The 112961-nt window shown below is 60.3% G+C and carries 105 protein-coding genes and 9 pseudogenes (2 of these 114 running past the window's edge); 66 read left to right on the top strand and 48 right to left on the bottom strand.

The genetic code is table 11. From position 1 onward, the window contains the following. From tnpB (GCU53_RS24205) to GCU53_RS24265, 13 genes are all read right to left on the bottom strand, one after another. Positions 1-180, bottom strand: partial view of an IS66 family insertion sequence element accessory protein TnpB gene (tnpB, locus tag GCU53_RS24205; RefSeq protein WP_244307281.1) — the 5' portion only. It extends 102 nt beyond the left edge of the window; only the first 180 of its 282 coding nucleotides appear in the window; it begins with the start codon at positions 178-180; the stop codon falls past the left edge of the window. A 33-nt stretch (positions 181-213) separates the two neighbouring features. Continuing rightward, positions 214-1482: a group II intron reverse transcriptase/maturase gene (gene ltrA / locus GCU53_RS24210; protein WP_208845546.1), complete on the bottom strand. Its 1269-nt coding sequence runs from the start codon at positions 1480-1482 to the stop codon at positions 214-216. 511 nt (positions 1483-1993) lie between these two features. Then, entirely contained in the window at positions 1994-2128 is a 135-nt protein-coding gene (tnpB, locus tag GCU53_RS26345) for an IS66 family insertion sequence element accessory protein TnpB (RefSeq protein ID WP_341873608.1), read from the bottom strand. Positions 2129-2463: 335 nt separating this feature from the next. Then, a complete protein-coding gene (locus GCU53_RS26705) occupies positions 2464-2907 on the bottom strand; it encodes an HIT domain-containing protein (RefSeq protein ID WP_152390126.1) in 444 nt (147 codons plus the stop codon). Positions 2908-2909: 2 nt separating this feature from the next. After that, positions 2910-3704 (bottom strand): SDR family NAD(P)-dependent oxidoreductase, encoded by a 795-nt coding sequence (locus GCU53_RS24225; protein WP_152390127.1) that lies wholly within the window; start codon positions 3702-3704, stop codon positions 2910-2912. A 3-nt stretch (positions 3705-3707) separates the two neighbouring features. Continuing rightward, complete coding sequence (locus GCU53_RS24230) at positions 3708-4529, bottom strand: sugar phosphate isomerase/epimerase family protein (protein ID WP_152390128.1); 822 nt, start codon at positions 4527-4529, stop codon at positions 3708-3710. A gap of 3 nt (positions 4530-4532) precedes the next feature. After that, positions 4533-5462 (bottom strand): transketolase family protein, encoded by a 930-nt coding sequence (locus GCU53_RS24235; RefSeq protein ID WP_152390129.1) that lies wholly within the window; start codon positions 5460-5462, stop codon positions 4533-4535. A 21-nt stretch (positions 5463-5483) separates the two neighbouring features. Next, complete coding sequence (locus GCU53_RS24240) at positions 5484-6269, bottom strand: 1-deoxy-D-xylulose-5-phosphate synthase N-terminal domain-containing protein (RefSeq protein WP_152390130.1); 786 nt, start codon at positions 6267-6269, stop codon at positions 5484-5486. A 21-nt stretch (positions 6270-6290) separates the two neighbouring features. Continuing rightward, the gene (locus GCU53_RS24245; RefSeq protein ID WP_152390131.1) at positions 6291-7301 is read right to left on the bottom strand and encodes a zinc-dependent alcohol dehydrogenase; all 1011 of its coding nucleotides are present in this window, start codon (positions 7299-7301) and stop codon (positions 6291-6293) included. Further along, entirely contained in the window at positions 7282-8325 is a 1044-nt protein-coding gene (locus GCU53_RS24250; RefSeq protein WP_152390132.1) for a Gfo/Idh/MocA family protein, read from the bottom strand. The genes GCU53_RS24245 and GCU53_RS24250 overlap by 20 nt, the downstream gene beginning before the upstream one ends. Positions 8326-8348: 23 nt before the next feature. Next, positions 8349-9062, bottom strand: coding sequence for an SDR family NAD(P)-dependent oxidoreductase (locus GCU53_RS24255; RefSeq protein WP_152390133.1), 714 nt, complete (start codon positions 9060-9062; stop codon positions 8349-8351). A 28-nt stretch (positions 9063-9090) separates the two neighbouring features. Next, positions 9091-9819: an SDR family NAD(P)-dependent oxidoreductase gene (locus tag GCU53_RS24260; protein ID WP_152390134.1), complete on the bottom strand. Its 729-nt coding sequence runs from the start codon at positions 9817-9819 to the stop codon at positions 9091-9093. Positions 9820-10045: 226 nt separating this feature from the next. Beyond that, positions 10046-10141, bottom strand: a complete 96-nt coding sequence (locus GCU53_RS24265; protein ID WP_167520126.1) for a transposase domain-containing protein — start codon at positions 10139-10141, stop codon at positions 10046-10048. Between the two features lie 177 nt (positions 10142-10318). Between GCU53_RS24265 and GCU53_RS24270 the strand changes: the two genes are divergently transcribed. After that, positions 10319-11335 carry an IS110 family RNA-guided transposase gene (locus GCU53_RS24270; RefSeq protein WP_152390283.1) on the top strand — a complete coding sequence of 339 codons (1017 nt, stop codon included), beginning with the start codon at positions 10319-10321 and terminating at the stop codon, positions 11333-11335. A gap of 170 nt (positions 11336-11505) precedes the next feature. Here the strand turns inward: GCU53_RS24270 and GCU53_RS24275 are convergent. Next, positions 11506-11835, bottom strand: a pseudogene (locus GCU53_RS24275) (transposase); the annotation flags it as partial. A gap of 222 nt (positions 11836-12057) precedes the next feature. Further along, positions 12058-12911 (bottom strand): IS5 family transposase gene (locus GCU53_RS26350; RefSeq protein ID WP_152386036.1). Its coding sequence is split into 2 segments (ribosomal slippage): positions 12058-12557 and positions 12557-12911, totalling 855 coding nucleotides; the frame shifts between segments, so codons are not numbered across the junction. Between the two features lie 270 nt (positions 12912-13181). Here GCU53_RS26350 and GCU53_RS24285 point away from each other — a divergent pair. Next, positions 13182-14219 (top strand): IS630 family transposase, encoded by a 1038-nt coding sequence (locus tag GCU53_RS24285; protein ID WP_152386602.1) that lies wholly within the window; start codon positions 13182-13184, stop codon positions 14217-14219. On the opposite strand, the gene GCU53_RS24290 is transcribed toward GCU53_RS24285, so the two are convergent. From GCU53_RS24290 to GCU53_RS24300, 3 genes are all read right to left on the bottom strand, one after another. Then, a complete protein-coding gene (locus tag GCU53_RS24290; RefSeq protein WP_152390136.1) occupies positions 14216-14767 on the bottom strand; it encodes a hypothetical protein in 552 nt (183 codons plus the stop codon). The two genes, GCU53_RS24285 and GCU53_RS24290, sit on opposite strands and share 4 nt — an antisense overlap. Positions 14768-14905: 138 nt before the next feature. Continuing rightward, positions 14906-15766 carry a DsbA family protein gene (locus tag GCU53_RS24295; protein ID WP_152390137.1) on the bottom strand — a complete coding sequence of 287 codons (861 nt, stop codon included), beginning with the start codon at positions 15764-15766 and terminating at the stop codon, positions 14906-14908. After that, positions 15760-16449: a hypothetical protein gene (locus GCU53_RS24300; protein ID WP_208845547.1), complete on the bottom strand. Its 690-nt coding sequence runs from the start codon at positions 16447-16449 to the stop codon at positions 15760-15762. Before GCU53_RS24300 ends, GCU53_RS24295 begins: the two co-directional genes overlap by 7 nt. A 451-nt stretch (positions 16450-16900) precedes the next feature. Here GCU53_RS24300 and ssb point away from each other — a divergent pair, with 451 nt between their 5' ends. From ssb to traV, 18 genes are all read left to right on the top strand, one after another. Next, positions 16901-17377: a single-stranded DNA-binding protein gene (gene ssb, locus GCU53_RS24305; RefSeq protein ID WP_152390138.1), complete on the top strand. Its 477-nt coding sequence runs from the start codon at positions 16901-16903 to the stop codon at positions 17375-17377. Positions 17378-17528: 151 nt separating this feature from the next. After that, the gene (locus GCU53_RS24310; RefSeq protein ID WP_152390139.1) at positions 17529-18680 is read left to right on the top strand and encodes a RecT family recombinase; all 1152 of its coding nucleotides are present in this window, start codon (positions 17529-17531) and stop codon (positions 18678-18680) included. A gap of 151 nt (positions 18681-18831) precedes the next feature. Continuing rightward, positions 18832-18996, top strand: coding sequence for a hypothetical protein (locus tag GCU53_RS24315; RefSeq protein WP_244307282.1), 165 nt, complete (start codon positions 18832-18834; stop codon positions 18994-18996). A 208-nt stretch (positions 18997-19204) separates the two neighbouring features. Continuing rightward, positions 19205-19678: a hypothetical protein gene (locus GCU53_RS24320; RefSeq protein ID WP_152390140.1), complete on the top strand. Its 474-nt coding sequence runs from the start codon at positions 19205-19207 to the stop codon at positions 19676-19678. Beyond that, entirely contained in the window at positions 19665-20705 is a 1041-nt protein-coding gene (locus GCU53_RS24325) for a lambda-exonuclease family protein (protein WP_152390141.1), read from the top strand. Before GCU53_RS24320 ends, GCU53_RS24325 begins: the two co-directional genes overlap by 14 nt. 103 nt (positions 20706-20808) lie before the next feature. Further along, complete coding sequence (locus GCU53_RS24330) at positions 20809-21069, top strand: type II toxin-antitoxin system Phd/YefM family antitoxin (RefSeq protein WP_040107296.1); 261 nt, start codon at positions 20809-20811, stop codon at positions 21067-21069. Then, complete coding sequence (locus GCU53_RS24335; RefSeq protein ID WP_157731523.1) at positions 21066-21407, top strand: type II toxin-antitoxin system RelE/ParE family toxin; 342 nt, start codon at positions 21066-21068, stop codon at positions 21405-21407. The genes GCU53_RS24330 and GCU53_RS24335 overlap by 4 nt, the downstream gene beginning before the upstream one ends. A 162-nt stretch (positions 21408-21569) precedes the next feature. After that, on the top strand, positions 21570-21869 hold the full coding sequence (locus tag GCU53_RS24340) for a hypothetical protein (RefSeq protein WP_152390143.1): 300 nt from the start codon (positions 21570-21572) through the stop codon (positions 21867-21869). Between the two features lie 236 nt (positions 21870-22105). After that, positions 22106-24709, top strand: coding sequence for a MobH family relaxase (gene mobH / locus GCU53_RS24345; protein WP_152390144.1), 2604 nt, complete (start codon positions 22106-22108; stop codon positions 24707-24709). Next, positions 24702-26540, top strand: coding sequence for a conjugative transfer system coupling protein TraD (gene traD / locus GCU53_RS24350; RefSeq protein ID WP_152390145.1), 1839 nt, complete (start codon positions 24702-24704; stop codon positions 26538-26540). Before mobH ends, traD begins: the two co-directional genes overlap by 8 nt. Positions 26541-26554: 14 nt before the next feature. Further along, entirely contained in the window at positions 26555-26845 is a 291-nt protein-coding gene (locus GCU53_RS24355; RefSeq protein WP_152390146.1) for a hypothetical protein, read from the top strand. A gap of 78 nt (positions 26846-26923) precedes the next feature. Continuing rightward, the gene (locus GCU53_RS24360; RefSeq protein ID WP_090733048.1) at positions 26924-27574 is read left to right on the top strand and encodes an IncC plasmid conjugative DNA transfer DtrJ family protein; all 651 of its coding nucleotides are present in this window, start codon (positions 26924-26926) and stop codon (positions 27572-27574) included. Between the two features lie 97 nt (positions 27575-27671). Further along, positions 27672-28463: a DsbA family protein gene (locus GCU53_RS24365; RefSeq protein WP_152390147.1), complete on the top strand. Its 792-nt coding sequence runs from the start codon at positions 27672-27674 to the stop codon at positions 28461-28463. Next, entirely contained in the window at positions 28456-28746 is a 291-nt protein-coding gene (gene traL, locus GCU53_RS24370) for a type IV conjugative transfer system protein TraL (protein WP_090733043.1), read from the top strand. Before GCU53_RS24365 ends, traL begins: the two co-directional genes overlap by 8 nt. Continuing rightward, a complete protein-coding gene (locus GCU53_RS24375) occupies positions 28746-29378 on the top strand; it encodes a TraE/TraK family type IV conjugative transfer system protein (protein ID WP_152390148.1) in 633 nt (210 codons plus the stop codon). The genes traL and GCU53_RS24375 overlap by 1 nt, the downstream gene beginning before the upstream one ends. Before the next feature lie 168 nt (positions 29379-29546). Beyond that, positions 29547-30569: a TraK domain-containing protein gene (locus GCU53_RS24380; RefSeq protein WP_152390149.1), complete on the top strand. Its 1023-nt coding sequence runs from the start codon at positions 29547-29549 to the stop codon at positions 30567-30569. Between the two features lie 9 nt (positions 30570-30578). After that, positions 30579-31910 (top strand): TraB/TrbI/VirB10 family type IV secretion system protein, encoded by a 1332-nt coding sequence (locus tag GCU53_RS24385; protein WP_152390150.1) that lies wholly within the window; start codon positions 30579-30581, stop codon positions 31908-31910. A gap of 11 nt (positions 31911-31921) precedes the next feature. Then, a complete protein-coding gene (gene traV / locus GCU53_RS24390) occupies positions 31922-32413 on the top strand; it encodes a type IV conjugative transfer system lipoprotein TraV (protein ID WP_152390151.1) in 492 nt (163 codons plus the stop codon). Positions 32414-32923: 510 nt separating this feature from the next. Here traV and brxL read toward each other — a convergent pair. The 12 genes from brxL to parS form a co-directional block, all read right to left on the bottom strand. After that, entirely contained in the window at positions 32924-34963 is a 2040-nt protein-coding gene (gene brxL / locus GCU53_RS24395; protein WP_152390152.1) for a protease Lon-related BREX system protein BrxL, read from the bottom strand. Between the two features lie 14 nt (positions 34964-34977). After that, positions 34978-37605, bottom strand: a complete 2628-nt coding sequence (gene pglZ / locus GCU53_RS24400; RefSeq protein WP_152390153.1) for a BREX-1 system phosphatase PglZ type A — start codon at positions 37603-37605, stop codon at positions 34978-34980. A 64-nt stretch (positions 37606-37669) separates the two neighbouring features. Then, positions 37670-38404: a hypothetical protein gene (locus tag GCU53_RS24405; RefSeq protein WP_152390154.1), complete on the bottom strand. Its 735-nt coding sequence runs from the start codon at positions 38402-38404 to the stop codon at positions 37670-37672. After that, a complete protein-coding gene (locus GCU53_RS24410; protein WP_152390155.1) occupies positions 38401-39570 on the bottom strand; it encodes an AAA family ATPase in 1170 nt (389 codons plus the stop codon). The genes GCU53_RS24405 and GCU53_RS24410 overlap by 4 nt, the downstream gene beginning before the upstream one ends. Further along, the gene (pglX, locus tag GCU53_RS24415; RefSeq protein WP_152390156.1) at positions 39563-43240 is read right to left on the bottom strand and encodes a BREX-1 system adenine-specific DNA-methyltransferase PglX; all 3678 of its coding nucleotides are present in this window, start codon (positions 43238-43240) and stop codon (positions 39563-39565) included. Before pglX ends, GCU53_RS24410 begins: the two co-directional genes overlap by 8 nt. Beyond that, entirely contained in the window at positions 43237-44700 is a 1464-nt protein-coding gene (locus GCU53_RS24420; RefSeq protein ID WP_152390157.1) for an AlbA family DNA-binding domain-containing protein, read from the bottom strand. Before GCU53_RS24420 ends, pglX begins: the two co-directional genes overlap by 4 nt. An 11-nt stretch (positions 44701-44711) precedes the next feature. Beyond that, complete coding sequence (gene brxC, locus GCU53_RS24425) at positions 44712-48386, bottom strand: BREX system P-loop protein BrxC (protein WP_152390158.1); 3675 nt, start codon at positions 48384-48386, stop codon at positions 44712-44714. 18 nt (positions 48387-48404) lie between these two features. Beyond that, the gene (locus tag GCU53_RS24430; protein WP_152390159.1) at positions 48405-48980 is read right to left on the bottom strand and encodes a DUF1788 domain-containing protein; all 576 of its coding nucleotides are present in this window, start codon (positions 48978-48980) and stop codon (positions 48405-48407) included. 22 nt (positions 48981-49002) lie between these two features. Next, complete coding sequence (locus GCU53_RS24435) at positions 49003-49620, bottom strand: DUF1819 family protein (RefSeq protein WP_152390160.1); 618 nt, start codon at positions 49618-49620, stop codon at positions 49003-49005. Beyond that, positions 49617-50486 carry a helix-turn-helix transcriptional regulator gene (locus GCU53_RS24440; RefSeq protein ID WP_152390161.1) on the bottom strand — a complete coding sequence of 290 codons (870 nt, stop codon included), beginning with the start codon at positions 50484-50486 and terminating at the stop codon, positions 49617-49619. The genes GCU53_RS24435 and GCU53_RS24440 overlap by 4 nt, the downstream gene beginning before the upstream one ends. A gap of 323 nt (positions 50487-50809) precedes the next feature. Continuing rightward, positions 50810-51307 carry an RES family NAD+ phosphorylase gene (locus GCU53_RS24445; protein ID WP_152390162.1) on the bottom strand — a complete coding sequence of 166 codons (498 nt, stop codon included), beginning with the start codon at positions 51305-51307 and terminating at the stop codon, positions 50810-50812. Next, on the bottom strand, positions 51307-51777 hold the full coding sequence (parS, locus tag GCU53_RS24450) for a type II RES/Xre toxin-antitoxin system antitoxin (protein ID WP_040107397.1): 471 nt from the start codon (positions 51775-51777) through the stop codon (positions 51307-51309). Before parS ends, GCU53_RS24445 begins: the two co-directional genes overlap by 1 nt. Positions 51778-52020: 243 nt before the next feature. On the opposite strand from parS, the gene traA reads away from it, so the two are divergent. The 7 genes from traA (at position 52021) to GCU53_RS24485 (ending at position 59243) form a co-directional block, all read left to right on the top strand. Continuing rightward, entirely contained in the window at positions 52021-52368 is a 348-nt protein-coding gene (traA, locus tag GCU53_RS24455) for a TraA family conjugative transfer protein (protein ID WP_152390163.1), read from the top strand. 109 nt (positions 52369-52477) lie between these two features. Continuing rightward, complete coding sequence (locus GCU53_RS24460; protein ID WP_152390164.1) at positions 52478-53197, top strand: DsbC family protein; 720 nt, start codon at positions 52478-52480, stop codon at positions 53195-53197. A 12-nt stretch (positions 53198-53209) separates the two neighbouring features. After that, on the top strand, positions 53210-55675 hold the full coding sequence (traC, locus tag GCU53_RS24465) for a type IV secretion system protein TraC (RefSeq protein ID WP_152390165.1): 2466 nt from the start codon (positions 53210-53212) through the stop codon (positions 55673-55675). Beyond that, positions 55675-56253 (top strand): S26 family signal peptidase, encoded by a 579-nt coding sequence (locus GCU53_RS24470; protein ID WP_152390166.1) that lies wholly within the window; start codon positions 55675-55677, stop codon positions 56251-56253. The genes traC and GCU53_RS24470 overlap by 1 nt, the downstream gene beginning before the upstream one ends. A gap of 11 nt (positions 56254-56264) precedes the next feature. Next, entirely contained in the window at positions 56265-57539 is a 1275-nt protein-coding gene (locus tag GCU53_RS24475) for a TrbC family F-type conjugative pilus assembly protein (RefSeq protein ID WP_167520128.1), read from the top strand. Next, a complete protein-coding gene (locus GCU53_RS24480; RefSeq protein ID WP_152390168.1) occupies positions 57520-58563 on the top strand; it encodes a TraU family protein in 1044 nt (347 codons plus the stop codon). Before GCU53_RS24475 ends, GCU53_RS24480 begins: the two co-directional genes overlap by 20 nt. 14 nt (positions 58564-58577) lie before the next feature. Continuing rightward, a complete protein-coding gene (locus GCU53_RS24485) occupies positions 58578-59243 on the top strand; it encodes a nuclease-related domain-containing protein (protein WP_152390169.1) in 666 nt (221 codons plus the stop codon). Positions 59244-59309: 66 nt separating this feature from the next. On the opposite strand, the gene GCU53_RS24490 is transcribed toward GCU53_RS24485, so the two are convergent. Continuing rightward, positions 59310-60002, bottom strand: a complete 693-nt coding sequence (locus GCU53_RS24490) for a DUF1845 domain-containing protein (RefSeq protein WP_152390170.1) — start codon at positions 60000-60002, stop codon at positions 59310-59312. 401 nt (positions 60003-60403) lie between these two features. On the opposite strand from GCU53_RS24490, the gene GCU53_RS24495 reads away from it, so the two are divergent. The 5 genes from GCU53_RS24495 (at position 60404) to GCU53_RS24515 (ending at position 67824) form a co-directional block, all read left to right on the top strand. Next, a complete protein-coding gene (locus GCU53_RS24495; protein WP_152390171.1) occupies positions 60404-61165 on the top strand; it encodes a hypothetical protein in 762 nt (253 codons plus the stop codon). Between the two features lie 49 nt (positions 61166-61214). Further along, positions 61215-62330, top strand: coding sequence for a DUF7146 domain-containing protein (locus GCU53_RS24500; RefSeq protein WP_152390172.1), 1116 nt, complete (start codon positions 61215-61217; stop codon positions 62328-62330). A 119-nt stretch (positions 62331-62449) separates the two neighbouring features. Then, positions 62450-63496: a conjugal transfer protein TraF gene (gene traF, locus GCU53_RS24505; protein ID WP_208845539.1), complete on the top strand. Its 1047-nt coding sequence runs from the start codon at positions 62450-62452 to the stop codon at positions 63494-63496. Then, the gene (locus GCU53_RS24510) at positions 63493-64905 is read left to right on the top strand and encodes a conjugal transfer protein TraH (RefSeq protein ID WP_208845540.1); all 1413 of its coding nucleotides are present in this window, start codon (positions 63493-63495) and stop codon (positions 64903-64905) included. The genes traF and GCU53_RS24510 overlap by 4 nt, the downstream gene beginning before the upstream one ends. Before the next feature lie 15 nt (positions 64906-64920). Continuing rightward, positions 64921-67824: a conjugal transfer protein TraG N-terminal domain-containing protein gene (locus GCU53_RS24515; protein ID WP_152390173.1), complete on the top strand. Its 2904-nt coding sequence runs from the start codon at positions 64921-64923 to the stop codon at positions 67822-67824. Between the two features lie 257 nt (positions 67825-68081). Here GCU53_RS24515 and GCU53_RS24520 read toward each other — a convergent pair whose 3' ends face one another. From GCU53_RS24520 to GCU53_RS24550, 7 genes are all read right to left on the bottom strand, one after another. Next, a complete protein-coding gene (locus GCU53_RS24520) occupies positions 68082-69062 on the bottom strand; it encodes an IS5 family transposase (RefSeq protein WP_152385832.1) in 981 nt (326 codons plus the stop codon). Positions 69063-69372: 310 nt separating this feature from the next. After that, complete coding sequence (locus tag GCU53_RS24525) at positions 69373-70353, bottom strand: IS5 family transposase (RefSeq protein WP_152385958.1); 981 nt, start codon at positions 70351-70353, stop codon at positions 69373-69375. A gap of 31 nt (positions 70354-70384) precedes the next feature. Then, positions 70385-70660 carry a hypothetical protein gene (locus tag GCU53_RS24530; RefSeq protein ID WP_152390174.1) on the bottom strand — a complete coding sequence of 92 codons (276 nt, stop codon included), beginning with the start codon at positions 70658-70660 and terminating at the stop codon, positions 70385-70387. 167 nt (positions 70661-70827) lie between these two features. Continuing rightward, complete coding sequence (locus tag GCU53_RS24535) at positions 70828-71862, bottom strand: hypothetical protein (RefSeq protein WP_152390175.1); 1035 nt, start codon at positions 71860-71862, stop codon at positions 70828-70830. A gap of 2 nt (positions 71863-71864) precedes the next feature. Next, positions 71865-72437, bottom strand: coding sequence for a lysozyme family protein (locus tag GCU53_RS24540; protein WP_152390176.1), 573 nt, complete (start codon positions 72435-72437; stop codon positions 71865-71867). Further along, positions 72424-72714 carry a hypothetical protein gene (locus GCU53_RS24545; protein ID WP_152390177.1) on the bottom strand — a complete coding sequence of 97 codons (291 nt, stop codon included), beginning with the start codon at positions 72712-72714 and terminating at the stop codon, positions 72424-72426. The genes GCU53_RS24540 and GCU53_RS24545 overlap by 14 nt, the downstream gene beginning before the upstream one ends. A gap of 26 nt (positions 72715-72740) precedes the next feature. Beyond that, positions 72741-73718 carry a ParM/StbA family protein gene (locus GCU53_RS24550; RefSeq protein WP_152390178.1) on the bottom strand — a complete coding sequence of 326 codons (978 nt, stop codon included), beginning with the start codon at positions 73716-73718 and terminating at the stop codon, positions 72741-72743. A gap of 522 nt (positions 73719-74240) precedes the next feature. Here GCU53_RS24550 and mobI point away from each other — a divergent pair. The 7 genes and pseudogenes from mobI to tnpC all read left to right on the top strand — a co-directional run. Beyond that, entirely contained in the window at positions 74241-74711 is a 471-nt protein-coding gene (gene mobI, locus GCU53_RS26365) for a conjugative transfer protein MobI(A/C) (RefSeq protein ID WP_244307253.1), read from the top strand. Positions 74712-75789: 1078 nt separating this feature from the next. Further along, positions 75790-76167: a hypothetical protein gene (locus tag GCU53_RS24565; RefSeq protein WP_152390181.1), complete on the top strand. Its 378-nt coding sequence runs from the start codon at positions 75790-75792 to the stop codon at positions 76165-76167. A 150-nt stretch (positions 76168-76317) separates the two neighbouring features. After that, a complete protein-coding gene (locus GCU53_RS24570; protein ID WP_152390182.1) occupies positions 76318-76767 on the top strand; it encodes a GNAT family N-acetyltransferase in 450 nt (149 codons plus the stop codon). A gap of 53 nt (positions 76768-76820) precedes the next feature. Further along, positions 76821-77384, top strand: a complete 564-nt coding sequence (locus tag GCU53_RS24575; protein WP_152390183.1) for a GNAT family N-acetyltransferase — start codon at positions 76821-76823, stop codon at positions 77382-77384. Positions 77385-77797: 413 nt separating this feature from the next. Further along, positions 77798-78757 (top strand): 2-hydroxyacid dehydrogenase, encoded by a 960-nt coding sequence (locus GCU53_RS24580; protein WP_152390184.1) that lies wholly within the window; start codon positions 77798-77800, stop codon positions 78755-78757. A gap of 230 nt (positions 78758-78987) precedes the next feature. Then, positions 78988-79347: an IS66 family insertion sequence element accessory protein TnpB gene (gene tnpB / locus GCU53_RS24585; RefSeq protein WP_040107091.1), complete on the top strand. Its 360-nt coding sequence runs from the start codon at positions 78988-78990 to the stop codon at positions 79345-79347. 19 nt (positions 79348-79366) lie between these two features. Continuing rightward, positions 79367-80677 (top strand): annotated as a pseudogene (gene tnpC, locus GCU53_RS24590) (IS66 family transposase); the annotation flags it as partial. 161 nt (positions 80678-80838) lie between these two features. Here tnpC and ltrA (GCU53_RS24595) read toward each other — a convergent pair. Next, positions 80839-82125 carry a group II intron reverse transcriptase/maturase gene (gene ltrA / locus GCU53_RS24595; protein ID WP_244307254.1) on the bottom strand — a complete coding sequence of 429 codons (1287 nt, stop codon included), beginning with the start codon at positions 82123-82125 and terminating at the stop codon, positions 80839-80841. Positions 82126-82622: 497 nt separating this feature from the next. On the opposite strand from ltrA (GCU53_RS24595), the pseudogene GCU53_RS26830 reads away from it, so the two are divergent. The 7 genes and pseudogenes from GCU53_RS26830 to GCU53_RS24635 form a co-directional block, all read left to right on the top strand. Next, positions 82623-82784: pseudogene (locus tag GCU53_RS26830) on the top strand (IS66 family transposase); the annotation flags it as partial. Between the two features lie 462 nt (positions 82785-83246). Beyond that, positions 83247-84476 (top strand): group II intron reverse transcriptase/maturase, encoded by a 1230-nt coding sequence (gene ltrA / locus GCU53_RS24610; RefSeq protein WP_244307257.1) that lies wholly within the window; start codon positions 83247-83249, stop codon positions 84474-84476. Between the two features lie 82 nt (positions 84477-84558). Continuing rightward, a pseudogene (locus tag GCU53_RS24615) lies at positions 84559-84744 on the top strand (transposase domain-containing protein); the annotation flags it as partial. Between the two features lie 111 nt (positions 84745-84855). Beyond that, positions 84856-85305 carry a hypothetical protein gene (locus GCU53_RS24620; protein ID WP_152390186.1) on the top strand — a complete coding sequence of 150 codons (450 nt, stop codon included), beginning with the start codon at positions 84856-84858 and terminating at the stop codon, positions 85303-85305. Positions 85306-85415: 110 nt separating this feature from the next. Continuing rightward, positions 85416-86390, top strand: a complete 975-nt coding sequence (locus GCU53_RS24625) for an endonuclease (protein WP_341873604.1) — start codon at positions 85416-85418, stop codon at positions 86388-86390. Positions 86391-86718: 328 nt separating this feature from the next. After that, entirely contained in the window at positions 86719-87009 is a 291-nt protein-coding gene (locus GCU53_RS24630) for a nucleotidyltransferase family protein (protein ID WP_040107461.1), read from the top strand. Continuing rightward, complete coding sequence (locus tag GCU53_RS24635; RefSeq protein WP_040107460.1) at positions 87006-87374, top strand: HepT-like ribonuclease domain-containing protein; 369 nt, start codon at positions 87006-87008, stop codon at positions 87372-87374. Before GCU53_RS24630 ends, GCU53_RS24635 begins: the two co-directional genes overlap by 4 nt. 6 nt (positions 87375-87380) lie before the next feature. Here GCU53_RS24635 and GCU53_RS24640 read toward each other — a convergent pair whose 3' ends face one another. Both GCU53_RS24640 and GCU53_RS24645 read right to left on the bottom strand, forming a co-directional pair. After that, positions 87381-88880 carry a UvrD-helicase domain-containing protein gene (locus GCU53_RS24640; RefSeq protein WP_152390187.1) on the bottom strand — a complete coding sequence of 500 codons (1500 nt, stop codon included), beginning with the start codon at positions 88878-88880 and terminating at the stop codon, positions 87381-87383. A gap of 112 nt (positions 88881-88992) precedes the next feature. Continuing rightward, positions 88993-90084 (bottom strand): MBL fold metallo-hydrolase, encoded by a 1092-nt coding sequence (locus GCU53_RS24645; protein WP_152390188.1) that lies wholly within the window; start codon positions 90082-90084, stop codon positions 88993-88995. Between the two features lie 251 nt (positions 90085-90335). Here GCU53_RS24645 and ltrA (GCU53_RS24650) point away from each other — a divergent pair, with 251 nt between their 5' ends. The 10 genes and pseudogenes from ltrA (GCU53_RS24650) (at position 90336) to GCU53_RS24695 (ending at position 100094) form a co-directional block, all read left to right on the top strand. Further along, positions 90336-91604, top strand: coding sequence for a group II intron reverse transcriptase/maturase (gene ltrA / locus GCU53_RS24650; RefSeq protein WP_152390189.1), 1269 nt, complete (start codon positions 90336-90338; stop codon positions 91602-91604). Positions 91605-91663: 59 nt separating this feature from the next. Then, positions 91664-91886, top strand: a pseudogene (locus tag GCU53_RS24655) (transposase); the annotation flags it as partial. A 363-nt stretch (positions 91887-92249) separates the two neighbouring features. Then, positions 92250-93866 carry a tryptophan halogenase family protein gene (locus GCU53_RS24660; RefSeq protein WP_152390190.1) on the top strand — a complete coding sequence of 539 codons (1617 nt, stop codon included), beginning with the start codon at positions 92250-92252 and terminating at the stop codon, positions 93864-93866. Further along, positions 93866-94951, top strand: a complete 1086-nt coding sequence (locus GCU53_RS24665; RefSeq protein ID WP_152390191.1) for a monodechloroaminopyrrolnitrin synthase PrnB family protein — start codon at positions 93866-93868, stop codon at positions 94949-94951. The genes GCU53_RS24660 and GCU53_RS24665 overlap by 1 nt, the downstream gene beginning before the upstream one ends. A 41-nt stretch (positions 94952-94992) precedes the next feature. Further along, positions 94993-96696, top strand: a complete 1704-nt coding sequence (locus GCU53_RS24670; RefSeq protein WP_152390192.1) for an NAD(P)/FAD-dependent oxidoreductase — start codon at positions 94993-94995, stop codon at positions 96694-96696. Positions 96697-96720: 24 nt separating this feature from the next. Continuing rightward, on the top strand, positions 96721-97812 hold the full coding sequence (locus GCU53_RS24675) for a Rieske 2Fe-2S domain-containing protein (protein ID WP_152390193.1): 1092 nt from the start codon (positions 96721-96723) through the stop codon (positions 97810-97812). Further along, positions 97812-97970 (top strand): flavin reductase family protein, encoded by a 159-nt coding sequence (locus GCU53_RS24680; protein WP_152390194.1) that lies wholly within the window; start codon positions 97812-97814, stop codon positions 97968-97970. The genes GCU53_RS24675 and GCU53_RS24680 overlap by 1 nt, the downstream gene beginning before the upstream one ends. Beyond that, complete coding sequence (locus GCU53_RS24685) at positions 97967-99211, top strand: cation:proton antiporter (protein WP_152390195.1); 1245 nt, start codon at positions 97967-97969, stop codon at positions 99209-99211. The genes GCU53_RS24680 and GCU53_RS24685 overlap by 4 nt, the downstream gene beginning before the upstream one ends. Before the next feature lie 34 nt (positions 99212-99245). After that, positions 99246-99530: pseudogene (locus tag GCU53_RS24690) on the top strand (styrene monooxygenase/indole monooxygenase family protein); the annotation flags it as partial. 24 nt (positions 99531-99554) lie between these two features. Then, on the top strand, positions 99555-100094 hold the full coding sequence (locus tag GCU53_RS24695; protein ID WP_152390196.1) for a flavin reductase family protein: 540 nt from the start codon (positions 99555-99557) through the stop codon (positions 100092-100094). A gap of 116 nt (positions 100095-100210) precedes the next feature. Here the strand turns inward: GCU53_RS24695 and GCU53_RS24700 are convergent, their stop codons facing one another. Further along, entirely contained in the window at positions 100211-100969 is a 759-nt protein-coding gene (locus tag GCU53_RS24700; RefSeq protein WP_152390056.1) for an IS5 family transposase, read from the bottom strand. 21 nt (positions 100970-100990) lie between these two features. Here GCU53_RS24700 and GCU53_RS26370 point away from each other — a divergent pair. Continuing rightward, positions 100991-101092: pseudogene (locus GCU53_RS26370) on the top strand (hypothetical protein); the annotation flags it as partial. Positions 101093-101097: 5 nt separating this feature from the next. On the opposite strand, the gene GCU53_RS24710 reads toward GCU53_RS26370, so the two are convergent. The 3 genes and pseudogenes from GCU53_RS24710 to GCU53_RS24720 form a co-directional block, all read right to left on the bottom strand. After that, entirely contained in the window at positions 101098-101340 is a 243-nt protein-coding gene (locus GCU53_RS24710) for a hypothetical protein (RefSeq protein ID WP_040107386.1), read from the bottom strand. Between the two features lie 128 nt (positions 101341-101468). Next, a protein-coding gene (locus GCU53_RS24715) for an IS630 family transposase (RefSeq protein ID WP_425278150.1) occupies positions 101469-102415 on the bottom strand; the annotation gives its coding sequence in 2 pieces (ribosomal slippage) (positions 101469-102070 and positions 102070-102415; 948 coding nt in all). A 91-nt stretch (positions 102416-102506) separates the two neighbouring features. Next, positions 102507-103502: pseudogene (locus tag GCU53_RS24720) on the bottom strand (IS4 family transposase); the annotation flags it as partial. A gap of 212 nt (positions 103503-103714) precedes the next feature. Between GCU53_RS24720 and GCU53_RS24725 the strand changes: the two are divergent. The 4 genes from GCU53_RS24725 (at position 103715) to GCU53_RS25620 (ending at position 105265) form a co-directional block, all read left to right on the top strand. Beyond that, complete coding sequence (locus tag GCU53_RS24725; RefSeq protein ID WP_152390198.1) at positions 103715-104155, top strand: hypothetical protein; 441 nt, start codon at positions 103715-103717, stop codon at positions 104153-104155. Between the two features lie 141 nt (positions 104156-104296). Beyond that, positions 104297-104548 (top strand): type II toxin-antitoxin system Phd/YefM family antitoxin, encoded by a 252-nt coding sequence (locus GCU53_RS24730; RefSeq protein ID WP_152390199.1) that lies wholly within the window; start codon positions 104297-104299, stop codon positions 104546-104548. Further along, on the top strand, positions 104548-104970 hold the full coding sequence (locus tag GCU53_RS24735) for a type II toxin-antitoxin system VapC family toxin (RefSeq protein WP_152390200.1): 423 nt from the start codon (positions 104548-104550) through the stop codon (positions 104968-104970). Before GCU53_RS24730 ends, GCU53_RS24735 begins: the two co-directional genes overlap by 1 nt. Before the next feature lie 82 nt (positions 104971-105052). Next, a complete protein-coding gene (locus GCU53_RS25620; protein ID WP_167520119.1) occupies positions 105053-105265 on the top strand; it encodes a hypothetical protein in 213 nt (70 codons plus the stop codon). On the opposite strand, the pseudogene GCU53_RS24740 reads toward GCU53_RS25620, so the two are convergent. After that, positions 105246-105356, bottom strand: a pseudogene (locus GCU53_RS24740) (transposase); the annotation flags it as partial. The gene GCU53_RS25620 and the pseudogene GCU53_RS24740 overlap by 20 nt on opposite strands. A 125-nt stretch (positions 105357-105481) precedes the next feature. Further along, positions 105482-106492 (bottom strand): AraC family transcriptional regulator, encoded by a 1011-nt coding sequence (locus GCU53_RS24745; protein ID WP_152390201.1) that lies wholly within the window; start codon positions 106490-106492, stop codon positions 105482-105484. A 215-nt stretch (positions 106493-106707) separates the two neighbouring features. Here GCU53_RS24745 and GCU53_RS24750 point away from each other — a divergent pair. From GCU53_RS24750 to GCU53_RS24760, 3 genes are all read left to right on the top strand, one after another. Next, positions 106708-107411, top strand: a protein-coding gene (locus tag GCU53_RS24750) for an IS6 family transposase (protein WP_244307261.1) whose coding sequence is annotated in 2 segments (ribosomal slippage) — positions 106708-106746 and positions 106749-107411 — 702 coding nt in all. Because the reading frame shifts where the segments join, the coding sequence is not laid out codon by codon here. A gap of 1154 nt (positions 107412-108565) precedes the next feature. Further along, positions 108566-110275, top strand: a complete 1710-nt coding sequence (locus GCU53_RS24755) for an MAC/perforin domain-containing protein (RefSeq protein WP_152390203.1) — start codon at positions 108566-108568, stop codon at positions 110273-110275. A 385-nt stretch (positions 110276-110660) separates the two neighbouring features. After that, positions 110661-111524 carry a glycosyltransferase family protein gene (locus GCU53_RS24760; RefSeq protein WP_152390204.1) on the top strand — a complete coding sequence of 288 codons (864 nt, stop codon included), beginning with the start codon at positions 110661-110663 and terminating at the stop codon, positions 111522-111524. A gap of 161 nt (positions 111525-111685) precedes the next feature. Here the strand turns inward: GCU53_RS24760 and GCU53_RS24765 are convergent, their stop codons facing one another. Beyond that, positions 111686-112081 (bottom strand): hypothetical protein, encoded by a 396-nt coding sequence (locus GCU53_RS24765; protein ID WP_152390205.1) that lies wholly within the window; start codon positions 112079-112081, stop codon positions 111686-111688. A gap of 206 nt (positions 112082-112287) precedes the next feature. Between GCU53_RS24765 and GCU53_RS24770 the strand changes: the two genes are divergently transcribed. Both GCU53_RS24770 and GCU53_RS24775 read left to right on the top strand, forming a co-directional pair. Then, positions 112288-112755, top strand: coding sequence for a hypothetical protein (locus tag GCU53_RS24770; protein ID WP_152390206.1), 468 nt, complete (start codon positions 112288-112290; stop codon positions 112753-112755). Between the two features lie 127 nt (positions 112756-112882). Further along, a protein-coding gene (locus tag GCU53_RS24775) for an HU family DNA-binding protein (protein WP_152390207.1) crosses the window boundary here: on the top strand, positions 112883-112961 show its start. 194 nt of this gene lie beyond the right edge of the window; 79 of the gene's 273 nt are visible here — the first part of the coding sequence; the start codon lies at positions 112883-112885; its stop codon lies off the right edge, out of view.

Below are 112961 nucleotides of genomic sequence, written 5' to 3' on the forward strand. Positions count from 1 at the left end.
CACCCGGTGCGGACGGTTGCGCCAGCGGTCGAAGCCATCCAGCAGCCAGTTCAACTCCTCGGCGCTCAATACGATGGCCTCGTCGCCGGGCTCCGGCGGCGCCTTGAAGCGCTCGGCCTCCAGGCGCTTTAGCCATAGACAGAAGCCGTTGCGCTGGTAAGTAGGCCGTAGGGGTTTCACCTTCAGCCTCTCGCAGAACCGTACGTGAGCCTCTCAGCTCATACGGCTCCCGTTACCCAGTCGAGTCTCATTTCCAAAGACATGCCAGTGCACGAACAGCGATGGGCACGCTTTCTTCATCCGGTTGAGCCAATCAGCACTGCGGCGCTTATGTCCTGCCAGTGGTTTGTACTTCTGACGGGCCCAGCGTTGCAGCTTCAAGTCAAAATGATTGAAAACCTTGCGCATGACCGTTTTGTAGAAAGTCCCATAGTAGTTCCACCACCCACGCAGGGTAGCGTTGTACTGTTGTGATAATTCAAGAAGGCTGGCCGGTGTTTGCCGCTGGATATTCCAGCTGCGAGTTCGTTGACGCATTCGTTTCAGAGCCTCGTTGCTAGCACCGGGCAGGAAGCTGGTAAACCGGCGTCCATTATTGCCCCATGCCTCTCGTGGCCGGAAGGTGAATCCCAGAAACGTGAACTGCGTCATTGGGTACACCGCTTTACGGTTGCTGTCCTTGCAATAGACGATCTTCGACTTCTCCGGGTGCATAGTCAGCAGGCACTCTTCCAAGCGTGCCTTGATGGCCGACATGACCTCGCACGCCTGCTTTTCGCTACGGCAATGAACCACCGCATCGTCGGCGTAGCGTGCGAATGGACAACCTGGAAAAGTCCGCTGCATCCAGGCATCGAACGTATAATGCATGAACAGGTTCATCAATAACGGGCTGATCACCCCTCCTTGAGGTGTACCACTTTCACGCGGTACCTGAACCCCATTTGCAGTCTCAAACGGCGCTTTAAGCCACCGCTCGATATACAACAGAATCCATTCATCCTTTATGTGATGCCTGACCGCTTTGAGCAGCAGCTCATGATCAATGTGATCAAAGGCTCCCTTGATATCGAACTCCACCACCCAATTAATATTCCAGCAGCGCCTGCGAGTGATCTCCACCGCCTGTTTGGCTGACTTTCCCGGCCGGTATCCATAGGAATCCGGATGGAACAGACAGTCCAGACTCGGCTCTATAAGCAGCTTGACGGCGGTCTGGGCCACCCGATCGGCTACTGTTGGAATACCCAGCTTGCGTTTGCCTCCTGATTGCTTCGGAATTTCCACCTGCTTAACCGGCGGCGGGAAATAGGAACCCGACGACATGCGGTTCCAAACCTTGTAAAGGTTCCGTTGCAGCTTCTGCTCGAACTGGGCAATAGATTGTTCATCTATCCCAGCGGCTCCTCGATTGGCTTTCACACGCTGGTAGGCCTCCCAAACTGTCAGTTTGGAAATGCTGTACGACTTTGCTGTGCTCATGACACTCCTCCCCACCGAAGCAGGTTGATGACATAAGCCAGCCGGGCAACGCCACCCCTTCGCTCCATTCTCATTACAAGAACTTCGTCACTACTACGAATGGCTCCGCCCCTCGACCTTTGCATCGGTATTCTTCCTCGCGGTGGTAGCCGCTTGTCATTTCCCTTGGCATCAAAGGCGAGGTTCTCACGTTCCATATCAAAGCCTGTATTGAGCTCATGCCGCCTATACACCGGCTGCCATCTGGACAGTAGACAGGTATCTTCCAGACTGATCCCGAGGCTATTGGGCGACCTCGGTTTTGGCAGCGTTTGAATCCTTAACGATGCGTCTTCGGACGGTTTGCTTTCGCTCATCTTCTCAATACGTACCTGACGCCGTTATCGGCGCCTTTTCCAACGGTCGCTCACCACCACGCCTTTTGAACGCAGCAGCACCGGGCGGTTTGAAGCCAGCTCCTGCAAGCAGACTCCGGGAGGCCTACTCCCATCTTTGATACAGCATCGCTGGCTTACGCCAGCGTTCGTGACACACCCCAGTACAGGATTTTCACCCGGTTGCGCGCCCGGTTGAGAAAAACGAACAGCACCGGATCGAACACCGCCAGCCGGATATCGAGTTCGACCAGGGCGGTGAGGCCATCGATGGATTTCCGGAAGTCGACGGGTTTGGGGTAGAGATAGACCTTTTCGACTTTGACATCGGGTCACATCATGTGGCTGGCTCCAGAAAAGAATCGGGAGCACAGCATTGGCGGGCCTTTACCTCTGTTGAAGATGAGGTTCATGGAGCGCTTTCTATGAAAACGCCGGCCGAGGCCTATGCTTTAGCCGCGTAACCTGTGCAGGTTTCGCTGGGACATTACACCGCTGCTGAAGTAGTGTCTGTCACTCAAGCGGACTCTAGGGCGCAGTCTACGCCCTAATCGTCTCAACATATTTCCCAGCCTATGGCGATCTACACAACTACGACGCTTCGTGTTTATAGAGGCTGCGAAAAATAGGCCCTGAGGGTTTCCTTGAGTACTGATTGAGCGTCCAATACCTCTTGGGTCGGCTCTGACTGTGAGCTACCGAACCTTTTCCGCGCCCAGCTGAAAAAAAAAGGACCATCAATAATACGTTCATTGTGTTCCGCCAAATATAATTTGGTCACAGAAGCATACCTGGGGAAAACATGAAAATGCAGTTCAGGATTGAGCTCAGAAATACGCATTATGTATATTTTTTCAGGAGAAAATAGAGTGTTTAAGGCTCGTTCCGCAAAAGCTAAGCCATTCATCAGTTCAGCACTTTCCGCCGAACTGAGTTCCGCGAGCTTAGATACGAGCCGCTGAAACGAAATGATCATGTAGCCAGGAACTTCACAGTCCCGGCAGTGAGAGATTACGATGTGTTTTCCCGAATAAATTATCCGCGCTGACATGACTAGCCTCCCATGAACCAACCATGATTAACGTGTATGGTCTGCCCGGTTAAGCTCATGCCGGAGGTCAGTAGAAAAGTGAGCGTGTTCACAATTTCTTCAGGAGTGCCTAACTGATGACTGGGTATTTGTTCTTTCAGGTTTTTGATGAAGCTCTCATCGAATTTACCCATCCCGCCGGAAACCGCACCGGGAGCAATAGCGTAGACCGGGATATTGAATTCGCTGAATTCGCGTGCCAAGGACTTTGTGAGGTTGATCACGCCAGCTTTTGATGCGCTGTAATGAGCTGCAGAGACACTATAGGGAAATATCTGGTGAGTGCCAACTCCAGAGCCGGTGGCGCCCATCATGGATGCAATATTGATAATTTTTCCTTCCTTGGCTTTCAGAACACCAAAAAAATACTTACACATCAAAAAAACGCTTTTTAAATTAGTTTGCATTACAAGGTCCCACTCCTGATCATCGATATCCAAGGCCGGTATTCTCTTGCCATTGGATAACTTTGGAGAGATGCCTGCGTTATTGATCAGTATGTCGATGCCGTTGAATCTATCCTGGACCACCTGTGCCGCCTGTATCACTTCTTGGGATGAAGAAATATTAACTTCTAGCGCAAGTACTTGAGTTTCAGGGTGTTCGGTGTGAATTTTCGATTGAAGAGCGCCCAGATTGATTTTGTGAGTATCAATAACTACCAAGTTGTAGCCCATACTTGCCAGGCGCGAGGATAGACATGTGCCGATTGTGCCACCTGCGCCTGTCACTACGGCGGTCAATTGTCCTGAAGCCATGGTTTATGCTCCTATTTGCTGCAATGTTGAAGTATAGGCGTTGAGCACAGAGTCAATGTGGCGCTGTGATGCTGAGTCCTTGTTCAGTACCTCCAAACTGACCGGTGCCTTGACACCCATTTTCCGAAGGGTTTTAAAAAACGGGATAAGAGGAAAGTTACCCAGTCCGGGTGCTACCCGGTAGCCGCGGGTTATTTCGATCAGTGACAGCTTCGAAAAAAGGTCGGGGTTATTAATCAAGTCATTGATATGGATGAGAAAGATCTTTTCCGATGGAATCTTCTCCAACGCGTTCAGATCCGGGTCACCCATAAAGAAATGATAGGTATCTAACAGAATGCCCACGTTGTCTCGGTCGACAGCGGCGAGCAGTTCGTGTAACCCTGTGATTGAAGGGATCTCTGTCCAGGGAAGGAACTCGATCGCTAGGGAAAGATCCTCCTGCTCCAGCTTTTCTGAGAGCTTTCTGATGTTCTCTCTGTATAGAGATGGTTGAAGGTTTTCTCCAAATGTCGCCGCAGTGAGAAAGGGCGCACCGAACAGCTTTGCATAATAAATTCCTTGCGAAATTTCATGCTGTAGTTCTGGGCTTTCATACTCATGAGTGAAAAGAAATTTTAAGAAATTAATCTCAATTACGTCGACTTTTTTTGTCTGCAATGCAGATTTTATGTCCTGCACATCGGTATTCTCCTGATCAAGCCAAAGATCAAGCTTCTCGAACCATAATCCAATACCAGAAAATTGCGAGTTGGAGATCAGGTTTATCTTTTCCAATGGTGACATAGCAAATCCGAAACTACCCTCATTGATATAAATCTTCATCGATCAACCCTCCAATATACTCAGACATTTATTGATAATTCCAGGGATGTTAAGGGTGTGAAATTCTAAAGCTCGGTCATAGGTTTGGTTGCGAACGACTAGGTCACCCACCCCCAGGCAATGTATCCTGCTACCGGCCTGCTTCAAGGACGACGAAAACCCTATGGAGGCTCCGGTTCCGCAGAACGCCAAGTGTTCTTCTACGATCAGCAGGTTTTGGTAATTGTCCACGTATTCTTGGGTACGTGACTGCAAGCGCTTAACGTCTAAGTCGCACAATGGATGCACGGGGATGTCAAGTTTTAAACTTGACTTTATGTGTTCCGAGGCAAGTAAGCTTCGTTTTACCGACTGGCCTGTCGCAAGTATTGCTAACGCATTTGAATCCTTGAACGTGGACGGATTCGAGGCCACATGGGCATCGAGGTAATCACTCCCGGGAAGCGGATTCTCGATTCTAAAGTATGACGGTCCCTGGTGCTCAAGCGCATCGTCAAGGCAGTACTTAGTGCTGAGAATACTGTAAGGCGAGTATATGTTGAGGTTCGGTAGCGACCGAGTAACATTGATATCATCTATTTGTAAATGCGTATACCCCTGGTCGGAGTAATAGAGGCCGCACCAAAGACCGACAAATATAACCTTGAGCTTGTTCTCACAAATTATTGAACGTAGTTGTTCGTACCCTCGGTATAGCAGAAAGGTCGATATTCCAAACACGAACACCGTCGCCCCTTCTCGGGCAAGTCCAGCAGCGACGTCAAAGGCGTTTTGTTCGGCCACTCCCACATCGATAAAGCGATGACCCAGTCGATTCTTGAAAACGTGCAGGTTTGAAGAGATAGCCGAGTCGACAGCCAGGACGTAAATGTCCGCACTTTCGGCGTATAAAATAATGTGATTATTAATGATGTCCCTTAAATCTTTCTTCATCTGCGCGGCTCCTAGCGTGGTTCAGTGAACATCCAATTCGCTTTTTACAAAATCCAACTCCAATGCAGTAGGGACTCGATAGTGCCAACTGAGATCTTTAGCACAAAAGCTGATGCCATGCCCTTTTATGGTATGGGCGATCAGTACAGAAGGACCTTCGGTTTTATTTTGCTTGATGGTGCTAATGGCATCGATAATTTCTTCAGTATTATGTCCATTCACACTGAGTACGTTGCAGCCAAAGGAAGTTAGCTTGTCGACCAAGGGTTCGATATTCATCACCATCGCGGTAGTGCCATCAATTTGAACTTTATTGTAATTAATAATGATGATGAGATTATTGATCGAGAAGTGAGCGGCTGCCATGATCCCTTCCCAGTTACTACCTTCATCAAGTTCACCATCACCGACGACCACATACAAGGTTCCCTCTACGGCAGTGTTAAACTTTTTATGCAGGCCCATTCCAACAGCCATGGAGATTCCATGGCCGAGAGAACCAGAGGTCATGTCTGAAAACGGTAGGTCGTCATTAGGGAACATGGTTAAATCTGATCCCTCTTTTAAAAACTCAGAAAGTTTGAATTCTTGATTTTTTAGTGCATGTTGCACGCAATATAGGGCTAGTGCACCTTGGCAGGAACTCAGCAAAAACCTATCGTGCGGTGGTTTGTAGTGAGTGGAAAAAACAGACCATAAAATTTCGACCATCGACAGCGAAGAGGCAATATGTCCGCCCCCCGAGTCATGGCACAGTTTGAAGATCTGATAACGGATATTTTTTTCAATACGATCATAGCTAAGCATGTGAAGTCCGCCGCCTTTTTCTCAGTTGAAGTTAAAGGCTGATTTGATTCCTTCCTTGTTCCTAGCGAAATTGAACGCCTGTTGATATTCATTCGGGTTAAAGAAGTGAGTCGTCAGTCCGGTGAGCTTATGGCGACTGGTTTCTATGTAGTTACAGGCCGTCACCATATGGCTGTGGTGTATGCCTTTGCTCGTCGATATACGGCACCCGCTTTTGACGATATCGGAGGAGCTGATGCCTTTTTCTGTTGAGAGGTTCAGGACTCTGAGATGTCCGCCGGGTTTACACCGATTCAGTGCGAACGCTGCACCGGAACTGGTGTTGCTCGAGTCAATGACGAGGTCGTACTGCTGCAGTGTTGCTGGGGCGACATCAGTCTTGAAGGCATTTTTTGCGCCGAGGCTGAGTGCTTTCTCAAGGCGTTGATCGTCGCTGCTCAGGCCAAACACATCGACCGAGTGATCGCTTTCCGCCAATAGGAGTGTATGCAGAAGACCCAGTATCCCTGGTCCGACGACTGCGACCGTCAATGCCTTATTTCGACGTTCCTCAAAAATACTGGCAATGGAGTTCAGGGCAATGGAAAGCGGCTCTGCGAGCACGCTGATTTGGGGAGGGACGTCTTTCGATATTTTGTGAACCATCGACTCGTCAATGGTCAAGTACTCAGAAAACGTACCGTTGGTATTAATACCGATATGCAGCCAGTTGCTGCAGTAATTAGTCAGGCCTTGTACACATGTGTCACATCTCTGGCAGGGGAAAACGGTCTCAAACACCACATGGTCTCCCCTCTTGAAGGGACTACCAGGAGCGCTTTGGGCAACGTGACCACACCCTTCATGACCGAGTATTCCGTTGGGCTTTAACAACGCTTTGTTGTAGTACTTGCCGTCGACGATTTTCAGATCAGTCGAACAAATGCCTGCCAGCTGGATCTTGATCTTTATGGGGCGAGGATAAAATTCAGCATCGTGGTGGTCAATGTCTTGATAAATGACGCGTTCTCCATCATAGATTAACGCTTTCATTTTTAATCTCCTGTTTTATTTTATCTACAACGACCATGTTACTCAGAGCATCGTCTATGTTGACCAAGGGCATGTCTTTACCTTCGATAACTCTAATAAAATGGTCCATTTCCAGCTTAAGCGGATCCTCGCACACCACTTTAGAGTCAATAGAACTCGCTGAAAACATGGAGAACCAATCTCCAGAGCCTTCATATGGGTATAAAGTTAAACTTGGAAAGGTGATGGCGCCTTTGTCGCCGAAGACTTTTAGGAAATCCACATTGCTTGTCGGAAATGAATGGTTTTCATTCATCGTTTTTTCATAGTTGAATGGTGACGGGATGTTATCTCCTATCAGCAAAGTGCCGATAATCCCGTTTTCCAGTTTGAAAATGGCAGTGATATTTTCTTCGATGGCCAAGCGTCTGTTGCTTTTACCTAAGATAGCCTTAGTTAGACCGATCTCACCAAAAAGGAACCTGACAGTGTCTATTTCATGAACTCCATTGATTGCTAAAGGACCTCCCCCTTTGGCCGCGTGAATTCTCCAGTTAGCTTCATCATTGTTGAAATACTCATCGTTTTTTTTGATGCACCACACCGAATCAAAAGATATGACGTTTCCTATAGCTCCTGAAGCAATTATTCTTTTGAGCTCCTGTACCTTTGGTGAGAATCTTCGGTGATGCCCTATCAATGCCGTGCAATTATGCTCTTGAAGTATTTTTTTTATTTTTATGATTTCTGCCGAGTTGTGAGCCACCGGTTTTTCAATCAAGAAAAATTTAATTTTATCCGCGCTAAATTCGATTATTTCCCGGGTTAGATTGTGTGGACCGGCCAAGACCAATGCGTCTAAATTTGCCTCATTAATCATTTTTTTATAGCTATTGTACATCTGAATTTCACTTTCAAGACCAGAAGCTTTGGAAGGGTCTTTGTAAGTAAGGCCTTTGACCAAGGCTTTATTGGAATGATAGCGCTGTATGTTTTTCAGGTGTTTCATTCCGTGATTGCGACCAACGATACCGATGTTCAACATGAGTCGATCCTCTTTAGCTATTTTTATCGCCCACCGGCGACTCTGAATAGCTCACCTGTGATGTAGTTAGCGTCGGGACTGGATAGAAAGAACTCAACGCCGGCAACATCCTCAGGCAGCGCAATTCTTCCTAAAGGGACCAGGTTTACAAGTCGCTCTAAGGTTTCGGTAGGCAGCCCCAGTGCGGCATCTGTCATGGTCAGGCTGGGCATGATCGCGTTAACCCGGATGTTGTACGTCGCCAGCTCCTTCGCCAGGGATTTCGTCAGACCGATCAGCGCGCTCTTGGAGGTTGCATAAGCGCAGGCCATCGGGTATCCATCGGTGGCGGCCACCGACGCCATATTCACGATTACGCCTTCACGCCTTCTTTTCATGCCAGGTATCACTGCTTTGCATAAATGGAAAACGCCATCGAGATTGGTGGCGAGGACGTTTCGCCAATCGTCATAATCGATGTGTTCTAAACCGTCAGACGGTGGTTGCTGGATGCCGGCACAATTAACGAGGGCATCAATCTTTCCCACCTCTAAAAGTATCTGATCTATACAGTCGTTAACTGCTTTGAAATCACGAACATCACATTTTATTACATGAATATTCGCGTGCGTCTTGCTGATTTTTTCAGGGTTTAAGCATAGTGAAAACACCGTGTCGCCGGCTATTGCGTGTCTCTCTGAGATGGCCAAGCCAATTCCCCTCGTGCCGCCGCTTACGACAATGACTCTGCTGGACATAGATGTTCTCCCTAGAGGATCAGTAAAATTAAGTTATGACCCAGCCTCCATTACAATCAAGTGTGGCTCCATGCACGTAGTCAGCGTGTTTGGAGATTAAAAACAAAATGATCCCTGCAATATCTTCCCCCTTGCCGAGTCTGCCAAGGGGAACATGGTTTTTAGCCCAGTCGGCGCTTAGGTTGGCGTCGGAGATCATATCTGTGTCTATTCGGCCGGGCGCTACAGTATTAACTGTAATGCCACAATCCCTTAACTCGTAGGCGAGTCCTTTAGTTAACCCAATAAGCCCCGCTTTTGACGAAATGTAGTCAACGGATGCGAGTATTCCCCCAAATCTGGCTGAGGCTGAAGATATATTTATGATGCGGCCATAGTGGTTCCTTTTCATATGAGGAATCACTTGTTTGCAGGTGTAAAAGGCGCCGGATAAGTTGGTGTTGATTACTTTGTGCCAAGTTTCATCTTGGATGTCCTCAATCAGGAATCGCCCATCAGGTTTGACGTGAGAGATGCCGGCATTGTTGACGAGTATGTCGATCTTGGAATGCGCGTCAATAACCTGCTTAATCATTGCGGTGACGGAATTTAAGCTGGAGATGTCGCACTGAATGTATTCAACACCCGCGGGAAGTTTAACTTTAGAGTGAGGCTTGGTGCCGCACGTGATGACCCTTAAGTCTTCTTCCAGTGCGAGTAGCTTGACGATGGAGAAACCAATACCTCTCGTTCCACCCGTGACAAGGGCAACTTTCATAAGTGTACTTCCCTGTAGTGAATAGAATAACAATATAGATAGTTTACTATCTATATTGTCATTAATTTCCTGTGTTCTTGTATTTTTAAAGGCGAAAGCCTGGAATGTCAACGTGTAAGGCGGTTTCAATTATTGGTTGATTTAATTGGTTTTTTATAGTTTTTAGAATTTGGGATAATAAAGCTTCTGTATTTATTCTTATGTGTTCTTAGAACACCTAGCTCTACTATTGCACAATCAGCCAGATGGGCTCGTTCTTGAACAGGGCCATCCCGATGACCGGCCAGACAATGCGCTCGGTCGGCAGGCACCGATGGCACAAAGAAAAAGAAATCGTGCCGGTCAGTGTCAGCGCATCTTCGATCTAGGCAAGGTCGATCAACAGGGCGAACCGCTCGAACGAGACAGCTAGAGCAATGAAATGGACTCCCCCTCCTTACGGCGTCAGAGCGCCAGACTGAAGTTGCTGAAAACAGCAGCCACCGGAGGAGGAGTCACCATGAAACTCAAGCGGATAGGCGTCGGCTTGGCAAAGCAGGTGTTCCAGCTTCATGGTGTCGACAGCCACGAGCAGGCAGTCTGCCGCAAACAGCTCAAGCGTTCGCAAGCGCTGGGCTTCTTCCGTCGACTCGGACCCTGCGCGGTGGCGATGGAGGCGTGTGGCAGTGCCCATTACTGGGCCCGCGAGCTGAGCGCCTTGGGACATGAGGTGCGATTGATCGCGCCGCAGTTCGTCAAGCCCTACGTCAAGAGCGGCAAGAACGACGCCAACGATGCCGAAGCAATCTGCGAGGCCGCCAGCCGGCCGACGATGCGCCATGTCGAGGTGAAAAGCGCCGAGCAGCAGGCCAGCCAGGCCCTGCACCGAATCAGAAGTCGGTTGATCAGGGCACGGACGGCGCTGGTCAACAAAATCCGCGGCCTGTTGGGCGAGTTTGGCCTGGTCGAGATACGACACGGCGTCGCGGCTACACGTCGACTGGCGCAGACGGCCCTGGAGGATGCCGGGAACGGCCTGCCGGGCCCGATGCTTGAACTGCTGGCGGAGTTGCGCGGCGAGTTGGACGAGCATGAAGCACACCTGTGCCGTCTCGACGAGATGATCCAGTGCCAGGCTCGCGAGGACGAGCGGGTGAAGCGACTGATGCAGGTCGAGGGTATCGGTCCGGTCTCGGCCACCGCCCTGGTGGAGGCCGTAGGCAATGCCCGGCAGTTCCGCAGTGCTCGGCAGTTTGCCGCCTGGCTGGGGTTGGTTCCTCGCCAGCACTCCAGCGGCGGCAAGGAGCGCTTGGGAGCGATCACCAAGCGAGGCGATATCTATTTGCGCACCCTGCTGATCCATGGTGCTCGAGCGGTGCTCCAGCACTGCCGGGACAAGGCGGATAGGCGCAGTCAGTGGCTTCGACAACTCATCTGTCGACGCAACAGGAATATCGCCGCAGTCGCCCTGGCGAACAAGAATGCCCGAGTTGTCTGGGCCATCCTCAGCCGAGAGGAGTGTTATCAACTAGGATGATCGGCAGGCCAGGAAGCCTGGATGATGTTGAGCGGTAGATCCACCACGATTGCACAGTGACAGATAGTGAGGACGAACCGGTCGAACCGGCATGTGTGAAGCCTGCAAAAAATGCAGGCCCTCTGCAAGCAAGGCCGCTAGAGCCTGTTATTAACCTGTTCGTTTTTTGATCAGTCTGGTGCTGCCAAAGCCTTGATAGCCGTCGGCAGCATCAGACAGACAAAGGCTATGAAGTGAAAGCCCGCCAGCGTCGAAGCCAGGCGCTCATAGTCCCGGCTCAGCCTTCGAAAGCGGGCCATCCAACCGAAGCTGCGCTCGACCACCCAACGCCGCGGTAGCAGGATGAAGTCCTTCTTCGCTTCCGTGTGCTTGATCACTTCCAGCTGTATTCCATGCTCTTGTGCCTGCTCGGCGGCCGACTCGCCGCTGCAGGCCTGATCGACGAAGGCAATCGCCACCGCTTCACCGGTCACTTTCTGTTCCTGCTCGGCAAGCGTGGCCGACTCTGGGCACGCTTTTGCCCGCTGTTCGGCAGCGACGCAGGCTGGAAACGCGGTGAACGGGGACCAGCAAAGAGGCCTCGCAAATTTGCGTGCACACGTAGGCTTGCAGGCCCCTGTCCGATTGGGCATCCTTGAGCGACCGATAGGTGCGTTGGCTGTATGCTCTACAGCCTAAGAATCCTCGAACAACGCCCAGGCGTTGTTTCCAAATAACGCTCATTAGGGTTTGTCTGAAAAGTCGGCACGTAAGCATTTTTCGATGCAGGCCAGCGTGACCATGGCCTTGAAACTGCTGGCCAGCTTGTCATAACGGGTGCAAAGACGGCGCTTTTCCTTGAGCCAACTGAACAGTCGTTCAATGGCGTTGCGCTTTTGGTACTGCGGTCTGTCAAATAGGCGAGGCAAGCCCGGTCGAGGCTTACGGTGCATCTTGCGTAAGGGAATGATGGGCTTCATGCCATACCGGTCGCAGTATTGGCGCAGGCTTTCGCTGTCGTAGCCTTTGTCAGCCAGTACATACCGGCAGCGCTTGCGCGGACGACCCTGGCTGCCAGGCAGGCTGATCTGCTCAAGCAAGGGCATGAAATAGCGCGAGTCGGCGTCCTGCCCGGGTGAAAGCATCACTGCCAGCGGATACCCGTTGCTGTCACAGGCCAGATGAAGCTTGGTGGTCAGCCCACCACGGCTTCGGCCGAGACATTGGTGCTGCGGCTCTTGCAGGCCCCTTTTTTTCTCGCACCGCTGGCGGCTCTGGTGGCCCGAATCGACGTTGAGTCGACCATCCAGGTATCCAGGTCGATAAAGCCGTCCTCACGCAGACGCAGATGCAGATGCCGCAGCACCTGCTCGAAGGTGCCGTTGTCACGCCACAGCCTGAAGCGCTGATATACCGTCTTCCAGGGGCCATAACGCTCGGGAAGATCGCGCCACTTGGCCCCTGAGCACAGAATCCAGAAGATGCCGTTGAGCATCTGGCGGTCATCTCGCCGGGGGCGGCCCATGCGTTGAGGGGGAGAAACGATGGCTTCGATCATCGCCCAGCGCTGGGCAGAAATCTCGTAACGGCCTGACATGGCTGCGCTCGGAACAACGGAGGCGGCATTTTAGCCAAATCGACTTTTCAGACAAACCCTAATCAACTTCACAGCTTTATCGCGCTCAATATCGCTCCCAGACACATCCACTGTTAGTTGCCTATGAAAGCCGCTCAGGAAAATTGGGCCGTAATATTTCCCTTTGGGAGCGAAACTGGGGCCATCCACAGGTCCGCCAGAAGGAGGCGTGGGACGTTTTAGAAACGCTTCCTTATTAACGCGGCAATCAAATTCACGATATAAAGAGGCATGAAAAAGATCGATGCCCGAAAGCTCTCTCGAGAAACTCAGGACCAGATGCGGCGCCTGGCCATGAATCTGCGTGAGCAGCGCGAACTGACTTGGCAAGAGGTTGCCGACGCATTGGGCGTACATCTGAGTACCGTACTAGCCTGGTCCAAACGCTACAGCGAGCAAGGCAGCGAAGGTCTGAAATCCAGGACACGAGGTCGGCGCCAGGCAAGCGGACGGACCTTGACGCTCGCACAGGAGTGGCAGTTGCGCTCGATTCTGGTGGGCCAGACCCCGAACCAGTTGCAACTCGACTTTGCCCTGTGGAACCGCCGGGCCGTCATGCAGTTGATCAAGCACTTGTATGGCATCGAGATGCCGATCCGGACGGTGGGTCAGTACCTTCAGCGCTGGGGATATACCCCACAGCGGCCGACCCGGCAGGCGCTGGAACAGAACCCGGAGGCGGTCGAGCACTGGCTTGAAGAGACCTATCCGGCCATCGTGGCACGCGCCAAGGCCGAAAACGCGACGATCTACTGGGGCGATGAAACGGCCGTAGCTGAAGATGGGCATTGGATTCGAGGCTATGCGCCGGCAGGCGTCACGCCGGTGCTGGTGGCGCCGACTCGGCGTCATGGCCTGAGCATGGTCTCAGCGATCAGCAACCAGGGACTGGTACGGTTCGAGTTCCTGGAGGGGGCCATGAATACTGAGCGGATGATCGGTTTCATGTCGAGGCTGGTGGCGGACAGTGACAGGAAGATCTTTCTGATCCTGGACAACCTGCGTGTCCATCATGCGCGTCTGGTCAGGGAATGGCTCGAAGGGCACCAGGAAGAAATCGAAGCGTTCTACCTGCCACCCTATTCGCCTGAGTGTAATCCGGACGAGTATTTGAACCGCGACCTCAAGACACGCTTGCGCACCAGTGACCGGGCGCGAAACAAGTCGGAATTGCTGGAGAAGGCCGAGGCATTCATGAGCTGGTTGGCCAAAACCCCGGAGCGGGTAGTTGCCTATTTCCAGCATGCGTCGGTGCGTTATGCCACTTAGATTGGGTATTTGATTGCCGGGTTAATAAGACCAGCGTATTGCTCCGGCGAGTTGTCAGGTAGTGCGCTGGGCTTGACGTAGAGAGTTGTTGGGTCAGCGAAGGCTCGTGCTCTCGCCTTGTTCCAGACATCGATAGCAATCTGAATCGCTTCGACCATATTGCCGGCTTTTTCAACAGGAACCCAAGCCGAGGCTTGATCATGTTGGTTGGGACCCATCACCTGGCCGGTTGGAATCAGGAACAAGGCCGCCCCAACTCCACCAAAGGCAAGGTCACCCATCGAGCCCTGATTGCCTCTGACCGGCTCGCTCACCCCAGCAATCAGGCCGTACTGCCGGGCAGTTTCGACCGGCACGTCCTTCATGCCCTTGATGCCGAGGTCATCGTGCAGGATCTTCATCGCCTCCGACCACTTCTCACGAGGCGTTTGCTCCGGGTCCTGGAGCGTGATCTGTGGAGCTGACGGCTCTTTGCTGGCGCATCCAGCCAGGAGGACGGTGGCGAGGGCGGAGCAAAGCAGGCGGTTCATGTGTTTCAGTTCCAACATGTGAAATTCCCTTTAAAAACTATGGAAATGGTACTGGCTTGTGGCGCAGCTCCCAAGTTGAGGAGGAAAAATCCACTGGGATTGGCTGGTGCCGGCACCGTTCTGGCTGAAAAAAGCCCCCAGCGGGGGCTTCTCAGGTTATTGGCGCTTGGCCTGGGCTTCGGGAGCCGTGCTTGACGCTTCAGCCGGTGCCGGCGGATTGCCCTGGCTGGGAGGCGTGTCCCGCATGCTGATCGCTTGCTTCATCGCCTCGAGCAGCGTTTGTGGGGTTTGTGCGCCGCGCACCAGGACACGGTTGCCCGTCATGTTGTCGACGACGAAGGTGGCGGGAGTGCCGGTGACCCCCAGCTCGGTCCCCTTGGCGAGCTGCTGCTCGACTTTGGCCTTGTATTTCTCGCTGGCCAGGCACTGCTTGAACGGTTCGGCCGGGACACCGACCAGCCGGGCCAGCTGCTCCGCACTCTCCACGCCGGTGCCGTTCAACTGTGACCGCTTGAACCACTCGCCGGTGAAAGCCCAGAACGCCTGATTACCCGCCAGCTCTGCGACGCATTCGGCGGCCTGGGCGCCGAGCATGGCCCCTGGGCTGTGGAAAGCCAGCGGGTAATGCCACCATTCCCAGTTGAGTTTGCCGCCGGATTGGTCGACCAGCGTTTTCGGGGTCTCGTGGAAGCGCTTGCAGTACGGGCATTCGAGATCGCTGAACTCGACGAACGTGAACTGGGCATTGAGGCTGCCGTAGAGATGGCGGCCCTCGGGCACTTGAGCTGGGGCCGCGGCCCATACCGCCAGGACGCCTTCGCGCTCCGCTTTCAGGGCGGCCTCTTCCTGCTGAGCCTGGACTTGCTTGATAGCGTCGGGCAGGCGCTCGGCCAGTGCCTCGTCGATCTGGGACTGCGAGCGATAGGCAGCCAGTTCGAGCGTGGCCAGCACCACGGCGGCGGTGAGCAGGGCCTTTTTGGCATAGCAGCGCAGTTGGGGATTGTTCTTGATCACCATGGAAAGTTCTCACTCAGCCGGTCGAAAAGGGTTTTTGAGGCGCTGGGCGCCTGTTGCTGTGCCTGGGTGCGGGTGGGCGGCAAGGGCTGTATAGGTTGTGCGGAAACTCGGACGGGTGGCATGGGCTGTAGGGGCTGGGCAGGAATGCGCACCGGGGGCCGTGCCTGGAGTGCTACCGGCAGGTCCTTGGGCGTGCCGTTGACCAGCACCAGCCATTCGTCGTAGGTCAGCCGCGATTGGCCCTGGCATAGCTTGTTGCGCACGCGGACGTACTCGTCCACCGCCTCGCGGGCCGAGGCGTTCACCGCGTAGCCGGGCGCGGCGTAGGCCGCCGGGCGGCCGGCCTGCTGGCAGTTGCTGGCATAGGTGGAGGGCGGCACCGTGACCATGGCCACGGGGACTGTACTGGCGACCTGCAGTTCCGGGTGCAGGCGACCCGAACGGCTATCGAGCTGGTCCTGGGGGCTCACCGTGTGCTGGTAGGCGGGTTTGCGCAGGGCCGCTCCGCCGCGGCCCTGGTGCCCCCAGCTGGTGTGGTAGTCGCGTATGTCGGGCTCGTATTCGCTGACGGCGAACTTCGGCCCGGTGGGAACGGGAGGGGCCTCCGGCTTCTTGTCCTTGGCGCAGCCGGCGACGGCGAGCGCGCTGAGGGTCAGCGCCAGCAGAAAACGGGGATGTTTCATGGGGGTTCCTCATCGATGAAGTCGCCACCATTGTGAAAAGCCAATCGGCTCCTGTGTGGCCATTTCCCGCCACTTTTTGGCTTGAAATTGGGTTATTCGAACAGACCAAAGGGCGACCGCAAATTTGCGTGCGGCGGCTCGATTGCAATAGGCGGCGGACTGTTGCAGACTCCAGCCACGCCCTTTTGCGGCGCTAAATAGGCCTGCCGGAACTCCGGCAAGTGCCCTTCAAGCCCTGGTGGCTTAATCGGCTGAATAAAGCCGTCAAGAATTCCCCCAATTAAATTGGCCGACGTGCGTCTGCCGATTTAGTCGCGTAGTCATTACGCAGACGGGTGGTGCCGTCTCATAAATCACCTTAAGAAACGCTCTTAAAAAAACCAACCCATCGGGGTCGCAGACTCCCGCTTGGGGAAAATGCCGCCCCGTATTATCCCGAAAGGAGAATCTTATGGCGCGCGGTATCAATAAAGTCATTCTGCTCGGCAATGTCGGCGGTGATCCGGAAACTCTCTCCCTGCCCAACGGCAATGCGGTGACCAACATCACCTTGGCGACTTCCGACACTTGGAAAGACAAGCAATCTGGCCAGCAACAGGAGCGCACCGAATGGCACCGCGTGGTGTTCTTCGGCAAGCTCGCTGAAATCGCTGGAGAATATTTGAAGAAAGGCGCTCAGGTTTATATCGAGGGCAAACTGCAAACCCGCAAGTGGCAGGGACAGGACGGTCAGGACCGTTATACCACCGAGATCGTCGTCGACATGAACGGCACCCTGCAATTGCTCGGCGGGCGCAGAGAAGGAGGCGAGGGGCAATCCCCGCAGCCTCAGCCGCGTGAAAGCGGAAACTCGCGTAAATCCAAAAATCAAGGAGACAAGTCAACTCCGGCTCCTCAGCCGGCTTCCGATGACGACTATCCTTTTTAAATAAACGGCGGACATGAACTCATGCCCGCTTCCTGATCTGTAAAACAAAACCAGCGCCAGAAACAATCCCGGCACTATCCAAACCCTGAGGGGCGACTTGTCCCTTTGGGGGCCGTTCGCCCTGAAGGAATATTCTGAAAGGAGAACGGTTATGAGCGAAGTTCAAAAAGAGTTTCAAAATGCAGTGGCAATCATGGTCAAGCTTGAAGACAAGTTCATTGAGCTTGTGAAGACATCGAATACGGATGTCGCCTTCAAGAATGAGTTGCTATATGCCTCGCAGGCGATGCTGAATAACGACTATCTCTGCAAGGTGGCGCTCAGCAACTCGCTGAGTTTGCGCAATGCGTTCAGCCAGGTGGCCGCGTGCGGTCTCACGCTGAATCCCGCCCGGGGTTTCGCGTACCTGGTGCCTCGCGATGGGCAGGTCATCCTGGACGTGTCCTATCGGGGCATGATCAAGGCGGCCGTGAACGATGCCGCCATCAAGGACTGCATCGTCGAGCTGGTCTACGCGAACGACGAATTCGTCTATCGCGGCAAGCGGCAGAGCCCGACCCACACGTTCAACCCCTTCGACAAGAAGGCCGATCGTGGGGAGTTCGTCGGGGCCTTTGTCGAGGCCTTGCTGCCCGATGGGCGTGTCCATGTTGAGGCCGTCACCGCCGAGGAAATCTACGTGGCGCGCGAGGCTTCCGAGCTGTGGAAGCGGAAGAGGAAAGGCCCCTGGGTCGACTTCTTCGCCGCCATGGCGAAAAAGAGCGCCATCAAGATCGCCAGGAAATACTGGCCTCAGTCGGGACCCAAGCTGGATGAGCTGATCCAGTACCTCAACACCAACGGTGGCGAGGGGTTCGCTTCGCACGACGTGCCGCTGGCGGTCGTCGAGCGGGTGATCGGGGCCAACGATGAGGTCGAGCCGGTCGAGCCGCTGCCCACTTCCAACCAGGAGGAGGCTGCGAGCGAGCCGTCTCCTGCCGCTCAACCGGCGGAAGTCGATCCTGAACCCGAAAGGGCTGATCCGCCTGCTGCCGAACCTGCCGCCGATTCTGCACCTGCTGCCGATCCTGAACCGCAGGCCGTCGAAGGCGAGGTGATGCCCGCGAAAGAGCCGGAGCCCAAGCCTGCCGAACTGCCTGAGAAGGTGGTGAAGAAGGTGGCGGAGCTGGTTCGCCGCGCCAGTGCCCAGGGTTGCTGGGCTGCGGCCAAGGAGTACGTCTCCACCTGGCCGGAAGAGGCACGGCAATACGCGCTTCAACAGCTCAAGGCCGGCGAATACCTGGCGGCGAGCGAAGGGGAGTGAACCCATGGCCGATCTGATCGCGACCATCCTGTTGCTGCTGTTGCCGTAAGGCCTGCAGCCATTTGAAACCCACCCTGAGGGGGCATGTCCCTCTCCGGGGGTGTGCCTTTCTCGGGGACGAGAAAGGAATCACACCATGCGGACTTACCTGTTGAGCGTCACCGACATGAGCACCCGGCAGCGGGTTTCGTACCGGTGTCGGGCCAGAACCTTCGCGGCCGCGATGAAGATGGCCGAGAAGGAGCATCCCGGCTTTTTTGCGGCACTGCGGTCTGCGTTCAAGGAGGGGCACAACCATGCGCCCATCGACACCTGAGCGTCTGAAGGCTTCGCTGCGGCACTGACCGGAAATGAAATTGATGCCCGGTACGCGAGCGGCACTGCGCGTTAATACCGGCTGAGCGCTGGAATTCCAGCAAAAAAAATTCCCTGAGGGGCGAACCTGCCCCTTGGGGGACTCGTTCGCCTCGAGGGGACTGCTTGGGCTTTTGAGCCTGGGCGGTGCACTCGAAAAGGAGAACGAGATGGAAGCTTTTGAAATCTGCCAAGAGGCCTACCTCCTGGCGCGGCATGAACAGGAGTCGATGTTGCTGGGCAGGTCGTACATGAAGCCTTCGGCCTTCCGCGAGAAGACCGAGACGCTGCGTGAGGCGACCGATGCGCAACTGCTCAACGCCCTGCAGGTCCTCGGCGAACAGGCCGGCCGTGATTTCCTGAGTCTTCAGGGACCCATCGACCGGCGGCTCGCCGCGGTGCTCGACACGGCCAGCCGGACCCGCAAGAACAAGCTCGACGGCTTCGGGCTGGTCGGCGGCCTGCTGAAGAAGGGCAGCCGCTTCGCCAGGGGGTTCTACAAGACCTCTGGAGTGGAGCCAAGGGCGCTCTCGGAGGATCTGAGGCGGTGTCACCTGTACCGATCGGGTGGCCTCTGTCTCAGTCCAGAAGAAAAAGCTCGCCTGGGATTCGTCGAGCTGGAGGTGAACGATGAAGGTCGTTGATCTCGAGCAGCGGACTCCTGAGTGGCTGCAATGGCGTCAGGAAGGTGTCAGCGCAACCAGTTGCGCCGTCATCATGGGGCACAACCCCGACAAGACGCCTCTCGAGCTCTGGAAGGAGCTGGTCGGACTGACGACCCCGCCCGACCTGTCGGTTGTTCCGCAGGTAAGGCGTGGCCAGAAGTTCGAGCCGCTGGCCCTGCAGATGTTCGAGGAGAAATACGGCCAGCTGGGCCTGCCGATCTGCGCCGAGTCGCAGGAGCATCCGTTCATTCGGGCCTCCTTCGATGGCCTGCTGGGCGATGACTCCCCCGCCGAGATCAAGAACCTCGCGGAGGACAATCATCTGCAGGTGCTGGCGCTGCGGGAAAAGAGCCCGGCCTTCCAGCTCTATCGCTGGCAGGTCATGCACCAGCTGATCGTCTGCGGCGCGCGGCGCGGGTACCTGTGGTTCTGGTCGCCCAAGCACGAGCCGTGCTGCCTGGTGGTCGAGCGGGATGACCTGCTCATCCAGCGCATCATCGAGGCAGAAAAAATCTTCTGGAACACGGTGGAAGCCGGGACGCCCCCGGCAGCCGATCCCCTGCGGGATGTGCTGCCGATGGAGCAGACCGACGAAGCCGCCTGGAAGGCGTTGGCGGAAAAGCGTCGCGAGCAGGAGGCCAGGCTGGTCGCCCTCAAGGCGCAGCTGAACGCGCTGCAGAAGGAGGCCGGCGAGCTGGACACCCAGCTCAAGCTCCTCGTGAGAGGAGCCGGGTTCCGCCGGGCCGACGCCTACGGGGTGAAGATCACCGCCTACGACGTGGCAGGCTCTGTCGACTGGAAGGCGATTGCCGAGGAGATGGCCCAAGGGAAGGAAATTCCGGCGGACCTGATCCAGAAACACCAGGGCGACAGTGGCTGCCGGACGCGCATGACGGTAGATCCCCACTTCGACCCGAACCAGCCGGCACCGGTGCTTCGCATCCGCAAGCCGGCACAACCTGAACCGGAGGAGCAGCCGCCCTTTGCGGCCGGTTTCTGGTTCTGATGCACAATCCTTCAACCCGGCCTCGTGCCGGGTTTTTTGTTTTGTCGACGTAGATCTAAATTTAGTCTATAAATAGACTTCTTAAACGCAGGATCTGGCTGACATGAAAATCGAGACGATCAGCTTCTTGAAGAAGCACGCCGCATCGTTGGACCTAACCGAGCCCATGGTGATCACCCAGAACGGTCTGCCCGCCTATGTCATCGAGTCCTATGCCGAACGCAAGCAGCGCGATGAGACGATTGCGCTCGTCAAGCTCCTGGCATTGGGCTCCCGTGACAAAGAGCAAGGCAAGCTGGTGTCGGGCGACACGCTCCTGGATCGGTTGGCACAACGATGCCAGCAACCCAAAGGAACCCCATGAGCTTCGACGTTCAGTTTGCTACTACTGCTGAAACCAGCCTGTTTTCCCAGATCGCCCACCTGGAGCCGTACCACGGCTATGACGGGGCCTATGAAAAGCTCTCCACCTTGGTGGCAGAAGTTATACGCCGCCTGGCCGATCACCCGTTGGGCTACCCCATCAGCGCACAAGCCAGCGAGCTTGGGATCACCCATTACCGGGAGCTCAATCTCGACGGCTACCGCGTCTTCTATGAATGCGACGAGGAAAAGCGCCTCGTGGTGGTCCTGCTCATCCTGGGGCAGCGACAGAGCATCGAGCAGCAACTGATCCACTACTGCCTGATGTTCGCTCGTTGAGCCGTAACCGCCAGTACACCTGGCAAACCGCCGAACCCGCCCTTGGTGACGGTCGTTTATCGGTGCTGGTCTGGGGAAGTGGCCAAGAGCGTGGGAAAACTATCCGCCAGCCGGCCGATACCGGCACCGGAATCTACAACAAGCTAAAAAGAGAAACGGGCAATGAGCAATAAATACACTCTCGACCAGACCGAACTAGACGAACTCGCCGCCAATTGCCGCGCCCTCTCGGAGTTCATCAAGGATGAAGAAGACGATGGCCGCGCTGCTGAGCTGAGAGAAATTTATGGGACATTCGTGGACATTTTGACCGGCGTGCACAGTGGCGCCCCCGAGATGGCCGACACCCTCAAGGCCATCAATGTGCGCGGACAGGACAACCAGACGTTGAACGATCTGCACGGTGCCGCTTCTGCCTTGGTGGTAGTCATTGAGCGCGAGTGGGATCGGCGCAAGGTGTGACCCGCCGTCTGCACCACAAAGGCCTCGCATACCACCGGGACTACTGGCGCGGGCGCCTGGAGGAAATTCACTGGCCCAGTGAGCAGATCAATATCCCAACCCCCGTGCAGTCCTGCTGTCGGGGTTTTTTTCGTTTCGATCCGGTAATTTCAAGCCAAAAAGTGGCGGGAAATGGCCACACAGGCGCGATTTGATTTCCGATCATGGGGGCTCGACCCACTGCTACGAGAGTCCTCATGTTCCCGTCCTTCCTCAAACGCTGGTTGTTCGGCGACAACTACGCCTCGCTCTTCGCCGAGGCGCCCCATCCGGCCGAGCGGCTGATTCCCCCGGAGCTTCGCCCCTACCTGGAAAACCATAACTGGCGGAACCTGCGCTATCCCCCTTACCAGGAGGGCTATCCCGGCAAGGTGACGGGCGAGTGGTTCATGCGCCACTACCAGCGCAAGCTGATCGACCGCATCGCAGGCTCCATCGGCCTGCCGAAGGACGAGTACCAACGCTATGTCGAACCGATCCTGATCAATTTCGCGGAGCTGGCGCACCTGCTGCCGGCCTCGGAGAATCATCACCACGCGGGTCCCGGCGGGCTGCTGCGCCACAGCCTCGAAGTCGCCAACCTCACCCTGGATGGGTGCCTGACCACCGCCTTCGACACCGCCGAGACGCCGGCCCGGCGCAGCACTCGCCGCTGGCGCTGGAATGTGGCGGGCGTCGCGGCGGCCCTGCTGCACGACGCTGGCAAGGCCCTTACCGACCTGCGCGCCACCGACTTCGAGGGCAAGCTCGAGTGGAACCCCGGACGGGAAACCCTCCACCAGTGGGCGATGCACCACAAGCTCGATCGCTACTTCCTGCACTGGAATGCCCAGCGCCACGAAAAGCACATCCAGGTCTCGGTCGCCCTGGCACATAAACTCATCCCCGATGAGACTGTCGCTTGGCTTATGGAAGGCGGGCGGGACATCTACGAGGCCATATTCGATGCGATTGCGGGCAACGCGAACCCCGCGCCCCTGACCGAATGGGTACGCCGGTCGGACTCGGCCTCGGTCAAACGCGACCTGCTCAAGGGGCCGAGCCATGCCGGAGGCGGGGATACCGGCGTGCCGGTCATCCGCCTGGTCAGCGACGCCATGCTGCGCCTGCTCAGCACGGGACGCTGGACGGTCAACGCGCCGGGCAGCCGGGTATGGGTGGCCATCGATGGCGTCTATATCGCCTGGCACAGCGGTGCCGAGGAGATCGTCAGCCTGCTGGTGAAGGACGGGATCGTGGCCATCCCGCGCTCGCCGGAAACCCTCCTGGCCATCCTGGCGGATCATGGCCTGGCCCAGCGCCGGGACGATGGCGACCTCTACTGGCTCGTCACCCCGCACGTCCTGTGCAGGAACGGCAAGGGGCCGGCTCTGCGCTGCCTGAAACTCAGCTCCCCGGACGTGCTGTTTCCGCATGTGCCGGTCCCGCCGCCGACCTCCATTCTCCTCGGCAAGGAGGGCGAGCAGATCGAGCTGATCGCGCCCAACGAAAAAGGTCTTCTCGATCGCGAGAAGCCGGTTTCCGTGCCGACCGCGGTGGCCGCCCAGGGACCCGCGGCGGCGAAACCGCAGCCGCCGCGCCAGCCAGAGCCGGCTCCCGAGGCCGGGCAGAGCGACATTTCCGTTCCCCGGATGCCGACCGAGCCCAGTACCCCGTCGATGCCGGCCCCGGCGGCTGCCGAGGTGCCCTCAAGCGCCCCGCCGGCGCCCAAGACCGCCGAGGCCGCGCCGCCGGCCTCGAGTGCCGAGCCGTCCGACGAGCCCCCTGAAGAGGCAATGGAAGATCCGGATGCAGAGCTGGAGCGGATGCTGCTGGGCACAATCTCGCCGGAACAAAGGGCCCTCGCGACGTCCAACCTAGAGTCGGCCCCAGAGCCAGAGGCGCCGGAATTCCCCCGAAAAAGCGGCAAGGTTTCGCTGGCCGATCTGTTGGGCACGCCGGTCGATGGAGAGGCGTCCCCCGAGTCGAGCGCCGAGACGGCTCCCCGAAAAGCCGCACGCGGCAAGGTTCCGCTGGCCGAAATGCTGGGCACGCCCGCCGATGCCCCGTCGGCCCCTGAGCCAAGCCCCGAGCCCGAGGCCACCCGCGGCAAGGTCTCGTTGGCCGCACTGCTGGCCGAGCCCGAGCCTGCGCACTCCGACAGCCAGCCCCAGCCGGCCCCCGAGCCGCCCATGCCGCTCTCCGAGTCCCGGGCGGAGGCAGCCGTGCTGACGCCCGAGCAGGAAGCGCGACTGACGCCAGCGGAGATCGCCCTTCTCGAGGCCCAGCCCGCATTCGCCCGCAAGCTCCTCACCTGTCTGGGCACTCCGCAAGAATTGCGACCGGTCTATGGCCGGGCATTCATCCTGCTGGACGAGACCCATTTCACCCCAGACGACATCCAGCCGCTCTTCAGCGCTGGCTGGCTCTGGCAGGACTTCACCCAGGAAGGCGCCCCGCTCACGCGGGGTTTCTATAACCGAACCGGCTTCCTGTTCACTGCTCAGCTGAGTGTGATCCTCTGCAAGCTCGCCGGGCTGGACTGGGACATTCCGCATATCAGCCGTGTCCCGGAAGAAAAGATCTCCCGGTATCGCGACTACCTGGCGGCGGTGCTGGAACAGGCCCGGCCCGAGAAGGTAGGGGGCGTGGACACCCTGGTGGTCAACCCGACCCAGATCGGCACGCTCGCCCTGCAGTTGAATACCTCCGTCCTGGACGTCGAGAAGGCCATTTTCAGCTTGCGCGATGCGGCCAAGGTGCCCGTCCGCAAGAAGACCTATATCCGTGCTCTGCCCCAGGAGGTGGCCATCCATGAGTGAATGGAATTACACGAACCTCTGGCGCCCGAACTACGAGGCCGCGGAGACGGCCGCCTGGTGTGCCTCCATGGTGGCCAGCACGGCGGTGCACCTGTCGACCAGCATGCCGCTCACCCCCTACCTGATCACCCTGGGCGTGCAGGCCGGTTTTGCCCTGGCGGCGCTGCCCAAGGCCATCCGTATCCACCGGGCCAAGGCGTGCCTGTGCGGGGTCGAGATGAGCTTTGTCACCCTGGAGGCGCTGCTGAAGGAAACCCGCAAGATGCCCGAGCAGATCTATTACGGCACGGCCTTCGGCTGGGGGCAGAAGCACGGGCAGATGGCCTTCGAGCTGCTGTCGCGGGACATCGACAAGCTGGTGGCCAAGAAAGGCCGGCGCAAGGCGAGCGTCAAGGGGAGCCGCTGGATCCACGGCCTCGGCATGGCGGAAGAGGAGCCCTGTTTCCGGCCGGAAGACCAGCGTTCCATCCACCACCTGATCATCGGCACGACCGGCGCCGGCAAGACGCGCCTGTTCGATCTGCTGATCAGCCAGTGCATCGCCCGCGGGGAGGCCGTCATCGTCATCGACCCCAAAGGCGACAAGGGGCTGGCCGAAACCTGCCGGCTGACCTGCGAGGCGACCGGCGATCCCGACCGCTTCAAGTATTTCCACCCCGGCCACCCGGAGAAGTCGGTTCGCCTCTCGCTCACCAAGAACTATGGCCGGGCCACCGAGGTCGCCTCCCGCGTGGCGGTGCTGATGAAGAGCGAGGCGGGCGATCCCTTCCAGGCGTTCGCCCAGATGGCGCTCAACAACGTCATCCAGGCCATGCTGATCTGCAACATCCTGCCCACCCTGGTGGGGATGCGCCGCACGCTGGAGGGCGACATTCCCGGCCTGACGATCAAGGTCGTCACCGCCTACGGGCGCCAGGTGTTCGGTGCAGCCCAGTTCGACAGCATGGCCGACACCGCCGTGCGGGCGGCGAAGGCGCGCGACGTCGAGGCCCGCGCCAAGGTGCTGCGCAAGCTCTACTACAGCGACATCGCCGAGGCCGAGCCGAATCCCGACATCGAGGGCCTGCTCACCATGCTCGAGCACGAGCGCACCCACTTCGGCAAGATGATCGCCGGCCTCTTGCCGATCCTGGTCATGCTCACCTCGGGGCACATGGGGCCGTTGCTGTCGCCGGTGTGGGACGATGGCGACGAACGGCCGATCTGCGACCTGAACTCGGTCATCAATGCGGCCCAGGTGCTGTATCTGGGCCTCGATGCCCTGTCCGACCCCATGGTCGGCTCGACAATCGGCTCCCTGGCCCTGGCGGATCTGGCCTCGACGGCCGGCGAGATCTACAACCATCGCCAGCCCAAGCCGGTGAACATCTTCGTCGACGAAGCCGCGGAAGTGCTCAACGACCAGCTGATCCAGCTGCTCAACAAGGGCCGCGGCGCGGGGATCAACCTCTACATCGCGACCCAGACGATCGCCGACTTCAAGGCCCGGATGGGCGACGAAGCCAAGGCCCTGCAGGTGCTGGCCAACGCCAACCACATCGTCGCGATGCGCGTGCTGGATACCGACACGCAGGAGTTCATCGCCAGCAAGATGCCCATGAGCCGCTACCAGTACGTCATGCGCACGCAGGGCAACTCCAGCGGCGAGGCCGGCGTGCTGCAGTCGGGCAATGTCGGTGAGCGGCTGATGGAGGAGGAGGGGGAGCGCTTTCCCATGGCGCTGCTGGGCGAGCTGCCGGACCTGGAATACCTGGCGGTGTTCGCCGGCGGCGACATCCGCAAGGGACGCCTGCCCATCCTGCAACTCCCTCAATCCCCCTCGGCCCACTGATCCGGAATTCCTGCATGTCTACCTCCATTGCCCGCGATATCCAACGACTGGCCGGCCTCGACGAGCCGTCGACCACGCTGCTGCGCTCCTTCGATCTGGAGTGGCGCTGCGGCAGCCGTTTCATCAAGACCCTGCTGCTGGCCGGCTACAACCCGCCGATCGTCGGCACGGCGCTGACCGAGGCCCTGCCGCGCTATCGGCGCATGTGCCAGCTGGGCATCGCCGACTACGAGCGCCTGAAGTTCGTCCTGGGCCATCTCTATCGGCGCTCGAGCAGGTCGACCAGCGCCCCGGCGCCGAGCTGACGACCCGCTGGGGCCGTCACGCCTACGTCCCGTCCGAGGTCACCGAGTACCTGATCCAAACGCACGGAGCCGCCGAGCATGTCTGAGGTGATCGAGGAGAAGTGGCCGAAAGGACTGGTCGCCTCGCTGGCGTTCTTTTTCATCCTGGTCCTGATGCTCGCCACCGTGGTGCCGAACGCCCTGATCGACCGGGTGCTCACCCTGGAGCGACAGTGGGGCTACGGCCTGCTGACGAAGGAAGACATGAGCCAGGTGATTCGACGTACCGGCAGTGTGTACACCACGCTGGTGATCGACTCCGGCGCCAAGGCGGCGGTGTCGGATCTGCTCATGCCGCGGGGCGAGCGGCTGGTCGAGTCCTTCGAGGCGAAGGTCGATTGGTGGTTCGAGTACCTGGCCTCGCGGGGAGCGGCCCTGCAGAAGATCCTCTACCAGATGGTCTACCGGATCATGATGATGCTGTTCTGGTTGCCATTCCTGGCGGTGGTGCTGCTGCCGGCGGTGTTCGCCGGCTGGATGCGCTGGCATGCCAAGCGGCACAGCTTCGACTACGCCTCGCCGCTGCTGAACAACAACGCCGTGGCCATCCTGTCGTGGGGCGCCATCCTGTTGCTGTTGAGCGTCCTGCTGCCGGTGCCGATCCCGCCGCTGCTGGTCTGCACCTTCATCCTCATCCTGGTGCCGGTCGTTTTGTCGCTGTTGATCAGCAACTTGCCCAAGCGCATTTGAAGGGGGCCTTTCAAGCCAGAAAGTGGCGGGAAATGGCCGCACAGGCGCGAATCGGCTTTTCACAATGGGGCAACTCCATCCACACAGGTTGCCCCGCATGTCCTCCATGTCCATCCGCTCAACGCTGCTCACCACTGGGCTCGCCACTGCCCTGGTGGTGGGCGGCTTCTATCACTTCAAGCTCGTCGGCCAATGCCAGAGCGAAATGGCCGACCTGAAAAACCAGCTGGAAATGCTTACTCCGGCAGGCATCGACACCGCGGCGATGACGGAGCTCATCGGCAATCTGAAGCTCGTCCCATCCGGGGAGGCGGGGAATACGGGGGATGCCGTGCCCGACAACTGGATCTACGGGGCGGCCACGGCCCGCTACACGCTGGTCGAAATGACCGATACCGAATGCCCCTACTGCCGCGAGCACTTCCCCCTCCTCAAGGGCCTGATCGACAGCTCGGGCGGGCACATCAACGCGGCGCTGCTGCATGTGCCGGCCCACGGCGAGGCTTCGCGCAATCAGGCGCTGGCCATCGAATGCGCCGGCGAGCAGGGCGGCTCGGAGGCGGCGTGGAAGTACGCCGAAAGCGTATTCCAGAGCACCCCCTCCAACGGCAAGGGCGTGTCCGGGTCGCTCACCGGCCTGGCCACCGCCCTCGGCCTCGACGGCAAGCGCTTCGCCAGCTGCCTTGACTCCATCGAAGCCGTCGACCGCGTGAAGGCCGACCTGGACCAGGCCCTCAAGCTCGGCATCACGCAAACGCCGTCCACCCTGGTGGTGGACAACGAGTCCGGCCAGTCGCTGGTGCTGCAGGGCGCGCATGCCAGCCGCGACGGAATACTGCAGGCCCTGGAAGGGCTATCTGGCCAGAGCAAGGGGGCCGACCATGAGTAACGACGGCGTGAGAATTCCCGCATACATCGACGAGCCACCCTACGTGCTGTTCTGGCGCATCGACGAGGTGATGCCGATCGGCATCGCCATGGTCGCCGGCGTGCTGATCGCGCAGCTGATGGTCTGCCTGGTCGTCGGCTTCGCGCTGGCGCGTTTCTACCGGCGCTACTGCGACAACCGCCCGGACGGCTATCTGCTGCACGCCCTGTACTGGCACTTGGGCGCGATTTCCGGAAAGAACGCCAGGAGCATGCCCAATGCCTATGAAAGGGAGTTCATCTGATGCTCGCCAAGAATCTCAAGGACACCTTCGACACCCTGCGCGGCGAGGCCAAATTCCTGCGCATGGTCGTGCTGGGGCTGATCGTGGCCAACCTGTTCGTCTCCTGCGTGGCGATCAGCCGGGACCAGGTGGTCACCGTGGTGCCGCCGACGCTGGCCGAGCAGTCATGGGTCAGCAAGACCCGGGCCGGGGAGGAGTACACCGAGGCCTGGGCCATGTACATCGCCATGCTGCTGGGCAACGTCACCCCCTCGAACGCCACCGTGGTCAAGGAAGCGCTCGGCCCGATTCTCGACTCGGGCATCTATCAAGACGTGATGGAGGTGCTGGACTATCAGATCTTCCTGATCCGCCAGGACCGGGTCTCGCTGGGCTTCGAGCCTCAGAAGGTGCTGCGCGATAACGCCAATCCCAACAAGTTCTTCGTCGTCGGGCGCTCGGTCAGCGAGGGTCCGATCGGGGACAAGAAGCGCCAGGCCCGCACCTACGAGATGGAACTGCAGATCCGCAACTACCGGCCGTTGCTGAGCTGGCTCAACACCTATTCGGGGGATGCCCGCAGCCAGGATGTGATCGACCGGGAGACCAAGATGAACGAGCGCATGGAGAAGCTGCACAACAAGACGGAATAGGTCTGCGCCGTATCGGCGCGGAACGGCAGTGAGGGCCAGCCTTCCTTTGGAATGGCTGGCCCTCTTCGTTTTTTGAGGTCCTTTCAAGCCAGAAAATGGCCGGAAAAGGCCGCACAGAAACAGATCGACTTTTCAGAATGGAGGCATCCGAGCACAGAGGTTGCCCCCATGCGTCCTATCCCATCTGCCTTACCGTCCCGCTCCGCCCAACGCTTTCGGCCTGCCGCCCTCCTGCTGGCCATCGCAGCTGCCACCAGCCATGCCGCGGATGACGTCAGTATCCCCGGTCTGAACCTGCCGATGGCGGCCAGCGAGCTGGCGCCCGCCGTCGAGGCCCCGGCCGAACCGGCGCAAACCGAGCGGAAAAGCTCTGCCCGACTGGCCGCCGCCGAACTTCCCGCGGTTCCGGCGCAGGTCATGGCCAAGCCGCAGACGGCGCCCGTGCTGGTCGAGACCCGCCAGGAGGTCCTGGTGTCGCCCGGCTCCAACACCCTCATCCCGATCAGCAGAGGGCAGATCAACCGGCTGGTGACCCCCTTCGAGCGGCCGATCGTCCAGACGGTCAGCGAGGCGGCCATCACGTCGAGCGGCAATGCCCTCTACGTCACGCCGCACACCGACCAGCCCATCACCCTGTTCGTGACGCCGGAGGACGACGAGTCGATCGCCCTGTCCCTGACCCTGCTGCCGCAGCCGGTGCCGCCGATCCAGGCGAACCTGATCCTCGCGCAAAACGGGCCGGGCGGCTGGAAAGGCCAGGCGGTGCAGACCGGCGCCAACACGAGCACGGAACAGGCGAGCAAGTGGGAGCGCAGCCAGCCCTACATGGACTCCTTGCGCAGCATCCTGCGCGACATGGCGCTGGGCACCCTGCCGCCCGGCTACAGCTTCGGGGCGCTGCCCTCGGGCGCTTCGATCCCGGCCTGCGCCCAACCGGGGCTGAAGTTCGATTTCAGCAAATCGCAGCTGATCACCGGCCACGACTTCCGCATCTTCGTGGCCGTCGCGCAGAACATCTCGAGCCGGACCCTGGAGTTCGATCACGGCGCCTGCACCCATCCCTACCGGGCGGCGGTGAGCAGCTGGCCCCACGAGATTCTGGAGCCGGGTCAGAAGACGGAAGTGTTCCTGGTCACCCGGGTTCCCGCGGACGCCCCGGACCGTTCTTCCCGTCCGAGCCTGCTGCAGTAAGGAGCCCCCATGCAGAATCTCCAGAGCGTATTCGAAAACCTCACGCCAACGGCCAAACGGACCCTGGCCATCGGCGGCACGGTGGCGGTCGTCGGCACCCTCGTGGCCGTCGCCATGAGTGCCGCCAATCCGGACAGCAGCGCGCGCAGCGCCCCGAGCAAACCCAGGGTGGAGGCGATCCTGACCGACGACGATCCTCGTTCGATGGGCCTCGATGCCCTGGTCACCCAGATCCAGAACCTGCAGAAAAGCCAGTACCGGATGGAGCAGGCGATGGGGCTGCGCGAGAAAGAGAAGCAGGACGATCGAACCCAGCAACACGTCAACGAGCTGGAAAAGGAGCTGAAAGAACTGCGCAATTCGCTGGCGCAACTGGAACGGCGCAGCGAGGCGTCCGAGGCACGTAGCGAGGAGGCCCCGCCGGGCTCGTCCCTGGCAGACGAATCCTACGCGCCGGCCAGACGAACGCCCTTCGTTTCCCGGGCGACCAGCTCGCCGGCCGCGCTGAGCCAGGTGTACGCCGACATGCCGGCACCGACTGCCGTCGGCGTGCCCGGCCACTCCGGTTCGGGCGAAGCCGCCGCCCCGAAGATCCGCACCATCCGCAGCGGCTCGAACGCCAAGGACGCGGGCAAGGACAAGCTGCCCAAGGCGGTGACGGTCAGCCTGCCGGCCGGCGCCATCCTCTCGGGGGTGCTGGTCACCGGCATGGACGCCCCAACGGGCAGCAAGGCCCAGAAAGACCCCTATCCCAGCCTGGTGCGGATCAAGAGCGAGGCGATCCTGCCCAACCGCTTCCGCGCCGACTTCCGCGAGTGTTTCGTCATCGCCGCCGGCTGGGGCGAGCGCAGCTCGGAGCGCGCCTACATGCGCGCGGAGCGGTTGTCGTGCGTGCGCAACGACGGAGCCGTCCTCGAGACCACCCTGGATGCCTACGTGACCGGCGAGGACGGCAAGGCCGGCATCCGCGGGCGGCTGGTCAGCAAGCAGGGCCAGTTGCTGTCCCGTGCGCTGCTGGCCGGGTTCGCCGAAGGGATTTCTTCCGCCTTCGATGTCCGCCAGGTGCCCTCGATCAGTGTCACCCGCGGCGGCGATGGCGACTCGGGCAAGGTCTCCAGTCCCGTCTACGAGCAGGCGCTCGATGCCAATGCGATGCAGGGGGCCGCGGTGCGCGGTGTCGGCAGCGCCCTGGAGCGTCTGGCCGATTACTACATGGACATGGCCGAGGAGATGTTCCCGGTGATCGAGATCGATGCCATGCGCGAAGTCAACTTCATCATCAAGAAAGGCCTGTCGGCCCAGTTCGACGAAAGCACCCTGAAACTCAGCTCTGCCAAGTGAGGAAGACTCAAATGACCCAGAAGATTGTTGTCCTGCTGGCGCTGGTCGGCGCGATTACCGGCTGTTCCAGCCTCAAGATCGGCGAGGAGGAATACAGCTGCAAGGGCATGCCCGAAGGCGCCACCTGCATGTCCGCCCGGGAGGTGTATGCGGCCACCGACGGCGGCGCCTACAAGACGGTGCTGCGCCAGGAGCAGGACAAGGGCACTGCGAAGAAAGGCAAGGACAAGGAGAAGGAGGGCAAGGAGGGCGAGCCGGAAACCCGTGTGCTGTTCGCCGAGGGCGCCGACAACACGCCGCTGCCCATGCGCGTGCGCAGCCCGTTGCCGATCCGCAGCCAGGCGGTGGTCATGCGCATCGCCGTCGACCCATGGGAGGACGACAACGGGGATCTGTACGTGCCGGGGTTCGTCTACACCGAGATCGAGGCGCGGCGCTGGGAAATCGGTACCCGCAATCCCCAGGTGATCCCGTCACTGCGCCCTCTGTCGGTCCAGAAGTGAACCTGAGAGCCGTGGAGTCCGAGTACAGCACTTCGCTGTCTCGGTCACGCTCGAGTTCGGTGATGCGTGCGATCACGCCCATGGTCATTTTGCCTGCCAAGCTGACGAGATTCATACCGCCGAAGGCCAGGCAGTGGACCCGGCTGCCAGCGGCAGGCAAACGCTCGACCGTAGCTCGGACATCCCTGGCTTTGCGGTCGGAGCCAACTATCACATTCACATCGATCTGCCTGAGTCACCCTGCCACAGTGACGGCATGCCACAGTGACGTAGTACGCCATCTGGGTACACTGCAGATGGTCATCACTGTGAGCTTTCTGCTTCCATAGCACGCTTTGCCGGCATGTTGTCCTCCAGCAGCATCGCCGGCTTCTTCTTTTTTCATCTGCTACTGCCCACGGTAGCGTTTCCCCCATCCCTCTGCTCTGTGCTGACCAGCATTGAGGATTGTCCTACAAGTTATGCGAATTTCTAACTCAGGACACTCGGAGATAGTCTCGTATACTCGGCTCAATCCACCCCCAACGCCTTGAACACCGCATCCACCGGGTCAGCATAGAAGCTGGTCTGGAACTTGGTGAACAGCTCTGGCGGGATGGTCGGGATGTCCATGGCGCTGTTCATCGGCAGGGCTACGCGCTTGCCGCCGGCGTCGAAGGTGACCTGAAGGCATTCGGCGATGCTTTCAACCGGGGTGATGTTGCCGCCCAAGCTCATATCGCCCAGCACCACCATCTGGCTCTGAACCGGCCGCCCCAAGAGGCCGGAGGCGAAGGCCACCAAGCTGGGTAGGGCCATGTGAGTCAGCGGGCCGGTGTTCTGCAGCTCGACCACGTGCAGGTGGAAGTCGTGATCTAGGACCTTGGCTGAGGCGCTGATGCGCGTCGCGTTGGCCTTGAAGTAGTCGAAGGCGATCTTTACCTGCTCCTTGGTGGTGCTGGAATTCCACAGGCCGGAAGTGGCCAGCTTGCCGGTACCTTTGGTGACCTGCAGCTCCAGGCGGTACAGCCCGGGCATGCCCTTGCCGCTCAGGCCGATGGTGTGAATGAAACCGGGCTTGCTCTGACCTTCAGAGATAAGCGCACCGCCGCCTTGCTCCTTCACGGTGACGAAGTGCTCTTCCAGGGATTCGTTGTCGATGTAGCTGAAGTGCACATCGTAGAACTCCATGCCGCCGATCTTCTTCAACTGCTCCTTCACCCGACGGCGCACCTGCAGGGCGTACTCCAGGCACTGGCGCACATCCTCCTTGGTGAACTGGTCATGCGGGTACAGCAACTTGAGCAGTCCGGACACCGTCTTGCGCACGGCGATCACATCACGCTGGTTGAGGTTGTTACCCAGCTTGAAATGCTTGTCGATAGCGTCGGCGAAGCTGCGCTTGCGCATCTCGCGAAAGAACTCCGCCAGGTAGTCGACGATCAGCCCGTACTTGTTGGTGAAGTACTCCGGACGCATCTTCGGAATCTCCCAGCCAGGGATGTAAGCGTGGAAGCGATCGAAGAAGGCCGAATCGATCATCTGCTCGGGGAAAGGGGCCAGGAGATGGCTGGTTTTTACCAGGGACTCGATGCTCTGATTGATGTTGCCGACAAAGACCATGGAGGCTGAGGCCTCCATCTGCTCACGGCCGCGCCCGAAAGATCCGGAGGCCATATAGTCCTTCATGATCTGCACGCCGTCCTTGTCCTTGAAGTTGATGCCTGCGACTTCGTCGAAGGCAACCACATCCCAAAGCCCCACCAGGCCAATGCGCCGGCTGCTCATGTTGTAGAACAGGTTGGCCACCGTGGTCTGCCCGCCGGAGACCAGCATGCTGTTGGGCGAGCATTCCTTGTAGATATGGCTCTTGCCGGTACCGCGCGGTCCCAGCTCGCAGACGTTGTAGTTGTTCTCGACGAAGGGAATCATGCGGGCCAGCAGGTGCCACTGCACGGATTCGTCCAGGGTCGAGGGTTCCATGCCGATCGAGCGGATCAGGGCCTCGCGCCATTGCACGGTGCTGAAATGGGCGCGGCCGTCGAACAGCTCCTGCAGGTTCATATTTGGCATCTGGATCGGCTTTAGGAGGGTCACGCCGAACGGCGATCCGCTTTGGCCTTCCTCGTGGTAGTAGCTCAGGGTCGCGATGACCCAGATGCCACCCACCAGCAGTTTTTCGTACTCTTTGACGATGCTGGCCGAGATCTCCGCATCCTTGATGCCGAGGTTGCTGAATGAAGCTTCATAGCGGTCCTTCTTTTCGTTGAGGCGCACGGTCACCCGGTCGATCACCTTGTAGGTGCCACGCTCGCGCACCAGGGATTTGACCTTCTCGGCCTCGTCTGGGCGCACATAGTTTTCGGCCAGCACAGTCTTGACGTTGCGCAGCCCCTGCTCGATGACCCCGGGATCGTCCGAGGCGCAGTACATGCCCAGCAGGTATTCAAGCACGTAGACCGGGACGTTGGCGCCTTCCTTGATCAGCTTGGTCAGATCCTTGCGCACCACGCGCCCGGCGAAGTGCTCGTTGAGCAACTGGTCGAGGTCTTTATCCAGTTCGATATCCATCTAGTCTCGTGCTCTCAAAAGAAGTCGTCAGTGAAGGCCAGGTCGATGGTGACGCGGTAGCGCTCCAGCTCGGTGTTCAGATCCTTGTCGCGAAGGATCAGGAAGTAATCCTTCTTGCGGTCGAAATCGCTGCCCAGCAGCGACAGGCGCACCTGCTTGAGCCGTTCGGTCATCGAGTCGGTCGCGCAGTCGAAGGTCACCAGCTCCTCGCTGGATACCGCCTGGTCGCCCTCGTAAATGGCAACGGCGACGGTGACCGGCAGCACCTGCTCGCTGATTGCCTCGGTCTGGATCAGGTCGAAACGCTGGATATTGGTGACCATCTTCAGCGCCGACTTCGGCGAGATGACGCCGACCTTGCGCTTGGTGCGCTTCTCGGCCTTCGCGCCGCGGAGCTGGTTGACAGTCAACACCGGAACCACGATCTCCTGGGGCATTGCACCACCGTGCACGAAGCGCGAGCCTCCGACGAAGTGGAGCCGATTGGCTCCCTTGGGGATCCAGAATTGCGTGTCGGATGTCGTCCCCGCCGTCTGCTTCGTCGAGCCCTGCCAAACGTCCTTGGTCGTCGGCAGACTATGGCCGAGCACGTAGCGCTTCTTGCTCTTGAACGCCGTCTCCGGTTTATCCACTAATGCGGTACGGTCGGCCTCCTCCAGCTTGCTCTGCTGGAACAGGAAGCCGTGATCGGCGGTGATCAGCACCGTGCTGGTGTTGAAGTGCATGAGGATCTTGCGGGTCAACTCGGTGAGTTCCTCGATGGCAAATTCGACGTGGTGGAAGGTGTCCGACTCGGAGCCGCCGCCCTTGTCGCTGCGGTCGTCGATCACGTTGTGGTAGACGTAGACCAGTTGCTGATCCTTGAGCACTTCGCGCCCGGCCTCTCGCGACCACTCCTTGACCTGCTGGGCGGTTACCGCAATGCCGTGATACCGAGCCAAAATCTTGTCGCGCAGCGCCGTCCCGTTGGTGGCCTGATCATCCACGAACAGCGTGTCGCCGCTGCCCTCGCGGTACTCCAGGTTCTTGTGCGGCAGCAGCGCGGCCATGCCAAGCGATGTGTAGCTGGGCAGAACGCCGAGCTGGCTGGCCAGGGTCGCCTCGCTGTAGCGCTTCTCGTTGATCCGGTCGCGCAACTCCACCGCCGCCTCGTAGCGGAAGGCATCGCTGATGATCACCACCAGGCGCTTGCTGCGCTGCTTTTCGAACTGCGGGCGCACCCAGCGTTCGTAAAAGTCCTGCTGGTTGGGAATGCCGGCGATCTTCCAGTGCTTCAGCCGCTGCTCCGCCTCGATGCGGTTGCCCCAGCTGCGGCCCAGTTGGTCGAGATACCAGTAGGCGTAGCACTGCTCGACCGCCTCATCGAGCTTCTTGAGCAACTCCACATGGGCGCGCTGCGAGGCCGCGAAGTAGTGCCGGTAAGCGGTGTCGAAGTGATACAGCTCGCTCTCGTAGGCTTTATACAGCGCCTCGCTGCTGTGAAAGTGGAAGCCGGCCGCATGGCTATGGCGCAGGGAGAACAGCTCGATGGCGGCCGACAGCGCGCTATACAGCAAGCGGTACTTGCGGCGGACCTCGTCATCCTTGTGGCGCGACGCCCAGTAGTTGTCCAGACGCTCGGCGATGATGCGCGAGAACAGCGTCAGATCCCGAGGATCGGCTTCCGGAGTCGCCTGGGTCAGATCGACAATGATCTGTCGCTCCACTGCCTCGAAGGTGGCGACGTTGGCCAGCGTTTCCAGTGGCATCTCGCCGATCTTCTCACGGATACGCAGCGCTTCGCCGACCCAGTCCGAGACTTCGTCATAGGCTTTGTAGAATCGCGAGCTGTCCCGCCATCGTGAGAGCAGGGCGCGTGATGTGGCACGGGCGTTGGCCGAAGGAATCGCAATCGCTGTGGCCCAGCCGGGAATATCGGAAATGCTCTCACAGAAGCCGGTTGCCAGCAGGCGGATCAGGAAGTGGCCGAAGCTGAACGGTTTTTCTCCATTCAGCTCCTCCACACTGGCCGGATAGCCCACCTCATCGCGCAACGCTTGGAGCAGCGCCGGTATCAGGCCGAACTTGTACAGATCTTCGATTGCGGCCGGGTTGTTCTCAAGGCCCAGTTCGTCGCGCACAGCCGTCTCGGCCAAGGTGCAGAGCAGGGTAATGAGATCGGAACTGCCCGCCCCAAGCACCACGGCAATCATCGCCAGATCCAGCGCCTCTTCGTCGGCATCTGCCTGGACGAGCCGTTTCAGCGCAGCCAGTCGCGCTTTGCTGCCGAGAAACAACTCGCGCCGAGCCAGGTGCTTGCGCAGGCTCATCTGCTGCAGGCCCAGCTCATTGAGGATCAGCGACACCTTATCGGCATAGAAGCTGCGCGAGTACAGCTTGATGTCTAGCAGCCAGTCATCCTCGGCATCCGGCTCGGCGCAGGGGAAGTACAGCAGGTACTTGCCCTGGGTATCCTCGAGTTCCAGCTTCAGCTTGAGGCCGAAGGTGGATTCGCCCTGCATGTTCAGCACCTGCACATCGGGCAGATCCAGCTGAGACAGCTCATCGGCAAAGCTCTGCTCCGGGTCGTACCAGAACACGATGCGGTGGTTTTCCCCGAAGAATGCCAGCTGCAGGCCTTGGGTCAGTTGTTGCGTGTCCATCAAATCAATCCTTGGCCAGCGTTTTCATGGCGGCTGCTCCGTAATGTCACCTTTTTCTTTTTTCTCACATGGCCTTGGTGATGGCATCTTGAAGGGGCTCGTAAAAGCGGGCGAAACTCGGCATGCTTAAGGCCCGATCTTTGTCGAACACCACACTGTTGAGCCATTCGCTCAGCCCCGCAGCGCTTTTCTCTTCTCCAAGTGCTTCAGCTAACTGATTTTTGAGGGGATTAGCAGCGCTGGGGTTGCCTGACTCTTCTTCCAGTGCTGCGCAATTGACCGCACCGTTGCGAGAGGCGCACAGCAACCACGCTTCAGAAATCGGCTTGGGCAACATGGCAACACCCCTGTCGTAACCCGCACGCAAAAAACCGTCATGCATAGATTTGAACTTGCTTGCCCATTCAGCACTTTTCGAGGAGGTAGTGGGATCGCTATCGCGATGTAAGACAGCAATGCCGCGGTCATTTCGAGCAGATTCTTGTTCAAGGGCAATGCAGCCTAATGTCCAAGCGTTGTGAAAGAAATGGCCTGTCTCTTGATCGCGTTTTTTGCCTACGAGGGAAACACGGCGCCCCTGCTTCCTCTCATTCTGTCGGCGCAACAACTCCGCCTTGGGCACAAAACACACACAACCTCGGTCCAGCTCTACAGGCCGATAACCCAAAAATACTTCAAGCAACTGATCCAGCATGACTGTTAAGGGCCCTGGCATGAAATCGGTGCCACTGCACATGCCGTTTGCATGTTGACATTGCCCCAAATCAGATGGGCCTTCCCCACTGAGCACCAGCATCATGTTGCAGTGCCCTCTTGGGCATCCATCGCCACACATTCATCGGTCAGAGCATTCAGGTCAGTGTCCACGAAGGCCTCACCTGGGCCCATGGCTTCCAGTTTTCGGTCAATTCTCTCGATCGCAAAGAAGTGACGACGCTTGGTATCGCCATCGGGGCTCTTGTAAATCAAATGCACCGCGCCACGCGCCACATCGTCCTCAAGGTAGTTGAGAATCATAGGGCTGTGTGTGGTGACCAGCACCTGCTGGGCTGAGCTTTGCAAGGCCTCGACCAATGGTTCAATAATCTCTGGGTTGATCCCATTTTCAATCTCGTCGAGCAGAATTAAATAACGATCGGAATGCACCTGTGAAAGCACCGCCAAGATGCGCAATAACCCATCACTGAGGTGTGTGGCCTCGGTCTCTTGATGACGGTCACCAAACTGCTCCACCACCGTCAGCTTCTTCCATCCTGCCTGCACGTTACTAACTTTGAAGTCGATGATTTGCGGGTAAAAAACCTTGAGCAAATCTATCAAGCGGCTACGCTGCTCACCTTTGAGTATTCCTAGGTAGGCTGAAAGCTTTTCGCCCCCTGACCCAATATCAAAGCTCTCTCCAACCGCCACTCGCGAGCGCTTTCGCAGCAGCTGTGGTGACAACAGCTCTAGCGACCGGATGTTACGCACCGCGTTTCGCATGTCGAGCACTACCTGTGGCAACTCCTTGTCCTTGAGCGCGGACAAAAGTGACCCCTCGTAGTTAAAACTGACCTCTTGCCAGCCCTTGCCCTCAATATGAAAGCGTTGCCCATCCAGCAATGTTAGCTTCGCAGCGTTGCTGTTCGCGAACTCATGAACCGTCCAATCGCGGGTACAACGCTTCAAGCTCGTATTGAACACACCTGTCCACTTGAGGGTGGAGTCTGGTGACACCCTCCACACCACCGAGACGGTGATGTTGCGCTCATTCAACCGTTTGCAGCGCAGGTCCGCAGACTTCCAACTGCGTGCCTTGAGCCAATCAGCCACATCCCCCGTCATCAGATGGCTGATAAAGTCCAGTGCTTGCAGCACAGTGCTTTTACCGACGCCGTTCATACCGATCAAGATATTGAATTGCCCCAAGGGCAGAGTGAAATCCGCCAAGGACTTGAAGTTTTGAATATGGATGGACTCAATCATTACTGGCACCTCCAGTCACGATTTTCACGCTGTCGAGCAAATCCCCAAACTCCCCGTAGTTCACCTTCACCCCGTCATCCAGATCTAGGCTTATGCGCTGGTCGGCGTAGTGGCGGAGTTTTTCGTCGAAGGTGGCGAGTTCGGCTTGTTGGTTGTGCAGGGTAGTGAGTTCTTTTTCCAGGCGTTTTTTCTCGGCGGTGCTGGTACTGGCGTCGATGTCCTGTTCGAGCTTGTTGGCGTAGGTGTTGAGCTTGGCGGTAAGGGGGATGACGTACTCGGTACGCATGCGCGCCAGGGTGCCTTCGTTGTAGCGGTGCAGGTAGACCAGGCACTCGAAGGCCTTGTGCTTACCGGAGCTGAACAGCCAGTAGATGGGACGCTTCTTGTAGGTTTTGAGGTGATCCTTGAAGAACTGGGTACTCAGGTAGCGGCGGATGGTGTCCAACGCTGACTCGCCGCGCTTGGGCTTGATGGCGTACAGGCACAGGCTCTCGGCGACGAAGTCGAGGTTTTCCTGCAGGTGCTCTTCACCCCAGACGGTGCGGACGAACTCGCGGAAGCGGTTGGTGGCATCGTTGGCGAACCATTCCTGGTCGGTCAGCGGCAAGATGGCGTCGCCATCGGGTGCGAAGCGCGGTGCGGGAATCTGGCTGAGGTAGTCCTGCAGGGTTTCGCCTTGGCTAGCGAGGATCAGGCCGGGCTTGTCCAGCGAGTAGCGGCCCATCATGCAGCCGATGGCGTAGGACACCAGCTCTCCCATGGTGTCGCACTGGAGCATGATTTCCAGCTCGGCTTCGCTCTTGTTACCGCCATAGCGGTAGTGCGGGTTGCAGGTCAGAGTGATTTCTTCCAATGGAGCTTCCGGTGTCAGCTCATCCTGCAAGCCGTAGGCGTCGATAAAGAGGCGGTTGTTCTTTTCTTCAAGGCGCCGTACTTCCTGCGTCATTTCCTGCCAATAGGAACCGAGCCTCAGGTAAGAGCCAGGCAGGCTTGACCGGTTGTGGTCAGTATTGATTATTGGATGACTGGAGAAGCCCCAAGAGATTTCATAGAAATCCCAATCTAGCTTAGAAAGCTCTGTTAGCCTCTTAACCACACCGTCAACATCTACCCTTCTATATGGAATTCTTGAAATGTCTCCAACCTGAAAGGTTACAGTCGGATTCAAGATTCCCATATAAGCTGTCGTAAGAGTGCTTGACAGCAAGCCGAGAACGGACAGTCTATTCTCTTCACTGGGGAATCCGGATGATCCTTTGATATCAAAAATAAATCCTTTCGGGCTTAGCCTTGCACCAAATCCGCCCGTCTTTATATCAGACCATGTAATGCCTTCCTTGAAATAATACTCACGATTAATAACACGCCCATTGGAGCCAACCCGAGCTCCTGGCGTGCTGTCAATATAGCTACATATTTCTTTTCCGTTATTTTCGAAATTTACAATGTGGGAGAAATTTCCATACCACTTTCTATACGGTCCTCCCTTGTTGTAAGGAAACCACTTTGCACCACGCTCCTGCGCATCAATTTCAGAGTCAGCATCAAAGCAAATTCGAGAGTACTTAACTTCGCTCCACATGCGGAGGAATAATTCATTATTTGTTGTTGCCATCCCCTGACGTGGCTTCGCAATTTCACCTATGCTCTTATATAAAGAGAATGAACTCTTTAATTTTTTACCAGCCCAGTATGCAATTGGCTGACCGGGAATAGATGAGAAATCTGATGTGGATACTCTGTAGAACCAGTCATGGTCATTTTTGACAATGGCCTGACGCGTATAAGTCGACATTTCCTCATCCCCGCCTTTGAAATTGACGAGCCTGATGAAACTCGCAAGAAGATCAGGGAAATATTTCTTCTCAAATGTATATGCGCATATCTGTACTGTTGCCCCTTTAAATCCTGTTAACGGCAATTCTACTAGGTTTGTCAAGGTGTTTTTCTGGGTAAGGAATTGACGGAGCTTTTCATGTGAAGATAAAGACATCCACACATTTGGACTCATAATCCCAACACTTCCACGCACACGAGAAAGCTCGGAACACTTCACAACGAACGCAGAAAATAGGTCGCTTTTTACATTTTTATAATTTTCCTTAAGCCAGTCGCTTAACTTTTCATTCATTGCTTTTGTGCCCATATAGGGCGGGTTGGCAATCACCGCGTCGTAGCGCTGTGCCAGGATCCAGGCCTGTTGCACATAGGGCAGCAGTTGCTGGGCCGCCGGCTTCTGCATGGAGTCGCCGTCTTTGGCCAGTTGCCGCAACTGCTTCAGTAGTTCGCCCAGCGGTTCGGCATTCTCGGCAGGCACTTCGATCAGCGAGCCGAAGGTCTTGGCCTGGGTAAAGCGGGCCAAGGTAGTTTTCAGCAGCTGGTAGCGGTTGTCCGCTTGGGCGGCGCTGAGATCACTCTGCTCGCTGTCGAACAGGCCTTGCGATTGGCCGCGCTGCCAGTCGCTGGTCAAGTTGAGTGCCTTCCACAAGGTGTTCATGTTGAGGTGGCTGCTTTCCTGCAGGGCCAGCACATTGAGCTTGAGTTCACGGCCGAAGATGCGCCGGTCATCCTCGCGGGCCAGCATCATCAGGGCGAAGCCGGCGAGCTGGCCGGCTCGGTCGTCGATGTCGAGACCGAACAGGTTGTTTTCGAGGATCAGCTGCGGGATGTCTCGCGCACGGAAGCCGCGCTCGGTGTAGATCTCCTTCAGCACCTTGTAGGCCTCGACCAAGATATGGCCGGAACCGCAGGCAGGGTCGAGCACCTTGATGGTCAGCGGGTCGATGCTGTCCGGGGTGCTGGCGGCAAGCTGTGCCTGCACCTCGGGTGTCTGCTCGCCGGGGGCGACGTAGTAATCCCATTTAGCCTTGAGCGGCGAGTCAGGGTAGGTCTGCAGCCACTGGCGGCCCACGGAGTTCTGCACCAGGTACTGGACGATCCAGTTCGGGGTGAACAGCTGGGTGGCAGCGGGGATGTCCTCGCTCTTCACCACCTTGCCGATGACCTGATCCTTCTTCTCGCTGATGTAGAACTGGTAGAGCCAGCCGATGATCTCGACGTTGTGCCAGTCCCCTTCGGGAATGGCAGCGACCAGCTCGCGGATCAGCGAGTCGGTCTTGGTCAGGTTGTCGGGCAGCAGCAGCTCCAGGGCATCGTCCAGCATCTCGAACAGAAAGGGCATGGCCTGGTGCAGGGCGTGGCACTGGGCGAGCAGCAGCTCGCGGTACAACTCCTCGTCCTTGGTGCCATCGAGCTTCAGCTCGGTGATACGGGCCTTATCGAGGCCTTCCAGCTCGATATCCAGGCACTCGTCAAGGATCTGCGGCACGCCGACCGAACCATCGGCAGCACTGAGCACCCGGCGGCCATGATCCAGATAGCCCTTGATCTCCATGTAGCGCAGGGCGCACAGACGGTTGAACCAGCTGTAGGCGGCCTGCTCCATGGCCTGGGCAAAGCCCAACTGCTCGACACGTCTAGCCAGCGCGGCGCGCGGGCGGGCGATGCTGGCCGGGAAGGCGCGCTCACCGATCAGGGCCAGGTCGCCTTTCTGCTCCAGCGGCTCGATGCCCTTGACGGTAATGCCGTACCTGGCCGCCTGCTTGGTCATGGCGGCGATAAAGGCGATACGCGCCTTTGGGGCATAGCGTTTGATAGCGTTGGTGTTCATGTATTGTCCTTGAGGTACTGCTGGCCCTTGGCGGTCAGGCGGTATTTCTGCAGGCGGCTGTTGGGTTTGTCGGGCAGGGTCATTTCGATCACGGCTTCTTCCAGCAGGCGCCTGATCTGTTTGTGCAGCTCGCCGGATACGCTCTTGTGACCAAGCCTCCCGGCCATGGCGGCCTTGCCCAGCGGCTGCTCACGCAGCAGCAAGACGATGCGTGCGGCCAGTTTCGACTCTAGCCGCGACTCTAGCCGCGACTCTAGCCGCGACTCCTGCTGTGGCGGGGCAAGGGATTCGGTACTGGGCACAGAAACGCTGACGGGCGTCGCCAGCGGAATGATGAAGCGCAGCCGGTTGGCGATTTCCTCGATGCGTGGCTCGGGCAGGCCCTGGGCGGCGGCTTCGGCGAAGATGCGTTTGACGCCGCTGCCCCACTGCTCGATCAGCTTGAGTTCGCGGAACACGCGGGCGATGACCGGATTGCGGATCATCGATACGCCGCGCTTCATGTCCTCCACGGTCAGGCCGGGCAGCAGCATGCCGGGGCTTTCGATCTCGATGCGGTCGTCGAAGAAGGCGATGCGGATCGGCGAGCCGCGCTGGGAATAGTCGCTGTGCATCAGGGCGTTGATGATCGCCTCGCGCAGCATGGTCAGCGGGATGCTCCAGACGTCCGTGCGGCGCATGGCGGAAAACTCGGCGCGCCTGAAGGCGTGCTTCTTGAGGAAAAGCTCGATGCTGGCCACCGCCTGCGGCAGCGGGTCGTGGATCTCGGTCTGGTCGAATATCTCGACCTTGTCGGTGCCACGAAAGCGTCCGCACTGGATCCAGGCGTCGTCGAAGTACTGCAGGCGGTGTCTGCCGAACAGCAGCACGGCGCCCTGGGTGGGTACCAGACGGCCCTGATGGCGAGTGAGCAGCTTGAGGGTCAGCAGCTTCTGCTCGTCGAGCCGCACATCGGTCCCGAACTGCTGCTGCATGGCCTGCAGGTCTAGGTCGTCCAGGCTCAACTCGGGCATGGGCAGGGCATCGAAGGTCACGCCCAGGGCGGTGCGCTGCAGCTCGGCGATCAGCTGGGGATCAGCTTGGCGGTTGCTGGAGCCCAGGCGTACCAGCACACCTTGCTCCGGGCCGAGCGCCTTGAGGTAGTGCGGGCGTGAATTGCTGAGAAACACTTCGACGCGCAGCAGGGTTTTCCCTTCCACGGTGAACAGTTCGATAGTGGGCAGCAAGCGCGGGGCAATGCTGTCGGCGATCAAGCTGGTCAGGCGCTCCTCGTCGGCCAGCGGGTCGTCCACGCCGACGATCGCGCCGTCATCGGCCACGCCGATGATCAGTTGGCCGCCGGCGGTGTTGGCGAAGGCGACCAGCGCCTTGAGCAGCGATCTGGGCGAGGACAGGTCGCGCTTGAATTCGAGCTGCTTGCCCTCGGGCTGGGCAAGCAGCTGTTCGATGGGTTGCATCATGGGCGCCCCCGTCAGCGAATCCTGATCCGCTTATCCTGCTGGATCGCCGCTTCGAGTTCGGCCTTGAGGGCGTCGATGAAGCGCTCAACGTCGCTCTGGTTTTCCAGGTACAGGCTATTGCCCAGCTTGTTGAACACGCTGGTGGCGACGACATCCACCACCGGTTTGGGCTGCACCACCGGCTTGGTGGGCACCGGTAGCGGAGCGCGGTCCTCCTTCACTCCGCTGCCCTGGTCGGCAGTTTTGGCGGCCTTTTCCTGCTCCTGCCTGAGCTTCTGCTGGCGTTCCAGCTCGGCATGAATGGCGCGCTCCAGTTCGAGGGCGCCGTCTTGCAGACGCTCTTCGGCGGTTTCCTTCTGCAGCAGGTAGATATTGGCGATGCTGGTCTCGTTTTCCAGCTCGGCCTTGATCAGTTGCAGCGGACGCAGCAGGCGGTTGCTCAGCTCCGGGGTATCGATGCCGCTCTTGGCGATTTCCGCCTGCAGCTGGGCGATCTTTTCATCGACCCGAGCCTGGGCATGGCGGCGTTTCTCGGTAAGGATCGCCGCGTTGATCGCTTCCACCGTTTCCACCAAACCGGCGACCTTGTGCAGCTGGTTGTAAGGGGCGGCGCTGGTCTCGATGCCGTGCAGTTCGGCCAGGGCCTTGCGGGCCTTGTCGTCCTTGTCCAGCGCCTGCTTGTTCTTCTCGAAGCGGCGCAGCGCCTGCTGCAGCTGCTGCCAGGTGTGCAGCTGGTTGCCGAAGAATTCGTGCAGGTCGCGGTAGTCCTCTTCGAGGTCGAGGTAGTCGTCCTTGTTGTCGACCACCTCCTTGAAGAAGTCGACGCTATCGCGGTTTCCCAGTAGGCGCTGCAGGCCGAGGATCGATTGCTCGATGCTGTCCTTGCCGGGAAAGTGGCCGACATCGGTCTTGCTCTTGTAGCTCTTGAGGTTGGCCAGCCAGCTGTCGAGCTGGCTGCGGTAGAACTCGTAGAGTTCCTTTTCTCCGGCCGGGCCGAGGGCGTTGAACAGATCCTGGGTCAAGTTGCGCGCCTGCTTGAGCAGGGCTTCGTCAGTCTGGCGCTTCTTCTGCACCGAGACGTCGCGGCGCTTGCGGCTGTTGGTCAGCGGCTCGAAGGCATCCGGCAGCGGCAGGCTGGGGCCGGTGCCCATGTGGAAGGAGATGCGCCCGGTGGCAGCGAGCCGACCCAGAATGAGCAGGATCTCGCCATCCGGCCAGCCGAACGGGCGCTTGCCGAAGCGCTCGATGATGTCGGAGACCAGCAGCCGGTCGTTGCCGGAGGCGCGCAGGCCGATGTATTGCTCGACTTCCTTGACGGCCTGGGGGTTGCCTTCCTCGCCATCGAGGGACAGGCCGAGCTGGCCAATGTCGTCGGCATGGAGCACGGCCCGCAGTTCGCGCTCGGGCTCGTCCTGCAGCACGCGCAGGTAGCCGAGCTTGGTATAGGTGTTTTCCAGCAGATATTGGCAAGCTTCGTCGAAGCGGCTCTGAATGTTGCTGCTGGCCAGCTTGGGGTGCTGGCCAAGGGCATAGACCTGGGCGCGTTCCAGCAAGGCTTCGAGCATCAGGTGCAGGCGTTTCTTGCGCTCCTGGTTCTCGCGGCCGCGGTCGGCGAAGATGCGGCCCAGCTCGGGCTGGCTGCCGTCGTTGTTGAGCCGGATGAACTTGTTGGTTTGCAGCCAGGTGCGCAGCTCGCGGAAGAAGTCCTTGTCGGTATCCGCGAGCTTGAACAGCGCCATGCCCGCCGGGGCTTCGTTGCTCTTGTTAAGGCAGCCGGCCTCGCCGTACAGGGGGTAGTCGAGATCCAGCGGCGAGACCACCTCCACTCGCAGGTCGTGCTCGTAGCGGCCTTCCAGGCTGTGGCCATCGAGATAACGACCGATGCTGTAGTCGGCCTTGTTGACGCTGTAGCGGTACTTGTTCTTGCCCTTGAGCAAGTCCCCGTAGATCAGCTCGGACAGCGCCTTGTTCTCTTCGGAGGCGGAGATTTCGGTGGCCTTGATCTTGCGGGTGATATCGCGCTCTTCGTTGGTGAGGAAGACGAATTCGTCGCCATTGCGGGTGATCAGGCTTTCCTTCTCCAGACGCTGGAGAGTGGCCTCGATGCGTTGGCGCAGGGCGAGCTTGTCCTCGTCGACCTTCTCGATGGAGAGGGTGACCAGGTTGTCCAGGGTTCCCTTGACCAGGTCGACGTAGCGGATCATGAACAGGGTGCGCAAGATCTGCACGTCGAAGCCGTCGAACACGCTGTTTTCGCTGGCTTGGTCGATGGTGCGCTTGACCGCGGTGTCGAGGAAGCCTTCGACGGCACGGTAGAAGCTGTGCATGGGCACCAGGGCGCCGATGTCCTTGGCCTTGATCGACAAGGCCGCCATCTGGAAGGCATCGAGCATGGAGCGCTCGCCATAGGCCAGGTGCGCGCCGGTGGCGCCGACCTTACGGATTTCCTCGAAGACCTTCTGCACCAGTTGGAAGTGGTAGGGTGCGAAGGGGTAGTTGCCGATGAAGGATTCGGCGCTGTCGAAGTTTCTCAGCGTCGGGCCGGAACGGTCGAAGCTGATCTGGTTGCGAAGGATGTCACCCTTTTGCTGCCAGAGGGCGCGCAGCTCGACCTCGGCTTCGGGGGTTTTGCGCAGCAGGCGCTTCTGGATGACCTCGTCGGTGTTGGAGCTGGAGAGCGACAAGCGCGTCTTGAAGCGCCCAGCGATCTTGGAGAAGTCGTTGGCCTTGGAGGCGGACAGCTCGCCTACCACTGCATCCATGTCGGCCTGCGAGGTGACGATGATCCAGGCGCGGCCCTTGCAGATAACGCCAAGCTCTTCAGTAATGCTCTGAAGCTTGAGCATCAGCTGACTGTCACTACCAATAAATTGACCAACCTCGTCGACCAGAAACAGCACGCGGTGTCTAGCCGGCTGATTGTCCAGGTATTCCTTGACCCAGTTGCAGAAATTTTCCACTGAGACGCTGAAGGTTTCCTCGGACTGCTCGAACCACTTGTGCGCGGCTTCGGCGGAGAGCTCAAGGGCACTGGCCAGGGCCTGCTCGATGTCGTCCTGATAGAATTGGTAGCCGTCGCGCTCTTCGGTCCATTCCAGGCCGGTGGCTTCGCTGAAGGCCTGCTTGAAGCGCTCGTAGACGCCGCGTTGGGTCAGGTGGCGCTCCATATGGGCGATGTGCGGGTGATCGCCGCTGAAGCCCTGGTGCTCGTTGAACACGCGCAGGAACACGTTGAGGATCGGGTTGCCGGCATCGTTGGAGCTGGCCTTGCTGTCGATGTTGAACAGGATGACATCGGCGCTGTTGGCCACGGCCTTGCCGATGTCGGCGCGGATCATGGCGTCGCGCAGCTTGTTCTGGTCGAAGAAGGCAACAGCCCTTTTGCTGTGACCCTCGGCGTCGTGAGCTTCGATATTGGCCAGCAGGTAGGACAGGGTCTTCAGGAAGTGCGACTTGCCCGAGCCGAAGAAGCCGCTGATCCACACGCCGACCCGGTTGGCGATCGAGGGATCATTGAGGTCGGTGCTGTAGGACTCGAAGAAGCTGCGGAAGTGCTTTTCCAGCTCATTGGTAACGACGTATTCATCCAGCTCCTGGTACACAGTGGCGTCGTCGGCCTGATCCGCCTTGACCACACCGTTGATCGGGCGGTCGAGTTCCTTGAAGAAAATATCTTTGATGCTCACGGCAAATCATCCTTTAAATCAGGGCACCAGCTTGAACGCTCGGTAGTAGTTGTTGCTGGGAATCCGGTTGAACAGGGCCAGCGACTGGCCCGAGTAGTAGCCGGGATAGAACAGCACCAGGGGCTTGTGGCCGAGCAGGGCATGCAGCTTGTTGAGCAGGTTGTGGGCACGCAGTACCGGCCACACCGAACCGACGCCGGTAATCAGCACGATGTCGTACTCGTCGGCACGGCAGTGCTCCAGCAAGAAGGGTGCGAACTTGTCCATGTGCAGCGGGCCGGACAGTGCCTTGAGCAGCGCCTGGTCACCCTTGGCTTTCTGCATCTGGATGGCCTTGTCGGTGAAATTGCGCTGGTCCAGGTAGTCGCGCATGGCTTGCAGCAGATTGATATTCACCACCTTGAGGTGGCTGTGCTTCTTGGCCAGGAAGTTTTCCAGAAAGCGAAGATGGTCCCGCACCTGCAGTTCGTCCTCGGGGGCGTAGTCAAAGATCCAGAAGCCGATCTCGTTGCCCAGCCCCTGGCTCTTGAGGAATTCCTCAGTGAGGATCTTGTCGGGGATCTGGTTCAGGCGATCCTGTAGCTGCTGGTTCATTCATACACTCCTTATTCCGTGCCTACTGCACAGCGGCGCCGGATACTTCCAGACAGGCTTTGATGCGCTGGCGGTGACTGTCGTCCAGCAGGGTTCTGACTTCGGGTCGTACCAGCAGGGGCTGGAGTTTCATGCTGCGGGTGCTGCGTAAAAGGCCGGCCTCGGCGAGCATGCGAAAGACAACCTGGCCCATCTTCTTGCGGCTGGATTCGGTCCAATTGCCGATGGCTGGGTCACGATGGCTGCAGTCGTCGAGAAAATCGCTCCACTGCCACGGCTCCAGGGTTTCTGCCCGGGTGATAAAGGCGTCTGCCAGTACAGTCTCGATGAACTCCACCAGCAACAAATTGCGCTCCAATGCCGTGCAGAAGGCCACCTGGGTAGCCAGCTCATCATCGCCGTCGCGAATGGCCCGCCAGAAGGGCTCATCCAGCCGTTCCAAGCGCTTGCGCAGCGCCTGGGCCACACGTCTGGCCGATGCCGGGCTGCGCTTTTGCAGCAGGTTCTGTTGCTGGATTGCGTCATGCCACTGCTCGGGGCTGGCATGACGTAGCAACAGGTCGGCGATGACACGGCATTCGCGCACCTGCAGTGAGCCGCCGGTCAGGTCCGAGTCATAGCTGAATACTTGCACGGTCACTCGCCCTCGCTGCCGAACAGATAGGGCTCCAGTTTGGCCCGGTCTGCTGGGAGCAGTTGCAGGAGGTGTTCGCGTACCCGTTCGGTCTCTTCCTCGCTGATCGCGGCCTGATAGCGCTGCAAGGTGTAGTGGGCGAGCGCTTTTCTGACGTTTATCTGCATGCGGCCTTCAGGCATGGCGAAGTCCCGCTCGACCAAGGCCTTCTGCGCATCACTGAGACGCAGGTTGGGAATCAGCGTCAAAGTAATCTGCTCGTTCCAGAGGCTGTCGTTTTTCATCGACGGAGCGCTTTCCGCACAGGCCCTGGGAGTGCGGTCGATACGTGACAGCAGGAAGTCCCGGAAGGCCTGCCGCTTGTGGCACCAGGCGCGCACATGCCAGCGGAAGCCGGTGTAGACCAGGGTATGCGGTGAGATAACCCGCTCATGGGGTTGCGGGTTGCTCATGGAGGCATAGAGGATTTTCAGACTGCCGGCGTTACGGCTGGCCTTGATGACTTCGCGTACCACCTCGGGGCGCACGGTGCGGTCGGGCAGCTGGACGGTGGCCACACCGGGATGGGATTCCAGGATCTGAGCCATGGGCTCGCTACCCTGGCTGGCGAGCAGACCTAGATAGTCGTTGATATGCCCAGAGGTGAACACCGGCTGGAAGCCGGCAGCGGGTATATAGCCCTTAACTGCAGGGTCATGGACCAGCGCCTCGGGATTGAACTCGCTGTTGTAGCGATTGATGTCCGAAGACGCCTGCTGGCGGGTGATGCCGAACCAGTCCATCAGCTGGGTGGTGATCAGACGGCCTTCCCAGAACGCAATCAGCTCGATGGCGCGCAGGCGGAGGAGGACTTCGTGCTTGAGGGAAAGCATCAAGAGGCACTAGATATAATGGCGCCTTGATTCTGCCTTGCCTTCCTCTGTTCGTAAATAAGTTTACGGTAAGATTTTTTCAAGCTGGTCTTCTGACGGTGGATCAACATCGACTGATTTCACCCTGCAGCCGTGAACACGAGTTCAAGCGCTCACCCGAGTTTCTGGCTTCCGGGCTGATGGCCCCAGCGTGGGCAGGACACGGCTGGCCTGTCAGAGCAGGCCTGGCGGCAGGAGGTCCACCGGCAAGCGCAGGAGCTGCGGTGATTTTGTGGGTATCACTCGGGGTCTGAGTCGACTGCTGCTGGTCACGACAGGCCGGTTCAGCGGTGCGGTGGATTGAGGCGGGTGTCGAGGGCAAAACGCTCTTGCAGGACTTGCTCGTACAGCCCTTTCGCCAGCGCGGGATTCATGACGATGTTCCAGCTGTGGCGGGATACGGTCGACGGGATCAGGACGAAGGGGTGTTGCGCCAGCAACTCATCGCCAAACCGCTGCTGATCAAGGCTGGGCGTGCCGGGGATCAGCCAGTTGGGGTTGGGCACCTCCTCGGGGTCGACGCGATAGATCCGGGATGGGGCCAGTAGGCGCGCGGCCGTGAGCACATGCGGCACCGTGTCCAGCGCCCGGAAGCCCTTGTGCACTGCCACCTCGAGGATCGCCGTCGAAGGATCGGCAGACGCATAGACCGCCCGGACGCCTTTCGAGTTCCAGCGGCCACCCCCCAATTCGGCTCCGATGCCGCTATTCCAGCTGTCCGCATGCTCTTTTCTGTCCAGGCGCCAGAGATAGGCCTCCCCGCTCCAGGGTACTGCCGCCATCAGGAGTAGACCCCGTACTGCAGACGGGTCAGAAAGTCCTCGACCAGCTCGAAGCCCACCTGGGTCGTAAGCAGGTCGATGGGCGCGCGTCCCTCGAGGCCCATGGCCGGCGTCACCATCCACTTCGCCGCCTCCTGGCGATCGCCCAACACCTCTTCCGCCTTGCTCAGCACTTCGGCAAAGCACCAGGCGCGGCTGCTTTGCTCGGCCGACAGCGGCTCGGGGTGCTTGATGCGCCGCTGGAAGGTTCGCTCCGACATGCCGATCACCTTGGCGAAGACCTGCCGGTCCTTGAGCAGGCCGACGCTCTGCACGAGGGCGATCACCGTCTCCGAGGGAAAACCCTTCTCAATCAGCTCGTGGAGCTCGAATGCCGTGCGGGCCTTCGGCGGCTTGCTGCCGAACAACAGCTGCAGCGGCCTGGTCGGGTCCTGGGCCTGGCGGGGCCGGATTGCTTCGGGGGTAGCCATCGTTGTGTTGCTCCACGTTATGCCATTTGGCAAAAGTATACCGCCAAATGGCGAAAGACGTGATGCCAAGAGGACAGCTCAATACCGCTGCCGGCCGAGGCACTAAAAAAAGTTTGGAAAAAACCCCATTTTTCCTAATTTCCGGCAAAAAAGTGGCTCGATAGCGCCGCACAAGCCCCCTCGAAATCTGAAAAATCACTCCCCAGCGCAGTCACGCGCTTCCCACCCCAGGAGTGAAAAACCATGCAAGCCATCAACAAATCGCACGTTCAAACCCTCGCTCTCGTCGCCCTGATGATCGGCGCCGGCGTCGCCATGGCCGGTACCGGATCGACCACCTTCGACAGCGTCTGGACCACCATCACCGACTGGATGCAAGGTACCCTCGGCCGCGTACTGGTCGGCATGATGATCCTCACCGGCATCGGTGCCGGCGTTCTGCGTCAGTCCCTGATGTCCTTCGTTGTCGGCGTGGGCGGCGGTGTCGGCCTGTACGCCGCGCCGGACATCATCGAGTCGATCATGACCGCCACCGTCCCGGCTTCCGTCAAGGCTGCCGAAGCCCTCCTGGCGCTGCCCATCACCCTGTAAGCCAGCGCTTTTTTTCGCCCCCCTTTCAGGCCATGAAATCGCCGGAAAAGGGGGCTTTTTTTTGTCCCGACTTTATAGCCTGAGGGGACTTCCTCAGGAGATAACCCCCATGCGTCAACCTCTCTACGCCGCCGCTTTTCTTTCCCTCTGCTCCCTCGCCGGAGCCGCTTTCGCCCAGCCTTCCCAGCCCTCGTGGATCGACTCCGACAGCCTCGTCCTGTTGCCCGCCACGGCCGTCTTCGCCATCGAGAAGAACGGCAAGTTCGCCGTCATGACCGACACCGGCCGCTTCATCATCCAGGGCTCCGTCTATGACGTGTGGGCGCAGAAGGAGCTGAAGACCCTGGCGGACGTTCGTCATGCGGTTCAGTACGTGCCCGTCGACAAGACCCACCTGGGCTTCGGCGATCTGGCGCCGCTGCGCATCGGGCACGGCGACAAGGCCGTCACCCTGTTCGCCGATCCGGCCTGCACCTACTGCAAGGAGCTCATGCAGGAGGCGCGTACTGGCCTGCCCGAGGGCTACCGCCTGGATGTGCTGATGCTGCCGATCCTCACGCCGCGCAGCGCCAGCCGCACGAAGGAGCTGCACTGCGCCGAGGACCCGGCAGCGGCCTGGCAGGCAACGGTCGCCGGCGACCTCGACACCCCCCTGGCACAAAAGCCCGATGGGGCGTGCGATCTGGAGGTGATCGGCAAGCGCCGTCTCACCGCCCAGTTTCTCGGCGCCCGCAACGTCCCCTATCTGATCCGCGACGACGGCCTGACCCACGAGGGCAAGCCGGCCGAGGGCCTGCGCGCCTGGATCGAAGCCCGGCAATCGAACTGAAGGAGTTCCCCCATGCTGTCCAAACTGATGACCCATATTCCGCGCCTGTCCAAGCTGATCGGCGCCCTGGCCTATGACCCCGACCAGGCGTTGTTCCAGCTCGAAGGCAAGCGGATCGGCTTCGGCTTCCTGTGCGCCCCCCTGGCCGGGAGCAACGGCGACGAGGGCGATCGCCTGAAGGCGGGCCTGGCCCTGGAATGGCCGGAAGGCTCCACCATCCAGTTCAGCCTGATCTGCACCGAGAACATCAACCGGGTCAGGACCGGCTACCTGAAGCTGCGCCAGGTCGCCCGCGAGTCCGGTCGCTTCGCCGTGGACCAGGACACCCTGGAGCTGCTGGCCACGGCGACCCAGGCCCGCGCCGAGTATTTCGCCGAGCGCACCCTGCGCCCGGTGGATAGCGTCTCCGGGGTGAAGATCCGCGACCAGAAGCTGGTCATCGCGATCACCCTGCCGATCAAGGAGGCCCTGCCCAGCGACAGCGAAGGCGCCGTGGCCCGCGAGCTGTCCGATGGACTGGGGGCCGCGCTGGAGAGCTGCGGCCTGGCGCCGGTCCCCTTGACCAACCACGCCTACAAGGAAATTTTCTCCTCGGTGCTCAACCAGGGCCCCGACGCCTCCTGGCGCCTGGACCCCGACATCAAGGCCGACCTGGACAAGCCGATCAACGAGCAGCTGCTGGACTACAACCGCAGCCTCGACGTGCGCAAGGACCACCTCCAGCTCGGCGACGACTGCTTCGCCAAGACCCTGTCGGTCAAACGCTACCCGGACATCATGTGGCAGGGCGATGCCACCCAGTATCTGGCCGACCTCCTCTCGCAGCGGGGCGGGGTCCGCGGCAACTGCGTGATCACCATGACCCTCTACTTTCCGCCGCAGCTGGAGACCAAGGACAAGCTCACCAAGCGCCGGCAGTGGGCGATCAACCAGTGCAGCGGCCCGATGGTCAAGTTCGTCCCCATGCTGCTCAAGCGCAAGGAGGCCTACGATGTCCTGTTCGAGGATCTGGACCGGGGCGCCCACAACGTCCAGGCCAACATGACGGTCGTGGTGTTCGGCAAGAACCGCGAGGAGCTGGTCCAGGCGACCTCGAATGCCCGGACCCATTTCGCCACGCAGAACTTCACCCTCATGGAGGACAAGTTCTGCCTGCTGCCCGTGTTCATCAACGCCCTGCCCCTGTGTGCGGACGCGGACGCCATCCGCGATCTGTTCCGCTTCCGGACCATGAGCCTGAACCAGGCCCTGCCGATCCTGCCGATCTATGGCGACTGGAAGGGCACCGGCACCCCGGTCGCGCCGTTCATCTCCCGCAACGGCCAGCCGGTGACCTTCGACCTGTACGACTCCGACACCAACTACAACGGCACGATTGCCGCGCAGTCCGGCTCGGGCAAGTCCTTCCTGACCAACTACCTGATCACCTCCTACCTGAGCATCGGCGCCAAGGTGTGGGTGATCGACGTGGGCCTGTCCTACCTCAAGCTCGCCGAAGCCTTCCAGGGCGATTTCGCCCGCTTCGACCACGACTCCAAGATCTGCCTCAACCCCTTCGAGCTGGTGAAGGACTTCAGCGACGAGGAGGACGTGCTGATCGGCCTGCTGACGGCCATGGCCGCGCCGACCGTCCCGCTGGTCGACTTCCAGACCTCGGGCCTGAAGCGGATTCTGACCGCCTGCTGGGAGCAGAAGGGGCACGAACTGACCGTGGACGACATCGCCAATGCCCTGCTGGCGGATGACGAAGACCAGCGCATCAAGGACATCGGCCACCAGCTGTACCCGTTCACCCGCAAGGGCCAATACGGGCGCTACTTCAACGGCAAGAACAACCTCGACTTCCAGAATCCCTTCACCGTGCTGGAGCTGGAAGAGCTCAAGGGCCGCCAGCATTTGCAACAGGTGGTGCTGCTGCAGCTGATCTACCAGATCCAGCAGGACATGTACCTGGGCGAGCGCGACCGGCCGAAGATCGTGATCATCGACGAGGCCTGGAGCCTGCTGGCGCAGGGCAACGTCGGCGAGTTCATCGAACACGGTTACAGACGTTTCCGCAAATACGGCGGCTCGGCCATCGTCATCACCCAGGGGGTGAACGACCTGTACCAGAACAAGGTCGGCCAGGCCATTGCCGAGAACTCGGCCTTCACCCTGCTGCTGGGCCAGAAGCCCGAGGCGATCAACGTCATCCAGGAGAACAAGCGGCTGCCGCTGGGGGAAGGGGGCTACCGCATCCTCAAGACGGTGCACTCGAGCAAGGGGCACTACTCCGAGATCTTCATGATCACGCCGCGGGGCATCGGGATCGCCCGGCTGACCGTGGACCCCTATTCCCTGCTGCTGTACTCCACCGCGCCGGAAGACGTGCAGGCGGTGCGCAACTACACGCTCGCCGGCATGCCGCAACGGCAGGCGATCCTGCAGGTGCTCGAGGACCGGGGGATCACGCTGTCGCCCGCCGAGGAGGTCGCCTGATGAAGCTGCGCAACCCCTTCTCCATTCAGGCCAAGATCGACCGGGCCATGGCCGAGGTCGAGCGGGCGCGTCAGCCACGTCGGATCGGCGTCAGCACCGGCTTCCTCGCCAAGGGCGCCCTGTTCTCGGCGCTGGTCGCCGCCGGCGTGGTCGCCCTGGCCAGCCGCTACTCCGTGGCCATCGCCGTGCAGGAGAACCTGTGCCTGCCGCCGTACCGCGTCTGGATCATCGACAAGTACGAAACCGAACCGGCCCGAGGCGCTATTTTCGCCTTCAAATCCCAGGGGCTCGGCCCGCTGTTCGAGGACGGCACCACCATCGTCAAGGTGCTGGACGGCCTGCCGGGCGACCAGGTGGCGGTCACGGAGGAAAGCACCCGCATCAATGGCCAGGTGATCGTCACCGGCCTGCAGGTCGCACGCCAGTATGGCTTCGATCCGCAGCGCTACGTGCGCCAGGGGGTGATCGAGCCGGACCGCTACTGGTTCTTCGGCCGCACGGCGGATTCGTTCGACTCCCGCTACTGGGGATCGGTCGCCTCCCATCAGATCATCGGCAGGGCCTACCCGCTATGGTGAAAACACTGAGGATGAGCGCCCTGGCGGCGGCGCTGGCGGGTGTTTCTTTCCAGGGGATTTCTTTCGCCTCGGATCATTCCGCCCCGGCCAATCCGCTGGGGACCAATCCGCTCGGCTCCCAGGCCTACAAGCCAAGCGATCTTCCCGCTCAGCTGCTGGAACAGGCCCGGGACATCTCCCGGCAGGGACGGGCGGGTGCCCAGGCCCTGACTGACCAAGGCGAACTGGAGTGGGTGCAGAGCCTGTCGCGCAACACGGTGGTGCAGGCGGCGCAGGCCCAGCGGGAGGCGCTGGATCTGCCTGTGCGCGATACGGCCCCCGCCGAGCGGCCGCATCCGCTGGGCGAGGGCTTCCGGACGCTGATCTTCGTCTCGTGGTCGCTGGGCGAGGCGGCGCTCGAGGACATCCTGCGCCGCTACGACGGCCAGCCCGGGGTCGGGGTGGTGTTCCGCGGCATCCCCGCCGGCGTGCGCATGGTCGATGCCATGACCCGGATGCACCGGCTCACGCAGGCGACCGAGAGCCAGGTGTCGGTGCTGCTCGATCCGCTGGCGTTCCGGCGCCATGGCATCCAGCTGGTGCCCGCGGTGGTGGTCGAGCGCCCGGACGAGGCGCTGGCGGCGAAGGTCGTGGGCATCGACGCGGTGACCTATGTCGAGGAGGCCCTGCAGCAGGGGCGCTCCGGCGACCTGGGCACGCTGGGGACGCCCCGCGACATCCTCGAGCCCGACCTCATGGAGGTCGCCAAGGCGCGCATCGAAGGCCTGGACTTCGCGGTCATGAAGCAGCGCGCCCTCGACCGCTTCTGGCACGTCCACACCGGCCATGCCCTGCCGACCGCCACCGAGAACGCCACTCGCCAGGTCGATCCCTCGGTGGTGATACCGCAGGACATTCTCGACGCCGAGGGCAAGGTCGTGACCCGGGCCGGGAGAATAAATCCCCTGCATTTGCGGCCCTTCGATCAGAAGCTGGTGGTGATCGACCCGACCCAGCCCTGGCAGGTGGCTCTGGCCCAGCGCGAGCGGGCCGAGCATGGCCGCGGCCTGACCGTCACCGTCATGGCCACGCAGATCCCGCCCGACGCCGGTTGGCCGCTGTTCGAGCGCACCCAGCAGGCCATCGACGCCCCGCTGTACCTGCTGCCGGGCGACCTGGCCCGCCGCTTCCAGATCCAGAAAGCGCCCTCGGTCGTCACGGCCGAGGGGGAGGTTTTCGTGGTGCGCGAGTTCGCCCGCGAATCGGTCCAAGCCAAGGAGGAAAGCCATGCTCACGCTCAACTCTAAGTGGCTCGGTGCTTCGCTGCTGGCGGCCCTGGCCGGCGCCGTATCCCTGCCTGCCGCGGCGGACGACCCGCTGTGCGAGGACTCCTCCCTGCTGGGCCCGAAGCTGTTCACCGACATCTGCTGGGCCTGCCTCTTTCCCATCCGGGTGGCCGGCGTGCCGTTCACGCCCGGCGCGGTGCCCGACAAGGCGACCGACAAGGTGTTTTGCCTGTGCGAGGAAGGTAGCTCCGGCATCTACAAGCCGGGCATCACCACCTCGATGTGGGAGCCGGCGCGGATCGTCGAGACGGTCAAGACGCCGGGCTGCTCGCCCACCCTGGGGGGCGCGCGGCTGCCGCTGGGCAACAAGCGCAGCCATGGCCGGCTGAATACCGACAACCACTCGCTGACCGGCCAGCACGACGGGTCGTTCTACCACACCCACTACTACGCCTTCCCGCTGCTGCAGATCCTGGACCTGTACACCCCGACCAAGTGCAATGCCGACGGCTACATGGACCTGGACATCATCAGTTTCACCGAGATAGACCCGACCTGGAACAACGCGACGCTGGCCTTCTTCCAGCACCCGGAGTCCGCGGCGGTGGCCAACCCGGTGGCTCAGGCGGCCTGCGCCGCCGAGTCGGCCCTGGTGACCGCCCGGGAAGAGCCGCTGGAGTCGCTGTGGTGGTGCACCGGCACCTGGGGAAGCATTTATCCGCTGGCCGGCAGCGTCTTCAGCCAGGACCAGAACCGCACGACGGCATTGCTCAGCGCGCGGTTGCTGGCACAGCAGCACCGGCGGGGGCTGGCCCGGCGCACGATGGGCGACGAGAACCTGTGCCGGGCCTCGATCTATCCGACCATTCCCAAGAGCCAGTACAAGCTCACACAGTTCTGGCCCAAGTCGCAGACCCAGCGCTCCCTGTGGCTGGGAGAGCCCCCGCAGACCTGGGAGGGCGGCCCCGGCCGGCACGTTCCCGGCACGGGCAACGACGCGATGTACCTGATCTGGCGGTGGACCGACTGCTGCTCGAAAATTTGAAGGAGAAATGTTCTATGTCTGATTTCCTGGCGCTGTATTTGCCGCTGGTGGTGTTCTTTCTGGGGTTGGGGGCGATCGCTCATGCTCGCCTGCTGGAAAGGCCGGCCTATCGCGGCTGGTGGGGCGAGTACCAGGTGAACCTCCTGCTGAGGGCCTGCCTGAGTGCGGAATACCGGGTGTTCACCCACGCCCTGTATCCGGGAAAGGACGAGGCCAAACCGACGCAGGTCGATCATGTCGTGGTGTCGCGCTATGGCCTCTTCGTGATCGAGAACCGCTGCCTGAAAGGGGCGATCGTGGTCGATCCCACCGAGCCGAATACCTGGTGGCAGACCATCGGTCGGCGGAAGAACCGGGTGCGTAACCCGCTGGTGCAGAACTACGCCGCGATCAAGGCCGTGCGGCAGGCGATCGGGGGGCATGCCTCGAAGATCTCCAACTACGCGGTGATGAGCGGTTCGGCGACCTTTCCGCAAGGCTGGCCCCCGCGGGTATTCGGTCCCTGGGCCTTGCTGCGCAAGATCCAGAGCAAGAAGACGCCCATCTTGACGGAGAGCCAGGTGGCGTCGATCTGCCGTGCCCTGGAGCGGGGGCGGATCAAGGATGGGTATTGGGCGGCACGCAAGCATAGCGGGCGGGCCAGCGCCATGAGCCATGAAGCGCGGGCGAAAGAAGGATAGGCTTCGGGTCTGGTCGACATGAAAAACGCCCCTCAGCAGGGGCGTTTTCTATGGCGGGGCCATGTCTCACGCTGCCGATTCGGCTGCCTCCACTACCTCGGCCACGTCCTCGCCCACCGCGGCCGGCTCCACGAAACCGGCGGCTTCGCGCTCCTGCTTGTCGGCAGCCACCTGGGCTTCCACCTTTTCGATGTCCTTCTGCACCTCCACCTCGTTGTTGGCATAGGCCATGGCGCGCGCCGCTGCCCCATGCTTGATGAGCGCCTTGACCATCTTGCTCATGTCGTTGGTCTTGCGCTCGCGGAAATCCGAGGCCTCGTCGCTGTCGAGCTTCTGCGCCAGCCAGGCGGTATCGATGAGCGAGATCAGCGTGTCGAACGCCTGGAGCAGATGGGTGAGGCGCATCACCTCGGGGCTGGAGATGTTGAATTTGCGCTCGAGCGGATTGCTGTAGTTCGGACGCTGGCTGATGCCTTCCTTCTTGAGGAAGGTCTCCATGCGTTGGATCTCGTTGTTGACCTCCGTCTGCATTTTCTCGATGGTCTTGGATACGGCATCGGCCACCACCTGGTGGTTGAAGTTCTTTCGGCGCCGCGCCAGCTTGCGCGCCATCACGTCGATGACGAACAGGGCCGAGGTCACGTTATCGAACTCGGTGCCGCCAAAGCGCTTGGCTTGCTCGGAATTCAGGTGCAGCAGGCCGGGAAAGGAAGGGGTCGAATAGGCGTACTTCCTGGGAGGGGTTTTCGGGTCAGCCATGTTGGAAACTCCATAGGTGGATGGTGCCCCTATTGCATCAGGTTGAATCCGTCCTGTGCGGCCAATTCAGGCCATAAAATCGCCGGAAATTAGGGCCGAAATTGAATTGACGCTGGGAAAACGGGCCGAGAGAATGGCCGCAAACATCGGCATGCTGTCGATCCAGCCCCGAGAGGGGGCCGAAGAAAACTCAGTCCCTTGCGTGTGCAAGGTGCTAGTTGCCAAGTGCTCTGTGCTTGGTGAATGCCTGGTCGAGCATATCGACTTAAAACGTGAGTAGCCGTCGGCTGCTCATGTCTTGAAAAAAGGAGGCTTTTGAGCCTCCTTTTTGTTTATCAAAACCCTGACGGGGAATATCCCTGTCAGGGGAGTTCTCCGTCCTCATGAATGGAGAACTCGAAATGACCACTCAAAAAATCCTGAAGGCAAAAGTCCTGTTCACCCTGGGACTGATGCTCTCGGTAATTGTCGGGATCACGCTTTCCGACGATCAAAGGCCCCTCTTTCTGTTTGCCTTGTGCGTGCTGGCCTCCGTGCTGGCGCTTTACGCACCGCAGTACCTGAGGGGCGTTCTGCTGGGCATGAAGGCCCGCCGTCGTCTGGCTCGCCTCCAAGCGACCAGGGCGCCGCAAAGCGGCTGCCTCCAAGCCGTCTGGTGTTCTTCGGACATCGATTACGAGCGCTACCTCGCTCCGACCTTCCTGCGCCAGCGCAAGGAGGAGACGGCTGCGCAGGACGTTCAGCAACAGGCTGATCAAGGGGTGGTTCTGGGCGAGTTCATTGCCCGGGACGAATCCTTCGAGCAGCCGGCAGCCTGCGCCACGGAGGCTGTCGAGACGCGGGAGAAGGCGCTGGAGAAGGTCTTTGACGCGCCGGAGGAATCCGTCACCGGCATCTATTGCGGTTCGGGTTTCGCTCCCTACCGGTTCCACAAGAAAAACCCCAAGTCGTTTTTCCTGCGGATCGGCAAACACCTGGTCTGGGGCATCGAGTTGCACGCCGCGCTGCGGCAGAGCGGTGTTCAGCAGGGCCAGGAAATCACCCTGACCTTCCACGGGAAAACCCCGGTGAAAGTGCTCAGGCAAAAGCGAGTGAACTGCGTGGTTGAACAGGACTGGGCAGACGCCCTGCGCAACGCCTGGTCGATCGAAACCGTGCAGTAGCCAGCTATGAGCGCCCCTCCGGGCGCTCTTTCATCCACAGGAGGTCACGATGTCTTGCTCGACAGGCGTTTACGCGCCAGAGAAAAAAGATGTGCTCGCTGCCGCCGAAGGTCGCTGGCTACACATCTACCAACTGTTGGCCCCTGAACTGGTCGACGCGCAAAAAAGACCCGGCACCTCCGGCCCTTGTCCCGTTCACGGTGGCAAGGACGGCTTCCGGGTGTTCAAGAAAACCGCCGGCACGTCCGGGGGTGGGGTGTGCCAGACCTGCGGCATCAAGCCGGACGGTCTGGCCTTGCTGATGTGGGTGCGCGATTGGCGCTTCCATGAGGTGCTGCAGGAGGTCGGTTCGCTGCTGGGGGTCAAGGACCCTCACGGTCGCTACGGCAACGAGCAGCCGCCGAAGGAGGTGATTCCGCGCCAGCCAATGCTCGCGTCTACGCCCAGCGACAGCTGGCTGCGCGAAGCCTTGCGCAAGGTGTGGAGCGAATCCGTACCGCTCACGCACCCGGCGGCAGAACCCGCACGGCTGTACCTGCGGTCGAGGGGAATCCTGGCCTGGGATCGTCCGGGCCTGGCGCGCAGCGTGCGCTTTCATCCGTGTCTGACCCATCGCGGGAAGGACCGGGAACGCACGCGGCACCCGGCGATCGTGGCCCTGGTCTCGGATGTCGAGGGCAGGGCAGTCACGATCCAGCGGATCTACCTGACGGCCAAAGGCGAGAAAGCGCCGCTGGAGCACCCCAAGAAAATGTTCCCGATCCCGAGCGATCGCTCCCTGCCAGGGGGCGGCATTCGGACTTCCCAGCCGGGAGAGATCGTGGACGTGTGCGAAGGGCTGGAAACCGCTCTTGCAGTGGAAACCGCCACGGGCCTGCCGGTTTGGCCCCTGGTGAACGCCTATCTGCTCGAGCACTTCATGCCGCCGCCGGCGGTCACTGCCGTCCGTATCTGGGCGGACAAGGACCGCAGGGAGGGTGGCCAGAAGGCAGCGCTTGCACTGAAAAAACGCCTCTGGGAGATGGGCATCAAGGCGCAGATCCTGCTGCCCTGGCTGCCGATCCCGGACGGCGCCAAGGGAGTCGACTGGAACGACGTTCTTCTGGAACGGGGTCCGTTCGGCTTTTCGAAACACCAGGCTGAGGCTTACCGCACCTTGCGGTAGGCCTCGCGCCTCCCCTTTTTTCGATGAATTCAAGCCATAAAATCGCCGGAAAAGCCCACACAACCCCCCTTGCCAGTCAACACAATCGGGGCTCCTGTCACCGACTGCTGGTTGATTGCATGCCCCACCTCAGACACCTCTGCCCCATCGCCCTGGCCATGGCGATGACGGGCCAAGCCCTGGCCGAAGACTCCGCACCGCCCTCTGCGAATGCGGCCAAACCCGGCCACTCGCCCGCGCTCGCCGGCGAGTCCTTCTACCAGGACAAGGAGCGCGGCTGGTTCTGGTACGAGGAGCCGCCCGAGCCCCTGCCGGATCCTGTTGCCACTCCCACCCCCATGCCGGAGAAACCCGAGCCGCCGCCCCCCGAGGCCGCGCCGGCGCCACCGGCCGGGCCGGCACCGGGCTCGGTGGCCTGGGTTCGCGAGGTGCTGCCCAAGCTGCGCGAGGCCGCCATCGACAACCCCAGCGACGAGAACATCCAGGCGTACTACTACGCCCAGCGTCTGATGATGGACAAATCCGAGCGCTTCTCCCGGCGCTCCATGGAAGTGATCCGCAACGATCCGTTCCTCGACGAGGACCTGCGCTATCCCGCCTCCAATGCCGCCTCCGATGCCCTGGCCAGCGCCGCCGGCCGGCAGAAGGAGGCGCTGCTGAAGATGATCGCCGCAAATGCAGGAATCGTTTTCTTCTTTAAGGGCGAGCAGTGCCCGCTGTGCGAGCAGGCCGTCACCGCGCTCGCCGCCCTGGAGCATCGCTACGGCTTCACCGTCATCCCGGTCTCCCTGGATGGGAAGCCCCTGCCCAGCGGGGCTTATCCCACCTACCAGACCGACACCGGGCTGGCCGACCGGCTCGGGGTCGTCACTGCGCCGGCCATGGCGCTGGCGGTCCCGCCCCACGGCTCCCAGATCATCAGCTACAGCACCGTTTCCATGGAGACGGCCACCAGCCGAATCCTCAACGTGGCCCGCCAGACCGGCCTCATCAGTGCCGAGGAATACAACGCCACCTCGCGCCTGGCCTCCATCGGCCTGATCGACAGCCAGGCAATGGAAACCGCTCCGCCCGATATCACCGAAGACCGCAAGGCCTTCGTCAAGCGCATGCGCGAGGCGGCACGCCGCGCATATCTCAACGAAAAAAACGGAGGTGGGCAGTGAAGCTCAAACTCAACCCCAAACCCCTGGTCCTGGTTGTCGCCGTGCTTGCCCCGATAGGGGCGATCGCCAACATCCAGCAGCAGATCCACGCCATGTACGACGGCCTGATCAATACCACGGCACCCGGGTCGTACCAGACCGCCACCCGCGGTGTGGTCACCGGGGGAGCCGTCACCCTGCGCAACCGGATCTCGACCGCCAACCTGGTCTCGATCACTCCACCCTCGGCCAAGGGCGGCTGCGGGGGAATCAACCTCTACACCGGCTCGTTCTCCTTCATCAATGGCGAGGAGTTCGTGGCGCTGATGCGCAACGTCGCCTCCAACGCCGTGGGGGTGGTGTCCGGCTTCGCCTTCGAGCTGGCGATGGAAGCCATGGATTCGGCCACCAACGGCGTGCTGCGCAACCTGACCAACAAGATCCAGTCGCTCAACCAGATGTTCTCCAACAGCTGCCAGCTGGCGCAGGGCGTCGTATCCGGTGCCGCCGATGCCTTCGCGGAAAAGCGCGACCTGAAGTCGGCCCTCGGCGGCGTGCTGGAAAACGTGGCCTCCGACCTGTTCGCCTCCAAGTCGACCAAGGAGGAGTCGCCGGCCAAGCGCCTGGCGAGCAGCGGCAAGGCCAAGGCCTGCACCGATACCGGCAACATCCTCTGGTGCGCCATGCTCAAGACCGGCCTGAGCAGCCAGGTCCTGTATGGCAGCGAGGAAAACGCCGAATTCATCCTGTCGATGGTCGGCAGCTACAACGTGGTGCTGAGCGCGGACGACGAGGGGGGCGAGACCTTCGTGGCCCAGCCAATCCCGCGGCTGATCGACAAGGACGCTCTGCGCCTTTTCGTCGAGGGCAACGACGACACCGCCACCAAGGTCTACGACTGCGCCTCCGACGACCTCGACCAGTGCCTGGAGCCCGGCACGCGCAGTCTGGGCACCTTCAAGGGCCTGGCCGCCAAGATCGTCGATGACTTGCAGCAGAACCAGGTGCTCGAGCGATTCGCCCGGAACAATGCCACCCCGTCGGACGGCACCCGTCTGGACTGGCTGACCCGCAGCCGCATCGGCGGTCATCTGCTGAGAATCGTCCAGAAGAACGGCGCGCAGGCCGGCTACGACTACCTGGGCAACTACTCCCGGCTGCTGGCGGCGGACGCGATCACCTCCTTCGTCATCCAGCTGCTCGATGTCACCGAACAGGGCCTGTCGAGCATGACCATGGCCGACTCGGTGAACGCCCTCGAGAACCTGCGCGACACCCGCCACCGGGTGATGGGCGAGTACCGGGACCTGCTGCTGAGCTACGGGGGCTACAAGGACGCCGACCAGCAAGCGCTGGACCTGCTCGAGACGGCGCCGAACTCGGACCCGGGCAAGCTGCCGCAAGGCACTACCGCTTCGCACGCCGGCTGATCGGAGGAACACATCATGGATCTACCCATCTACACAGTCGGCAGCGCCGAGTTTCTGGAGATGATGCTCAACGCCTCGGCGATGATCACCGGCAGCGGTCATGCCGAGGATCTGGCGAAGATCGGCGCCATCCTGGGGCTGGTGCTGATCGCCTTCCAGGCCGTGTTCAACGGCCAGGCGATCCCGTTTCAGAAAGTCGGGGTCATGCTGGTGCTCTACATGGTGTTCTACGGACCGACGACCACCGTGACCATCGAGGACACGGTGACCGGGCAGGTGCGGGTCGTCGACAACGTGTCCCTGGGGCCGGCTTTCGTGGGCTCGGTGCTGTCGACGATTTCCTACGACATCAGCAAGGTGTCCGAGCAGGCCTTTTCCACGCCCGGCATGACCCAGTACGGGCTGTTCTCCAGCCTGAATACGCTGACCCGTGTCCGCGATGCCCTGCGCAATCCGCTGGCGCTGGAGCAGTTCCAGACCTACAAGGCCAGCGAGGGGCACAGCCTGCCGAAGACCCTCGACGAATACCTGACCTTCTGCACCCTCAACCCGGTCTCCCTGCGCAACGAGCAGGGCATCGACCAGCTCTACCGGGCCGGCAGCCTGGCGCAACTGATGTCCAACGCCTCCACCTCCCAATACGTCTACGTTTATGACGGATCGGGGGCCCAGCCCCTGAAGAGCTGCGCGCAGGCCAAGAGCTACCTGAGCAGCGCCTTGCCGGACGCCTACGAGGCCGTGCTGGGGGACATCCTCAACAAGGGGTTCGCCGAAGACCGGGCCGCCGGGCGCATGGTTGACGGCGGCGATGTGGATGGGTCGGCCGAGCAAGCCCTGCAGAGCTTTTCCATGAGCGGCAAGTCGGCCCAGGAATATGTGATGACCGCCCTGGTGATGCCGATCTTCAACGACTCGCGGGTGAAGGCCCTCGAGCACTGGCATGAGAAACGCGCCGCCATGGCACTGCGGGAGTCCCTGAACCAGCAGGAGATCCAGTGGGCCGGCAAGGGCGACTCCTTCAAAAACTACATGCGTCCAATGATTTCCTTCTTCGAGGGGCTGCTGTACGCGATGACGCCCTTCATGGCGTTCGCCCTCATGCTGGGGCGGCCCGGCCTGTCGGTGCTGGGCAAATACCTGATCCTGCCGCTGGCGGTGGGCCTGTGGATGCCGCTGCTGACCATCGTCAACGCCTTCACCATCTGGTACGCCGGCGCGCAGATGGAGTCCATCCTGATGGGCTACGACGCCACCGGCGAGGGCTTTGCCATGCTGCAGGTGCTCGACATGGACCAGGCGATCACCAAGGCGCTGGGCGTCGGGGGGCTGCTCGCCGCGTCGGTGCCGCCGCTGGCGCTGTTCCTCGTGTCGGGCTCGAGCTTCGTGCTCAACTCGGTGATGGGGCAGGCGGCCTCGGCGGAAAAATTCCGCTCGGAGGATGTGCTGCCGCGGGTGAGTCAACCGGCCCCCGTCCTGAACACCTCGCCGATGTATACCGGCGATCATGTGACCCAGGGCGTGGCGCGGACCGGGGTACGCGAAACCGGGCCGCAGATTTCCGCGCAGCAGGCGGCAGACGCGGTCGTGGAGAGCAGCCGCACCGCGGCGGAAACGCAAACGGCCCAGCTGCAGCAGAACCTGCAGGCGGGCTTCACGCAGATGTCGTCCACCGCGGAGGGGCGTCAGACCCTGGCGAGCCTGGGCGAGCAGATGCAGTCCAGCATGGGGCTGTCCACGAATGCGGCCTACCAGCAAGCGGCTCGCCGGCTGAACTCGCTGGGCATCAGTCAGGATCAGGTCGCTCAGGGCACCTACGGCATGTCGGTGGGCGCAGCAATACCGTACGGCGTGGCTGGTGTGAGGTTGGAAGACAGCGAGCAGTTCCGAAATATGTCCTCGACACAGCAGCAGGAGGCCCGTGAGGCAATGAGCCAGCTTCAGCAGGCGGTGCAGGCCAGTATGAGCGAAGGCACGGTGTTCCAAGCCGCCGATGCCTTCACCCACAACAGCCAGGCGATGTCGCAGAGCTCGAGCGGCGAGACCGTCTCGAAGTCGCTGGCGTCGGCCAGGTCGGCACAGAGTGCCTACCGGGAAGCGCAGGCCCAGCGCGAAGGCTGGGGCGCCGGGCAGAACCTCAACCTGGGCACCGCCGCGGCGCTCTCCATCCAGAACAGCGGCCAGTCCCGGGAGGATGCGGCACGGGGGATGCTCGATATGGCGGGGCGCAGCCTGGACGACCGGGACAGCATCCGCTCGCTCATGAAGACAGCCACGGTCCAGGGGGTGTCTTCCGACCTGCACGAACGGCAGATCGCCGCGGCAACCCTGCACATGATCCAGACGGGACGGATGGGCGAGCTGGTCAGCTCGGACTACTCGCCGTTCAACTTCAATGTGGATGCGGGGGATGCCAGGGAGAATGCCGGCCTCGACAAGCCGATCGCTGGCGCGGACGGGCTGCAACAGCGGTTCGACAGCCTGCGGGGAGCTGCCGGCGGCGCCTACGCTTCCGAGAAGGACATGGCCAGCTCGGGGTATCAGAGTACCAAGGAGGCGGGAGCCCAGGTCACCCAGGACAACTACGACAACAGCACGGCGGTCGTGCAGGACTCGGCAGAAACCCATTCGACGCTGGTGAAGGCCGCGCCGGATCAGGGGCTTACCGGGCCGGAGATCAAGGTCAAATCTACGACGCCAATGGAGGATACGGCCCAGAATCTTCTGGAGATCAGTACAAACAACACACTTATTGTGGGAGCTAAACAAGTTGTAAGTGGTGTGGTCGCAGGAGTTGAAAAAGCAGTTGAGACCGGAATGGAGTCTTATGAGCAGCTAAAAGAAATGGACCGGGAGTACCGAGCACGGTATGCGGCTCAAAACAAACAGGACAGGCAGGAGGAAATAGAAAGTAAGGATTAGAGAAGAGGGGGGCGTTAAGCCCCTTTCTTTTTGATTGGATTCTAGAATGGTAGCTTTGTTGTATTTACCAGCCACTTATAAGTTCGGTATCCGAGGTAAATAGAGCCAAGGATGGTCTGAAGTAGTCATGTATTTCTGGCTGACTTCAGCCCCCCGCCGACTTTGAAAGCGGAGAATCGATCAAAAACGATCAGATCACCCGCTCGTTTCTGCGTTTTTTAGCTGCCGCGAGCACGTCGCAGCAACCGTTTCCCGCATTACAGGCGCACCTCTCCTGCATTCGCCAGTAAATATCGGCGCGCCATCCACAGATTCGACAAGGCGAACAGCGTCACCAACTGTGACGTGTTTTTGGCCAATCCCCGGAAGCGCACCTTGGTGTAGCCAAACTGGCGCTTGATCACGCGGAACGGATGTTCGACCTTGGCTCGTACCTGGGCCTTGGCCTTCTCGATCTTGTGGATCGCTTTGTATAAGGCGCTACGCTTGCCATGCTTCTTGTAGGTACTGCGCCGGGCCGCGACCTGCCAGATGACCTGCCGACCTTCATGCTCGGGGCGCTTCTCTACGCCGGTATAGCCCGCATCGGCACTCACTACGTTTTCCTCGCCATGCAGCAGTTGGTCGACTTGGGTGACATCTGCCACGTTGGCTGCCGTGACCACCACGCTGTGCACCAGACCCGACTCAGCGTCGGCACCAATGTGAGCTTTTGCGCCGAAGTAGTACTGGTTGCCCTTCTTCGTCGAGTGCATTTCCGGGTCGCGCTTGCCGTCCTTGTTCTTCGTCGAGCTCGGCGCATGGATCAGGGTGGCGTCGACAATGGTGCCCTGGCGCAGCGACAGTCCGCGCTCGCCCAGATAGCCGTTGATCACCTCCAGTATTCCCCCGGCCAGTTCGTGCTTCTCCAGCAGGCGACGGAAGTTGAGGAGGGTCGTTTCGTCCGGGATGCGCTCCAGGCTCAGGCCGGCGAACTGGCGCAGGAGAGTGGTTTCGTACAGCGCTTCCTCCATCGCCGGATCGCTGTAGCCGAACCAGTTCTGCATCAGGTGCACGCGCAGCATGGCTGCCAGCGGGTAGGCGGGCCGACCGCCTTCGCCCTTGGGATAGTAGGGCTCGATCAGGGCGATCAGCCCCTGCCACGGCACCACCTGGTCCATCTCGAGCAGGAAGCGCTCGCGGCGGGTCTGCTTGCGCTTGCCGGCATACTCGGCATCGGCGAAGGACAGTTGCTTCATCGGGAAACTCGGACAAGGGAGCGGGTGTATTTCACCAGAATCGGGAAGTCTTTTTCAGGATTTCCCCAAAGATAAGAGCGGCCGCCAGCCAAGTTGTATATTCTTTGATCGATGGTTGATGATCGAAGTAGTCGTTGATTATGTGTACTGGAATTAGGCTAAGGATGGTCTGAAGTAGTCATGTATTTCTGGCTGACTTCAGCCCCCCGCCGACTTTGAAAGCGGAGAATCGATCAAAAACGATCAGATCACCCGCTCGTTTCTGCGTTTTTTAGCTGCCGCGAGCACGTCGCAGCAACCGTTTCCCGCATTACAGGCGCACCTCTCCTGCATTCGCCAGTAAATATCGGCGCGCCATCCACAGATTCGACAAGGCGAACAGCGTCACCAACTGTGACGTGTTTTTGGCCAATCCCCGGAAGCGCACCTTGGTGTAGCCAAACTGGCGCTTGATCACGCGGAACGGATGTTCGACCTTGGCTCGTACCTGGGCCTTGGCCTTCTCGATCTTGCGGATCGCTTTGTATAAGGCGCTACGCTTGCCATGCTTCTTGTAGGTACTGCGCCGGGCCGCGACCTGCCAGATGACCTGCCGACCTTCATGCTCGGGGCGCTTCTCTACGCCGGTATAGCCCGCATCGGCACTCACTACGTTTTCCTCGCCATGCAGCAGTTGGTCGACTTGGGTGACATCTGCCACGTTGGCTGCCGTGACCACCACGCTGTGCACCAGACCCGACTCAGCGTCGGCACCAATGTGAGCTTTTGCGCCGAAGTAGTACTGGTTGCCCTTCTTCGTCGAGTGCATTTCCGGGTCGCGCTTGCCGTCCTTGTTCTTCGTCGAGCTCGGCGCATGGATCAGGGTGGCGTCGACAATGGTGCCCTGGCGCAGCGACAGTCCGCGCTCGCCCAGATAGCCGTTGATCACCTCCAGTATTCCCCCGGCCAGTTCGTGCTTCTCCAGCAGGCGACGGAAGTTGAGGAGGGTCGTTTCGTCCGGGATGCGCTCCAGGCTCAGGCCGGCGAACTGGCGCAGGAGAGTGGTTTCGTACAGCGCTTCCTCCATCGCCGGATCGCTGTAGCCGAACCAGTTCTGCATCAGGTGCACGCGCAGCATGGCTGCCAGCGGGTAGGCGGGCCGACCGCCTTCGCCCTTGGGATAGTAGGGCTCGATCAGGGCGATCAGCCCCTGCCACGGCACCACCTGGTCCATCTCGAGCAGGAAGCGCTCGCGGCGGGTCTGCTTGCGCTTGCCGGCATACTCGGCATCGGCGAAGGACAGTTGCTTCATCGGGAAACTCGGACAAGGGAGCGGGTGTATTTCACCAGAATCGGGAAGTCTTTTTCAGGATTTCCCTAACGAAAACATAAACGTAACCAAGAAAAACGGATATTGCCAAGGCCAGTGTCTTAAACAGCACACCGCGATGCACCCGCTCGACCCCATCCCAGTCCTCATTCAGGCAGAAGGGGCAAATGCTACCGATGACCCGACCGCCACCAACCCGCCAGCCATTGCTCCATATCCCCCGGCTGAAGATCGGCCGCGGCACCATCCACTTGCCACAGCATTGGCATTGAACCTTGTCGTCTCGCATTTGAAATCTCTCCTTGTTCGACACTTCCATCTTCCCCGCTGAGGGCAAAAACCCAAGAAAACTTTTCTCCTGGATCAGGGGCCAGCCCATGTCCGGCCCTGGCGAGTGCTGGGCGGAACCCTACCAGAGATGGGAGATGGCGTTGGGATGGCATCGCCTGGCTGGGACTACGAGCCGCACCAGGAGCACTTGTGCGGGCGGACGATGGTTTGCACATCCAGCCTTTTGCAGTGCTTGCACTCCCACAGCCCGGCCTCCTGGGTCTTGATCGCGTTGCTGAGTCGGAAGGCATTCGAGGCCAGGAGCAGGTCGTCGTAGTCGATACCGAGGTTTGAACACAGCTTGCAATACTCCTCGTGGGCCTTGATCACTGCCCTGGCGTTCAAGGTCTTCTCCCAATCCGCCGCCAGCAGCAAGTAGCAGGCGAGATAGAGCAGTGCGTGAAACGGCTGCTCGGCGATCGTCCGCTCGGCGGAGCGGATACGGCCACTCTTGGAGTTGTAGATTTTGCCGGAGCGTACCTTCGCCCGCTTCTTGCCATCGATCCACTGCTCATCATGCCCCGTGTGCGCGGCGACCAGCTTCGGCTGGATCTGGGCCTTGAGCATCTGGTCGGCAATCTCTTCCAGCGACATCAGGCCGCGGTTGAAGTCGGCCACCGGCCCGAGGTGTTCCGGCTTGTTCGCTTTCAGGTAGCGAAACTCGGCAAGCAGGATCGCGCAGGTATCCTGCAGCAGAGCGATCTTGTCCGTCGGGTCGAGGTTGAGCTTCTTGATGCGCACCCGCGATTGGATGGTGAATTCGCCCCGGTACACATACGCCTGCCGTTGCTGGAAGTCACCATTCGAAAACCGGCTGTAGCCGTCCTCGTCGAATCCGATGGCCACCAGCGGGTGAAGCTGGTTGCGGAGTGCGAAGTTCTGGATCTCGGTCAACATGGAAATGCGGTACACGGCCTCCCTGAACGCTTCGTTCTCCAACTTGCCGCAGCCGGTATCTTTTGCATCCAGGCTCTTGTAATTGACTCGGAACAGGGAAACCGGAAGCATGTCCAGCGCCTCGAGTCGCTCGGGAGATATCGTGGAAAGATACGCCAGGTCCTCGGAGTGTATCCGTTGCGACTGATGCACCATGTTGTAGTCGGTGCCTTCAATAATCCAGCGCAAGCACATCTGTGCCATTCCCTTGTTGATCTTCAGCATTGTCACGCTCCTGCGTTCAACCGTTTCAGAGACCGCCAGATCTTCAACACACTTTGCGCGTAGGCCCTCGCTTGAACATTACGCCTGGGGTTCATGGTGTGGTATCCGCCTATTGCAAGTTGCAGGTCAACCGGATTGCTCCTGATCGACTCACAGAGAATGTCGGCGGCCACGCGGATATTGACTTCCATATTCAGCAGCTCATGCGGGTCCTTGACGCGATGAGCATTCCAGCGGTAGTTGATCTGCATGATCCCAATATCGGTCAGCCGGTCTTCCGCAATATATCGCTGTAAGGCCGATTTGGCGTCGTCCAGTGTTTCTGGATAATGTGCCCCACTGGGCGCGTTGCGCAGTGCATAGGGGTGGGGTGCAACGAATCCTCTTTTCACGGCATGCCCGGACTCTTGCAGCGCCAGCGAATAGAGCAACAAGGGATCGGGCTTGCAGGCGGCAGAGGCGGCTGCACGTTCCCATGTCGTACCTTTCAGGCTGAACCCACCCGAATAGGCAGAAGTCGCACTCAGGATGGAAATAGCCAACAGGATGATCGAGCTCGCTTTATTCCTTTTCATGTTCTTGGCCTGTTATCCATTTGGGGGCTGTGCGTTGCTGAGCCCTGGGCTTCGAATTGTCGTCCGACTCGGTTGCCGGCGGATGCTCTTGAATGGGTTGCTCTCGAATAGCCGGCGTTTGAATCGTGTGCTCCCGAATGGAGGAAGTAGTTTTCATCTCTTGCAGTTGCATGGCTGCCAGGGCGACCAGACGCTTGCCGCGATACTCCTTGTCGATGCTCTCCAGATGCTCCAGCAATTCCTGATGAACCGGCGTCACTCTGACCTGCAGTCTCATATGTTTTCCTCGGTAAACTTCGGTGTTCAGGAATGGGCGATATGCCAGAAACCCTGTGCGTTACTCCGGATGATGTCGGAGGAACGGAGGATCAGCGCCGAGGGAAACTCCTGGTGGACATACGCCTCATACAGGGAAGCGCCGCCACCGCCGAGAATCACACAGTCGACCACCTGGTTTTCCAGCTTGCGAAGTTCCTGTTTGATTTCGCGCATGACGGTCGGAATGACCCGATCCGAGGCACGTTTCAGATACTCGGGCAGATCGACTTTCCGCCCAAACAGCATGATGCTGTTCTTGCCGTTCTGCAGTGCCCATTCGATCTTGTCGGTGCCCGGGTTTCCGCCATAGTCCCGGGCAACTTCTTCGGCACAGGTCTCCAGCAATACCGACATGGCCTTGAGGCTGGAGTTGCTGGTTTTGGTGGCCAGTTCGCGCTGTATGAATACCACCCAGTCCACGCTGAAGAAACCGGGGTCGATGACCAGCACCACGGATTCCTCAATAACTTCGGCGTGCTCGCTCGTGCAGTAAACATCGGTCAGTGTGCCTACCGGTTGGGGAACGACTTCAACTTTCCCGACTTCGATTTCAACTTTCGGACTGATCCGGTGACGCCCGGTCATGCGCTCTTTAAGGGCTCGAACATAACTTTTGTCGTGGAATTGGGAGACCGGAAGTCCGGTCACCAGCGTGTCGATGACCTCGCTGTCGCCGGCGGCATTGAGTAGCGCCCCTTTGAACAGGGCCTGGTACGACTCGGAAGCGGAGTAGTCCTTGTGCAGCTCCCGATCGCCCGCCCGACCCGGGCCGGCAAAGGCGACCCACGGCTGCCCGTCCACCTCCACGATGACTTCGCCGGCGCGCAGGCCGCTATCCCTGGGCAGGGCGCCCAGCGGCGTGGCGCGGGCCGGCCTCACCAGGGATTCCGGGGTGCCGGAATCACCGCTGTGGACGGCGATCACGTTGCTGTAGCCAATATCCAGTCCGACTTTCTTGCTCATGGAACACTCCTCGATTCGGTAAGGTGCAACGCCTGCACACCAGGCGGCGGTCAAATGACGACGGGTTCATGCTAAGGGGGCCTTCGCCAATCCCAAGTCGCCTTGCCGGCATCAAACGGTTGCTAAACGGTCGTCAAATGACGACGGGTTCATGCTAAGGGGGCCTTCGCCAATCCCAAGTCGCCTTGCCGGCATCAAACGGTTGCCAAACGGTCGTCAAATGACGACGGGCTCATGCTAAGGGGGGCCTCGCCAATCCCAAGTCCGCCCTGACGGCATCAAACGGTTGCCAAACGGCCGTCAAATGACGACGAGGGGCACGGCAAGCAGACTCCTTCCATTGCCCGGGCGAGCTCGAGCACCAGACGGTTGCCAAATGGCCTTGGAATGACGACGCACTTGCGATGATCCACATCGGAGCGGGGCTTGTGTGGCCCTTTCAAGCCAAAAAGTGGCTTGAAAGGGCCACACAAAATCGCCAGCCCTTCCGACAATGCCTCCCAGCCATATGGGAGATGACCAATGATCGATATCGAGTGCATGACCGAGCCGTCCGTTGAATTCCTGGACGCGGCCTACCAGGAGCTCGTGGAGCGGGCCAAGCGCCTGGCCGAGCAGTATTTCGAGCAGGCCCAGCAGTTCCTTGGCGAGGAAGGGAAAAGCCATGTGCCGGCCTTGATCTCGGTCCAGCAGATCAGCCCCAACGCCTGGGGCTTCTACTGGGTTCGGGTGCACTACGTCCGCGAGGATGGAAAGGGAAATGCCGTGACGCGGAAGATCCCGAAAGGGCCACGCCACAAATACCCCCAGGGGGCGTTCAGCTTCGTGAAGGGCACGCTCGGCCGGCTCGTAAGGAACTACGAAAACCGGCTGGCGGAGCTGCGTCAGCTGGCTGCGGAGAACCGAGCCCTGCGCAAGACCACCCTGGCGTGGGCTGGGCGTCACCAGAAAGCCCTAGCCCTCGAGACCCCATTCGAAGGCGAGCTGGCCTGAGCCTTTCAGCATATTTTCCGGCGAGAGACCGATTGGGGGCCGGTCGAGGGCATCGAAAAATGTGCTGAGCCCAGAGCCTGCGCGGCTTTCAGCACATTTGCGGGTGGCTTTCAGCACATTTTGGGCGCCCTTTCAGCACATTTTCCGGCGAGAGACCGATTGGGGGCCGGTCGAGGGCATCGAAAAATGTGCTGAGCCCAGAGCCTGCGCGGCTTTCAGCACATTTGCGGGTGGCTTTCAGCACATTTTGGGCGCCCTTTCAGCACATTTTCCGGCGAGAGGCCGATTAGGGGCTGGCCGAGGGCATCGAAAAATGTGCTGAGCCCAGAGCCTGCGCGGCTTTCAGCACATTTGCGGGTGGCTTTCAGCACATTTCGAAGGAGTGAGGGAGAATCTGCTGAAAACGCTAAGTTTGTTATGTCAGTGAGCTAGTTGACTGAAATAAATAGTTATAGGCCTGTCAGGTGTTTTCCCCGATTTTGTGTCGCGAAGCGGGTCGGAGACCACTGTGTCGCGCAGCGGAGGTTTGCGAGGCGTCGGGGTACTCCGAAGGGGACATTCCCAAGGGCAGAACGATGGTCTGGCAGCGGGATTGTGGTGGGGCGGAAGGGGCCGGATTCGGCAGGAGAAAATCTGCTGGGCCGATCAGGTTGAGCTGCGGGTGGAAGTCCACCGGATCGAATGGGGAAGGTGAACGGGTCAGTGGGCGCTGATCGTTTGGCGGGCATCAGGGGTAGCCGAGGGATGTGCCGGCAGGCTGGTGGCAGTTCGAGGGGGAGATCGAGTGGATGGGGTCGAGTCCACCACCTCCAGCGAGGCGAATGGTTCAGGTGCAGGGGCACCGATCAGCAGGTGGTGCCCAGGTGAGCACGATGGGCAATGGGGGGCGAGGGACGCCCAGGCAGGCTGTTCGGAGGCGGGCCAGGGAGGTTGATCTTGCGGGGCCTTTGCGGACTGGTTGGCTCTGCTATCGTGCGTGGCGGTGCTTGGCATGTTGCCAAGTGAAGCAGGGACGGCACGGCCCATGTACAGCGGGCTGGCCGGCCCAACTCCAGACTTATCGAAGGAGAGCTCCAACATGGAATTCCGCGAAGTAGCCCCCGGCAGACTCTGGCCCCCGATACTTCCCGAGGGAACCGCATACGGTTGTTCTGAAGTTGCGCCACGAAAAATAGTGGAGTTGTTCAAAGTGAAGCCGGAGGGAATCTTTTGCGCTGGCATTAATTACGCTTGGGGAGACTTGGGTGCCATATCCACTATCAATGACACGATCTGGATTCACAGCGAAAAATATTCGTCTGGGGGTTTGCGCTTCAAGGAGCATCCCTTTTATCTGATCGATCCTTTTGGCGAGCGCTTCGAGTATATACATGGCTACCGGGCGGCCTGGTGTTTGGTGAACCGGGTAATGTATGAGCAGCAGCTTGCTGAGGGTGGCAAGAATGTTTTGGCGTGAAACTGTTTCGCAAGGCAGAGGACTGTCTAGCAGGAGTTAAAAACTACCTAGGCCTGATTTTATTAAATGTGCCGGCTGATTTCGTACTATAAATTTTTATATTTATCGAGAGCTTTTTAGGCTTGGGCTGGCTTTTAAATGAGTTCATGTATGGAAGATATTTGTGAGGTAACAGAAAGCCAGTTTGAAAGGCTTGCGGATGTATGGGAAGCATCTGTTAAAGCAACTCATGATTTTTTAACTGAGCAGGATGTTTTATCTCTTCGGTCGAAGGTTTTAAATGACTATCTTGCAGCAGTTACTCTGCGTGCATACAAAGATGAGCAAGGGGCACTTCAAGGGTTTGTGGGTGTCTCGAATGGTAAAGTCGAAATGCTTTTTATATCTCCAGAATATCGATGGCTAGGCATTGGAAAACTATTGCTGAACTACGCTATCAATCATTTGGGTGCTACAGAGCTTGATGTGAACGAGCAAAATCCCTTGGCGATTGCTTTTTACAAGCATATGGGATTCAAAGTTATTGGTAGGTCCTTGTTTGACAGCCTGGGCAACCCTTTTCCATTGCTTCACATGAAGCTGAAGATCTCTTATAAATAAAGGCGGCAGGACTAAAATTTTCTGACTGATTAGCTATCGAAAGGGAGATGCTTGTGGCTGAGTTGATTCAGATTGAGACTAGCCGTCTATTTCTTAGGCAATGGAGACCTTCGGATCGCCTGCCGTTTGCAGAGCTCAATGCAGATCAGGAAGTAATGAGATATTTTCCGTCCACGCTTAGTCGACAGGAAAGCGACGCAATGGCTGATCTATGCGAGTCACTTATTGAGCAACGTGGTTGGGGCTTCTGGGCTGTTGAAGCGAAAGCAGATAAGTGCTTCATTGGCTTTGTGGGTTTGCATATTCCAACTGCTGAGTTGCCTTTTTCGCCATGTGTTGAGATCGGTTGGCGGCTTTCATCGCTCTACTGGGGAAAGGGCTATGCCACTGAAGCGGCAAATGCCGCGCTTCAAGTTGGATTCGAAATGCTGAAACTGCCAGAAATAGTAGCCTTCACAGCCGTCGGCAATTTTAGATCGCGTGCTGTAATGAAACGTCTCGGTATGATTGAGAGTGCTTCGACTTTTAAGCACCCAGCAGTTCCAATTGATAGTTGGCTCCAAGAGCATTGCCTTTATCGAATTGCTCGTGAGCAATGGATAGCCAGAAATTCATAATAAGCTTCTTGGACTCGAGTACTTTTAATCTTTGCAAGGTTTGGCAATAAACAGTTGGATTGATTGTTTTTCACCCACCCGCTCGATGAGGCTTTATCCCCAGACGTGGTGAATAAGGCTGTGGAAAACACGGCCGGCCTCACGTGGGATGCGCGCCAGCATGGGGCGATCAAAAACTGACCAGAGAACAGGGGGATCGCAAATTTGCGAGGGAGGTCCGGCGAGTTCTGCCTTGAGCGGTGCTATGGCACTCTGGCAGAGGCGTTTGCCAACGCGCTGGGACTTGCGCTGCGGCTGCTCTGCCGCGCGTGGCACCGTCTATGCGAAGCGGTGACGGCAGGGGCGATGGGAGGGCATGCTATCAGTCGTCGTTTTGCACTCACCCTTGCAATCGCCCCCAACGAGAAACTTCCATGCAGCCCACCATTCTCCTCGCCTCACGTGTTTCCAAGCCATTTCATGAACACCTGAAAGCCCGCTTCAGGGTGATCGAGGCGGAGACCGCCGACTTCGACGCGGCGATCGCCGCGCTGCCGCCAGAGCTGGCCGGGGACATCCGCATCGTCGTCGCCTTCGGCTCGACGCGCATGCCGGCGGCGGCGCTGGCCCGGCTCCCGCGACTGGGACTGATCTGCTGCCTGGGCAGCGGCTATGACGGCATCGACTTGGATCACGCCAGGGAGCGCGGGATCGTCGTGACCAACAGTCCCGCGGCCAATGCCAGAAGCGTGGCCGATCTGGCGATGGGCCTGCTGATCTCGAGCATCAGGAATCTTTCCTCTGCCCGCGCATACCTGGAGGCCGGACGCTGGCAAGGCAATGCCGGTGAGCGCATGCAACCTGTGCTGGGACTGACCGGCCGCAAGCTGGGTATCTGCGGCCTGGGCGCCATCGGCCTGAATGTCGCCAAGCGCGCTGCAGCCTTCGACATGGAGGTTGGTTATCACGCCAGAAATATCCGCCTGGATGCTCCCTATCCGTATTTCGACTCCATCATGCAACTAGCCACCTGGGCGGACGTGCTGGTCGTGTCCATGCGGGCAGACGCCAGTACCTACCATGCGATCGACACCACAGTGCTGCAGGCACTGGGCCCGCAAGGATTTCTGATCAACGTTTCCCGCGGGACCACCGTGGACGAGAGGGCCTTGGTGCATGCCTTGAAAACCGGCCAGATCGCCGGCGCGGGACTGGATGTCTACGAGCATGAGCCCTCGATACCCAGCGAACTCTTCGAGCTCCCCCACGTGGCCCTGACGCCGCATATCGGCGGCAGCACCCTCGAGGCGGCGCAGGAGCAGGAGGCCTGTGTCCTGGCCAATATCGAGGCGTTTACGGCAGGGCAACCGCCGCATACGCCTGTGCCCCTGTAGGCATTCTCAGCCGGCCCAGGGCTGCAGCTTGAGACATACCGGACTTACCTCCGGCAAGGGCCGTAGCCGGCCTACAGGGCCGCACAGGAGGCGCGACAGGCAGCTCGAGCACTCTCCTTCTAATGGAGCGCAAATCGTCGAGGTTTGAAAGCGCTCCATGAACCCCATCTTCAACCGAGGTAAAGGCCCGCTGATGCTGTGCTCCCGATTTCCTTCTGGAGCCAGCCACCATGATGCGACCCGACGCCAAGGTCGAAAAGGTCTACCTCTATCCCAAGCCTGTCGATTTCCGAAAATCCATCGACGGCCTCGCCGCCCTGGTCGAGCTGGACATCCAGGTGGCGGTGTTCGATCCGGTGCTGTTCGTGTTTCTCAACCGGGCGCGCAATCGGGTGAAGATCCTGTACTGGGAGCGCAACGGCTTCTGCCTCTGGCTCAAGCGCCTGGAGGCCGAGCGCTTCAAGGTGCCGCCAGAGCCCGGCGACGAGGCCATCGTCCTCAGCGCCGAGGAGTTGAACTGGCTGCTGGATGGCTTCGACCTCTGGCGCAACCGCCCGCACCGGGTGTTGAGGCCGCGCTATGTGGCCTGAGCCGGTATAATCCGGCTCCATGACTTTTATGCCCGACACCCTTCCCGACGATCCGCTTTTGCTCAAGCAGTTATTGCTGTCGGCGAACGAGCAGATGTCGGCAAAGGATGCCCGCATAGAACAGCTTCAGGAACAGGTCGCCCTGCTGCGTCAACGCCTGTTCGGCCCGAAATCCGAGCGCAGTATCGATCCGGACTCACCGCAACTGGCGATGTTCAACGAAGCCGAGCAGCTGGCCGAAGAGCCGGCGCCTGCCGTTGAAGCCGAAGCACAAGAGATCGCCGAGGCCGAAGAAGGCGTCGCCCCGATCAAGCGCCGTGGCAAACGCCAACCGCTGCCGGCCGAACTGCCGCGGGTCGAGGTCGTCCACGAACTGCCCGAGCACGAACTGAGCTGCGCCTGCGGCTGCCGCAAGCAGGCCATCGGCGAGGAAGTCAGCGAGCAGCTCGACATCGTGCCGATGCAGATCCGGGTGATCCGGCACATCCGCAAGGTCTACGCCTGCCGGGGCTGCGAGACGGCTCCGGCCACCACCGACAAGCCGGCGCAACCGATCGAGAAAAGCCTGGCCAGTCCCGGCGTGCTGGCGATGCTGCTGACCACCAAGTACGTCGACGGCCTGCCGCTGCACCGCTTCGAGAAGGTGCTCGCCCGCCACGGCGTCGGGATTCCCCGGCAGACCCTGGCGCGCTGGGCGATCCAGTGCGCCGGGCAGCTGCAGCCGCTGCTCAACCTGATGCGCGACCGGCTGCTGGAAAGCCCGGTGATCCACTGCGACGAGACGCGGGTGCAGGTGCTCAAGGAGCCGGACCGGGATCCCTCCAGCCAGTCCTGGATGTGGGTGCAGACCGGCGGCCTGCCGGAGCAGCCGGTCGTCCTCTTCGACTACAGCCCCAGCCGGGCACAGGAGGTGCCCTTGCGCCTGCTCGCAGGCTATCGCGGCTACCTGATGACCGACGACTACGCCGGCTACAACGCCCTGGCCGCGCAACCGGGCATCGAGCGCCAGGGCTGCTGGGCCCATGCGCGGCGCAAGTTCGTCGAGGCGCAGCAGGTGCAGCCCAAAGGCAAGACCGGGCGCGCCGACCAGGCGTTGGCCTGGATCAACCGGCTCTACGCCATCGAGCGCGACCTCAAGCAGGCCAGCGATGCCGAACGCCTGGAGGGACGCCGGCAACACAGCCTGCCGGTCCTCGTCCAGCTCAAGACCTGGCTGGAAAAGACCCAGCCGCAGGTCACGGCGCAGAATGCGCTGGGCAAGGCGGTGAACTACCTGGCCAGCAACTGGAGCCGGCTCATCCGCTATACCGAGGCGGGCTACCTGCCGATCGGTAGAGTAGAGATGTGGCGCGGTGGCGGTAGGTTCGGCATATCCGTTGACCGCCTCTTTCGATTGGCGGTGCCTTACTGTCCGGACCCTGACTCCGTTTCCACATCCCCCTCGTCGAACCGGACGTGCGGATTTCCCGCATCCGGCTCTCTTGCAACACATCAAGCCTTCGCGTTCGAGCGGTCGCGTGCAGGCGGCACCAGGCGTATCAGTCCCAACTTCTCGTACAGGTACTGGTCGGAGTATTGGCGGTACCCCGTTCCCCGCTTGCCACTGCGCCGTCGCAACCAGATCCTGACTCGCCGCGCCGCATAGTTGTCGATGTCACGGTAGACCCGTTGCACCGGCCCCTGGTTGAAATAGCCTGCCCAGCCTCTGATCACGGGGTTGAGTTCCTCAATCCGCCTCGAGACCGGCAAGTTGTTCCAGCGCGATGTCGTCTCGGCGTGTATGCGCTCCTTCAGCCGCTTGATCGACTTCTTCGAGGGCGCTGTGCCCCAGTAGGGCTTGCCCTGGTGACCGTAGAAATGTCCCACGGTATAGCCCAGGAAGTCGAAGCGCTCCTCCGGCAGCTTGACCAGTCGAGTCTTCTGTTCGTTGACCGTCAGGCCCAGCTTGGCCATCAGGCGCCGCATTGTCGCCATCGCCTGCTCTCCCGTGCCGGGTCGGCACAGGATGACAAAGTCGTCGGCGTAGTTGACCACCTCGGCTCGCAAGCGCCGGGCATACCCACCCTGGTACCACGCCAGCATGAAGCGGCGGAAGTACAGGTTGGCCAGCAGCGGCGAGATGACGCCCCCTTGCGGTGTGCCCCGGTTGGTGTCGCGCGCGACCGTCGTGCGGACTTCTCCGCCCTCGGCCGTGCGCTCGACCACCGGAGCATCGAGCCACTGGCGCAGTACCGCCAGCACCGTCCCGTCGGAGATCCTGCGTGCCACACAGCGCAGCAGGTGCCCATGGGGAATCGTGTTGAAGTAGTCGGAGAGATCCGCATCCACCACTTCGCGGGCGCCGCGCTCGGCGATGCCGAAATGGATGCGCCGCAGCGCCATCTTGGCGTCCATGCCTTCGCGGAAGCCATACTGCCAGGGAAACAGGTCTGGGTCGAAGATCGGCCCCAGTACCAGCAGCATGGCCATCTGGACAACCCGGTCACGGATGATCGGGATGCCCAGCGGGCGTTGCCCGCCGTTGGCCTTGGGAATCCATACACGCAACAGGGGCGCGCACCGATACTGTCCGGTACGCAGCTCCTGTCTCAGTCTTTGCAGCCAGTTGGCCAATCCCTGGTCTTCGATGTCCTTGAACGTCGCGCCGTCCACCCCGGCCGTACCGCGGTTGGCGCGGCACCTCCGATAGGCTTCCAGCAGGACGTCTATCCGGTACAGCTTGTCCCACAGGCTGTAGAACCTCGTGGCCGCTTCGCTCTTGGCTTTCGCCCGTAACACGCTCTGCAGGGTCCGAACCGAATCGAGCGGGGTTGATAGGCTGATGCCAATCCCTGGGCTCTTCCCGCTTTGCGCATTGGTATTGCAACAGGGGGCCTTCGCTCCACCAGCGTTACCCGATTTCATCACTACTACGCCCCCATCCGCCATCCGCAGCAGCCGACTCCACCCCTCACGGGGTCGCCGTTGCCCGGTTACCCGCCGGGCACCGCCACGGACTTCCCTTGTTGCACGATCGATCATTCGCCATGCGTGCTGCCACCACTACCCCGGTGGATGCGGTACGCGCTCATCACGCTCGCTTGCGTACCGCCGCCGGCCTTCCTCGTTATTGTGGCGAGTCGGCATCCACGACGGCATTTCGAGGCCTGCTCGGTGTTCACTCGCGTTGCGGCCCGCATGACCCGCTGGCTTCCTATCGAAGCCTTTTCAAGCAGTGCTTCAGCCCATTCGTTACCTCCTGAGCCGCTCCTTGTGCTTCCGGCCGGAGCGCGAGTTGGCCGGGTCGGACTTTCACCGACGGATCAACCGTGCCTTGGCAAGGCACACACAACAACCGTGCCGAACGGGCCATTCGGCCGTTCGTCATCGGTCGCAAGAACTGGCTGTGTGTGTCACGAAGGAGGCGTCATGACGACGACATGAAAACGGCGGCATGACAATCCATGCTCCAAAGTGGATGGAGGTCGGCCCTCCGGTCAGGGCGTGCAGGCGCACTGATCAAACGGCCCGAAGCTGCGAGCATGTTCAGCATGCTGGTGGTGAGCGTTTCGGGAAAAGGCAGAGAAACTACTGTCACGTAAGGCTCAGGTAGTTGAACGCAAGTGAACTGACTGATGAAGCGACGAAATCTCAGCTGGTGTCAAAACGGGCTTGTATAGCCGGGCCCCGAGAAGTGCAGAGGACACCTGTCTACCGACTGCACGGCACCCGTTGTTAAGGCAGCAAGAACCTGAGCCAGGCCATTTTGGGGAACGTGAGAACCTATTCTCGGCACGTATCGAGAGGATAGGGACGGACTCACCCGTAGTAGTGACGAAAGGCCTGTAATGGGGCTGGAGCGAAGGGGTGGGGATCACTTTCGTTGCGCGGGACACAACTCGAACGAGGATGACGTTTTAGTGCAGCGAAAAGCATTCGAAATACCGAAATCGCTGGTGTGGATGGCGTATCAGGATGTACGCCGCAACCGTGGCGCGCCGGGCTGTGATGGTCAGACGCTCGCGGATTTTGATCGGCAACGCGATCATAACCTCTACCGCATCTGGAACCGGTTGTGCTCGGGGACGTATTTCCCACCGCCTGTACGGGAAAAGCGCATCCCAAAGGACAACGGCAAGGAACGCATCCTTGGCATCCCGACGGTATCCGATCGGGTAGCACAAGGGGCGGTGAAACGTTATGTGGAGGCTGTGATCGATCCGATTTTCCATGCCGACTCGTATGGGTACAGGCCAGGAAGATCGGCCCACGACGCCTTGCGTCAGTGTTCCATTCGGTGCCGACGAAAGAACTGGGTACTGGAAGTGGACATCAGTGCGTTCTTCGACCACGTTGGGCATGACCTGATCATCAGGGCTTTGGAACATCACCAAATGCCATCATGGGTGATTCTGTACTGCCGACGCTGGCTGCAGGCGCCGATGCAGAGTGAGGCGGGGTTGCTTCAGGAGCGTGGGCGGGGAACACCTCAAGGAGGTGTGATCTCTCCGTTACTGGCAAATCTATTTCTGCATTACGCCTTCGATCGGTGGATGGATAGGACGCATCGCGGCGTGCCGTTCGAACGGTATGCCGACGATATTGTCATCCACTGTTCAAGGATGAGCGAGGCTGTCCGAATCAGGCAGAGCCTGACGGAACGGATGACCGAAGTGGGCCTGGCCATCAACGAGGACAAGTCGAAGGTTGTCTACATCGACATATTCGAGCGACACAATGTCGCTACGAGCTTCACCTTTCTCGGGTATGACTTCAAGGTGCGAACCCTTAGAAACTCCAAGGGCGAGCTCTTTCGCAAGTGCATGCCGGGAGCGTCGATGAAGGCTATGCGCAGGATGGTAAAGACGATCAAACACTGGCGCATCCATCGATCCACGGCGGATGACCTGAGGGATATTTCCCGGAGGTACAACGCCGTGGTTCGAGGGTGGATCGAATACTACGGTAAATTCTGGTACAGGAACTTCAGCTATCGGTTGTGGAGTGCATTGCAATCGCGACTGCTCAAGTGGATGAGGAACAAGTACCGAATCTCGACACGACAAGCGGAGCATCGGCTGCGTCTTGTTCGAAGAAAGAACCCGGAGTTATTCGCGCATTGGTATCTACTACGTGCATCGAATGTGTGATCAAGAGCCGTATGACGGGAGACTGTCACGTACGGTTCTATGAGCAGCCAAGGGGTGAAATTCCCCTCGGTTGACTCGACTCAGCGACACGCCCAAAGGCGCGACGGCCAGCGCGCAGCTCTACAGCCTGGTGGAAACCGCCAAGGCCAACGGGCAGGAGCCCTACGCCTGGCTGCGCCACGTCCTCGAACGTCTGCCGGCAGCGCAAGGCGTCGAAGACTACGAGGCGCTGCTGCCGTGGAACTGCACTCCGACGGCGGCACTGTAAACGACCGGCTCGGCCGTCAACAGATGGGGTTTATGGATCGCTTTCCGAGGTTTGCGTTTCCAGTGCGCATGAGAGAATGAACTAAGAGCAAAAAATTCAAGGCTGGTGAAGATGAGTAGTATCGTGCCCGAACATGGGATAGTACGAAACGAAGTGAATGATGGCTGGTATGTTTTGCCGACCAAGAGTGGTCACTCTCCCAAGCCTTTTTTCGACGTGAGCTACCGCGGTGATTCTTCTGCCAGCTATGCAGCGGCAAAGGAGTTCAATGCGATGCTCAGACCCTATAAGAGCAGAATCAATAACTACTGTAGGCCACGCCGCAATAAGTCGCATCCTGACCTGCCAATTGGCATTACACTTGCGATCAGGGCAAGGCAGGGCAAAAATGCAGACGGCGTTGTCTATAACTTCAAGGTCAGCATATTCAACGGCAAGTCTACAACCGTATATATTGGGACCGAAAAAACCTGGCTGCAGAATTACGATAGTAAGCTCAAGAAAGCCATTGATGTGCGAAGACGATTCCGTGAGCCATTGTTGAAAGCTGAGTGCAACTGACCTTGATGAATCAATAGCTGGACTGCACACGACAATTATTTTTTGAATTTTTCGTGCAAGCAGTCCTTTCCACACGATCATTCGATTAGCCCAAACAACAAGGATTCTCTGTGAAAAAGAGCAGCCTGGCTCTCGCCTTCATTCTCTCCATGGTCGGTCAGCATGTTCTGGCTGGCGCCCCCGAGTCGTTCGAGAAAGCCAAGATCGCCCTGCGCGAGAAGGTCTACTTCGACCGGCAAACATCCGACGTTGGGGACCTGTATTGCGGTTGCCGCTGGACATGGATGGGGCGCTCCGGCGGCCGGCTCGACCTGAAGTCCTGCGGCTACGAAGTCCGGTCCGACAGCAACCGCGCCCAACGCATCGAGTGGGAGCACATCGTTCCGGCCTGGGTGCTTGGCCACCAGCGGCAGTGTTGGCAGAAGGGCGGCCGGGAGAACTGCAAGACCAGCGATCCGGTATTCCGCGTCATGGAGGCGGACATGCACAACCTGTCGCCCACGATTGGGGAGGTGAACGCGGACCGCAGCAACTACAGCTACGGCATGCTGCCTTCGACGCCGGCGCAGTATGGGGCCTGCCCAACCAGGACGGATTTCAAGCAGCGGGTGACTGAGCCCCGAGACGCGGTGAAGGGCCTGGTTGCCCGCGTGCAGTTCTACATGCACGACCGCTACGGGCTGTCGATGTCGCGCCAGCAGCAGCAACTGTTCATTGCCTGGAACCGGATGTACCCGGCCAGCGCCTGGGAGCGCGAGCGTGATCAGCGGATTGCGCAGGCCATGGGGCACCACAACCCGTTCGTGACCGGCGAACGCACCTGGACGCTGGGGCACAAGCCGAGCCGGGAAGGCCTGGCTGGGCAGGGTACGGCCACGCCCGCCCGCCGGCCGGTAGAGCCGCCAGTGCAGGTTGCCGAACAGGGCGGCACCGCCCCGGTGATCGGCAACAGCGCCAGCAAGATCTACCACCTGCCGGTCGGCTGCCCGAGCTACGAGCAAGTGCAGGAAAAAAATCGTGTCTCGTTTGGCTCGGCGGCTGATGCCGAGGCCGCGGGGTTCCGCCGGGCGGGGAACTGCCGGTAGGTCGCAGGGCGGCACGCTGAGCGGATGCAATGCAGAGCTTCGTAGCTATCGACTTGGGATTTTGCGTGTTGCCGTTATCCTGGCCACAAATAACCGAGGAAAAGCCGCCCAGGCACCCAAATCGCCCCCCTTTGTCGGGGCTGAGCCCGCAGGAGAGGCGCGAGTTGCGGTGCGGCTAGTCCTTGAGCCGGTGCGCGGCAAGCCTCGCCCTTCAGGGCGGGGAAGGAGTGACGTGGAATGGCAAAACCGGAGTTCGTCGTTGTCTTTCCCCTAGGGTTAAGCAATCCTGAAACGAAGTTACCCAAGCTTCATTATGGAGAGGAATGGCATGAAACCGTCAGTAGCTCTTGACGCCAATCGGGAGGCTATCCGTCGTGTGGTGGAGTCCCACCGCGCCTGCAACGCTCGCGTGTTCGGCTCCGTCGTCCATGGTGACGATGGGGAGGGCAGCGACCTGGATATTCTCATCGACCCGACGCAGGAAACGACCCTCTTCGACATTGGGGCGATCCGGCATGAGCTGCTGCAACTGCTCGGCGTGCCAGTGGACGTGCTGACTCCGAAGGCGCTGCCCGAGAAGTTCCGGACGAAGGTTCTTGCCGAAGCAGTGCCGATATGAGTCGAGACATGCAACGCCTGGCCGACTACCTGGCGCATATCCTCGAAGCCATCGAGCGTATCGATCGCTACACCGAGGACATGAGCGAAGTAGCGTTTCTGGAGAGCGAGATGGCTCAGGATGCCGTGATTCGTAACTTCGAGATTATCGGCGAGGCCAGCCACAACATCGAAACGCACTACCCGGAGTTCGCCGCCGCTCACCCAGAGTTACCCTTGGCTGCCGCTTACCAGATGCGCAACGCCGTAGCGCACGGCTACTTCAAGGTGGATCTGGAAATCGTCTGGAAGACGATTCACCGCAATCTTCCAGGGTTGTATCGACAGGTGCAGGCGGTCGCACGGGAGCTACCTGCCGATGACTGATACTGATTACGCCGCTGCTGGCGCTTTCTTCTGGAAGGCCAGCGGCACGTCCGGTTTCCTGCCGTCGCGTCGATCGACAAACTCCTGCATGATCTCCAGTACGGTCGAGTTGACGACCAGGTGCTGCTTGGCCCGGGTGGCGGCCACATAGAGCAGGTTCATCTCGTCCACCCAGGCCTCCGGGTCGTTGTCTGGCTTGAATGGCTCGAAGGAGAAGTCCTCGGCCAGTTGTACCGCTTCCCACTCCAGCCCTTTGGCCCGGTGCGCCGTGCTCAGGGTGACGCTGGCCTCCAGCTCGTCGGTGACGGCATTGCGCCGTAGCTTGGCGAACAGTTCCGGCAGATTCTTGCTGTACTGCTCGACGATCTTCACCGAGCGGGTCATCTCCGGGTCCTGGCTCTCGAAGGCGACATCCTTGTAGTGGTCGTAGTCGGGATAATCCTGGAGAAGTTTTTTTCCCTTGATCTTGTCGGGTTTGCCCTTCGACAGGGCGTGCAGGTCTTCGAGGTCCTGCAGGTTGTAGCCCTCGATACCGCCCACCCAGAAGATCTTCGCCCCGGCTTCGACCTCGGCCAGTGCCGCTTCGATGACGCCGACCACAGTGCGGCAGAGGATCGCCCGGTGCTCCAGATCGGTGGGCAGGGTCTTGGCAATCCGCGTCGGCTGCCCAAGCCCCGCCAGTTGCCGGCGCTCGCCCTTGAAGTGCAGCAGCATGTTGGCGACGTGGGCCGCTGCCGGGCCGAAGCGGAAGGACTGGGTGAGATAGTGCACCTCGGCGTTGGCCAGCCAGGGGGCATCGAGGGCGTCGACGGCGCCCCGGAAGCGGTACAGCATCTGGTGTCCATCGCCGCAGACGACCACACCCATGCCGCAGGCGGCCTGCTGCGCCAGGAGGCCAGCGATCACCGGGTTGATGTCCTGGGCCTCGTCGCCCAGCACGATGTCGAAGCGGGTGCTCAGGTCCGGCTTCGACAGCGCCCATAGCTTCAAGTAGCCATCATGGGGGATGGGCGTGGCGTGGTTGTTCGGGTCGCACATCTGCGCCCAGAGCCGGCGGGTGGCTTCGACGATACTGTCGGCGGCCCGTCGCATGCGCTCGTTCTGCAGTTTTTCCGCGGGGAAGTGGAACAGCGTGATTTTCTCGTCCGCGCTGGCGAGGTAGTTGCCCAGCGTTTCCTGGACACTGCGCACCATTTCCCAGTTCTGGGAGTTGATGGCCCGGGCGATGTCGGTGAGGCGCAGGTTTCCGAGCTTGCGCTTGTACTGCTTGCCGATGGCACCGTAGGCCAGGCCGTGGGCGGTCTTGCAGGTCACATTGAGGGGAAATTTCTGCTTGGCGGCGACCTCGACGCTCTTGTTGTAGCAGAGGTACAGAATCCGGGCCTCCGGGCGGGCCTGGGCGTAGCCGACCAGGGTCGTGGTCTTGCCGGTGCCGGCAAAGGCGACGAGCTTGAGGATTCTGGCCTGCGATCTGATCGCCGGCTCCTGTTCATGGGTGAATTGCATGTGTCTGGCCTCGCGCATGCGCTGCAATGGTGGTTGCAGGCCATGCTACCTGCCAGCCGGAAAATCCCAAGGCGCTGGCCGGGCGGCGCCTTGGGCGCGTGTTGCGGTGCGGCTAGTCCTTGACGGGCAGCACCAGAGGCCCGGCTTCCTGCGGCGCATCGTCCTGCCAATCACCCTCGGCCACCCCACGCCACCACGGCTCGACCGCCTCGACCCGGGCCGGCTCGACCGGCTCGCCGAGGCGGGGCATCACCAGTCCCTCCGAGGCGTGCGCCAGCAGCACATCCGCCGGCTGGGACCAGGGGTGCATGGCCAGGTTGAAGGTCCCCCAGTGGACCGGCAGGAGACGCCCGCTGCCCAACTGCTCCCAGGCCCGCAGGGCATTGTCCGGCCCCAAGTGAATATTGCCCCAGGCCGGATGGCAGGCGCCGACCTCGAGCATCACCAGATCGAACGGCCCGAGCCGCCGGCCGATCTCGGCGAAGGCCGGCGAGAGCCCGGTGTCGCCGCTGAAGAACACCGCATGCCGGTCGCCGCGCAGGGCGAAGGACGACCACAGCGTCAAGTTGCGATCGCGCAGCCCGCGTCCGGAATAGTGGTGCGCTGGCGCGGCGGTGATCGCCAGGCCGCCCGGCAGCACGGTACGCTCCCACCAGTCGAGCTCGACGATACGCTCGGCCGGCACGCCCCAGGCCTCCAGGTGCAGGCCGACGCCGAGCGAGGTGACGAAGGGCACCCGCAACCGGGCCAGCGCCCGGATGCTGGGATAGTCCAGGTGGTCGTAATGGTCGTGGGAGATCAGCACCGCATCGAGCGGCGGCAGGGCCGCGATGTCGACCGGCACCGGATGGAAGCGCTTGGGGCCGAGGAAGGGCAGCGGTGAGACGCGCGCGCCCCACACCGGGTCGGTCAGCACCCGGTGGCCGTCGATTTCCAGCAGCACGGTCGAATGGCCGAGCCAGGTGGCCCGCAGCCCGGTTTCGACGGGCCGGGCCCAGGTGGCGCGCGGGTCGATGACGGGGAGTAGCTGTGCCGGCGTGCGGCCCTCACCACGGAACAGGAAGTCGGCCAGCGTCGGCCGCCCCTCGGGCACGCGCTGCACGCTGGCCGGGTAGGTGTTCACGAAGCCTTCGCCGGCATACTGCCGGGAGGCCTGCATGCGTTCGAGCCTCAGCCCATTGGCACGTCGAGTAGAAAACGTCATCTCATTCTCCTGTTCCTAAAAGAGGCTCATTTGGCCTTGAGCTTTGCCGTGTAGCCGCTCTACCAGGGCATGCGGATCGTGGAGGATCGGCTGCAACTGAAGCCGATATATCTGGTTCGACACCCGCAACATGCGATCCCATTCGCCTTGGGTGCCCCTGAACAGTTGCACCGTACCGAGAGTCAAGAAGTAATGGAGGTGGAGCGAAGGGGCGGCGTTATCCTGCCGGCGAGCGCTGCCAACCTCCGGGGATGAACGGCGTGAGCTCGGCGAAACCTTATGACATAGCGAAGCGCACGGTATGGGAAGCCTACCGGCAGGTCAGGGCCAACCGCGGTGCTGCCGGCATCAACGATGAAACCCTCGACGATTTCAAGCGGGACCTGTCAAAGAATCTCTACAAGCTGTGGAATCGGATGTCGTCGGGGTCGTACTTCCCGCCACCGGTCAAGCAGGTAGAGATTCCCAAGGCATCGGGAGGCACGCGCAAGCTGGGAGTGCCCACGGTCGGTGACCGTGTTGCGCAAACCGTGGTCAAGTTTCTCATCGAGCCGGGGCTGGACTCGATCTTCCATCCGGACTCCTATGGGTACCGGCCAGGACGATCGGCGAAGCAGGCGGTGGCGATCACGCGTGAACGCTGCTGGCGATACGACTGGGTGGTGGAGTTTGATATCAAGGCAGCTTTCGATCACATCGATCATGGACTGCTGATGAAGGCGGTGCGCGCGCACATCAAGGAGGACTGGATTCTTCTGTACATCGAGCGGTGGCTGGTTGCGCCGTTCGAAACGGCAGATGGCGCGCGCGTTCCACGCGAGCGTGGTACCCCGCAAGGAGGGGTGATCAGTCCGATCTTGATGAACTTGTTCATGCATTACACTTTCGATACCTGGATGCAACGCACCAGCCCTAACTGCCCGTTTGCCCGCTACGCCGATGATGCGGTGGTGCATTGCCGCAGTCGGAAACAAGCGGAGTACGTGATGCGCTCCATTGCCTCACGGCTGGCTGCCTGTGGCTTGATGATGCACCCAGGGAAATCGAAGGTTGTGTACTGCAAGGACAGTAACCGTGGCGCAGACTATCCGCATGTGAGCTTTACCTTCCTCGGTTTCACCTTCAGGCCGAGGAAGGCACTCAGCAAACAAGACAGGCGCTTCACGAGCTTCCTTCCGGGAGCGAGCGCGGATGCCTTGAAGCGGATGCGGCAAGCGGTGCGCAGGTGGCGACTCAATCGCCAAACCCACGTGACGCTAGCCGACGTGGCTCGGCTCTACAATCCGGTGATACAGGGGTGGTGGCACTACTATGGCTCGTTCTATCGAACGGCCATGCTTGGCATCTTCCAACACATTGACCGCGCACTTGAGCGCTGGGCCCGACGAAAGTACAAGGCCCTTCACAGGAGCAAGCGGCGCATTAGCCAATGGCTGGACAAGATGCGGACGGTGGCACCCCGGCTGTTCCATCACTGGCGAGTGGCCGGGCAGCAAGGTTGGATAACAGGAGCCGTATGACGCGAGAGTGTCACGTACGGTTCTGCGAGCGGCTGTGGGGGCAGATCCTGCGGTCGACTCACCACTTCGGCGCGAAAGCCCACATCGGTGCCGACGAAGACTCGGGCCTGGTGCATAGCGTGGTGGTGACCGCCGCCAATGTTGCGGACATCACCCAGGTCGACAAACTGCTGCACGGCGAGGAAAACGAATGCCGCGCAGATGGTGACGCTGTTTGCCCTATCGAATCTGTGGATGGCCCGCCGACATTTGCTGGCCAGCGCAGGAGAGGTGCGCCTGTGATGCGGAAAGTGGCCGCCGCGGGGTGCTCGCGACGGCTGAAAACACCGAAATGAGCGAGTGATCCGATCATTTTTGATCGGCTCGCCTCTTTCAAAATCGGCGGTGGATGAAGTCAGCCCAAAATACATGGCTACTTCAGACCATCCTTAGCGGCGGACTGATTAGGCGCAAAAAAACGTACGCAAAAACCTTCCTTTATACCAAATGCCTTTGCTTTTTAGAATGTTAATTCGGAAGCGGAATTTGCATCGCTTTTTCGGCAGGCTAGAGTCTAATCTAACAAGCACATTGATGTGCCTCTTGCACGGAGACTGGCGGCCTCCCCCCCGTCACAGGCAGTCCGCCTTGAAACAAGGAAGTGTCATGAACAACCCGATCAAGAATATCGTCATCGTGGGCGGCGGCACTGCGGGCTGGATGGCCGCCTCGTACCTCGTCCGGGCGCTCCAACAGCAGGCGAACATTACGCTCATCGAGTCTGCGGCGATCCCCCGGATCGGCGTGGGCGAGGCGACCATCCCGAGTTTGCAGAAGGTGTTCTTCGACTTCCTCGGGATACCGGAGCGGGAGTGGATGCCCCAAGTGAACGGCGCGTTCAAGGCCGCGATCAAGTTCGTGAATTGGAGAAAGTCTCCCGACCACTCGCGCGACGATTACTTCTACCATTTGTTCGGCAGCGTGCCGAACTGCGACGGCGTGCCGCTTACCCACTACTGGCTGCGCAAGCGCGAACAGGGCTTCCAGCAGCCGATGGAGTACGCCTGCTACCCACAGCCCGGGGCGCTCGACGGCAAGCTAGCACCGTGCCTGCCCGACGGCACCCGTCAGATGTCCCACGCGTGGCACTTCGACGCGCACTTGGTGGCCGATTTCTTGAAGCGCTGGGCCGTCGAGCGCGGGGTGAACCGCGTGGTCGACGAGGTCGTGGAGGTTCACCTGAACGACCGCGGCTACATCTCCAACCTGTTCACCAAGGAGGGTCGGACGCTGGAGGCGGACCTGTTCATCGACTGCTCCGGCATGCGGGGGCTCTTGATCAACCAGGCCCTGAAGGAGCCTTTCATTGACATGTCCGACTACCTGCTGTGCGACAGCGCGGTCGCCAGCGCCGTACCCAACGACGACGCGCGCATGGGGATCGAGCCGTACACCTCCTCGATCGCCATGAACTCGGGGTGGACCTGGAAGATTCCAATGCTGGGCCGGTTCGGCAGCGGCTACGTCTTCTCGAGCAAGTTCACCTCGCGCGACCAGGCCACCGCCGACTTCCTCGACCTCTGGGGCCTCTCGGACAAGCAGCCGCTCAACCAGATCAAGTTCCGGGTCGGGCGCAACAAGCGGGCGTGGGTCAACAACTGCGTCGCTATCGGGCTGTCGTCGTGCTTTTTGGAGCCCCTAGAATCGACGGGGATCTACTTCATCTACGCGGCGCTTTACCAACTCGTGAAGCACTTCCCCGACACCTCGTTCGACCCGCGGTTGACCGACGCGTTCAACGCCGAGATCGTCTACATGTTCGACGACTGCCGAGACTTCGTCCAGGCGCACTATTTCACCACGTCGCGCGAAGACACGCCGTTCTGGCTCGCGAACCGGCACGACCTGCGACTCTCGGATGCCATCAAAGAGAAGGTTCTGCGCTACAAGGCGGGGCTGCCGCTGACCACCACGTCGTTCGACGATTCCACGTACTATGAGACCTTCGACTACGAATTCAAGAACTTCTGGTTGAACGGAAACTACTACTGCATCTTTGCTGGCTTGGGCATGCTGCCCGACCGGTCGCTGCCGCTCTTGCGGCACCGACCGGAGTCGATCGATAAGGCCGAGGCGATGTTCGCCCGCATCCAGCGCGAGGCCGAGCGTCTGCGGACGAGCCTGCCGACGAACTATGACTACTTGAGGTCGCTGCGCGAGGGCGACGCGGGGCTGTCTCGCAGCCAGCCCGGGCCGACGCCCGCGGCGCCGGAAATCCTGTAGTGGAGCGCGCCCTGGGCCGGGTATGCGCATTCGCGGCCACGCACGCTGCCGTGGCGGCCTGCGATCCGCTGCAGGCGCGCTCGCTCGTTCTGCAGCTGCCGGGCCTGAACCGTAACAAGGACGTGCCCGGCATCGTCGGCCTGCTGCGCGAGTTCCTCCCGGCGCGCGGCGTGCCCTCCGGCTGGGGCTTCGTCGAAGCCGCCGCCGCGATGCGGGACATCGGGTTCTTCCTGGGGTCGCTCAAGCGGCACGGACATGAGCCCGTGGACGTGGTGCCCGGGCTTGAGCCGGTGCTGCTCGACTTGGCGCGCGCGACCGACCTGCCGCCGCGCGAGACGCTCCTGCATGTGACGGTCTGGAACCCCACGGCGGCCGACGCGCAGCGGAGCTACACTGGGCTCCGCGACGAAGCGCACCTGCTCGAGAGCGTGCGCATCTCGATGGCGGCCCTCGAGGCGGCCATCGCGGTGACCGTCGAACTGTCCGATGTGCCCCTGCGGTCGCCCGCGTTCGCGCAAGGGTGCGACGAGCTAGCAGCCTATCTGCAGAAAATGGTCGAATCGATCGTCTATGCGTACCGCTTCATCTCGCTGCAGGTCTTCTACGATGAGCTCCGCCCCTTCTACGAACCGATTCGAGTCGGGGGCCAGAGCTACCTCGGCCCCGGTGCCGTAGAAATGCCCCTCTTCGTGCTGGAGCACGTCCTGTGGGGCTCGCAATCGGACGACCAAGCTTATCGAGAATTCAAAGAGACGTACCTGCCCTACGTGCTTCCCGCGTACAGGGCGGTCTACGCTCGGTTCGCTGGGGGGCCGGCGCTCGTCGACCGCGCGCTCGGCGAGGCGCGAGCGGTCGGTGCGCGGGGCGAGCCCGTCCGGGCTGGGCTGGCAGCCCTCGAGCGGGTCTTCAAGGTCCTGCTGCGCTTCCGGGCGCCTCACCTTAAATTGGCGGAGCGGGCGTACGAAGTCGGGCGAAGCGGCCCCGCAATCGGCAGCGGGGGGTACGCGCCCAGCATGCTCGGCGATCTACTCACGCTCACGTGTGCCGCGCGGTCCCGCATCCGCGCCGCGCTCGACGAATCCTGACGCGCGGGGCCATGTGTTATCTCACAAGGAGAGTTTGCCCCATGACTCAGAAGAGCCCCGCGAACGGGCGCGATAGCAACCACTTCGACGTGATCATCCTCGGCTCGGGCATGTCCGGCACCCAGATGGGGGCCATCTTGGCCAAAAAACAGTTTCGCGTGCTGATCATCGAGGAGTCGTCGCACCCGCGGTTCACGATCGGCGAATCGTCGATCCCCGAGACGTCTCTTATGAACCGCATCATCGCTGATCGCTACGGCATTCCGGAGCTCGACCACATCACGTCGTTCTACTCGACGCAACGTTACGTCGCGTCGAGCACGGGCATCAAGCGCAACTTCGGCTTCGTGTTCCACAAGCCCGGCCAGGAGCACGACCCGAAGGAGTTCACGCAGTGCGTCATTCCCGAGCTGCCGTGGGGGCCGGAGAGCCATTATTACCGGCAAGACGTCGACGCCTACTTGTTGCAAGCCGCCATTAAATACGGCTGCAAGGTCCGCCAGAAGACTAACGTGACCGAATACCACGCCGATAAAGACGGCGTCGCGGTGACCACCGCCCAGGGCGAACGGTTCACCGGCCGGTACATGATCGACTGCGGAGGACCCCGCGCGCCGCTCGCGACCAAGTTCAAGCTCCGCGAAGAACCGTGTCGCTTCAAGACGCACTCGCGCAGCCTTTACACGCACATGCTCGGGGTCAAGCCGTTCGACGACATCTTCAAGGTCAAGGGGCAGCGCTGGCGCTGGCACGAGGGGACCTTGCACCACATGTTCGCGGGCGGCTGGCTCTGGGTGATTCCGTTCAACAACCACCCGCGGTCGACCAACAACCTGGTGAGCGTCGGCCTGCAGCTCGACCCGCGTGTTTACCCGAAAACGGACATCTCCGCGCAGCAAGAATTCGACGAGTTCCTCGCGCGGTTCCCGAGCATCGGGGCGCAGTTCCGGGACGCCGTGCCGGTGCGCGACTGGGTCAAGACCGACCGCCTGCAGTTCTCGTCGAACGCCTGCGTCGGCGACCGCTACTGCCTGATGCTGCACGCGAACGGGTTCATCGACCCGCTCTTCTCCCGGGGGCTCGAGAACACCGCGGTGACCATCCACGCGCTCGCGGCGCGCCTCATCAAGGCGCTATGCGACGACGACTTCTCCCCCGAGCGCTTCGAGTACATCGAGCGCCTGCAGCAAAAGCTTTTGGACCACAACGACGACTTCGTCAGCTGCTGCTACACGGCGTTCTCGGACTTCCGCCTATGGGACGCGTTCCACAGGCTGTGGGCGGTCGGCACAATCCTCGGGCAGTTCCGGCTCGTGCAAGCCCACGCGAGGTTCCGCGCGTCGCGCGACGAGGGCGACCTCGATCACCTCGACAACAACCCCCCGTACCTCGGGTACCTGTGCGCGGACATGGAGGAGTACTACCAGTTGTTCAACGACGCCAAAGCCGAGGTCGAGGCCGTGAGCGCCGGGCGCAAGCCGGCCGAGGAGGCCGCGGCGCGGATTCACGCCCTCATCGACGAACGAGACTTCGCCAAGCCGATGTTCGGCTTCGGGTACTGCATCACCGGGGACAAGCCGCAGCTCAACAACTCGAAGTACAGCCTACTGCCGGCGATGAAGCTGATGTACTGGACGCAAACCAGCGCGCCGGCAGAGGTGAAAAAGTACTTCGACTACAACCCGATGTTCGCGCTGCTCAAGGCGTACATCACGACCCGCATCGGCTTGGCGCTGAAGAAGTAGTCGGCCGACGACGACACAAAAACGATGAACGACATTCAATTGGATCAAGCGAGCGTCAAGAAGCATCCCCCGGGGGCGTACGACGCGACCACGCGCCTGGCCGCGAGCTGGTACGTCGCGATGCGCTCGGACGACCTCAAGGACAAGCCGACGGAGTTGACGCTCTTCGGCCGTCCGTGCGTGGCGTGGCGCGGAGCGACGGGGCGGGCCGTGGTGATGGACCGCCACTGCTCGCACCTAGGCGCGAACCTGGCTGACGGGCGGGTCAAGGACGGGTGCATCCAGTGCCCGTTTCACCACTGGCGGTACGACGAGCAGGGCCAGTGCGTTCACATCCCCGGCCACAGCCAGGCGGTGCGCCGGCTGGAGCCCGTGCCGCGCGGGGCGCGCCAGCCGACGTTGGTCACCGCCGAGCGATACGGCTACGTGTGGGTCTGGTACGGCTCCCCGCAGCCGCTGCACCCGCTGCCCGAAATCGCCGCGGCCGACGTCGACAACGGCGACTTTATGCACCTGCACTTCGCGTTCGAGACGACGACGGCGGTCTTGCGGATCGTCGAGAACTTCTACGACGCGCAGCACGCGACCCCCGTGCACGCGCTCCCGATCTCGGCCTTCGAGCTCAAGCTCTTCGACGATTGGCGCCGGTGGCCGGAGGTTGAGTCGCTGGCCCGGGCGGGCGCGTGGTTCGGTGCCGGGATCGACTTCACCGTGGACCGGTACTTCGGCCCCCTCGGCATGCTGTCGCGCGCGCTCGGCCTGAACATGTCGCAGATGAACCTGCACTTCGATGGCTACCCCGGCGGGTGCGTCATGACCGTCGCCCTGGACGGAGACGTCAAATACAAGCTGCTCCAGTGTGTGACGCCGGTGAGCGACGGCAAGAACGTCATGCACATGCTCATCTCGATCAAGAAGGTGGGCGGCGCCCTGCGCCGCGCGACCGACTTCGTGCTGTTCGGGCTGCAGACCAGACAGGCAGCGGGGTACGACGTCAAAATCTGGAACGGGATGAAGCCGGACGGCGGCGGCGCGTACAGCAAGTACGACAAGCTCGTGCTCAAGTACCGTGCGTTCTACCGGGGCTGGGTCGACCGCGTCGCGAGTGAGCGGTGATGCGTGAAGCCGAGCCGGTCTCGGCCGCGTCGCTCCGCCAGGCGCTCGCGAACCTGGCGAGCGGCGTCACGGTCATCACGGCGTACGGCGCGGCGGGCCCGCTTGGGCTCGCGGCCACCAGCTTCGTGTCGGTGTCGCTCTTTCCGAGGTATTCATGACTATCTGGCTGTTGCAACTCGTGCTGGTGATCGCGCTCTGCAACGTCTGCGGCCGCATTGCCGAACGGCTCGGCCAGTGCGCGGTCGTCGGCGAGATCGCGGCCGGTTTGCTGTTGGGGCCTTCGCTGTTCGGCGTGATCGCACCGAGTTTCTACGACGTGTTGTTCGGCCCACGTGCGCTGTCAGCGATGGCGCAAGTCGGCGAAGTCGGCCTGGTACTGCTGATGTTTCAGGTCGGTCTGCATATGGAGTTGGGCGAGACGCTGCGCGGCAAGCGCTGGCGCATGCCCGTCGCGATCGCAGCGGGCGGGCTCGTCGCACCGGCCGCGATCGGCATGATCGTCGCCACCGTCTCGAAAGGCACGCTCGCCAGCGACGCGCCGGCGCTGCCCTATGTACTCTTCTGCGGTGTCGCACTTGCGGTATCAGCGGTGCCGGTGATGGCGCGCATCATCGACGACCTGGCGCTCAGCGCCATGGTGGGCGCACGGCACGCAATGTCTGCCGCGATGCTGACGGATGCGCTCGGATGGATGCTGCTTGCAACGATTGCCTCGCTATCGAGCGGGCCTGGCTGGGCATTTGCGCGCATGCTCGTCAGCCTGCTCGCGTATCTGGTGCTGTGCGCGCTCCTGGTGCGCTTCGTGGTTCGACCGACGCTTGCGCGGCTCGCATCGACTGCGCATGCGGCGCGCGACCGCTTGGCCGTGTTGTTCTGCTTCGTAATGGCGTCGGCACTCGCGACGTCGCTGATCGGATTCCATAGCGCATTTGGCGCACTTGCGGCGGCGCTGTTCGTGCGGCGCGTGCCCGGCGTCGCGAAGGAGTGGCGCGACAACGTCGAAGGTTTCGTCAAGCTTGTGCTGATGCCGGTGTTTTTCGCGTATGCGGGGCTGCATGTGTCGGTCGGCACGATCGACGACGCGGCATCATGGATGTGGTTCGGTGTATTCCTCGCGGGCGGATTCATCGGCAAGTTCGGCGGCAGCTATCTGGGCGCGCGTGCCACCGGGCTTGCGCCACACGATGCGATGCTGGTGAGCTCGTTGATGAATACGCGCGGCTTGATGGAGCTAATCGTCCTGTCAATCGGTCTGCAGATGCAGATCCTTCCGCCAAGGGTCTACACGATCCTCGTGGTGTTCGCGCTGGTGACGACGGCGCTGACCGCACCGCTGGTTCGATTCACGCTGCGCGTGCAATCGCGCGCGACGCCAGCAATCCCGGATGCCGGCAAGTGAAGCGCGCCAGACATGTATACGCCGAGCCCATTTGGAGGCAATTCTCGCTCAGGACGAGGAACCCTTCAGTCGTGCCTGGATGGAGCAGACCTTCGAGCAGTACTGGGACTATGCCCGCCATGTCGTGGGCTGGACCAACAGCATGTTGGTGCCACCCGCCGAGCACGTGCTTCAACTGCTCGGTGCCGCCAGCCAGGTACAGCCGCTGGCCAGCGCCATTACCAATGCTTTCGACGACCCGCGCCAGTTCGCACCCTGGTGGTTCGACGCCGAGCAATGCCATGCCTTTATCACAAAAATGAGCCAACAGGCCGCCTGAGCCAGCTTGAGGGGAGAGATCACCATGAATGCCGCCACCGAAACCAAGGCTCACGATTTGCTCGATGCCGAGGGCCGCGATGTCCGCGAACTGCGCAACTTGCTGGGGCAGTTCGCTACCGGTGTGACCGTGATCACCACGCGCACCGCTGACGGCCGCAACGTCGGTGTGACCGCCAACTCGTTCTCCTCACTGTCGCTGTCGCCGGCGCTGGTGCTCTGGAGCCTGGCACGCACGGCACCGAGCCTGAAGGATTTTTGCTCGGCGAGCCACTTCGCCATCAACGTGCTAGGCGCGCACCAGCACCACTTGTCGGAGCAGTTCGCACGGGCAGCAGCTGACAAGTTCGCCGGTGTAGCTCATTCCTATGGCAAGGCGGGAGCCCCAGTGCTGGACGATGTGGTGGCAGTGCTGGTGTGCCGCAACGTCACCCAGTACGAGGGCGGTGACCACCTGATCTTCATTGGCGAGATCGAACAATACCGATACAGCGGCGCAGAACCGCTGGTCTTCCATGCAGGCCAGTACCGGGTTGCCGCCGCGCATCCGGCACTGGCGAGCTGACACTGCCGATCGTTTGCCGCAAAAGGGGAGAACACCATGAAAATACGTTCGTCGGTAGCGCTGTATGGAGCCTGCTTGTTGGCCGCACATATGATTTACTAGGTTCTGTTGACGTATCAGCGCAGCCATAGCAAAACAGCCGCAAAAGCCAGCATTCCCTTGAAATGGCTGGCCCTCTTCTCATAGCGAGTGGTGATCCGCCGGTAGTGCTTCAGCTTGCCGAACAGGCACTCGATCACGTGCCGCTCCTTGTAGAGATGCCAGTCGCAGGAGCGTTGCTCGATGCGGTTCCGTCTGGCGGGAATGACGGCCTGGATCTGGCGCTCCTTCAGCCAGGCCAGAAGCTGGTTGGCGTCATAGCCCTTGTCGGCCAGCAGTGCCGACGTGACGATCCCCGCCATGAGTGGGATCGCCTGGCTGATATCGGCCGCTTGGCCTTCCGTCAGGATGAAGCGAATCGGTAACCCCAGCGCATCGGTCAACACATGGATCTTGCTGCTGAAGCCTCCTCGCGAACGCCCCAGTGCCTCCTGGGCCGCAGTACTGCTGGCCGCCCCGGCTGCACAGGCATGGGCACGCACGACGGAGCTGTCGATGCAGACGTGCTGAAGGTCAGCGTCCCGAGCCAGTACCGAGTGAAGCCGGTCCCAGACGCCGAGCCGGCACCAGCGGGTGAAGCGTTTGAAAACGCTGTTCCATGAGCCGAGGCAACGAGGCAGCATCCGCCATTGAGCGCCGCTGCGTAGTATCCAGAGCACCGCCTCGACAAAGCGGCGACAGCCGAGAGTACGGGTCAGCCGGATCCCCTTCGTGGCGCTCAGCAGACTTTGGATACGGGACCAGTCGGTATCGCTCAGACGGCTTCTGTCAGTCATGGCAAAAGCCCAGTTTTAGCACTGGGCTTGCGTCAACAGAACCTAGTGGTTAACTTGGGGTTGACCAGCTTTCTGGACGGTGGCTTGCCTGCAGGGCCTGGCTGGTACCTGCAGGAGTTTTTCCTTGATCAGTTGGCAGCGGCTAGCCGTTGCTCGTAGATAGTCTGTCCGAGCGCAGTGAAGGTCATTTGTTGGAAGCCACTGCCATCCAAGCTGAGCACTACCAGCCCTTTGCGCTCCAGGCCACGGGCTGCCCGCTGCTCACCTTGCTCCACCGGCAGCACTGACCCTTCTTTCGGGTCAGGGTAGATATGCTCGATGATCAAGGCGATCAGTTGTTCTTCTCCATAGGAGAGCTTCACTGTGGTCATGGTCGTTTTCCTATTGTCCGAATGCAGTCAGGAGGGGCGACGATTTTTCAAGGCACGCTAATCCGGCCCGGAGGCTTCACATGACCTGCCCCGGTTGGCTCCGGGGGAGAGGCTAGAGCATTTTTACCTTATCCCGATTCATATCCGGCTGCCTCGAAGTAGTGCCTGCAGTCCTGCGCCGAGAACTGCCCGATTGCCTCGCCAATGCTCTGCCACAGCTCCGGCACGGTCCGCGCCGCCGCCTTTCGCAGCAGCGCCTTGAGCTTGGAGAAGGCCATCTCGATCGGGTTCAGGTCGGGGCTATAGGGAGGCAGGTAGCGCAGTGTGGCTCCTGCGCCTTCAATGGCCTGGCGTACCCCCGCGACCTTGTGGGCCGGCAGGTTGTCCATCACCACGATATCGCCGGGCGTCAGCTCGGGAACCAGGACCTGCCCGACATAGGCCAGGAAGGCCGGGCCGTTCATGGCGCCGTCGAGCACCAGCGGGGCAGTTAGCCCGTCCACGCGCAGGCCGGCGGTAAAGGTCGTGGTTTTCCAGTGACCGTGAGGGATCGCGGCCAGGCAGCGCTCGCCGCGAGGGGCCCAGCCTCGCAGGCGGGCCAGGTTCGTCGCGGCGGCGGTTTCGTCGACGAAGATCAGCTTGCGCCAGTCGAAGCCGGGTTGTTCCTCGAACCACTCCTGTCGGGCTGCCTGGACGTCCGGCCGCTGCTGCTCGGCCGCATGCGCGGTCTTTTTTTGAACGTCATGCCGTGCCGGTCGAGAAACGTCCATATCGTCGCCAGGCTGACCCGAATACCGCACTCCCGCTCGAGGGTTGCGGCGAGCTCGGCCAGCGTCAGGTCGGGGGGTTGCTCAAGCAGGCCGAGCAGATAGTCCACATGGGGATCGAGCCGCAAGCCCCGGGGCTTGCCCTGTCGGCGGGCGACGAGTTCCCCGCCTTCCCGAAAGCGCCGTACCCAGACGATCGCCGTCGCCGTGCCGACGTCGAATCGCTCGGCGGCCTGCCGAGCCGACAGCCCGCCCATGGCCGCGTCGACGACGCGTCGGCGAAGATCCGCACTGTATGCCCGAGCCATTCTGGTCTCCTTGTCCGAGCGGGAGAGGAGGACCGAAATGACCAGGAAGAGCAACCCCTGTATGTCGAATTCGTGTTTTCAAAAAATGCTCTAGCAGGCACAGTGCGTAGCTGGCCAGCACGGCAATCAGCAGCAGGATCTCGATGCGCCGCGGGCAGCGGCTTCGATGCAGCCCCAGGCCAAACCCCAGCCGATGGCTCTTCAGGTCGCGGAAGCCTTCCTCGACCTGCATGCGCCGCTTGTAGATCGCCACGACCTGCGCGGCATTCCACTGCTCCTCGGGCAGGTTGCTGGCCAGCAGCCAGGGCTCGCTTTCGCGCTGCGCGTTTTGCCGGCTGCGCTTGTCCCGGGCCACGGTTCCGGTGACGCGCCGGTGCTTGCGCCCCCGCGGCGCATGCTTCACCGCGTAGAGTTGGGTGGACCAGGGCGCCGAGCGCGTCATCTCGAGGCAACCGAGCCGTTTCGGCGACGCCGAGGCCAGGGCGTACAGGCTTTTCACCGGCTGCCAGGGCTGCTCGCCAAATCGGCACAAGTCGCGATTGCGCACACGGCCGACGTAATGCCAGCCCATGGCTTCGATGGCCTGGAACCAGGGCCGCCGGAAGCCGGCATCGGTGACCAGGATGGGCGTGCACCCGGCCGGCAGCATCGCGGCGAGTGCCTCGAGCAGGCGTTTCTGGCAACGCGGGCAGCCCTCGCGCGGATGGACGACTTCACAGACCGGCAGCGAACGTCCGGCCAGCGGGATCGCGGCGCGCAGCAGGAACAACTTGCCGGCGGCATCGATCGGCGACCAGTCCACCAGGATCGGCGGATGCTCGAGCGACCCCAGCAGGGCGCGGAGCATGGCCCAGTAGAACAACCCCCGCTCGGCCTGCAGCTGCCGGTTGCCGAGCAGGCGGTCGACCCGCTTGATGGCATGCTTGGGATAGGCCGAGCCGGGCAGGAAGCGCCCCAGCGCGGTCAGGCTCAGGCAGCGGCCTTGCAGCAGGGCGGCCACCGCGGCCATCAGGGCTTCGAGACGGCGGGCATGGATCGTGAGGAGTGCCTTGGCGAAGGCATCGTGCAAGAATTGGACGGTCTGCATGGGTATGGGGACATCGGTCAGTTTGGCGACAACCAACGTGCCCGCCCATGCAGGCCTCTTCAAGCCATACCCATTTGATTTTTCTGGAAAATTTCTGGGGATCACTCAGGCCCGGGGCGCAGCAACCCAAGCGGGCCACTGCGGGGCGCACGATAGGGATTTCGCTGGCCCGTAGTAGGGTGTGGGGATTGATCTGCGATGGAGTTCGACCGATGACCGAGGAAATGCTCGCCGCTTGGTACACCCTGAACGCTGCTGCTGCGCGCTTACAACGCACGCCGGCCAGCAGGCTCTCTGCTGCGCTGGAGGGGTTGGAGAGCGCGCGCCTTGCGTTCCGTGCGCTGGTCGAGGCCTCGCTGCCCAAGCCGCCGGCCGAGAAGTCGCCGCTGCACGCCCACGACTACGAGGACGCGCCGGCGTGGGCCACGCACATCCTGGAGGGCTTCCCGAGCGACGGAATCTACGTCTATGCCCGCTGGGACCAGGATGGCGAGTGCTATCGAGGTTCCCCGCACGAGCGGCACACGTCGATCAGCTCGTTCGCCATGGTCGGAGGCGACACGGATGGGGACGAGGAGGACTGTGGCTGGCAGGTGGTATCAGCGCGGGGGCAGGCCTTACCGATAGGCGAGCGCCGGGCCGATCAGCCCTGAGAGACGCCTGCTGGCGCTTATCCCCAGCAGGAAAAACGGTTGCGAGAAAATCCGCCTCGCCTTCAAGGTAGCGCTGCTATAGATGCGGGTCTGCTGCTATGATGTAGAAACATGCCTACATTGACGTTAGAGGAGCAGACTATGCCGACGACCATTTCTAGCCGGGAGTTCAATCACGACACCAGCCGGGCAAAGAAGGCCGCGCTGACCGGGCCTGTGTTCATCACAGATCGCGGGAAACCGGCTCACGTTCTGCTGTGCATCGAAGAATATCAGCGACTGACCGGCAGCCAACCCAGCATCATCGACGTCCTGGCAATGCCCGTGGGAGAGGATGTGGAGTTTGAAGCCCCGCGCGCCACGATCAAGACGAAGCCGGTGGATTTTTCTTGATGTTCTTGCTCGATACCAATGTTGTCTCCGAGCTGCGCAAGGCCAAGCAGGGCAAGGCCGATACCGGTGTTGTCGCTTGGGCGCAAAGCGTTCAGGTCGGGGAGTTGTACCTGTCGGCTATCTCCGTGATGGAGTTGGAAACCGGAGTATTGCTGCGTGAACGAAAGGATGCAGCTCAAGGGGCGCTTCTGCGAGCGTGGCTCGATCAGCACGTCCTTCCTGGGTTTGCTGGACGCATTCTGGCAGTGGATACCGCCGTGGCTCTCCGGTGCGCGAGGCTGCATGTGCCGGATCAGAAGAGTGAGCGCGATGCGCTTATTGCCGCGACGGCGCTCGTTCACAGCATGACGGTCGTGACCCGGAATGTGGCGGATTTTGAGCTGACCGGTGTGTCAATCCTCAACCCTTGGAGCCAGCAGTGATGGTAGTTGTAGAGCGTGGACTGGTGCTCGTCCAGGTTCTGGTCGAGGCGAGAGCCCAGCTCCAAAACGATAGGAAATCCGCATGACCCGCCCGCTTTCGATCATCCTGGCCGATGCCTTCGACTATGCCGCGAGGGCCGTTTTCGAGGCTCCGCAGGCGCATGAGCATTATGGTCTTCCTGCCCCAAGCACATGGGATAACTGGGTGTACTGGTGGCGTGGCTTCGCTGCTGGCTTGGCCGGTGATTATGAGTCAACGCCACTGATTGCCCGTCCAACGCCTGGAAAACCTTGAGCCACTTGCCGGCCGACGGCCACGCGTTGAAGCGCTTGTAGACCGAGTTCCAGCTTCCGAAGGCGCTGGGCCGGTCTCTCCAGGGGCAGCCCACACCTCCCGATTCGCACGATTGGCTCCTGGGGATTCTGAATTCGCCGACGGTATCTCAATAACGCGACAGTACCACTCCAACACACAAGACTATCGTTTGACGGCCGGCGCCCAGTGGAACTTTTAAGGCGCGGTGGTGGCCATCCGTTGCGGTGGCGCCTTGCGCCACGCAACGGGCAGCATCAGGTCGAATCGCTGGATCCCGCCGGCATTGCGCCACGGCGCCTCGTGATAGAGCTCATAGGCGCACGTGAGCTCCATCCGGAGTTCGTCGGCCATCGTTGGCAGCCACGCGGTACTCAGTACCCGATAAGTTGAAAAAATCCAGTTGTATGGTGCGTGATGCTCGAGCGTTCCATAGGTACCTAGATTAAACGACAAGCGCGCCAACGCTGAGCGAGGCCGGTCGTGATCGCGCGTGACGATCGCGCAGTCATAGCGGATGAAGTCATTGTTCACGATCTCCGGACTGTCGTACGCGATGCCGACCGCCTGGAACTGCTCGGGCGTGATGTTCTCCTTACGCAGGTAGTCCGCGAAGTGCTGCCAATGCGCCTCCACATTGGCATACGGGCCATAGAAGCGCATCGCAAGCAACGGTATCTCCCCCCACTCGAGCACCCGGATCTGCCCGACGCGTTCCAACTCCTCGGCGGTCGGCACGCTCACCGACTGTCGCGCATGCCGGCGGTACTCGGACGGTACGCGACCAAACTGGGCATAGAACCCTCTGACGAACGCTTCGTGGCTCGCGTAGCCCGCCATGAACGCGATATCGACCACCGATCTATCGGTGATCCACAGGTGCAACGCGGCGTGATCAAGTTTGACCCGGCGGCGGTATGCTGAAGGGGACTCTCCCATTATTTTCTTGAAATAGCGCTGGAAATGATGCGGACTTAGGCTAGCGCTGGTAGCGACGTCTTCGAGACGCATCGACCCGTCAAGCGGTTTCTCCATGAAGCGCACTGCCTTAACCACACGCCAGTCGTCGAGTACCGCCGGCAAAGCGCGGCGCGGACGCGGCTGCATACGGGGACCTGCCTGCGGACACGAGTACAGCAGCTTCGTCTCATCCTCAATAAGCTCGCGTTCGTGGTCAGGATCGGTAACAGTTACAGAGCGGATTGGCATGGGTGCTCAGCCTAGAACATGGATTGGGCTGGATTATCGCTCATTCGAATGTCAGAGGTGAGTCGCCGGGGCGCTCTTGCTCCCTTCCGGCCCAACCGCAACCTTCCGCCCGTGCGGTCCTGGCCTGCGTGAGTTTTGGGTGCACCAACAAGGATCTGTCGCAATAGCGCCGTCTGGTAAGCTGAGCTTTCGAGGCGGAACAGGCCGAGACGCCGATGCCCCTGCTCAACCCAGCGCTAACTCGCGTGCTCAAGCACGTTTGCAATATCCGCTTGAGGTCATGCTCACCTGCGTGCGCGGGTACGTCGCCTACCCCCTGAGCCCGCGGCACCTCGAAGCCATGGTGGCCGAGCGCGGCGTGTCGGTCGACCATTCGACGCTGCATCGCTGGGCACTCAAGCGGCTACCCGCGCTGGAAAAGACGTTTTATCGACGTCAGCAGGCGGTCGGCACGAGTTGGCGCATGGACGAGACCTACATCAAGGTCCGCGGGCCATGGAAGCACTGGTACCGGGCCGTCGATATAGCAGGCAACACTGTAGACGTTCTGCTCCGCGCCAAGCGCGACAAGGCAGCCGCTCGACGCTTCTTGGCTCGTGCAATCGCTCGCCACGGTGAGCCAGAGACCATAACGATCGACAAAAGCGGGGCGAACAGGGCCGTGCTGCAGGCCATCAATACTGAGCGCGAAACACCTATCCAGATACGCCAGGCCAAGTACCTGAACAACCTCGTCGAGCAGGCCTCTCGAGCGATCAAGCGGACTGTTCGGCCCATGCTCGGCTTCAAGCGCTTCCGCTGCGTCCGCTTCATCCTGGCCGGGATTGAAATCATGCACGCCATTGCCAAAGGACAAATGCACTTCGAGGGCAGCATTCGCCCCTCGCCCGCGCAGCAATTTTATTCTTTGGCAGGATAAACCCAGAGCGCCATGTCCCTTCTGGGCTCTCGGTCGTTCTTATTGGGACAGAGCCGGCCTTGGTATCTTCCGGCGCGAATCGCATGAATTATCAAGGTCGATCCGATATGGCTTGCTACATTCAATGCGAGGAGAGCAAAGGAGAACATCGAGCGCCTCATTGGCACAACGGCATGACGAGCCCTTCCGATTCCGAGCTTAACCGCCGCTAGGAGCGACGAATCTCATAGTCGTACCACTGTACCGAGTCGCGAGAACGCCCCATTCCCTCCTCCAGCCGTTTTCCTTTTGAGCCGAAGCCGGCTCGGCCAGCAGCTACACATGCTAAGAGTACTTTTGCCAAGGAGAGACACTAAGGATAGTAAATTTCCCTCAATCGTAAATCACGCAGCTCGTTCCTTTGGTGGGTTGCCAGACCGCGCCCTCTCATTCTGCAGGTGATCGCGATTGGCGACGACCGTCAATTTGACGGTTACGCATGGCAGGCCCGCTCGAGCGCTTGGATGATCCAAAACTACAACGCTCTCGCTTTTGCCAAGGCACGGTCACACGGACAGATAGAACTAGTGTGGTGAATCTCAAGTTTGATTAATTATTGTTCTTAGTTTTGCTGCGGTGTTACACAATCTGAACGGCTGAACGTCCTGTATTTATGGCTATGCTTGCCGTCGAGCTGAATTATTAATCGGCAGCACGAAAAGACAAACACGAAGCACTCGCAAGTTATCTTAAAAGAAAATATTTTGCTGCATGAGTGTCCTATTGAATTGCCGGAGCAATATTCAGCACCACGATAGATCAGACTTATGCTTTTAATTGAGACTCACCACGCTAGGGGTATCTCTTTGGGGAAGAAGGGGCTTTTTCAGAGTTTCCCTAAGCAATAGTTTTCCGGTTGGTCTACAACAAGCCGATAGCGGGGGATCTTGGAGGAAATCTTCCAACTCGGCAGCGCTTCAGACAGAAGCACAGAGTAGCTGGGATTCTCCCAGCCGCTGGTATCCTTGGCGCATCACACTACGAGGAGGCCAGCCTATGAAGCTCACCCAACTTCACTTGTTATCTTGGTAGCGTTGCTTTAAAGGTAAATGTGCCCTACAGACGGTTATTATGCAGGGCCAAAAGTTTGTTTTAATTCATTATAGGTAAAAACTATGCAAACCCTTCCGGGCGCCGGACTTCTTGGGTTCGGTTTCAACATTCTCGGCTCCTATGACGTCTCATCCGCGACCAAGGCTATCCTGGTTCCACCCAGCGGAAATGGCTCAACCTACACGGACCCGTTCTCCAAGCAGCAATACACTGTGCCGAACAATGTCGTGATTGCCGAGGGAAGCGGAGACCACACTCAATCGGCCCAGGTCGTTGTTACGCGCACGCAGCAACAATTTCAGAGCTCCTTCGCGACTAAAGCGGGCGTCAGCGGCTCCTATCGCGGATTTTCCGGCGAGTTCCGTGCGGCATTCAGCGCCGAGGCTGTTAGCGAGAGCACCTTTTGGTACTGTTTGGCATCAGGGCGGTTCGAAACCTGGAGCGTTCTCCTGCAAGAGGTTTCCTCCCCGAACATCAGCCCCGACTTCTCTTCGGATCCTGATGTCCAAGCAATGTTGGTGCAGACCAACTTCAACACCACCAACCAGCACCTTTTCTTCCGGGTTTTCCGGAAATGGGGAACCCACTTCATCGATCAGGTAACGGTGGGAGGAGAATTTAGCTATTTCACAGCGGCAAACACTGACTACTCGTCAGACGGCATGCAGGTTGAAGCGAATTTGAGCCTGGAGTTCGAGAGCCTCTTCGTGGATGCTTCCGCGAAGTCGAGCCTCAGTTGGGATAAGCTTTCGAAACAGTGGGTTGAGAACCGCCGCACGTCCTGGTCTGCTTCGGGTGGTGACACCAGCCTTCTTCAAGCGGTCAGCCCCAGCCCAACCTTCAAAGACAACTTCGAACCTGCGTATCGGAAGTGGGTGGCGTCAATCACGGCCGCTCCTGCTATCATCGGATTTCGCTTATCCGATCTTTCCCAGCTCTTCTCTGGTGTATTGGAGCAGGCCGTAAGCGACGCTCTGAATGTCTATCTGAACCAGGGACTTTACCTTCAGGCGGAGTTCTCGCGAACAGGCTCCAATTATCCGTCTTCTTACAGCGGCCTTATACAAATCCGAAACCGGACAGTCCCAAGCAATCTTCCGCCTCAGACCAATCCTGACGACATGCGCATGCCTGGTGGGGCTCAAATTGCTGTGTTCGATCCCGACACCTTACAGTTGGTCGTGAATGCTGCTGCCTATAATGGCAATTGGCGAGAGAACGACCGGATATGGGATCATCTCCATGCGTCAGTTCAAGGCCTGTCCGACAAACCTTACATCGTCGCGCTGACAGTGTATTCCGTTCTTGCTACCACGAATTTCCCGAACGCTCAAATGGCTTCGTGGCTTTCCGGTTATGGGGCAGCTATGCTTAACTGGAAGAAGTTGGCAACTATCCATTGCGGGGATGACTTCCAAGTGAATTATCTTCTTGTTGGCCAACAAGGAACCCAGCCTGGCCAAGCCGTCGAGAAGTTTACCACCAATATCGCTGTTCAGGTTGACTACCGAGGCTACACTCTTACCAACCTGTCCGTCCCTCTGATTCCGCCCTATGGCGGCGAGGGCCATTACACTATTGCGACGGCCACCGCGGACACGAACGATAATGCAATCACTGCCGAACAGATCCAGCCTGTAGGTAATAACAACATGTGTTACTGGGATGTGGGATGGAAGCAGTGGTGGCTTCCGGGTGAAGAGACGTGCTTCGACGGAACGGCACGAATCTGCATGCCTAATGGCCGATGGATGTTGAATGGGAACTGCTGACCCAGGAAGAAGCAAGTGCGAGACGGCTAGGCCACTCCGCAAGCATCGCTTAAAGCTGCTTGCGGTCGGTCATGCGATGATACCCACCGGGTTCGCACGGGTGCTGCATAACCTCTTGCCGTGGCTGGCCGCTTATTTTGAGGTCCATCATTTCGGCCCAAACTATTCGGGTTCGGTCCCGGATCTTCCATGGCGGATCCACCCGAACCCGAATCCTCACGACGTGCACGGGGCTGAGGGGCTTCATGACCTGGTGAGCGAGGTCCAGCCGGACGTAATCCTACTTCTACAAGACCCTTGGATAGTGCCTGTTTATCTCGGAGCCATCCGGTCTTCCGGAGTAAGTGCGAGGACGGTTGTTTACTGCCCTGTCGATGCGCCGTTCATGGATCCAACTCCCCTTCATTGGGCACGTGAGGTGGATGGCATCGTCGCCTATACAGAATTCGGCAAAAATACCTTGATTGAGGCTCTTAATTATTTGATGCCGAGCGGCGAGCAACCGCTCCTGTCTGTGATCCCGCACGGCACTGATACGGAGAGTTTCTATCCCACATGTGATGGTGTGCCAGCTCCCAATGCCATCAGTGGCCAAGCGGCCGACCTGAGGCGCGTACAGGCGCGTCGCGTCCTATACGGGAAAGACATGAGTGGGCAGTTCATCGTTTTGAACGCCAGCCGCAACCAGCCCCGTAAACGTTTGGATCTTACTATCGCCGGTTTTGCTCAGTTTGCAGCTGGCAAAGATGACGTCTGGCTCCACTTGCATACGGAGAGAAAGGGCCTAGGCTGCGATGTCGAGGCGATTGCGAAGACACATGGCATAGGTGATCGCCTCCTGTTGCCGCCTGCGGTAACCGACCATCCCGACCTGCGGGTGCGGGATCTAAACCTTCTCTACAATGCCTGCGACGTAGGGGTTAACACCGCCAGTGGAGAAGGCTGGGGCCTTGTGTCGTTCGAGCACGCCGCAACCGGTGCAGCACAGATCGTCCCGGGACATGGCGCCTGTTGCGAGCTTTGGTTTGGGTCAGCACTTCTGCTTGACGTCGGAAAGCGAGAGCCCATGGGATGCTTCCTGGAGGCAGCAGTAATCTCGCCCACTTCTCTCGCCAATGCTTTGGAGCGCCTATATTCAGACAGAGGCCTGCGAGACAGGATGGCTCACGCTGCGTACGAAAACTCAACTGAAGACCGCCTGCTCTGGTCACGCATCGCGGAGCAGTGGGCGGCCTTCCTCCTCGCATGAGGGCAGGACAATGTGGATAGCAATGGCTATTTCATCGCTAGGCTTGGTAGCGGTTCACAGAGAAAACTTGTTTGGGGCCAGTGTGTCGGCGTTGCTGGCGCCGCCCTGTTGCCGGCGGCACGCGCTGCACTGATCCGGGTTGGCCTCAGCCCGCCCAGCTTTCAAGCGTGAGTGGCTTTCTGCTTCTGGCTATCCATTCGTTCGATTTCGGCCAGAAGCAGGGCGGCCGCCTTGACGAGGGCACTGCGGGCGTCGCCCGGTTTCCAGCAACCCAGATTCCAAGGCCAGGCGTGGTCTGGCTCGCACTTGCGAAGGCCGAGCACCTGACGCTGCGCGAAAAGCGCATAGCAGGCTGCAGCGGCCGGAAACTCGCCCAGATCGTACTGGCTGTCGTGCTCCAGCGAAAATCCCTCGACCTCGATCTGCCGGCGTCGCTCGGCAAGCACGTCGCGGGCGGCCGCGGTCAGCTCGGCCTGCTCCTCACCTGGGCTCGACACTGGGTACTCGTGCTGTTTCAGCACCCGCAGCGGCTGGACCTGTTCATCAACAATCGCCATGCATATCCCCTTTTGGATTGCGTTTCTAGGTGGGAATATCAATACGCGACGGACACCTCCGCTTGGGGGCTTTTCCGGCGATTTTCTGGCCTGAAAGCGCAGCTGCTAGTACACCAGCTTCCTTCCGGGGAATAGGCGAATGCCGCTGAGTTGGGATTCTCCGGGCCGTTGGCATCCTTGGAGCATCACTACCAGGAGGTCACCCGATGAACCCCAATCAACTCCACACCTACCTGAAACTCTACTCGCTGGCCGGCCCGGTGCTGGAATCGCTCAAGGACCCAACGGCCGATGCCTTCATCTGGAAGCGCCAGCGCAAAGCAGTGGCGATGCTGGTCGACCTCGGCACCGAGATCAGCGTCGCCGATGGTGCGTTGTCGTTCGCAGGCTATGTCTGCAAGCTGCTCGCCCCCTACCGAGTCGAGGCGGAAAATATCTGCTGGACCTATCGGGATGCCGAGGGGCAGTGGGGGAGCTTCGAGTTGCGCGACCGTGCTGTGGTCTTCGGCCAGGTCCCCCGCCAGAGCCGATATGGAGCCATCGGTTTCGCCCTGGATTTCCTTGGGCACAAAGGCGCTACACCGCTCGATTTGGTCGAGTTCGCCACGAAAACACGAGAGCAGCGGCTCGCCTACGCGACCCAGCACTGGATTGCTGCTGCGAGACTGCATTGAGCGCTGGCCGGCCGATCCAGGGGCAGCTCATCTCCTTGGATGGGAGGGCTGCTCGTTGGCACGTCTGCAAGAAGGCGCGCTCCTGTCCGGTTATACTCGCGGGCCGAATTCCAACCTGGACTGACCAATGAACAAAGCTGAGCTGATCGCCGCCGTTGCCGCCTCTGCGGACCTCCCGAAAACGACCGCCACCGCAGTGCTGGATG

Source organism: Azotobacter salinestris, assembly GCF_009363155.1.
GTDB classification, from domain to species: domain Bacteria; phylum Pseudomonadota; class Gammaproteobacteria; order Pseudomonadales; family Pseudomonadaceae; genus Azotobacter; species Azotobacter salinestris.

Excerpts from the sequence above, each read along its gene's own strand:
- ltrA (WP_208845546.1), bottom strand. The coding sequence starts at position 1,482 with ATGAGCACAGCAAAGTCGTACAGCATTTCCAAACTGACAGTTTGGGAG.
- GCU53_RS26705 (WP_152390126.1), bottom strand. The coding sequence starts at position 2,907 with ATGTCAGCGCGGATAATTTATTCGGGAAAACACATCGTAATCTCTCAC.
- GCU53_RS24225 (WP_152390127.1), bottom strand. The coding sequence starts at position 3,704 with ATGGCTTCAGGACAATTGACCGCCGTAGTGACAGGCGCAGGTGGCACA.
- GCU53_RS24230 (WP_152390128.1), bottom strand. The coding sequence starts at position 4,529 with ATGAAGATTTATATCAATGAGGGTAGTTTCGGATTTGCTATGTCACCA.
- GCU53_RS24235 (WP_152390129.1), bottom strand. The coding sequence starts at position 5,462 with ATGAAGAAAGATTTAAGGGACATCATTAATAATCACATTATTTTATAC.
- GCU53_RS24240 (WP_152390130.1), bottom strand. The coding sequence starts at position 6,269 with ATGCTTAGCTATGATCGTATTGAAAAAAATATCCGTTATCAGATCTTC.
- GCU53_RS24245 (WP_152390131.1), bottom strand. The coding sequence starts at position 7,301 with ATGAAAGCGTTAATCTATGATGGAGAACGCGTCATTTATCAAGACATT.
- GCU53_RS24250 (WP_152390132.1), bottom strand. The coding sequence starts at position 8,325 with ATGTTGAACATCGGTATCGTTGGTCGCAATCACGGAATGAAACACCTG.
- GCU53_RS24255 (WP_152390133.1), bottom strand. The coding sequence starts at position 9,062 with ATGTCCAGCAGAGTCATTGTCGTAAGCGGCGGCACGAGGGGAATTGGC.
- GCU53_RS24260 (WP_152390134.1), bottom strand. The coding sequence starts at position 9,819 with ATGAAAGTTGCCCTTGTCACGGGTGGAACGAGAGGTATTGGTTTCTCC.
- GCU53_RS24270 (WP_152390283.1), top strand. The coding sequence starts at position 10,319 with ATGAAACTCAAGCGGATAGGCGTCGGCTTGGCAAAGCAGGTGTTCCAG.
- GCU53_RS24285 (WP_152386602.1), top strand. The coding sequence starts at position 13,182 with ATGAAAAAGATCGATGCCCGAAAGCTCTCTCGAGAAACTCAGGACCAG.
- GCU53_RS24290 (WP_152390136.1), bottom strand. The coding sequence starts at position 14,767 with ATGTTGGAACTGAAACACATGAACCGCCTGCTTTGCTCCGCCCTCGCC.
- GCU53_RS24295 (WP_152390137.1), bottom strand. The coding sequence starts at position 15,766 with ATGGTGATCAAGAACAATCCCCAACTGCGCTGCTATGCCAAAAAGGCC.
- GCU53_RS24300 (WP_208845547.1), bottom strand. The coding sequence starts at position 16,449 with ATGAAACATCCCCGTTTTCTGCTGGCGCTGACCCTCAGCGCGCTCGCC.
- ssb (WP_152390138.1), top strand. The coding sequence starts at position 16,901 with ATGGCGCGCGGTATCAATAAAGTCATTCTGCTCGGCAATGTCGGCGGT.
- GCU53_RS24310 (WP_152390139.1), top strand. The coding sequence starts at position 17,529 with ATGAGCGAAGTTCAAAAAGAGTTTCAAAATGCAGTGGCAATCATGGTC.
- GCU53_RS24320 (WP_152390140.1), top strand. The coding sequence starts at position 19,205 with ATGGAAGCTTTTGAAATCTGCCAAGAGGCCTACCTCCTGGCGCGGCAT.
- GCU53_RS24325 (WP_152390141.1), top strand. The coding sequence starts at position 19,665 with ATGAAGGTCGTTGATCTCGAGCAGCGGACTCCTGAGTGGCTGCAATGG.
- GCU53_RS24330 (WP_040107296.1), top strand. The coding sequence starts at position 20,809 with ATGAAAATCGAGACGATCAGCTTCTTGAAGAAGCACGCCGCATCGTTG.
- GCU53_RS24335 (WP_157731523.1), top strand. The coding sequence starts at position 21,066 with ATGAGCTTCGACGTTCAGTTTGCTACTACTGCTGAAACCAGCCTGTTT.
- GCU53_RS24340 (WP_152390143.1), top strand. The coding sequence starts at position 21,570 with ATGAGCAATAAATACACTCTCGACCAGACCGAACTAGACGAACTCGCC.
- mobH (WP_152390144.1), top strand. The coding sequence starts at position 22,106 with ATGTTCCCGTCCTTCCTCAAACGCTGGTTGTTCGGCGACAACTACGCC.
- traD (WP_152390145.1), top strand. The coding sequence starts at position 24,702 with ATGAGTGAATGGAATTACACGAACCTCTGGCGCCCGAACTACGAGGCC.
- GCU53_RS24355 (WP_152390146.1), top strand. The coding sequence starts at position 26,555 with ATGTCTACCTCCATTGCCCGCGATATCCAACGACTGGCCGGCCTCGAC.
- GCU53_RS24360 (WP_090733048.1), top strand. The coding sequence starts at position 26,924 with ATGTCTGAGGTGATCGAGGAGAAGTGGCCGAAAGGACTGGTCGCCTCG.
- GCU53_RS24365 (WP_152390147.1), top strand. The coding sequence starts at position 27,672 with ATGTCCTCCATGTCCATCCGCTCAACGCTGCTCACCACTGGGCTCGCC.
- traL (WP_090733043.1), top strand. The coding sequence starts at position 28,456 with ATGAGTAACGACGGCGTGAGAATTCCCGCATACATCGACGAGCCACCC.
- GCU53_RS24375 (WP_152390148.1), top strand. The coding sequence starts at position 28,746 with ATGCTCGCCAAGAATCTCAAGGACACCTTCGACACCCTGCGCGGCGAG.
- GCU53_RS24380 (WP_152390149.1), top strand. The coding sequence starts at position 29,547 with ATGCGTCCTATCCCATCTGCCTTACCGTCCCGCTCCGCCCAACGCTTT.
- GCU53_RS24385 (WP_152390150.1), top strand. The coding sequence starts at position 30,579 with ATGCAGAATCTCCAGAGCGTATTCGAAAACCTCACGCCAACGGCCAAA.
- traV (WP_152390151.1), top strand. The coding sequence starts at position 31,922 with ATGACCCAGAAGATTGTTGTCCTGCTGGCGCTGGTCGGCGCGATTACC.
- brxL (WP_152390152.1), bottom strand. The coding sequence starts at position 34,963 with ATGGATATCGAACTGGATAAAGACCTCGACCAGTTGCTCAACGAGCAC.
- pglZ (WP_152390153.1), bottom strand. The coding sequence starts at position 37,605 with ATGGACACGCAACAACTGACCCAAGGCCTGCAGCTGGCATTCTTCGGG.
- GCU53_RS24405 (WP_152390154.1), bottom strand. The coding sequence starts at position 38,404 with ATGATGCTGGTGCTCAGTGGGGAAGGCCCATCTGATTTGGGGCAATGT.
- GCU53_RS24410 (WP_152390155.1), bottom strand. The coding sequence starts at position 39,570 with ATGATTGAGTCCATCCATATTCAAAACTTCAAGTCCTTGGCGGATTTC.
- pglX (WP_152390156.1), bottom strand. The coding sequence starts at position 43,240 with ATGAACACCAACGCTATCAAACGCTATGCCCCAAAGGCGCGTATCGCC.
- GCU53_RS24420 (WP_152390157.1), bottom strand. The coding sequence starts at position 44,700 with ATGATGCAACCCATCGAACAGCTGCTTGCCCAGCCCGAGGGCAAGCAG.
- GCU53_RS24430 (WP_152390159.1), bottom strand. The coding sequence starts at position 48,980 with ATGAACCAGCAGCTACAGGATCGCCTGAACCAGATCCCCGACAAGATC.
- GCU53_RS24440 (WP_152390161.1), bottom strand. The coding sequence starts at position 50,486 with ATGCTTTCCCTCAAGCACGAAGTCCTCCTCCGCCTGCGCGCCATCGAG.
- GCU53_RS24445 (WP_152390162.1), bottom strand. The coding sequence starts at position 51,307 with ATGGCGGCAGTACCCTGGAGCGGGGAGGCCTATCTCTGGCGCCTGGAC.
- parS (WP_040107397.1), bottom strand. The coding sequence starts at position 51,777 with ATGGCTACCCCCGAAGCAATCCGGCCCCGCCAGGCCCAGGACCCGACC.
- traA (WP_152390163.1), top strand. The coding sequence starts at position 52,021 with ATGCAAGCCATCAACAAATCGCACGTTCAAACCCTCGCTCTCGTCGCC.
- GCU53_RS24460 (WP_152390164.1), top strand. The coding sequence starts at position 52,478 with ATGCGTCAACCTCTCTACGCCGCCGCTTTTCTTTCCCTCTGCTCCCTC.
- traC (WP_152390165.1), top strand. The coding sequence starts at position 53,210 with ATGCTGTCCAAACTGATGACCCATATTCCGCGCCTGTCCAAGCTGATC.
- GCU53_RS24470 (WP_152390166.1), top strand. The coding sequence starts at position 55,675 with ATGAAGCTGCGCAACCCCTTCTCCATTCAGGCCAAGATCGACCGGGCC.
- GCU53_RS24475 (WP_167520128.1), top strand. The coding sequence starts at position 56,265 with ATGAGCGCCCTGGCGGCGGCGCTGGCGGGTGTTTCTTTCCAGGGGATT.
- GCU53_RS24480 (WP_152390168.1), top strand. The coding sequence starts at position 57,520 with ATGCTCACGCTCAACTCTAAGTGGCTCGGTGCTTCGCTGCTGGCGGCC.
- GCU53_RS24485 (WP_152390169.1), top strand. The coding sequence starts at position 58,578 with ATGTCTGATTTCCTGGCGCTGTATTTGCCGCTGGTGGTGTTCTTTCTG.
- GCU53_RS24490 (WP_152390170.1), bottom strand. The coding sequence starts at position 60,002 with ATGGCTGACCCGAAAACCCCTCCCAGGAAGTACGCCTATTCGACCCCT.
- GCU53_RS24495 (WP_152390171.1), top strand. The coding sequence starts at position 60,404 with ATGACCACTCAAAAAATCCTGAAGGCAAAAGTCCTGTTCACCCTGGGA.
- GCU53_RS24500 (WP_152390172.1), top strand. The coding sequence starts at position 61,215 with ATGTCTTGCTCGACAGGCGTTTACGCGCCAGAGAAAAAAGATGTGCTC.
- traF (WP_208845539.1), top strand. The coding sequence starts at position 62,450 with ATGCCCCACCTCAGACACCTCTGCCCCATCGCCCTGGCCATGGCGATG.
- GCU53_RS24515 (WP_152390173.1), top strand. The coding sequence starts at position 64,921 with ATGGATCTACCCATCTACACAGTCGGCAGCGCCGAGTTTCTGGAGATG.
- GCU53_RS24520 (WP_152385832.1), bottom strand. The coding sequence starts at position 69,062 with ATGAAGCAACTGTCCTTCGCCGATGCCGAGTATGCCGGCAAGCGCAAG.
- GCU53_RS24525 (WP_152385958.1), bottom strand. The coding sequence starts at position 70,353 with ATGAAGCAACTGTCCTTCGCCGATGCCGAGTATGCCGGCAAGCGCAAG.
- GCU53_RS24530 (WP_152390174.1), bottom strand. The coding sequence starts at position 70,660 with ATGCGAGACGACAAGGTTCAATGCCAATGCTGTGGCAAGTGGATGGTG.
- GCU53_RS24535 (WP_152390175.1), bottom strand. The coding sequence starts at position 71,862 with ATGCTGAAGATCAACAAGGGAATGGCACAGATGTGCTTGCGCTGGATT.
- GCU53_RS24540 (WP_152390176.1), bottom strand. The coding sequence starts at position 72,437 with ATGAAAAGGAATAAAGCGAGCTCGATCATCCTGTTGGCTATTTCCATC.
- GCU53_RS24545 (WP_152390177.1), bottom strand. The coding sequence starts at position 72,714 with ATGAGACTGCAGGTCAGAGTGACGCCGGTTCATCAGGAATTGCTGGAG.
- GCU53_RS24550 (WP_152390178.1), bottom strand. The coding sequence starts at position 73,718 with ATGAGCAAGAAAGTCGGACTGGATATTGGCTACAGCAACGTGATCGCC.
- mobI (WP_244307253.1), top strand. The coding sequence starts at position 74,241 with ATGATCGATATCGAGTGCATGACCGAGCCGTCCGTTGAATTCCTGGAC.
- GCU53_RS24565 (WP_152390181.1), top strand. The coding sequence starts at position 75,790 with ATGGAATTCCGCGAAGTAGCCCCCGGCAGACTCTGGCCCCCGATACTT.
- GCU53_RS24570 (WP_152390182.1), top strand. The coding sequence starts at position 76,318 with ATGGAAGATATTTGTGAGGTAACAGAAAGCCAGTTTGAAAGGCTTGCG.
- GCU53_RS24580 (WP_152390184.1), top strand. The coding sequence starts at position 77,798 with ATGCAGCCCACCATTCTCCTCGCCTCACGTGTTTCCAAGCCATTTCAT.
- tnpB (WP_040107091.1), top strand. The coding sequence starts at position 78,988 with ATGATGCGACCCGACGCCAAGGTCGAAAAGGTCTACCTCTATCCCAAG.
- GCU53_RS24620 (WP_152390186.1), top strand. The coding sequence starts at position 84,856 with ATGAGTAGTATCGTGCCCGAACATGGGATAGTACGAAACGAAGTGAAT.
- GCU53_RS24630 (WP_040107461.1), top strand. The coding sequence starts at position 86,719 with ATGAAACCGTCAGTAGCTCTTGACGCCAATCGGGAGGCTATCCGTCGT.
- GCU53_RS24635 (WP_040107460.1), top strand. The coding sequence starts at position 87,006 with ATGAGTCGAGACATGCAACGCCTGGCCGACTACCTGGCGCATATCCTC.
- GCU53_RS24640 (WP_152390187.1), bottom strand. The coding sequence starts at position 88,880 with ATGCAATTCACCCATGAACAGGAGCCGGCGATCAGATCGCAGGCCAGA.
- GCU53_RS24645 (WP_152390188.1), bottom strand. The coding sequence starts at position 90,084 with ATGACGTTTTCTACTCGACGTGCCAATGGGCTGAGGCTCGAACGCATG.
- ltrA (WP_152390189.1), top strand. The coding sequence starts at position 90,336 with ATGAACGGCGTGAGCTCGGCGAAACCTTATGACATAGCGAAGCGCACG.
- GCU53_RS24660 (WP_152390190.1), top strand. The coding sequence starts at position 92,250 with ATGAACAACCCGATCAAGAATATCGTCATCGTGGGCGGCGGCACTGCG.
- GCU53_RS24670 (WP_152390192.1), top strand. The coding sequence starts at position 94,993 with ATGACTCAGAAGAGCCCCGCGAACGGGCGCGATAGCAACCACTTCGAC.
- GCU53_RS24675 (WP_152390193.1), top strand. The coding sequence starts at position 96,721 with ATGAACGACATTCAATTGGATCAAGCGAGCGTCAAGAAGCATCCCCCG.
- GCU53_RS24680 (WP_152390194.1), top strand. The coding sequence starts at position 97,812 with ATGCGTGAAGCCGAGCCGGTCTCGGCCGCGTCGCTCCGCCAGGCGCTC.
- GCU53_RS24685 (WP_152390195.1), top strand. The coding sequence starts at position 97,967 with ATGACTATCTGGCTGTTGCAACTCGTGCTGGTGATCGCGCTCTGCAAC.
- GCU53_RS24695 (WP_152390196.1), top strand. The coding sequence starts at position 99,555 with ATGAATGCCGCCACCGAAACCAAGGCTCACGATTTGCTCGATGCCGAG.
- GCU53_RS24700 (WP_152390056.1), bottom strand. The coding sequence starts at position 100,969 with ATGACTGACAGAAGCCGTCTGAGCGATACCGACTGGTCCCGTATCCAA.
- GCU53_RS24710 (WP_040107386.1), bottom strand. The coding sequence starts at position 101,340 with ATGACCACAGTGAAGCTCTCCTATGGAGAAGAACAACTGATCGCCTTG.
- GCU53_RS24725 (WP_152390198.1), top strand. The coding sequence starts at position 103,715 with ATGACCGAGGAAATGCTCGCCGCTTGGTACACCCTGAACGCTGCTGCT.
- GCU53_RS24730 (WP_152390199.1), top strand. The coding sequence starts at position 104,297 with ATGCCGACGACCATTTCTAGCCGGGAGTTCAATCACGACACCAGCCGG.
- GCU53_RS24735 (WP_152390200.1), top strand. The coding sequence starts at position 104,548 with ATGTTCTTGCTCGATACCAATGTTGTCTCCGAGCTGCGCAAGGCCAAG.
- GCU53_RS25620 (WP_167520119.1), top strand. The coding sequence starts at position 105,053 with ATGACCCGCCCGCTTTCGATCATCCTGGCCGATGCCTTCGACTATGCC.
- GCU53_RS24745 (WP_152390201.1), bottom strand. The coding sequence starts at position 106,492 with ATGCCAATCCGCTCTGTAACTGTTACCGATCCTGACCACGAACGCGAG.
- GCU53_RS24755 (WP_152390203.1), top strand. The coding sequence starts at position 108,566 with ATGCAAACCCTTCCGGGCGCCGGACTTCTTGGGTTCGGTTTCAACATT.
- GCU53_RS24760 (WP_152390204.1), top strand. The coding sequence starts at position 110,661 with ATGGATCCAACTCCCCTTCATTGGGCACGTGAGGTGGATGGCATCGTC.
- GCU53_RS24765 (WP_152390205.1), bottom strand. The coding sequence starts at position 112,081 with ATGGCGATTGTTGATGAACAGGTCCAGCCGCTGCGGGTGCTGAAACAG.
- GCU53_RS24770 (WP_152390206.1), top strand. The coding sequence starts at position 112,288 with ATGAACCCCAATCAACTCCACACCTACCTGAAACTCTACTCGCTGGCC.